A 115,343-nucleotide genomic window follows, 5' to 3' on the forward strand; every position below is an offset into this window, starting at 1 on the left:
AGCTGCGTGGGGTCATGGGTCGTGAAAAAGACCCGCAGCACATCTGCCAGAGAAATTTCCGCTGGATCAAACACGACCTTCACGACCTCTGCATGTCCGGTGTTCCCAGTACAAACAGCTTCGTAGGACGGATTATCGACATGACCGCCTGCGTATCCCGGGTCTGCCGAGATAATGCCGCGCAGACCGGTATAGACGGCTTCCACGCACCAGAAACAGCCTGCACCAAGAAGAATGGAAGAGTGTGCACTCATAAACTGAGTCTCCTGAGACGATAGCCTCCCCATATGGGGAGGCCTCTTCCTTATTTCACCACTGGTAACCAGATTGCGCTGGCAGCATTGCCGCCGCGATGAATGGTCTGGGTTGCAGAGTGATAGTCCGATGCTTTCGCGTCAAAGATATTCTGAACGAAGCTCTGCGGATTGCGGTCATAAAGCGGGAACCAGCTGGACTGGATCTGGATTTGAATCCGATGGCCCTTCTGGAAAACATGGTTCACTGCCGGCAGCGTGAACTTGTATTCCTGAATCTGTCCTGCGGGTATGGCCGATGGGTGCGCGAAATCATTGCGATAGCGCCCACGGAAGATGTCCATCGAAACTGGAAGCTCATACCCGCCCATTTCCGGACGATCCGGCGTAACGCCAGGCTGTACGTCGATGATTTTTACAACCCAGTCGGCATCCGTGCCGGTCGTGGAAGCAAAAATATCGGCGGTCGGGACGCCTGACACGCGGACGGGTGCGTCCAGAACGGGAGTTTCGTAAGTCAGAACGTCCGGGCGGCTCTCCGCAAAGCGCTGGTCCGTAACAAGCCATGCTTTCCAGCGGGAATCCCCTGCGTTGTAGGGGCGCGGCATGAAAGGAACAGGATGCGCGGGATCAGAGATATAAGCATCCGTTCCAGGTAGCGTCCGCTTGAATGACAGGCCGTGGTCAGGCTGAAGATACAGACGCTCTCCACGCATCATGCAGGTCGTGTCACACTCTGCGAGCCAGTTGCGGAAATGATCCCAGTGGTTTTCGCCCGTGTTGTAGATAATCGCTTCATCAAGATGCGGGTCAGCGCCATCCTTCAGATAATGATCGAAGAATGGACGCATGACGTTGGAGCGGTACCAAAGGGCCGTGTCACCTTCAAAGTGAAGTGGACCCAGCGTCGATCCGTCATAATTAACGCCACTATGGCGCCATGGCCCCATGACGAGAACATTCGGGACCTGTGTATGGTGAGCCTTGAGGTTCATCCAGGAATGGATCGCCCCCCACATGTCTTCCTGATCCCACAGGCCCTGTTCCCAGATTGTCGGGACCTTCAGAGGCTTACGGACAAGGATCTGGTCAAGCGCCTGTTCCTGCCAAAACGCATCGTAAGATGGGTGTGCTTTCAGGCGGTTCCACCACGGATACTGGTTCAGCCCAGCTTTGGTTGCAAATGCCCCCGTTGAGCCAGCCTGTAGGAAATTGGTGTAATCGTCGGCATCTGCGCGAGGAATTGTCGGCCCCTCGCCGGCTTCGCTCATCTGCATCGTGAAATAGTCGAGGCCAGGCTGACGGAACGCGCCGTAATGGAACCAGTCGTCACCCATCCAGCCATCCACCATCGGGCTTTCCGGAGCGGCCACTTTGAGGGCTGGATGCGGGTCCAGCAATGCCATCACAACGGTCCAGCCTTCATACGAAGAGCCCGTCATGCCAACGCGACCGTTGCTTTCCGGAAGGTTTTTCACAAGCCAGTCGATCGTGTCCCACGCATCGGTGGTATCGTCTGTCTTGGTGGGATTGAGGGGGCCGATCGGCGGGCGGGTCATGATGTAGTCGCCCTGAGACCCGTACTTTCCACGAATATCCTGGAAAACGCGGATATATCCTTCCTCGACGAAGACCCCATCGCCCTGAGGGCAAATTTCACGCATGGTTGGCGCGTTGGGAATTCGGTTCAGGCGCTCACTGGCATGATATGGTGTGCGCGTGAGCAGGATTGGTGCGTTTTTTGCTCTCTTGGGAATGACAATCACGGTATGGAGCTTCACTCCGTCCCGCATGGGAATCATGATGTCACGCTTGATGTAATCCTGCTGATCAGTTGGCAGGGCGGCATGAGCTGGAATGTCGTTTCCGGTCTGGATCATGTCTGGCGTTACGGCGGGTCCAGCAGATGCCGGGGCAGCCAGTGCGGCAGGGATACAGGCAATGGAAAGAGCCGTTCCAAGGCTGAGAAGATAACGTTTCACAAAAGGCTCCTGATCTTTGGATGGATTTTGGCCTTGTGTGTTCCCATCTAGCAAGAGCGGGAGAGAATGCTTTTCATATCTTTCCTGCGCTGGTCTTTTTTTGTTTGATTCGCTATGGAGCATGGCTCCTGCTGTTATGAAAGTTCTGTTCTGATGCCTGCCTATCGTTCCCGCACTACGACCCATGGCCGCAACATGGCTGGCGCGCGTGCGCTCTGGCGCGCAACGGGGATGAAGGACGGTGACTTCGGAAAGCCTATTATCGCGATTGCCAACTCGTTCACCCAGTTTGTTCCCGGGCATGTGCATCTGAAAGATATGGGCTCTCTCGTGGCTTCCGCCATTGAGGAAGCCGGTGGCGTTGCTAAAGAATTCAACACGATCGCTGTGGATGATGGCATCGCCATGGGACACGGCGGAATGCTGTATTCCCTGCCTTCACGAGAGCTGATTGCTGACTCCGTTGAGTATATGGTGAACGCACACTGTGCGGATGCCATCGTCTGCATCAGCAACTGCGACAAGATCACGCCGGGTATGCTGATGGCCTCCCTGCGACTGAACATTCCTGTTGTGTTCGTGTCTGGTGGCCCCATGGAAGCGGGCAAGCTCAATGGCCCAGGTGTTGAGCGTAAGCTGGACCTTGTAGATTCGATGGTTGCTGCGGCGAACCCGAACGTGACGGACAGTGAATCCGAACAGATCGAGCGCTCAGCTTGCCCGACCTGTGGCTCATGCTCCGGCATGTTTACGGCCAATTCCATGAACTGCCTTGTGGAAGCGCTGGGCCTTGCGCTGCCTGGTAACGGGTCTCTGCTGGCAACCCACGCTGACCGTCGCGATCTGTTCCTGAGGGCGGGTCGTCTCTCAGTTGAGCTGGCACGTCGCTGGTATGAGCAGGACGATGCCTCCGTGCTGCCGCGTAGCATCGCAACCCGGAGTGCGTTTGAAAATGCCATGGCGCTGGATATTGCCATGGGTGGATCAACGAATACCGTATTGCATCTGCTGGCTGCTGCTCGTGAAGGTGAAGTGGATTTCCACATGGCAGACATTGATCGTCTGTCCCGCAAGGTGCCGCATCTTTGCAAAGTCGCGCCTGCCAAAGCAGACGTTCACATGGAAGACGTGCATCGTGCAGGTGGTGTTCCAGCCATTCTGGGCGAACTCGATCGCGCAGGTCTGCTGCAAACATCTCTTCCAACCGTTCATGCTCCCACATTGGCTGATGCCCTTCAGAAGTGGGACATCATGAATGGCGGCGAAGAAGCAGTTAAAATGTTCAAGGCCGCTCCTGGGGGAGTGCGCACCGTTCATGCCTTTTCACAGTCCAGCCAGTACCATGAACTGGATACGGATCGTGAGAATGGCGTCCTGCGAAGCCGTGCTCATGCCTTCTCGCAGGATGGTGGGCTGGCCGTTCTATACGGCAACCTCGCGGAAGACGGCGCGATTGTGAAAACCGCCAGCGTGGCCAAAGACATTCTGACCTTCACGGGTACGGCTCGCGTGTTTGAAAGTCAGGACGATGCTGTTGCGGCTGTTCTTGGGAACAAGATCGTTGCTGGCGATGTTGTTGTTATCCGCTACGAGGGGCCGCGCGGTGGTCCAGGGATGCAGGAAATGCTGTATCCGACCAGTTATCTGAAATCCAAAGGGCTGGCTGAAGTCTGCGCTCTGGTGACGGATGGCCGTTTCTCGGGTGGTAGTTCAGGCCTCTCCATTGGGCATGTCTCGCCGGAGGCTGCTGAAGGCGGTGTGATCGGCTTGGTAGAAGATGGTGATCGCATCGTGATCGACATTCCAAACCGGACGATGCGTCTTGATATTTCAGATGCGGAAATCTCGAGCCGCCGTGAAGCCATGAATGGCCGTGGCGAAAATGCCTGGAAGCCAAACCGTACGCGTGTCGTATCCCGCGCCCTGCAGGCTTATGCGGCGATGACAACAAGCGCTGCCAACGGTGCTGTTCGTGATCTGTCTCAGATTATTGTGAAGACACGCGGCTGATCACGCGCTCTACGGCCTCTCTCAACTCGGGAGAGGCCAGCATTTTTGGCCCGTCATGCCCCGTGTTGGGCACGATATCGATGTCCCAGTTAAAAGGGACATCAAGCCTGTAGGCTTCTTCTCTGGCTTGGGCATAGGCCCACTGCCCTCTCTCCAGGCGATTGCGGCCTTGTCCCATGGCTTGGGCAATGCGGCCTGCCTCGAGAGTAGTCTCTACATCGTCCGAACCAAGCAGGATGGTGAGATGTTCAGCCAAATAACGCTTGATGGATTGCTGCTGGGTATTCTCTGGCCAGCCATTAAATCCATAAGGGACTGGACTGTCAGTTTCCGGCTCCACGTATGTTGCTGGGTTCATGAGGATGATTTCGACCTCATTTGCCGGAGCGTATGCCGCCACGCGGTCCAGAAACTGCGCGCCAGCTGAGTGGCCAATCAGAATAATGGGAAGATCTGGCTGCTGGGTTTCCTCCCATGCCCATTGTTCCATGGGCTTGATCAGTGTCGCAGCCGGGATTTCGTCCTGCCGCACGGGAAAACCGCCGCGCTGATACTGCCAGGTTGGAAACTGCTTCAGAGGAAACGACGGTGAAAAGACCACCCCGCAAACAGCGCGTGCGAGCGGGATACTTTGATCACGGTATGCCTCGTTATCACGGTCTTTTGCCGCCAATACGAACAGGATAGCCCGTAAACGACAGCCAGAAGGTCGGAACGCGTCAATATCCAGCGACCGACCATACAGAATGGCTTTCTGGGAGCTGGGTCCAACAGGAAGTTCTGCGGCCCTGGTAACTGATGTCTGTGAAAGCATCATTGCCAGGGCAATCAGGAAAAGCTTGGGAGGCTTAGCCAAGCCGCGCAAGTGCAGCCTTGAGGCGTTCGAGATCATGCTCGAAAGTTTCAAGGCGCTGACGGTTTTCTTCAACCACTTCCGGCTTTGCACGTGCAACAAAATCAGCGTTGTCCAGTTTGCGACGGACCTTGATGATCTCACTGTCGTTCTTGCTGATCTCTTTTGCAAGACGTCCCCGTTCTGCATCGAGATCAATCAGGCCCTCCAGCGGGATAAAGATCGTCGCTTCATCAAGAACGATCTGAGCGGCGTTTTTGGGAATTTCGCCTTGGAAAACATCAACGTCCGAGACGCGTGCCATGCGGCCAATGGCTTCAGCCCATGTTTTTGCACGAGTGAGGTTTTCAGGCGAAACATCGCGGAAAATCAGCGGTGCTTTCTGTGCTGGGGGGATATTCATCTCAGAGCGAAGCGTACGAAGCTCGCTGATCAGACGTACGACCCAATCCAGTTCTGCACGGGCTTCTTCAGCGTTCTGTACCGGCATTTTTTCCGGCCAGCTAATTGCTGTGAAGTCACCGGAATAGCCCAGTTCTTTCCAAAGTGTAGCTGTTACAAATGGTGTCACAGGCTGCATGAGGCGCAGAATCAGTCCTAAAACATGGGCACTGACGGCGCGGAGTTCGATGGTCTCGTCATTTTCCGCCGCGAAAACAGGTTTGGAAAACTCTACGAACCAGTCACAGAAGCAGCTCCACACGAAACGATAGCAGCAGTTAGCGTACTCATCGAACCGATAGTTCGAGAGTGCCTGCTGTGCATCCGCAATGGCAGTGTTGGCTTCTGAGAGGATCCAGCGACCCAGACTGCTTTGGACGCTCGCCGGATCGAAGCCCTCTACGGGCCGTGCGCCATTCATTTCAAGGAAACGGGACGCGTTCCAGAGTTTCGTGACGAATGCACGATGCTCTTCAACGCGCTTGCGACCGAGCTTGATGTCGCGGCCTGGGCCTGTGCCCGCACAGATTGCCAGACGCGTTGCATCAGCACCAAACTCTGCAATCAGATCCAGAGGGTCCAGCCCATTCCCCTTGGACTTGGACATTTTTTGCCCTTTTTCGTCCCTGACAAGGCCGTGGATCAGAACCGTTCGGAAGGGCACGTCGTCCATGAAATGCAGGCCCATCATCATCATCCGGGCAACCCAGAAGAAGATAATATCAAAGCCCGTGACGAGGACGCTCGTCGGGTAATAGTGAGCAAGTTCGGGCGTTTTGTCCGGCCAGCCGAGAGTTGTGAAGGGCCAGAGGCCGGAACTGAACCACGTGTCGAGAACATCTTCGTCCTGCGTCAGTGGAACGCCATCACCGGCCTGGGCCTGGGCCTCAGCTTCTGTATTAGCGACATAAACACTGCCATCCGGGCCATACCAGGCCGGAATACGATGCCCCCACCAGAGCTGGCGGCTGATGCACCATGGCTGAATGTCTCGCATCCAGGCGAAGAACGTGTTCTGCCACTGTCTGGGCTCGAAAACGATTTTACCACTTTCCACGGCCTCTACTGCTGGGCCTGAAAGCTTTTTTGCATCGCAATACCACTGCAGGGTCAGGCGCGGTTCGACAACCGCGCCACCGCGCTCGGCATAAGGGACCTGAAGCTTATGTGGTTCGATTTTTTCAAGCCACTCAAGACGTTCGAGTTCGGCGACAATGCGCTTGCGTCCTTCTTCCCGGCTTAGGCCTGCAAGCGATTCCACAAACGCTACTGACGACAGGCCGCCAACATCAGCCAGTTCGGCACGGATTTCGTCGAGCCAGATATGGGCTGTCTCATCCAGCATCGTGGGCGCAGACAGATTGTGTCTTTTGCCCACTTCAAAGTCATTGAAGTCGTGAGCAGGCGTGATTTTTACGGCGCCGGTTCCCTTCTCAGGGTCGGAATAGAGGTCTGCCACAACAGGAATACGGCGACCCGTTAGCGGGAGCGTAACGAACTTGCCCACCATGTCGGCGTAGCGTTCATCTTCAGGATGAACGGCAACCGCAACGTCTGCCAGCATCGTTTCAGGGCGCGTGGTTGCAACCGTTATCGTCCGTCCGTCCTCGAGCGGATAACGGATGTACCACATGGATCCCTTGGTTTCACGGTTCTCAACCTCAAGGTCGGAAATCGCGGAACGGAAGTTCGGATCCCAGTTTACCAGGCGGCGATCACGATAAATGATCCCTTCCTGGTGTAACTGTACAAAGACCTTGCGGACGGCGCGTGAAAGCCCCTCGTCCATGGTGAAGCGTTCGCGATCCCAGTCTGCCGAAGCACCAAGTTTGCGAAGCTGCTGGACGATCTCACCGCCGGACTGCTCTTTCCACTCCCACACCCGCTCAAGAAAGCCTTCGCGACCTAAAGCGGTTCTGCTGACGCCTTCTTTATCGAGCGAGCGTTCGACAACCATCTGCGTGGCGATGCCAGCATGGTCAGTTCCTGGCTGCCACAGGACATTGCAGCCCTCCTGACGCTTCCAGCGGATCAGAATGTCCTGCAGCGTAAATGTCAGGGCATGGCCGAGATGCAGTGTCCCCGTGACATTTGGTGGGGGAAACATGATCGAAAATGGCGTTCCCGGTGCACTCGGGTCGGCACGGAAAGCCCCGTTGTTCTCCCAGCTTTCGTAGAGAGACGTTTCATGATCAGCGGGAACAAAACTTTTTTCGAGCATGATAATCCAGAAAGTTCAGCGGCAAATGTTGGTAAAAGAAGGCAATCAGTTATTCGGGCGCAGGCGCGCAATCTCGGCGCGCACCAGAATTTCTACAAGCGAAGGCAGGTGAGCATCGAGCCACGTCCGTACCATGGAGCGCACTTCAGTGCGAACCATGTCTTCAATCGTCATGCCGCTGCTTCCGCTCACGACGGTATCGGACGGGATTGATTTTCCGTTACTGCTGAATGCGGTCTGCAGGTCATTGAGCGAGTGCTCTGCAGCAGCAATGGTTTGTGCGCCCATGAGATCATCCTGCGGCGCGGAGTTGCCGTGCTCTGTCTTTGCAGGCGACACCATCATGGATGGTTCAAGGGTCAGTTCGTCATTTTCGATAGCTGACGTCACGAGTGTGCTCTCCACTGTTTTGTTCAAAGTCTTGTCGTCATGCAGGATCCGGCGGATCGAGCTAAGGACGGTGTCGATTGTATCGTCAGCGGAGCCACGCTGCGGCTCCGGAGATGGAGAGGTCATGACGTATGGGGCATCTTGAGCATTACAGGAAAAGCATTAGCGTCCAGGCTGATTGATCGCGTAGTCGCTAGTGCCCCACAGTCTGTTCTTGACCGCATTGTAGTAGGCTTTTTCATCGTAGAGCGGGACCCCCAGCTTGAGGTCAGATGCCGTCAGTCTTCCGATCGACGCTGCGACCGCATACGAGGAGATGACCAGGTTAGACAGGTGCTGAACCAGTGTCTGCTGGGCTTGCAGGAGCGTCTGCTGCTGCTGGAGAACGGCCAGTGTTGTGCTGGTCCCGACCAGAGCCTGACGTTCCACACCATCTAACGCAATTACGTTGGCGGAAATGGCCACGCGGTCACTGTTGATGGATTGCTTGAAAGCAACCATCTGTTGCCAGCTCGCCGCTCCTTTCTGAAGCGCCGTACGGCGCTGCACATCCACTTCACGATGGGCGGCCTGTGCCTGCTGGCGTGCACCGCGGATGGCAGAATATTCAGAACCGCCCTGATAGATCGGAATCTGGAAGGCCAGCATTCCATATTTATTATCTGTCAGAGAGCGGCTGTAACCCTGATTTATGGAGTGCTGAAAGGCAAGCTCAGCGGAAACCTTGGGCATAATCGCCGAGATCTGCACAGACACATTGTCTTTTTGCTGCGCTTCAGTGAAGAGCGCATTCACAACGTCCGGATTGTTCTGAACCGCAAGGGCCACAACTTCGCGCTCACTTTGAACGGGCAGCTTGAGTGGCTGGGGCGCTTCAATGTTTGGAGGCGCGGCAATCCCCACGACCTGCATATAGGTTGCCTGTGCTCCCTGAAGAGTTCCTTCCGCCTGCTGTCGCTGCGCTGTTGCGCTTGCAAGAGCTGCCTGCGCCTGAGCGACGTCAGTTCTCGTAATTTCGCCGACGTGGAAGCGTTCCTGCGTGGCCTGAACCTGCTGCTGGAGAACGCGCTCGTTATTGATGGCGAGCTGCAAAAGCTGCTCGTCCTGAACGACGCCTACATAGGCATTGACGACATTTGTGAAGACTGTCTGTTCTGTCGAGATCAGTTTGGCGCGTTCAGCCATGACCTGATTTGTCGCTGCGTGAATGCCGGCTACAGTTTTGCCGCCTTCATACAAAGGCTGGGTAATATTCACACCGCCGCTGTATCCAGGCGTCTGATAGCGCTGGTTTGTCCCCAGATTACCGCTGCCAGCTGCATAGTTGGTCTGACCGTCGTAGTAGGTCAGGTTCATTGTTGTCTGGATGGTCGGGTGCCAGCCCGCCATTGCGGTCGGAACCTGCTCATCTGTTGCACGCAGGCGGGCACGCTCCTCTCGGAGTGTGGGGTTTGTCAGATAGGCAGTGGAAAGAGCTTCCTGCAAAGTATGTGGGACGAAGGTTGGGGACCCGCTCCCGTCATACTTCTGAGCCAGGGCTGTTCCGCTCAGGAGAAAGCTCAGAAGACCCAGTCCCAAGGGACCAGATAGAGCCTTTGTGCCGTTGCATCCTGAAGTCATGAGATATCCTGCCATCTGAACACTGTATCGCAGCGTTTCGTGAATCAGCCCTTAATAGCCTGATCCCTCTCAGAAGAAAAATCCTCATCGAGGCTGAAATATCTCTCTTGACCAAAATGTCCTGAAAGACGATATAGCCCCTGTCTCCTCCGAGGTCCGGTGGCAGAATGGTGATGTAGCGGACTGCAAATCCGCGAATGTGGGTTCGATTCCCGCCCGGACCTCCAGAGAGACTACTCTCCCCGCAGAAAATAGCCGTTTTTCCCTGATGTTTTAAAAATCAGGAATTCGATTTTGCAGTTTCAAATAAAGCATTTGCTTTTTTTTGATCGGCTGGCTGTGTGTATCGCGTCACGTTAGCCAGCCGTCTTGCTCAGTCTGTTAGGAGTGAGCCTCTGCATAGGCTGCGGCTGCCCCAAAGAGGCCAGGCTGGGGATGCGTGATGATTTTGACAGGCATTTCGCTCATCATGGTCTCAAAGCGCCCTTTTGCGACGAAGCGTTCGGCAAAGCCGGATTCACCGAGAATATTTGCCAGGCGCAGTCCAAGGCCGCCGGCAATCACAACGGCATGGGCGCCGTGTGCCAGTGCCAGATCACCAGAAACGGCACCAAGGCTCAGACAGAAACGCTCCAGAGCTGCGGCTGCGATCGTGTCGGAGCCTTCCATGGCGTTCTGCCAGAGCGTTCTGTTATCGCGTAGTGTGATGGGTAGGCCCTGCTGTTCGGCAATGACCTCGTAAAGGTTGGTCAGGCCGGGGCCAGACACGATGCGTTCTGCTGAAACGCGCCGGAAACGCTGGCGGAGCGCCTTGAGGATGTTGTCTTCAACTTCGTCGAGTGGTGGGTAGTCGAGGTGGCCGCCCTCGGTCTCCATGACAAAGTATTTTTCTCCACGGCGTAGCAGGCAGGCTGCCCCCAGACCCGTACCAGGCCCGACAATCGTGATGGTTCCCTGCGATGGAAGATCCACGTCCGGGCCGCACAGATGTCTCATATATGATGAATCAACCTGGGCGACCGCATGAGCCACGGCACCGAAATCGTTGACCAGAACGAAGTTGTCGAGATGCAGACGGCTGGCAAGCTGCGTCGGATGGATGACCCAGGGGTTATTGGTCATCTTCAGGATTTCACCTGTAACCGGACAAGCTACGGCAATCCCGGCTTCCCTGGGTAAAGGGCGGTCCAATGTTCTGCCAAAAGCTTCCCAGGCCAGAGCCAGGCTTGCGTGTTCCGCGCATTTCAGGGTGACGGCTTCACCCAGTTCAGCGACGGTTCCGTTTTCGATGCTTGCGATTGCAAAACGGGCATGGGTGCCGCCGATATCGACCGCAACGATTTCCCTCATGACAACTATCCTCTGGCCTGTCTGGCATCTGTTGAATGTGGAAGCAGTCGCCTACCGGCAGCATGCCGTCAAGTTAGTGAGAGGCGGCTTTTCTTAATTTGCAGCACGTTGTCGCACTTCGGCGGAACGCAGCAGGCGATGAACGATTGGCCGCGGCACCAGCATCTCCAGAAGTCGGGCCAGAGCGAAAGGCCATGGAAACAGAAGATGCGCCCGTCCTTGGCCGATGGCGCGTGCGATGAGGCGCGCTGCTTTGGTTGAGGACACTAGGAGCGGCCGAGCCCCTTCCAATCGCTGGCTCATGGGCGTGTCGACATATCCCGGAGAGACAAGCGTCACATGAACATTGTGCGGTGTCATGGCGGCATGAAGCGCTGTGCTGAAACGGGCAAGGCCAGATTTTGAGCCGCTATAGGCCGTCGCGACGGGAAGATCATGGAATGCAGCAACAGAACCGATGAGGGCGATATTCCCGCCACCTCGTGGAGCCATGCGGCGCGCCATTTCTGTGGCCAGGGTCACGGGCGTCGTGAAGTTGACGAGTGAAATGGTTTTCACCTGCTCTGGGAGTTCCGTGAGTTCATTTTCCGGGCGGATGTCTCCCAGCCCTGCACCGAGAACAAGAATATCGATCGGGCTGACGTCGTCGGCTTCTCGTAAGGCAGCAAGGGCCGCGTCTGTGTCACACAGATCAAGAGCGAGAGTTTCTGTCGTGGCGCCGTGGCGTTGGGCCTGCGCTGCGACCTTATCCAGTCGCTCTTGGTTGCGGCCCCATAGAACAAGATGTGTTCCTGCCCGCGCATAGTGAAGTGCGAGTGCCTCACCGATGCCGCTGGAGGCTCCGGTGATCAGAATTCGTGACTGAGGGCCGCGTCTGGAAAGCGGAAAGGTTGCCATGCGAAAGATATCCACGTTGAAAGTCATGGTCGGATTGGTAATGGGAGGGTATAGCCTTCCGGTGCGAAAAAATGCGACCCTGTGCTGTTAAGGCATATTACTCCATTAGCTCTGAAAAATTTTTCAACCAGAGGTGCAAGGCCCGACCCTATGACATCGCCCGCTCCGCAAGATGATCTAGTAGTCCGTCCGGTTACGACGCGGGCACATTTGAAGCTCTTTATTACCCTGCCCCGCCGTATTTACGCTGGAATGCCCGGGTTTGTTCCACCACTGGACATGGAACAGAATGACCTTCTGAACCCCAAGAAAGCTGCCATTTTCCGTCATGCCAGCATTCGCTATTTTCTGGCTTGGCGTGGTGACACCCCTGTCGGGCGTATTGCTGCGATTGTTGATCATCGTGCGATTGAATTCTGGGGTGAGAAAACAGGGTCTTTTGGCGCACTGGACGCTGTGCCGGAGGCGTCTGTTGTTGCAGCCCTCCTGAGTGCTGCCCGTCACTGGCTTCGCCTTCAGGGCATGGATCGCGTGCGTGGTCCGGTTACGCTGAGCGGGAATGGTGAATCCGGGCTCATGATCGAGGGGCAGGATCAGCCACTTATGATTGCGATGCCCTGGCACCCAAAACTTCTGGGGCAGCTGGTCGAAGGCGCTGGCTACGAACGAAGCGAAGATCTTCTGAGCTACCGTTTCGATCTGACTGAAGAAAACAGGGCCAATTTTCGCGTTCCGGGTGATCTGAAAATCGGGGAAGGTCGTCTCGGATCCATTTCCGTGACGCGTCTTTCCAAGAAGCAGATTGCAGCGCAAGGTGAAGTGCTGCGGACGCTCTACAACGATGCCTGGAGTGGAAAGTATAATTTCGTGCCTTTGCAGGACTACGAAATGAAGGCGATGATCAATCAGCTCAAGCCGCTGCTGAGACCCGAGCACTATGTTCAGATTGATCAGGACGGTGAGCCGGTGGCCATGGCTCTGGTTGTTCCCAATCTTTACGATATTGCAGGCGATCTCGGTGGTGATCCCACACCGCTCGGTTGGATCAAGCTCGCTGCCCGTCTGGGACTGCATCGCTTCCACTCTGCGCGTGTCATTCTGTTGGGCGTCACGCGCAAGCTTCAGGGCACGATGCTGGGCTCCCTCCTGCCCTCTTTGGCAATCTCGGAACTGCTGCGTCGCGGGCGCTCTCTACCCTATTCCTGGGTAGAGCTTGGGTGGATTCAGGAATCTGATACGAGAATGAAAAACTTGGCGGAAGCTGTAGTTCCGCACCCTTACAAGCGTTATCGTCTGTACGAACGCTCAGTCCAGGATTGAGATCTGAAAGGGGTGCCAGCTTTAGAAGTGCTGCCACCCTTTTTTTTGTATTTCCATAACCTGTCCCTCAGCATTTAGAACGTGAACTCCCGCTCCTGAGCGGATGGCCCCGATACAAGTGACGGGCACGTTTCTTTGAGAGCACGCCTGAACCAACATGCTCTCGTTTTCAGGGGCACAGGTTAAAAGAAGCTCGTAATCATCGCCGCCTGTGAGACGTTGTTCGAGCCATTGTGACCCGAGTGCGTTGGCAGCCGAGGACGCCGGAACAGTGTCTGCCAGAATATCTATGGCCACCCCCGACTCTGCCGCGATATGACCGCAGTCCTGTATCAGGCCATCGGAAATATCCATCGCCGCATGCACAAGCCCGTTCAGGTTCAAACCCGTTCGTGGACGGGGCAAACGGTATCGTTCTGACAGGAAACCTGTTGGATCGGAAATTTTCCCTTGAAGGGCTAACAGGCCAAGCGCGGCATCACCGATTGTTCCGGTAACCCACAGGCTGTCACCAGCTTTGGCTCCGCTCCGGCGAAGAGCAGTGCCTTTTTTCAGCCGTCCAAAAACTGTTGCTGACAGAACAAGTGGACCCGCCGTCGAGGTTGTGTCTCCCCCGAGCAGCGTTACGCCATAGAGCTTCTGATCCTCCGCCAGGCCCGCAGCAAACGCACGGAACCACACGTCATCGTAGCGAGATGCGTGTGGGATGGTGACGTTCAGGGTGTAGGTATAGGGCTCTGCGCCCATAGCGGCGAGATCTGAGAGATTGCAGCGGAGAAGCTTGCGCCCCACTGTTTCAGAGGGATCATCCGTCAGAAAATGGACGTTTTCGACCATCGTGTCGGTAGAGATCGCCATCTCCTGCCCCGAAGGACAAGAGATCAGCGCGCAGTCGTCTCGAAGGTCGAGACTTTCCGGGCCAGCGAGCTGCCGGAAATGTCGGGCGATGAAACTGAATTCGCCCGACATGCTTCAGGTGTTGCTTTCGTTGCGTCGGCTGACGGCATCAAGAATGCCATTCACCATCTTTGGCTCGTCCCCGAAGAAAAAGCCGTGTGCAACGTCCATATATTCATTGATGACGATGCGGTCGGGCGTATCGGTATCAGCGATTTCGAACGTTGCAGCCCGGAGCAGTCCGCGAAGAACGGGATCGAGGCGCGTCATTGGCCACTGCTCGGGCAGCAGATCGCTTAACGTGTGGTCGATCTTGTCCTGATCGAGCGTTACGCCACGAACAATTTCCTGCATCAGAGTCAGGTCGGCATCAGGAATGTGGCCGTCTTCGAAGGATGCTGTCGGGCTGACGCGGCGGTGACGGAGAAACTGGCCGAGAACGGTCTCCGCATTGTCGCCGGACTGTTCGCACTGGAACAGAGCCTGAACGGCTGCAACACGGGCAATTGTCCGGCTGCGGCGCGTTGGTCGGCTGTTGGGCGCGTCTGATGCGGTCATGGTGTCTCCTGGGAGTCGTTTTTTCCGGAGGACGCGTCTGCGTCCCCGGTTATGGGGTTCATGTCGGCGAGGATCTTCGAGAAAGCCTCGACCTCGCGGAAGTCGCGATAAACGCTGGCGAAGCGGACATAAGCCACACCGTCCACCTCGCGCAATGCGTCCATCGCAAGTTCGCCGATACGATGTGAAGAAATATCCTGCTCTCCGGACGCTTCAAGCTGCCGGACAAGCCCATTGACCAGGCGTTCCTGCCGCTCTTCTTCAACGGGGCGTTTGCGCAAAGCGACGCGGACCGAACGGCTGAGCTTGTCCCGATCGAAGGGGACACGCCGGCCATCTGCCTTGATAACGTTCAACTCACGAAGCTGGACGCGCTCTACGGTTGTGAAGCGCTGTGTACAGACCGAGCAGACGCGCCGACGTCGGATCGCGGTCCCGTCTTCACTGGACCGGCTGTCCTTTACCTGAGTGTCGTCGTGTCCGCAGAAAGGGCAACGCATGAACAGTCCTGATCGTTCGGGCCTTGTCGGGGCCAAGAAAATAGGAGCAGTTTACCGGATCATCCGTTCTGGCCCAAATGGGCCTGTCCGTTACCGGGAGACTATCGTTGAAACGGGTATCTGCGGCTTTTGCTGTCTTGTTATCGCTCTCTGCTGTTCCTGCTTTCGCGCAGGAAACTGGCGCTCTGCCAGTTGCACAGCATAATCGCCAAAAAATTGTCGTTCTGGATGGAACACTCGCCCCTTCAAAGCATGATGACACACGGGCCAATGCGTATTTTACGATTCGCAATGACGATGACAGTGATCATCTGTTGAAAGGCATCACGTCACCGGCTTGCTCCACCATCACGGCGCATCACACGAACCAGGAGCAGACGCAGGCCACGAACGATCTGTTTTCGCATCTGGCCCTGCCCCATAACTCAGACATGATATTTCCGGTTTCCGGTTATCATCTGCTGTGCGGTGGTGTGCAGCAGGGCCTTCAGATCGGACAGAAAGTACCGTTTACCTTCGAGTTTCTCGATGGTGACAGCATAACGATCGGTTTTACGGTCGAAGCGGCCAAATAAACTGATTTGGAGATCTCAGGCCATGATGGTGGCTGAGATCTCTTTGATAACGGCCAAAACCGATTCGCCGTACCGGTCGAGCTTGGATGCACCCACCCCTTTGATACTGCCGAGTTCCTGATGGCTGACGGGGTGTTCTCTTGCGATGTCCCGAAGAACCGAATCGTGGAAAATGACGTAGGGGGGAATTTCCTGCTCCCGTGCTTCTGAAAGGCGCCATTGCCGCAGGGCATCGAAAACAGATTTTTCTTCTGCGGAAAGATTGTCGTTTTCCGGATTGGTGGTCGGAGACCGCGCAATAAGGCTCTGCTTGGCGTCCAGTCGTAAAGAGACCCTTTCTTCCCCACGAAGGATTGGCCGCGCAATCTCGCTCTGAAGCGCAAGGCTCCCATGTTCGCCGTGCGTCCGGATTGCACCGCGCGCGATGAGCTGTCTGACCACGGCACGCCACCAGTTCTCGGTCTGATCCTTTCCGATCCCGAATACTGAAAGGTGCTGATAGGCGTGACGTTCGATGGTTTCGTTGGTTTTGCCGCGTAAGACGTTGGTGAGTTGAACAGCGCCGAGGCGTTGCCCTGTGCGATAAATGGCTGACAAAACTTTCTGCGCGGCCTCGGTGCCATCGAATGTGGACACGGGATTGATGCAGTTATCGCAATGGCCACAGGGAGAGGACAGATTTTCTCCAAAGCACGCCAGAAGCGCTTGTGTGCGGCAGCCTGTGGTTTCCGTGAGAGCAATCATGCTCTCCAGACGGGACTGCATGACGCGCTTTTCGTTGTCAGGCGCGCTTGACTGCTCCAGCCAGTGTCGCGCGCGAGCCATATCCTCACCGCCATAAAGCAGGAGCGTGTCTGACTTCTCACCATCACGCCCTGCCCGTCCAATCTGCTGGTAATAGGCTTCCGGAGAGGATGGCATGTCCAGATGCACAACACAGCGGACGTCTGGGCGATCAATGCCCATTCCGAACGCTACTGTGGCAACAATGACCATGTCCTCGCCGGAGCGGAACCGCATGAGCGTTGCGCGTTTTTCAATGGGAGAGAGACCTGCGTGAAACGGAAGCGCAGTCAGGCCTTTGCCCCGCAGCATTGTCGCTATACGTTCGGTCTTGTTACGGCTTCCACAGTAGACGATGGCAGCACCGCTCCGATGGCTTTCCAGTGCCTCGGTCAGCTGCTTGCTTTCGCCTCCCTTTGGGCGGGCTTCCATGAAAAGATTAGGCCTGTGAAAGCTCGCCATCAGGACGCGCGCATCGGGCATCCCGAGAACATTCAGGATATCGTCGCGTGTGCGTGGGTCAGCCGTTGCCGTCAGGGCAATACGGGGGACGTTCGGGAAGAGTTCAGGAAGCGACGCAAGGGCTCGATATTCCGGTCGGAATTCGTGTCCCCATGCAGAAACGCAGTGAGCCTCGTCAATTGCGATCAGGGAAATACGGCGCTTGGAGAGAAAGTTGCTGGTCGCGGGCTGTAAAAGCCGTTCCGGCGAAATGTACAGGATGTCGATCTGATTATTGCGAAGATCCTGATGCAGGATGTCGCGCTCTTCAGCGTCCAACTCGGAATGAAGGGCTGCGGCACGGATACCGAGCTGCCTCAGGCCGGCTACCTGATCGTCCATCAGGGCAATCAGGGGAGAAATAACGAGACCCATGCCGTCCCGGCATAATGCGGGAACCTGATAGCAGAGGCTTTTTCCTCCACCTGTGGGCATCAGGACGAGAACGTCTTCGCCCCGCATGACAGTTTCAACGGCCTCTCCCTGAAGGCCGCGAAATCCTGGAAAACCGAACACGTCTGCAAGGACCTGTTCGGGAGATTGGCCCGGTCTGGCCGCAGGGTGGTTTTGTCCCTCCGTCACTCCGGGCTCCGGCTCAAAGACCCGGTGTAATCGTGATGGAGACGCGACGCAGCGCAACGTGAGAGGCGTCGATGGTTGTCTCTGGCTCTGGCTTGATCTCGATTTTCGCACCATTCACGCCGTCATTGGCAAGCTGTGTTGCAACGGCCTGCGCGCGGCTGTCTGCAAGTTCCTTAAGAACGGCCGGATCACCGTTCATGCCAGCAGAACCGGAAACGCGGATGCTCTGAGCGTGCTCATTGCGTGCTGCCGTAGCCGCTTTTGTGACAACTGCCTGAGCAACCGGGCTCAGTGAGACGGAATCACGGTCGAAAAAAACAACGTAGCTGTCGCGCGTCGGCTGGTCGGCACAACCGGCCAGAGCGGCGGTCAGGACGAAAGCCGGAGCCGCAATACGGATGGAAGAAAGGATACGAACCATGGCGTTACGTCCTGAGAGAAAGAATTGAGGCTCCTAGGTGCCTTGTCGGCAGAGTCTGGTCAACCTGCGCTTGAAACTACCTGTCCGTTCTCAAGGCGCCAGATGCGATCCAGCCTTTCCACGCCTGTCAGGCGATGAGCGATCAGCAGAACGCTGCGGCCTTCCGCAACGTTGTTCAGGGTCTCCAGGAACGCCTTCTCGGTATCTGCATCGAGGCCTGTTGCTGGTTCATCGAGGATCAGTATCGGGGCGTCTGACAGCAGGACACGGGCGAGTGCTATGCGCCGTCCCTGCCCGCCGGAGAGTTTCGATCCGCTTTCACCAATCCATGTATCCAGACCTTCAGGAAGGCTGTGTACCAGATCCGCGGCTTTCGCCTGATCGAGAGCATTCCAGAGAGCGGCTTCTGGAATGTCGGTGCGACCAAGAAGAAGGTTATTGCGGATCGTATCATCAAAAAGATGGCTGGACTGCGAGAGCCACGCGACCTGAGAGCGCAATGCGTCGTTGTTCAGATTGGCAATATTTTCGCCACCCAGACGAATTTCTCCGTCTTCAGGCGCAACAACTTTCAGAATCAGCGCTGCAAGACTGGATTTTCCAGCACCTGACGGGCCAATCAGCGCTGCGCGCTCGCCCTGCCGAAGAGAGAGGGTGAGATCACGAAAAACTGGTTCCCGATTCGGGGTCCATCGAAAGGTTACCCTATCGACTTTGATGTCTCGTCCAGATGGAAGCGGCGTTGTTCCCTCGGCGACAGTCGGGGTCTTCTCGGCCACTTCCATGATGCGTTCAGCAGCGTACGAAACCTGGCCGTATAGAAGGCCCGCACGAGAGAGGCCCGTCACGCCTTCCAGAGCGGTAATGGCGACAAAAAGTGCTGCGATGCCAGCAACTGGTGCGGCCTGCTGGAAAATCAGACCTGCGACTGCGCAGAGAATGATAGCGATACCTGCCTTAGCGACTAGGCCTGCCACAAGATTTGTCAGCGCCATGCGGATGGCCTGTCTGCGTTGGGCAGAGAACAGGGCTTCCTGACGTTCAGTCACCGCGTTTCCAAGGACGTCTTCGGCGCCAAAAGCGCGAGCCTCACGGAGACCTGACGTCAGATCAAGAGCTGCTACGCGCAAATCGGCCTCAGCGTGAAGAATGTCCGGGCCGAAACGCCGTGACACCCGGGTTGCCACCCAAGGCATGGCGAAAGCAAGGACCGCGAATAGTACTGTTGTGAGCAAGCCGGGGACTGTTCCAGCTTTAAGCCAGACAAACGCGGCAACTGGCAGCGTCAGAACAGCGGACGCCATCGGGACCAGGATGCGCAGGTAGAGATTGTCGAGCGTCTGGACGTCCGAGACCAGACGAGACAGGAGATCTCCAGAGCGTTGGAAGCCAAGACCTGCTGCTGCGCCTTTTGCAAGACGGCGATAGAACCATACGCGCAGGTCTGACAGAGCGCGGAACATCGCATCATGCGTATAGAGGCGTTCCAGATATCGCAGGACGATCTGGGAGGCACCGGCTGCCTGTAACAGCATCGACCCAGCAGCAACCCCTACGGCAGCCGCCGCAACGCGACTACCGGCCTGCCCCATGAGAGCCAGACTGGAACATACAGCCAGTTCTGCAATGACGATGCCTGTGATCAGGCGGCCGTAATGTGGCTTCCAGACGCGGATAATACGCGAGAGAGCCGTGCTGTTCTCAGGGCGCTGCGATTGAAGAGAAGCGCTCATGCTGCTTGCTCCGTATAGGAGATAACGCGACCTTTGCTGAGAACAAGGTGGCGACCATGGAACTTCTGGGCTTGCGCAGAATGAGTGCAGAGGACGACCGTTCGCCCCTCAGCCAGACGATGAAGGCTGGTCAGGATGTCTGCCTCTGTCGCCGGGTCCAGATGTGATGTGGGTTCGTCCAGAAGCAGAAGTGGCGCGTTCTTGAGGAAGGCTCTGGCAATCGCAATACGCTGGGCCTGTCCGCCTGAAAGACCAAACCCGCCTTCTCCGATCCGCGTTTCCAAGCCTTCGGGAAGATGCGGGATATAGCTATCCATTGCCGCGTGAGAAATGGCTGACTGCAACTCCTGTTCGGAAGCCTCGGGTTTAGCGAAAAGAATGTTCTCGCGAATTGTTCCTGCAAAAAGGACCGGTTTCTGCCCGATCCAGCTAATGCGGGATGAAATCTGTCGTGGCGTCAGGGTAGCCATGTTTGTGCCGTCCAGAAGGATGCGGCCCTGTGTCGGGTCTACAAAACCCAGAAGAAGTTCGAGAAGTGTGGACTTGCCCGCACCCGATGGCCCTTCCAAAATCAATGTCTCGCCAGCCGGAAGCGTGAAGCTCACGTTTTCGATCACGGGACCACGCTCTTCGTTCCAGGAAAACGACAGGTTTTCAGCAGTCACGGTGAGGCCACGGCCATTCTGTACAGCAGCAAGTGCGGGCGTCGATGACGGTTCTTCAGGAAGGTCCGCCAACTCGTGCATAGCCTCGGCGGCTGCCGTCGCATGGGCGCGATCCTGATAAGCCGCAGACAAGGCACGGAAAGACGCGAATGCTTCTGGCACGAGAAGAATGGCGTAAAGGGCGCGTGTCAGGGCAATTTCAGGCGTCGCGCTACTAAGATTATGGCTCTGGGTGATGACGATCAACACCAGCGCTACGACCATGGCGATATCTGTCGTAGCGGATGCAATGAAGGCAATACGCAGGACCTTCATGGTCCGTAGGCGCAGATCATCAGCACTCGCTGCCAGCGCCAGGGCTTCACGTTCCGTGCTGCCAGACAGGACAATCGTGGCAATTCCCCTAACGCGGTCCAGAAAGCGCGTCTGCAGACGTGTCATCGCCAAAAACTGACGGCGGGACGCAACAGCAGTGGCGATCCCGAAGAATGCCTGGAAGACCGGAAGGGACGCGCAGCAGATTGCGAGGATGATGCCTGCACGGTGGTTCTGCCAGAAGACTGCCGCGACAACGATCCATTGTGAGACGAGCCACAGCGCAGATGCCGGGAGCCAGCGTGCGAAATACCCATCCAGCGCTTCCACGCGATCCACAAGGGTGGAGGCGATTGCCGAGCTGTGTTGCCGACGCAGAAGCGCAGGACCTTCGCCAATAATACGGGCCATGATTTCAGAACGAAGTCGGCGGCGGGCCGAAAGACTTGCGGACGATGCTCTGATGTCCTGCACTGCCGTCAGGCCTACGCGGATCACGCTCACGGCAATGAACATTCCAATAGCCGGGGGGGCGTTGCCCGGAAGTCCGGTCAGAATGGCGGCAAGTGTCCGGGCCAGAGCCCATGCCTGCAGAAGACCCAGGAGAGTCGAGAGCAGTCCGAGGATCACTATAACGGAGGTCAGGGAACGGCTGGCACGCCCCTGAGCTTTTATCCACGCTTTTGCGATTGTCTTGTCGGCCTTCATGATCCCTGCATATAGGTCGCAAAGTCGCCACAAGACAGTCTTTGACGCATTTCTTGCTGCTTATTTAGATTTTAAGTGGTTATTTCAGGAGTCGGACGGGCTGTCGGAGCCTGCGGACGATGGCGACTCTTCGCTGTGGATTGCTTTATGGGCAATCGCGACAGCTGTTGGCGACGGATCTGCAGGTACGAACTTCATGTTGTACCATGTGCCGTCCTCATTTGAGATGAGAAGATCCGCATTGATCTGGCGGGCAAATCCCCGGATCAACTGAATGCCAATCCCTTCTCGTCTGTTCCGTGATTCGGTCGCGCGGGACGCTTCGAGCCCGATCCCGTCATCTCCGAGTTCAAATTCTACCAACCCGGATTTCTCGGCAGGTGGATTTTTGACGCGATGAAGCGAAATCCGAACGACGCCCGAGCGATTTTCTGGAAAAGCGTAACGGAGAGCATTGCTGACAACTTCAGTCACGATCAGAGCAACAGGGACTGCTTGATCGGGTGAAATCAGGACATGTTCGATGTCCAGCTCCAGCCGAATGCGTGTCTGCGTATTCATGCTGTGGGCGGAAAAGAGAATGGAGCACAGCTCTTCCAGAAAGCTTTGAACATCCAGCGCGGAAAGGCCGTTTTCGGAATACAGATAACGATGCAGCGTGGCGAGCGCGCGGACCCTGTCCCGCACCAATCTGAATTCTTCGCGGGCCTCATGGGACCGGATGCGACTGGCTTGAAGATTCAGGAGAGATGCAATGACCTGAAGATTGTTTTTAACCCGATGATGAATTTCCCGGATGAGCATGTCCTGATGGTGGGCGGACTTCTCAAGGGCGCGTTCATGTCGCGTAAGCCGGCGCGTTGCTCTCAGAAAGGCACGCTCAAGATGACGGATTTCCAGAGGGATAGAACGATTGATACGCGGGTCGAATGGTGCCCCTCGCCGCCAGTCCGCTACGGCCAGGGCAAGTCTTTCCAAGGGTTCTACAAGGAAAGTCCGTGCAGCCCACGCGACGATCAACAGCTCCAAGACTAGAAGCGTCGCAATCAGACCCACGCGGATCAGAAAAATATTAAGCGCCCGGCTTTCTTCGCGTGTTCGCTCGGTAGCAACAAGAAGGCTGACCGGGCCATAGGCGTTTTGTAGAACGTAAGTTGTGCCATGAAACGTGAACGAGTCATGCAAAGCATGATTCGCAATATCTCTTTTCAGGCGATCGTGAACAGCCGTGGGAAGTTCTGGAATATTGGGTCGATCTGGAAAAAGCGAAAAAATCGACCCGTCCCCCATCATGAGGAGGTTTCTCGCATTGTCGTTGACACCGAGGAGCAGTCTTCCATCACCAGCAGGGAGATGGCTGCGCTGCCAGCCTAGTGTCCTTACTGCGATGATATAGCCTGCGATCGTACCCTGATTCATTAAGGGAACGACGAATCTTATGAGAGGGCCACGACCCCCCTTGATGACATCGACACCGATATTAGGGCGCGCGCCATTCTGGTTCAGCGTCGTAAGGAGCTGGCCGGACGGACAGATCGCCGGGTCTTGAGATGACGGTGGAGGAAGCACAACTGACGGATGCCCCTGCGCGTCAGTCAGCATTAGCGAGCAATAATGATGCTGGGAAATCGTCTGGACGAGGCCGAATTCACGGAGAGCCGTTTCCGCGGTGATGTCCCTGTCAGCCAGCATGTCCAGCACGCTGTGGGTCTGGTCCAGATCGCTTGATAATTCGGAAAGCGCTGCCTGAGCGTCGCGCTCGGTTCTGGCCAGAGCGTTGCCAACGTTTTCCTGGTAGCTATGCCACGCCAGAAGACCCGCGATTGTCGCAAGGGGAAGCGTTGTCGCGACGATCAGGGCCATGACGCGAGCCCCAACCGTATCGAACATGCGAACGCTGCGAAAAACCATTCTGCGATAAGGAATGACGAGACCCTTTATGACCTGCTGCCCAGGATCTCAGGCCAGGTTTCCTGTGCAATCACTTTTTCCGGTCTTCTTCGATCAGCTTTAAAAGCTCTTCAGGGATAGGTTCGCTCGCAACATCGTCAAAGAGCTGATGAAGTCCGCGACTCAGCCAGATACCAAAGGGAGAATCCTGATCATCGCCTTTGGATTTTCCGGATGAGGATTGGGACTTGTCTCCTCCGGTCATTGTCTAGTCCTGAGCCTCTCTGTGACAACGCAGAATAATCGCCTCTGCTCCCTGCAGATCGCCGTGTGGTTCTGAGGCTGTTCGAAAGCTACAGGCCTGCACGGCGGTAAAGAACTGTTTACAAAAACGGCTCAGTTACCGCAATCGCTTCAATTCCGAAATGGGCGAAATACGAACGTTTCCGAGAGGCTAAAAGTTCAATCCAGGCTTACGAGAAAAGCAGATCGTCTGCTGACTGTCCGGCACGATGGCGCACATCGATAGCATCACGCAGGGCCTTCACCTTCACGCGCAACTTGTCGTTGCTCGGCATATCGCCTGTCATCCATGCTTCAAGCTGGCGGCGAGCGCGGAAAACGCGGCTTTTAGCTGTACCAACAGCGCAGTCAGTTGCTTCAGCCAGAGCTTCGTAGCTCATGCCCTGAATAACGACCATAACGAGTGCCTCGCGCTGGTCAGCCGGCAAGCGAGAGAGTGCCAGCGACAGGTCCTTCAAAGCGAGGCGATCTTCATGTGTTGCCGGGCTTGCGAATGTTGATGCTGGCACATCGTCAATGTCGGTCGTCTCACGACGCTTGCGCAGATCAGAGATGAAGCGGTTACGCAGGATACGATGCATCCACGCTGAGAAATTCGTGCCGGGAATGAAGCTGTTCTGGGCGGCTAGAGCATTGCACACAGCGTCCTGAACAAGGTCCTCCGCAGCAGCGCGGTTGCGCGTCAGGGACAGGGCCTGCACACGCAGCTTCGGTAGGATGGCGATGACCTGATCATGGAACGTCATGGGAGTACTCCTGGTTTCGTCCTGTTTCATGGGATCAATGAACGGGGTTCCAGGATCGTTGCATCAGAAGGGAATTTTTTTGATATTTTTTAAAAATTATTATTTGTCAGTTGGTTAGAGTGTCATTTCCTGATGATTTTTTCCTTCGGCCAACATGGAAAGCTGGCTTCTTGCTCGTGAGACGCGCGCTTTCATGGTTCCCGATGGAACATTGCAGATGCAGGCGGCTTCTTCATAAGACAGCTCCTGTGCGCCCACGAGGATGATAGCTTCGCGCAGAAGGTCCGGAAGTTTCCAGATAAGCTCTCCGAGATCCGTTACGGCATCTCGGGCACTTTGCATGGAGGGAATTTCGGTCGACAGGGGCATGTCCATTTCTACGTTCTGCATGATCTCCTGTTCACGGGAAGATCGTCTACGCTGCTCGTAGAAGGCATTTCTCTGAATCGTGAACAGCCAGGCTTTGAGCGTAGTTCCTGCCTGGAACTGTGTTTGCGCAGCGAGTGCGCGCACAACTGTGTCCTGCACGAGATCGTCTGCTGCGACGGCATCACGTGTCAGGAACCGTGCGAAACCACGGAGGTCTGGCAACGTCTTCAGGAGTTCCTGATGAAAGGAAACGCCTCTTTTCTCCTGTGGAGCCGTTTCAGGCTCGGAAACAGGTGCCGTCAGAGGGAGGTCCTTTCAGGAAGGTGAAGTCTGCGGATGCAGACAGACACTAGGCGTATCCGGTCGCTCGTGTCATGATTATTCAATCGCCACAAACGGATAGTCCTTCATAAGGTTTCCGCGCGGCTGTCCAATATCAAGAGGCTGAGGATCCATGGCTGACACGTCACGTCACGAACTCATTGCGGCGCTACCCTATGCTCGCCGTTTTGCCCGTGCCCTGGCTGGAGATCAGGCGCAGGGAGACCGGTTGGTAGCCGGTGCCCTGAAGGATTTTCTGGCAGCAGAGAAATCAGATCTCCCTCCCCGGCTGGCACTATACGGCAAGCTCGTGCAGGAGTTCTCGAAGGAGAATGCTGATCGGCCAGACATGACTCTTGTTCAAAGAGCTCTCATGCTCCTGACCTCGCTTGAGGAGCAGTCGCTGGCGTCGGCGGCTCGGGCTCTCTCCATTTCTGAAGAGGATGCTGCTACAAATCTGGCTGTGGCTCGGCAGGCTCTTCAGGGCATTGCGCAAACGACGGTTCTTATCATTGAAGATGAGCCGATCATTGCCATGGATATTCAGGATCTGGTGGAGCGCTGTGGCCATAAAATCGCAGGCGTTGCTTATACGGAGGCTGACGCCGTGAAGCTGGCTGCCGAGACGAAGCCAGGCCTTATTCTGGCTGATATCAATCTTGGTGGCGGCGGCGATGGAATGCATGCTGTCGGGCGTATTCTGAAAACACATGAAACGCCTGTGATTTTCGTCACGGCTTATCCGGAGCGTTTATTGACCGGAGAAGCGCATGAGCCTTCCTTCGTGATTACGAAACCATTCGAGCCGATGGCACTGGCTGTAGCGACCTATCAGGCCGTAACGGGTGGCATAAAATCCGTCTGAGAGAAAATCCGTCTTTGGGTGCCTTGCGGGCAAACGTTCCCTGCGACACATAGGGGATATGTCGGCACCCATTCTTCTTCTTCAGAATATTACTTACACTCTTGGCGGACGCCCGCTCCTTGATGGCGCCGAGCTCGGCGTTCTTCCGGGCGAACGCATCTGCCTTGTGGGGCGGAATGGCTCCGGTAAGTCTACACTCCTCAAAATAGCGGCTGGGGACATTGTTGCTGACGACGGGACCCGGTTTGTTCAGCCGGGCGTCAAGGTGCACTACCTTGCGCAGGAGCCTGATCTGACGGCCTATTCCTCCACCTTCGATTATGTCGCAGATGGGCTGGATGAGACGGAGCACTATCGGGCCCGATCCATGCTCGCTGAACTTGGCATGACGGGTGACGAAGGGTGCGAACGGCTATCTGGCGGCGAGGTCCGCCGCTGCGCCCTCGCCCGCGCCTTGGCTGCGGAGCCAGATCTTCTGCTGCTGGACGAGCCGACAAACCATCTGGATCTTCCGACGATTACCTGGCTGGAAAAAGAGCTGGCTGCATCGCGTTGCGCCATGATTGTCATCAGCCATGATCGACGCCTTCTTGAGACGTTATCCCGAAGTGTGGTTTGGCTTGAGCAGGGCAAGACGCGGCGTCTGGACCAAGGCTTTTCGCGCTATGAGACTTGGCGGGACGAAGTGCTGGAGCAGGAAGAACGTGATGCTCACAAGCTGGATCGTCAGATCGCTCGGGAAGAGGACTGGATGCGTTATGGCGTGACAGCACGCCGGAAGCGTAATGTCCGGCGTGTCGCTGAACTGGCGTCCTTGAGGAATAACCGTCGAGAAATCTCCGCGCGCGGCACCAGCACGCTACGCATGTCTGCGACAGAAGCAGATGGCGGCGGCAAGATTACGATCGGTACGGAAAGCCTGGGGTGGGCGTATGGGGATCGCACGATTGTAAAAAATCTCGATCTCAAGATTCTGCGCGGAGACCGTTTGGGGTTGGTTGGCGCCAATGGTGCGGGAAAGACCACTCTTATTCGTCTTCTGACCGGTCGCATGCCCCCGCAGGAAGGATCTGTTTATATCGGACCGTCTGTTGCGATGGTGACGCTGGACCAGCAGCGTGAAAGTCTGGACCCGACCAAAAGCCTTTCTGACACCCTTACAGGTGGCAGTGGGGATATGGTTCAGGTCGGGAATGAGAAGCGTCACGTTATCGGATATATGAAGGACTTCATGTTCCGTCCGGAACAGGCACGTACGCCCGTTGGAAAATTATCTGGTGGTGAGCGCGGGCGTCTTGCTCTTGCGTGCGCGCTGGCCAAGCCATCCAGCTTGATGGTGCTGGATGAGCCCACCAATGACCTTGATCTGGAAACGTTGGATCTATTGCAGGAGATGCTTGCAGATTACGCGGGTACCGTTCTTCTGGTCAGCCATGATCGTGATTTTCTTGATCGTGTAGCGGGCTCTGTTCTCGTATCCGAGGGGGATGGACAGTGGATCGAGTACGCCGGTGGCTATTCGGACATGCTGGTTCAGAGGCGCGGTGAAGCCCCTGTTGAGCGTCATTCAGAAGATCGGGGTGAGAATGACCTTGCATCAAAAAACACTGTAAAATCAGAAAAGAAGCAGACGAAGCTTAGTTATAATGACAAGCGGACCCTTGACCTTCTTCCTGGCAAAATGACTAAGCTGGAAAAGGCTATTGTCACGTATCGCGAGGCATTGTCTGACCCCGTGCTTTACAGCAAGGACCCAGCAAAATTCACCAAGATCAGTGATGCGCTTCAGGCGGCAGAGCGCGAGTTGAGTGAAGCCGAAGAGCAATGGCTTGAACTGGAAGCCAAAAAAGAAGAGCTGGAAAGCCAGTAAAAAATAAGGTTTTCAGGCCTTATCTGATACCGGGATAAGGCCTGAGAGCTCCATTGCCTTGCGAGACGCATGGATGCTTTCGGTGACGCGGATTGCTGCATCGAGCGCTCGGATTCCAGCTTGGGCATCAACCAGCACTGGTGCACCGTTAAGGCATGATTCAGCAAAAGCTTCGTGCTCTACGGCAAGGTTGTCGTGGTCATGCCAACTGATGGCTTCGCGTTTGAAGCCTCCAGTTACCGGTAGAGGGAGGCCACGTTCTCTGCCAATGAAGCTGAGTTTGCGCTCCATGAAGTCTGCTGACAGGTAGCCTTTCTGTGAGAAAAGTCTCATACGGCGTTCTGTTTTAAGGGAAATTCTGCTCGCCGTGATTGTGGCGACGCATCCGTTCTCAAATCGGACCCGCGCATTCGCGATGTCCTCGTGTTCGCTTGAAACGGCTGCGCCAATGGCATCGATGTCCGTGATCGGGCTGTCTACGATTGCAAGAACCAGATCCAGGTCATGGATCATCAGGTCCAGAATGACAGACACATCTGTCCCTCTCGGCTTGAAAGGCGCGATGCGTGTGGCTTCAATATAGAGCGGCCTGTCGATGCGCTCTGTGATTGCTCTGTGCTCTGCGGAGTAACGCAGCAGATGGCCCACCTGAAGAACTTTGCCCGTCCGGGATGCGAGATCCGCCAGATTGCGAGCTTCATCCAAAGTGGCTGCGATCGGCTTCTCAACGAGAACATGACGGTCCGCGTTAAGGGCTTCGCTGGCAAGTCGGAAATGATGTTCGGCTGGAGCCGCAATAATCACAGCCTCGACCGAATTCAGCAGGGCCTCGTAAGTTTCTGCAACGGCACAACGTGCCTCGCGAGCGACCGTTGCCGCACGTGCCGGATCAGGGTCGAAAAGCGCCACCAGATTTTCAGCCGGATTTGCGGCTGATTTGAGGGCGTGAAATCGCCCGAAGTGACCGGCACCGACGATGCCGACCCGAAGCTGTCGCCGAGTGTTCATGAGTGACAGGATTACCAGTCCATCACGGCTTCGCAAAGCCGTTAGGGGCGGAATGTTGGTGAAAGGTTGCATCGGCATTGCGGAAGCGGCATGGTCCCGCGCAAGAAACTCGAACCGTCCAAACCCGCCGAGGACATCTCGACCCGTTATGATGTATTATAGCCGGCTCAGACTGCTGGGCGTCGCAGGCATCTGCCTGATCGGCCTCCTGTTCTGTCTGCCCAATTTCATGCGTGCCCCCACGCAGTCCCTGCCCTGGCGGCAGATCCACCTTGGCCTTGATCTCCGTGGTGGTTCATATCTGCTGCTGCAGCTTGACCTGAAGTCCCTGGAGCATGACCGCCTGCAATCCTTGCAGGATCAGGCACGTCAGACCCTTTTGGACAAGTCTCTCGGTTACCGTGACTTCCAGAAGGATGATCAGACGGCCAGCCTGAGCTTTGAGCCACGCTCAGATGCGGAGCGCGCTGTTGCCTTGAAGACGATGCAGGATCTTCCTGTCGTTGTGCATGATGAATTTCATGTCACTGAGGCCAACGGTCGTATTGTGCTTACGCTTCAGCATGATGCTATGTTGGCGCGTGCCCGGGACGCTGTTGCCCAGTCCATTGAGATCGTTCGCCGCCGTATTGATGCTACGGGTGCGATTGATCCGAGTATCGCCCGTGAGGGAGATGACCGGATCGTGGTGGAGCTGCCAGGTGTCAGTGATCCAGAGCGGATCAAAACGCTTCTGGGAACAACTGCCCGTCTGACGTTCCGTCTGCTGGCGCCAAACCCAAGTGTTGCCAGCCCCGGTTCGGCGATGCTGGAAGACATCAGCACCCATTCTCAGGTTGCCGTACAGGATCATGTAGATGTTGACGGTACGGATCTGACGAACGCCGGTGCGGTGATCGATCAGCAAAGCGGTGGCTGGGCCGTGACGTTCCAGCTCAATAGCGCTGGTGCAACGGCTTTTGCCAATACGACCCGCGCTAATGTGGGTAAGCGGTTTGCGATCGTGCTTGATAACAAGGTTATCGAAGCGCCGAACATTATTAATCCGATTACGGCAGGGAGTGGTCAGATCACAGGTGGCTTTGATGCCCACAGTGCGTCCGATCTTGCGCTACTGCTGCGTGCTGGTGCTCTGCCCGCTCCGTTGGCTGTTATTGAGCAGCGCACGATTGGTCCGAGCCTTGGCGCTGCGTCCATCCATGCTGGCATTCTTAGCCTTGCGGCCGGATTTGTCCTGGTCGTGGTGTTCATGGTGCTCTTCTACGGTCGCTTCGGCCTGTATGCGGATATTGCGCTGTTCGCCAACCTGATCCTGATGGTAGCGATCCTGTCTCTTTTCCAGGCGACGCTGACGCTACCAGGTATGGCGGGTATGCTGTTGACGCTTGGTATGGCTGTGGATGCCAATATCCTCATCAATGAGCGCATCCGAGAAGAAGTGAAGCGCGGGCGTGCGCCGCTGCAGGCACTGCAAGCTGGCTTCGAGCGCGCAACCAGCACAATCGTTGACAGTAATGCGACGGCGTTTCTCGCGCATGTCATGCTGTTCGTGTTCGGCACGGGTCCCGTGCGGAACTTCGCCCTGACGATTACCATCGGCATCGTGACGACCCTCTTCACGACCCTGCTGCTGTCACGCTTCCTTGTCGTGCGGTGGTATGCCCTTGCCCGTCCTAAAGAACTGCCGGTCTGAACGTCATGCTGTCACGTCCCCTTCTCCGTTTTGTCCGTGACGATCGGCGCATCAACTTCATGCGCGGCCGTCATATGGGGCTTATCGTTTCGGCGGTTCTCTCCATTGCTTCTGTCATCCTGTTTTTCGAGCCGGGCCTGAAACTCGGCCTCGATTTTCGGGGTGGTATCATCGTCGAAGCCCAGACGCCGGGAGCCGCAGATTTTGGCAAGCTGCGCTCTGCTTTGGAAAAGGCCGGCATTCATCCGGATGCTGTTCAGGCCTTCGGTTCTCCGCGGGATGTCCGCATCTCGATCAATGCGCCGGAAGGTGCGGATCGTGAAGCGCAGACACAGAAGCTTGTCGATGGCGTAAAGACCGCCATCTCAGCGGCCGAACCCGGTACGCAGGTTCTGCGGGCTGATGCTGTGGGGGCTTCGGTATCTTCCGAGCTTTTCCGGGATGGCCTGCTGGCGCTCGGTTTCAGTCTGGCCATGATTCTGGCTTACATCTGGATCCGCTTTGAGCGTGAGTTCGCCATCAGTGCTGTGGTGACACTTATTCTGGATCTGACGAAAACCGTGGGCTTCCTCGCCATTACGCGTTTTGAGTTTGATCTGGTGATGGTTGCCGCATTGCTGACGATCCTTGGATATTCCACCAACGACAAGGTGGTTGTTTATGATCGTATCCGTGAGAATCTTCGCAAATACCGTACGATGCCGCTGCGGGAGCTTCTGGATCTCTCCATTAATGAGACCCTGAATCGTACGCTCGGCACCTCCATGACCGTCTTTCTGGCGGCCCTGCCGCTGGCTTTGTTTGGTGGCAGCACGCTGACCGGGTTCGCAACGGTCATGCTGTTCGGTATCGTTGTTGGAACATCGTCTTCCATCTTCATCGCTGCTCCCCTGCTGCTTTTGATGGGTGAAAAGCGACTTCGGAAAACTCCTTCTTCCGATACGGAATGATGCTCTGAAGACTTTATCAGGCACAAAAAAACCGGCTCAGTTAGAGCCGGTTTTTTTGTGCCGTGAGGCGGAATGTCTAGCTATCGAAGCTGGTCAGAAATGCTGCGATTGCGGCGTCTGCCTGACGATTTTTCGATGATGTCTGAAGCCTTGTAGCGTTCAGAACTGCTTTTTGAGCATCATGGTCGAGGCTTATGAGCTTTTGAACATTCTGAGGGGTAACTTTTCCCCTCATTAACGCCCCTCGTGCCATGCCATGGGCAATCAGATACGCATAAAGTCTGGCATTCGGAGATGGTGGCACGCCTTCGAAAGGACGTGCCACGCATCCACAGAGCAGGCTCCCCACCAAAACAAAACCTGTCAGTTTGCGGGTGAAGGTTGCTCCGAAAGGAGCCTGCCGTGACATCAGGAAGCCTTGGTGGCCAGAATGTCGCGGATCTCTGTCAGGAGAACTTCTTCCTTGGTTGGTGCTGGCGGCGCTGCTGGTGCAGCCTCTTCCTTGCGGTGAAGCTTGCCGATGAGGCGCACAACCCAGAAAATGAAGAATGCCACGATCAGGAACTGAATGACAGCATTCAGGAAAACACCAAGATTGACGGTAACCGCACCGGCCTTCTGTGCTTCTGCAAGTGTATCCTTGACCGGGCCCTTCAGGGTGATGAAGAGGTTAGAGAAATCCACACCACCTGTCAGGAGGCCGATGAAAGGCGTCAGGACGTCTTTGACGGCGCTGTTCACAATCGTGGTGAAGGCCGCACCGATGATGACACCGACGGCGAGATCCAGCACGTTTCCGCGCATAATGAATTTCTGGAAGTCGCTCAGCCAGCCCGGAGTATGCAGGGCATGTTTCGTTTCGCTCATATTTCGAACCTCTCTTGGGGGAACCCGCATCACTGCGGTTGCAGGCCGGAAAAGCGCTACCTGCATCGCCCAAGGGATAAACGGACTCATGCGATCCCGTAAAGTGTGCTTTCATCCTTGAGCGGTTTCCGTTATACGCGCCTCATGATTCGCTCCGGTCGGTATCGGAGCTTTTTTCCTGGAGTAGAGAATTCATGAAATCCGGCATTCATCCCGACTACCACGAAATCAACGTCATCATGACCGATGGCACCGAGTACAAGACCCGCTCCTGCTATGGTCAGCCTGGTGCTACGCTGCGTCTCGACGTTGATCCGAAGTCCCATCCGGCCTGGACTGGCGTGCAGCGTATGCTCGACACCGGAGGCCAGGTTGCCAAGTTCAACAAGCGCTTCGCTGGTATCGGTACCCGCAAGTAAGCTTGTCTGCCTCCACGCTCCCCTCTTGAAGGGGCGCAGGACAGGTACCATCTGGAATATCGGTCATGATGCCTTCGGGGTCATGGCCGGTAAACCAAGCGCAGTCTGCCAATTGGGGATTGCATCAGATGAGCCCTGCCTTGAGGAGGTTTTCATGACATACGATTTTACGCCGCTGTTCCGCAGCGCAATTGGCTTTGATCGCCTTGCCCGTATGGCTGGCAACGCTGCCAATGCTCAGGCTATGCCGAGCTACCCCCCCTACAATATCGAAAAAACTGCCGAGACAGACTACGCCCTGACCATGGCCCTTGCAGGTTTTGGCCCGGATGATGTTGAGGTTCTCCAGGAAGACAATACGCTTGTCATTCGAGGCAGCGTTCCCGATAATACCCGGGATCGTGAGTGGCTTCATCGCGGCATTGCGACGAGAGCTTTTGAGCGGCGCTTCGTGCTTGCCGATCACACAGAAATTGATCAGGCCGAGCTTCAGAATGGTTTGTTGACCATCGTAGTGCGGCAGGTTGTTCCTGAAGCTGTCCGGCCGCGCCGTATTCCGATCGTCACAGGAAATAGTGTTCCTGCTCATCAGAACGTAGCGGCCTCCACATACGCTGGCACGCAGCACGCTGCATGACGGAGGATCGGCAGGGCGGTTTTTGGATTTGCCCTGCCGTTTCGACCTTGACCAGATGTGTGATGGTGCCCCATACCGTTTCTCATTATCGCCGTGCATCCAGCAGGTGCCGCGATCATATCCCGAGCGGCCTTTCGTTCCTCTCCGGGTACGCCAATCGGTGCCTGCGCTCTCGCCGGCCCCTTAGCGCCCCAAAAGGAACGCACTGACATGACCCTGCCTTTGATGCCCAAGGCCACGGCCGTCTGGCTAATCGAGAAAACCGGCCTGACCTTTACTCAAATTGCTGAATTCTGTGGCATGCATCCGCTTGAAGTTCAGGCAATTGCTGATGGTGAAGTTGCAGCCGGAATCAACGGCTACGATCCGGTCAAAAATCATCAGCTGTCTGACGCCGAGATCAAGCGCTGTGAAGCGAACCCGGATTCCAAGCTGAAGATCCTGTCATCTGGCAGCCCGGTGAAGCGTCGCGCCAAGGGCGCGCGTTATACGCCTGTTGCAAAGCGCAATGACCGCCCTGACGCCATTGCGTTTGTTCTTCGTCAGTTCCCGCATCTGACGGAAGCTCAGATCGTAAAGCTTCTGGGCACGACGAAGGACACCATCATCAAGGTGCGTGACCGCCAGCATTGGAATAGTGCGAACATCAAGCCGCGCGATCCGGTCATTCTCGGTCTTTGCACTCAGATGGATCTGAACGCAGCGGTCTCGGCCGCCAACGACCGTCTTGCCCGTGAGGGACAGACGCTTCCTGTGGTGAGTGCTTACGACGCTCATGAAGACAGCGCTCACTGAGCTGAGATCAAGGATGTAGCTTTTCACGAAGCTGCATCCTTTTTTATTGGTGCGGGCCTGACTGGTTTAGGCCGCCTCAGCCGTGATATGGATTCATGACGATGGACGGAATGAATTCTGTTCGTCATCATGCCGTGACAGAGTTCCGGGACCGATAGCAATGATGACCGATAACAATGCCATGCTCCGCCGCCTCCACGAACTCCGGAGCGAGCATCGCGATCTTGATACGGTTATTGAGCGCCTGGTGGACCATCCCCTCAATCAGCTCCAGATCCTGCGTCTCAAAAAACGCAAGCTGCAGCTAAAAGACGAGATTTCCTGGATCGAGACCCGTCTGATTCCGGATAACATTGCCTGATGAGCCAGATCCTTTCTCCGAGCGAGACCATTCAAGCAGAAGACGCTGTGCGCGTTGGTGTCATTATGGGGAGCCAGTCTGACTGGGAAACCATGCGGCATGCCTGTGACATTCTGGACGAACTGGGAATTGCCCATGAACGTCGGATTGTCTCTGCGCACCGGACGCCAGATCGTCTTGCGGACTATGCGCGTACGGCCCGCAGCCGTGGATTGCATGTCGTTATCGCGGGCGCGGGTGGTGCTGCCCATCTGCCCGGCATGTGCGCGGCGTGGACGTCCCTTCCCGTTCTTGGTGTTCCGGTGGAAAGTCATGCCCTGAAGGGACAGGATAGCCTGCTGTCCATCGTTCAGATGCCAGGTGGCGTTCCTGTTGGAACGCTGGCGATTGGCAAGGCTGGGGCCAAGAATGCTGGCCTGTTGGCGGCTTCCATCCTCTCTTTGGCCGATGCGGAGCTGGCTGCACGTCTTGATGCGTGGCGCGGTACTCAGACGGCAGCTGTTGCGGACATTCCTGTCGAATGACGGTTCAGAATAATCAGGTTTTCGCACCTGGAAGTACAATCGGGATTATTGGTGGCGGCCAGTTGGGACGCATGTCAGCAATGGCTGCGGCCAAGCTTGGTTATCGTGTTCATATCCTGAATCCGGCCGCCACGAGCCCGGCTATTGAAGTTTCAGCCTCCGCGACGGTCGGGTCTTACGATGATCCCGTAGCGCTGGAAGATTTTGCTTCTCGCTGTGACGTTGTGACGTTCGAGTTCGAGAACATCAGCGTCGAGGGTCTGTCACTGCTCGAAAAACGTCGCCCCGTCCGTCCAGGTGGCGAGATTCTCAGGATCAGTCAGGATCGGGTTCTGGAAAAGACCCGGCTGGCTCAAGCCGGGGTGGAGCTTGCCCCGTGGAAAGAAGTATCCGGACCGGCTGATCTTTCTGGTGTGGGAGAGCTTGGTTTCCCTCTCATCCTGAAGACAACCCGTTTTGGTTATGACGGGAAAGGACAGTTTCGGGTTGAGAATGCGGAAGCTCTCTCGGCTTTGACGGATCTGCCGTATCCGCTTGTTGCGGAAAAGATGATCGACTTTCAGCGTGAGCTGAGTGTGATGGTTGTTCGCGGAAGTGACGGAACGGTACGGTGTTTCGATGCAGTGGAAAATCGCCATCGCGACGGTATTCTGGACATCACCCTTGCTCCCGCGCGCGTCATGCCAGAGGTTGCAGAACGCGCTCAGGCAATTGCAATCCGCATTGCGACGGATCTTGAGCTGGTTGGCATCATGGGAGTGGAGATGTTCCATGCGGCTGATGGTCAGTTACTGGTCAATGAAATTGCTCCCCGGCCCCACAATTCAGGGCACTGGACGATGGACGCCTGTCTGATCGACCAGTTTGAAATGCATATTCGGGCTGTAGCGGGGCTGCTCCTTCCACCCGCGCGCCGTCATTCGGACGCTGTCATGCATAATCTTGTCGGGCCGGAAGATATGGCGCGGGTTCCTGCCATACTGGCCACGGACGGTGCATCACTGCATCTCTATGGCAAGCACGAAGCACGTCCGGGCCGGAAGATGGGGCACGTCAACACGCTCTTTCCGCGGGGTGCATTGCCGGGCGAACTGGCCCTTGAAGGATTATTGCCTCCAAGGGGCTGAGAGTGGCTTGCGCTAGATCAGGCCAAGCCGCTGGAAACTGGTATGTTTGCCATTTCCAATGATGAGGTGATCCGTGAGCTGGACGCCCACAACGTCCAGAGCGGCCTGAACCTGCTGGGTCATCTGAATGTCGGCTTGTGAGGGCGTTGGATCACCGCTTGGGTGGTTGTGCACCAAGATGAGGGATGCAGCTTCAATTTCGATTGCGCGGCGGGCGACCTCCCTGGGGTACACAGGGGTATGGTTGACCGTACCGCGCGCCTGAGCTTCATCAGCGATCAGGCTGTTTTTCTCATTGAGGAAAAGGATACGGAATTGCTCGATATTCTCTCGGGCAAGTCTGGCCGTCAAATAGTCGAGGAGCTTCTGCTCGCTATCGAGAATATCAATTTTGGGTAACCGCTCACGATTATAGCGAAGTGCAGCTTCATGCAGGACCCGGATCATTGGGATCATGTGTGATCCCATCTCTTTTATGCTGGCCAATTCCCGGTTTGTGGCTGCCAGAATGCCCGCCAGTGATCCAAACCGCTCTAGCAGTAACGGGCTCAGGGTCTCCGCTTTTGCTTCGTGGCCGGTGAAAAGAGTGACGACCATTCTGAGAAGAGTATTGTCATCCAGATGACGACCTCGTCCGCTCAGTAAGGCCCGGGGCGGTTCGGGGAGCTCGACCGATTGCTGCATGGTTACGGCTACGGACTTTATGGTCTGAAGCAGTTCACTGTTCAGAACTTCAGAAAATCCGTCTTCGGTAGCCAGGGTATCGTCCATGCGTTTTTGTGGCATTTCCCAAGTGTTATTATCAAGCCAACGGATATGAGCCTACGCCTCGAAAGGCTACCTTGCAAAGTTACAGCAGGCCTTCCTGACGAAAGCTGCGCACTGCTGTGTTGGGCGTATCTAACAGAATGTCATGCAGAACAATCGAGAGCGGCCTGAGCGCCGTTTCCAGCGTTCGGGCTGCGGTTGAAAGCGCGACGGGCTTCAAAGCTGGTTGAACATGAAGTCCAATGACGGCGGTGGCGTGCAGGGCGAGTGCGCGGATTGCGATAGCGCGATTCAGGAAGGTAATATCTTCGAGTTCCGGGGCTGCTTCATCGGATAAAAGACGATTGCGATTGTCCAGGTAAAAAAGGCGGAATTGCCCGCGGATGGCTCCCGCCAGAGCGGTCTCAAGATATTTCATCAGCTGAGGCCAATCTCCCAAAACGGGTCGTTCGCGGTGCTCGGCAGATGCCAGTCGTTCTGCCGCAACGGCTGGCAGTCTCAGTGCACGAATGGTGTCGTCGTTGAGGCCTGCGCTTCTCAAATCCTGTGTGGGCGCGCGGAAGACGTCAATCAGGCTTCCGAAGTGGCTGATGAGGCCTTTTGCGAGCGGCTTGGTATCCTTGCGCGGGATGCCCAAGAACAGCAGCATTTCCAGAATTTCGTAATCTGCAAGGGTTTCTGCGCCGTTGGTTTCAACGCGTGTTCGCATTCTGGCGCGATGTCCCTGCGGGCCTGTGCCGCGTGTTAGGTCGATCCGGGGAGATGATGTGTTGGCCATAGGGCCATCACACTCTATATCGGGAGTGTGCCGCAAGACCCTCTCATCCCCACCCCCGAGTATCTCTCCCGCCTGAACCCGGAGCAGAGACGTGCCATCGAGACAACCGAGGGCCCGTTACTGATTCTCGCCGGTGCAGGAACGGGAAAGACGCGCGTGTTGACGACGCGCTTTGCCCATCTTCTTCTGACCGGACGGGCTTACCCCAGCCAGATTTTGGCCGTGACATTCACCAACAAGGCTGCGCGTGAAATGCGCGAGCGTGTTGGCGCTCTTCTGGGGGAGCCTGCTGAAGGGCTCTGGCTTGGCACATTCCACGCCATCTGCGCGCGGATGCTGCGGCGTCATGCGGAATATGTGGGCCTGACGAGCGGGTTCAATATTTTGGATACGGATGATCAGCTTCGTTTGTTGAAGCAGATTATGGAACCCTTCCGGCTTGATACGAAGCGTTGGCCGCCTAACCAGCTCATGGGCATCATCCAGCGCTGGAAAGATCGTGGCCTGACGCCGGATCGCGTGACGCCTGCCGAAGATACGGATTTTGCCAATGGGCAGGCCTTGGCCATCTATCGCGGCTACCAGCAGCGGCTGCGCGAACTGAATACCTGCGATTTCGGCGATCTGATGCTGCACATGGTGGAAATCCTGCGGTCCCAGCCGAATGTGCTGGCGCAGTATCATCGGATCTTTCACTATATTCTGGTGGACGAGTATCAGGATACCAACACGATCCAGTATCTATGGTTGCGTTTGCTTGCGAAGCGCGAGCAGGGTCCATCCAACATTGCCTGCGTGGGGGACGACGATCAGTCGATCTACTCCTGGCGCGGTGCCGAAGTTGAAAATATTCTCCGGTTTGAGAAGGATTTTCCCGGTGCCGCTGTTGTCCGGCTGGAACAGAATTATCGTTCGACGGCGCAAATCCTGGCGGCGGCGGCGGGATTGATTGCTCACAATGAAGGACGGTTAGGCAAGACGCTCCGTCCCGGCCGTGAGGATGCGCAGGGCGAGAAGGTTCAGATTATCGGGGTTCGGGATTCTGATGAGGAGGCCCGGATTGTTGGTGGCGCGATTGAACGCCTTCATGCCGATGGTCATCCGCTGTCTGAAATGGCCATCCTGATGCGTGCTGGCTTCCAGACGCGGCCGTTTGAAGAGCGCCTGATGACGATAGGCATACCCTATCGGATTGTTGGCGGTCTGCGGTTTTATGAACGCTCGGAAATCCGGGACTGTCTGGCTTATATGCGCGTTCTGTCGCAGCCTTCGGACGATCTGGCGTTCGAACGGATCATCAATGTTCCGAAGCGCGGCGTAGGGGCTGTGGCTGTGCAGAAGCTGCATGGTGTAGCGCGTACCCTGCCCGGCCCGTTAACTGCTGGTGTTCTGACGCAGATTGAACAAGGTGCGCTCAAGAGGAAGTCCAAAGAGGCCCTGACCAGTCTGATGGAAGCGTTTCAGCGCGCGAAAGCGACGCTTGAGACAGAAGGTCAGGTGGTGGCTGTTGAGCAGCTTCTGGAAGACAGCGGCTATCTGCAAATGTGGCGTGATGACCGCTCTGTGGAAGCTCCGGGCCGGCTTGATAACATTCGTGAGCTTTTGCGGGCGATTGGCGAGTTCGCGACGCTCGAAGGTTTTCTGGAGCACGTCGCGCTTGTCATGGATACGGAAAGCGAGACGAGCGACGACAAAGTGAGCCTCATGACGTTGCACGGCTCCAAAGGACTGGAGTTCGATACGGTGTTCCTGCCCGGTTGGGAGGAAGGGGTTTTCCCGTCTCAGCGCTCCTTGGACGAAGGCGGCAACCGGGCACTGGAAGAAGAACGGCGTCTGGCTTATGTCGGGCTGACACGTGCGAGACTTCGGGCCATCGTTGTTCATGCGGCCAGCCGCCGCATTTATGCGAACTGGCAAGCCTCGATGCCGAGCCGGTTCATTGAGGAAATTCCGTCCGAATACGTTCAGACGAGTGGGCAGTCTCTTGAGAGCCGGAGGCAGGCTGCGGCAGCGCCTTCCATGTTTGCGTCCGGCCCGTTTACGAGTACTCGCCGTTCTTCCGGGGGCGCTCAGACCCCTCGCCCGCGCGTTACGGACGTGCAGCCGCAGGCGAATGTCCCTCTTGGAGCAACGGTTTTTCATCAGAAGTTTGGCGAAGGCACCGTGATTGCGGTGGATGGCAGCCGACTGGAAATCAACTTTGAAAATGGCGGCATCAAGCGCGTCATGGCAAATTTCGTGGAGATCAGATCGTGATGGCACCCCGCAGCATTGGCCGACGCCATGCCAGTGCGCTTGAAACCCTGTCCATTACGGTGGAGGAGGAATTTGTTCCTCTTTTCGAGCAGGCCCTGATGTGTGTCTGTGAGACTGTCGGGATTTTTGAGGCTGATGATGCGCAGAAATACTGGCGTATCGAAGGTGTCAAAGACACTGGCTACAAGGAAGACGAACTTGACAGTGCGTTGTCCGTTGCGCGTCTTCTGACGGGTTGTGAGGCAGAACTGCTTCGTGAGGCAACGGAAGCTGAAGGTTGGCTGGCACGAACCTATGAATCCTTCCCGCAGCAGGACGTTGGCAAGCGATTTGCCATCCGAGGAACCCATCTGCATGGAGAGCCTGACCGCTCTCGCCTGACCATTACCCTTGATGCCGGTATTGCCTTTGGGTCGGGTGAACATGGATCAACGCGGGGATGCCTGCGCGCATTGGAAATGGTGGCGTATCGCAAACCTCATCATATTCTGGATATGGGGTGTGGCTCGGGTATTCTGGCAATGGCTGCAGCGAAGCTGCTGCATCGCCCGGTTCTGGCTGTCGATATTGAGCCATGGTCTGTGCGGACAGCCAAAGCCAATGCCCGTCTGAACGGACAGGGCAACCTGCTAGACTGTCGCTTTGGAAATGGCTGGAACACGGCTCAGGTGCGCGTCAAGGCGCCGTATGATCTTGTGTTTGCCAATATCCTGGCGCGTCCCCTCTGCCGGATGGCGCAGTCTCTCGCCATCAATCTGGCACCGAACGGCACGGCCATTCTTGCTGGGCTGTTATACACACAGGCGAATATGGTTCTGGCTGCGCATCGCCGTCAGGGGCTGGTTCTTGAGCGTCTGTTGCGTGAAGGCGACTGGGCGACCCTGATTTTGCGTAAAAGAGGCTAAGATGTCTGTCGTAATCCGCGAGGTTCAGGAGGCCGACCTTCCCATAATTCTGCGGATTACGAACGATGCCATCGAGCGTACCGATGCACTCTGGATCAGCACGCCGTTCACGATGGAGCAGCGTCGAAAATGGGTTGCTGATCGACAGGCCCAGAATTTTCCGGTTTTCGTGGCCGTTGATGGCAATGGCGTGGTCTGTGGGTACGCATCCTATGGGCCGTTCCGGGCTTTCGAAGGTTACGCAGGCACGGTCGAACACTCCGTATATGTTTCATCCGGGTGCCAGGGACGCGGATTAGGCAGGCTTTTGCTAAATCAGTTGATCCAGCACGCAAAACGGGCCGGATTTCACGTAATGGTGGCCGGGATTACGGCTGGCAACGAGGCATCGATCGCGCTGCATCATCGCTTAGGCTTTCAAAATAACGGTATTTTGCCTCAGGTTGGACGAAAGGGTGGCCGTTGGCTGGATCTTTTGTTCATGACGCTCTGCCTTGAGGCTGTTTCCAAACCGGAAAAGGACTTTCCATGACCCTTTCCTCCATTCCGCTCAAAGAGCGCCCTACTCTTGTTCGCAAGGCGTGTGAGGCGCTGGGTGTTGCAGGTTTCATCATCCCGCGGGGGGATGAATATCTTGGGGAATATGTTGCCCCCTGCTCTGACCGCCTGGCCTGGCTGACTGGTTTTACGGGAAGCGCGGGTCTGGCGGTCATTCTTCAGGACGCTGCTGCCGTCTTCTCTGATGGACGGTATACCGTTCAGATGGAGGAACAGGTTCCCCATGATTTCTGGGAGCGGCGACATGTGAGCATGGAGCCTGCGTCAGACTGGCTGGAAGAAAATGCGCAGGGTGCGCGCGTTGGATATGACCCGAAACTGGTCAGCCGTTCCATGCTGGCATCCTGGAGTGCTCCCGGGGTTGAACTGATGCCGCTGGCATTTAACCCGATTGATCAGGCATGGCTCGACCGCCCTGCTGCGCCGGCTAATCCCGTCATTAATCACGGTGTGGAACTGGCTGGGGAAACAAGTTCAAGTAAGCGCCATCGCCTTGCTGCCGGGTTACGGAAAGCTGGACAGGATGCTGTGGTGCTGGCGGACTGCACGTCCGTCGCCTGGCTCCTGAATATTCGCGGTAGTGATGTCCCGCTAACGCCTGTGGCCCATGGCTATGGCCTGCTGCATGCTGACGGTCGGGCAGAGCTGTTTGTGGACCCTGCCCGCCTTGAAGGCGGATTGGCTGCAGCGCTTGGTGAAAAGGTCACTGTTCAGGCACCAAGTGCATTGGAAAAACGCCTGACTGCGCTGGGCGGCAAGATTGTGCGGCTCGATCCTGTGACGACGCCAGTCTGGTTCGAAACGACCCTGAAAGCCGCTGGCGCTTCGGTGGTCGATGGGAATGATCCCTGTACGCTTCCCAAAGCTGTCAAAAACCTGACCGAGCAGGATGGTGCACGTAAGGCGCACCAGCGCGACGGTATTGCGATGGCACGTTTCCTCCATTCCGTTTCGATATCTGCTGCGGGACAACGGGAGACGGATCTTGTTGAGCGTCTTGGGATGTTCCGCGAACGCTCTGCCGACTATCGGGAACAGAGTTTTGATGCGATTTCGGCCTCGGGACCGAATGGGGCCTATCCGCATTATCGTGCAGAAGTCGGCAAGGATCGCGTGCTTCCGGCCAATAGCGTTTATCTGATTGATAGTGGTGGACAGTATCCGTTCGGGACGACTGACATTACACGGACGCTCTGGGTTGGGCCGGAGTCAGCTCCTCAGGACGTCAAAGAGGCGTTCACGCGTGTTCTGAAGGGAAATATTGCGCTGTCGCGCGTGCGTTTCCCCCCGGGGACCACAGGGCATCGTCTGGATGTTCTGGCGCGTGCTGCTCTTTGGCAGGTTGGACTGGATTATGATCATGGGACCGGACATGGCATTGGCAGTTATCTGTCCGTGCATGAAGGCCCGCAGAACATTTCCCCTGCGCCGCGTCCAACTGCCTTGGAAGCGGGTATGATTGTCTCCAATGAGCCAGGGTATTACGAGCCGGGGGCTTATGGCATCCGAATTGAAAATCTGATGCTTGTAAAGCCTTCCTCCTATCAAGGAGCGAAGGGCGTATTTCTCGAATTTGAAATCCTGAGCTACACGCCGATTGATCGAGCACTCATTGATGTGACGCTACTGGATGATGCTGAACTCGCATGGCTTAATGCGTATCACGCAGAGGTTTTGACGCGCGTAGGTCCGGCTGTTGAGCCTGATGTGCAGGAGTGGCTTGAGAAGGTCTGTGCGCCGATGATGCGCGAAACGACCGATATTCAGTAAGCGTTTATTCATTTTTCCCGGTCATAAGGTTGGTATGACCGGGAAACTCCTGTTTTTTCTATTCTGCATAAGTTTCGCTACCTCATCGGCAGGCGCCAATGACTGGGATATGGCGCGGGCATGTAGCGAGGCCGTGTCTATTACAGAGCCACAGGCTGGTATTCCGAACGGTCTTTTGGGGGCTATCAGCCGTGTAGAGAGTGGTCGTCGTGACCCTTTATCGGGCCGGACGGTCGCTTGGCCATGGACTGTGAATGCTGCCGGAAAAGGATATTTTTATCCTTCAAAAGTCGAGGCTGTTGCTGCGGTCGAGGCCTTTCAGAGTGCAGGTATCACATCGATTGATGTTGGTTGCATGCAGGTCAATCTTCATCATCACCCGAATGCATTTCTCTCGTTAGAAGAGGCTTTCGACCCCCTCACCAATGTCAGATATGGGGCTTCTTTTCTAAAGAATCTTTTTACGCAATTGCGTGGCTGGAGTGCGGCAACGGCTGCCTATCATTCTTTAACGCCCGCTTTGGGTGCGGAATATGAAGAGCACGTCATGGCAGTCTGGAATGGGAAGAATGACATTTACAGGCCTCCAGACTTCCTGCCTCAGGTGGTTATGACTGGTTCCGGTCTGCGGGTTATCATGCCGCAGTCTGATGAACGAATAGTAACCAATGTGCCAAGAAGTTCCTTGCAGGCGAGAACGACTACTTCTAGTAGCTTCCCGCCATCGACTGTGAGCCATACTGCTTACGCTCCTCCTCCGCGCATTATTCACCATGTGACAAATAACGGAGGAGGAACTGAAAGCCATGGCCGCGACCTGATGTCTTATCGTGCAAGTCCCGTCAGGATGGCCTGGCGACAGAACTGACGTGGCTTATTACCTGCCAGGTGCGGTCCAGTTATTATGTTTGTATCCGGAATATGGACCTGGCGTGTCGCCCTGACGCCAATGGGTGCGATCAACACGATCGGAGTGATGGTCGTGGGCGCAGGATGTCAGCCCAAGGGCCAATAGAACAGGCCCCAGAAGAAAGCGGAACCTCATGATTTCTCTCCACGATATAGCCAGCCTAGCAGCAGGAGGCTGACGACAACGCGGTAGAGGGGATCAACGTTGCGGGGAGAAACCTGTCAAAAGATGATAGAGATACAGCATAAGCCAGTAGAGTTCTTTCAGGAGCACCCAGAAAGCACGGAAGACCTCAAATGGATCAAAATTTGCGCTAACTGACAGCTGGCTGTTCCTTCGGGTTTCAAAGTTGCTTTTCGACAAACCAAAAATATCTCCTTAAGAAGCCCGCGTATGATTTCAAAGCGTTCTGAAAGATTTCATGAACGTCACAACGGATTGAGATTTTTGAAGAGTTTGAGGTCAGTAGCTATCCGATAGTCTTTTCCCGTTGCCTCGCTTCAGGAGTGTTTGGAGTTCGGCTCAAAATGCTTTTTCGAGCAGTTGCTGCGCGCAGGAGAACTTCGCTACGGCATACAACTCAGGAGTAGATTCCCTGATATATTCAAATGGCATCAGGCCCGAATTATCTTGGCTATCCGTTATCTTCGACCGCCCCAGAGGGCGGTTTTTTTATGTCTGGAGACTTGTATTCTATGCGTATTTTTAATCGCCTTGCAGCTCTCGGTCTTTCATTTTTCTTGATGGCTACCACGGTAGCATGTTCTACCAACGACAATACCACCACTTTCGATACTGCGGCTCTCAATAAAGATGCCACGGCAATTGCCTATGCCGTGCAGGTTATTGAAACGATGCCGGGTGTGGTTGACCACCTTTCGGCTGATGACAAGGCCAAGTTCGATAGTCTTGTTGCTCAGATCAAGAGTGTTACGGCCTCTATTGAAGCCAGTTCGGACGGTGCTGTCACGGTTGATACTGGCAAAGACTGGGCTAAGTCCCTTGGGGCGGATCTGAATACGCTCTTGAGCCTCGCCAGCCCGATTGTGCAAACTTATTATCCATCTGCCAGTTCATATATACAAACCGTTCAGTCTATGATCCCTCTGGTAGAAATGCTGGCTGGTCTGGTTGCAGCTCCATATGAAAATACGTCTCCAGATAATGGGGATTCGATTAGGGCTCGTATCTACCGCGGGGTTTGATCAGACATTTGAGGCCTACCATAAAGGAGAGCAGGTCTATCTGTTCTCTTTTATGGTTTTGTGGAATGCTAGAAATTTATAAAGGCGCTGGTGAACCGGGCTATATGTTCACCACTTGCGATGTTTCGCGTTGGGTGGGGCGGTCGCTTTTATTATGGAGGCCCGCGCAGTTCAGGCAATGTGGCTTAGAGTGTTCTGGTCGATAAATGAGAGGCATGGAGCCTGATGAAAGAAAGCAAAGCCAATATTTCTGGTTTTCATCACGTAGCAATCATTGCTTCGGATTATCAGCGCTCCCGAGCTTTTTATGTCGATGTGTTAGGGTTCACTGTTGTTGCTGAAAATTTTCGGGAAGAGCGGAATTCCTGGAAATGCGATTTGCAGGTTGGTGATGCGCAAATCGAGCTCTTTTCTTTTCCGCACGCACCGCCAAGAGTTTCTCGACCAGAAGCCTGTGGTCTGCGCCATCTTGCATTTCGTGTTCAAGATATTGCTGCGACTGTCGGACATCTGGAGAAGCATGGCGTTGTCTCCGAACCAATCCGAACGGACCCTTATACAGGGCGGCAGTTTACTTTTTTTACCGATCCAGATGATCTTCCGCTGGAGCTATACGAAATATAGTTGAATACGGGTTTTCTTAATTTTTCAGATCCTGAAGAAGCCTTGTGTCATTTATTTAAAGCGAAATGAAACGAGAATGGCGCGAAATCTACTCATTTGGATGGCGTTACTGAGGTGCCTTGTCTCCACTGGGCACAAGGAATACATGCCGTGAATTCAGGTTGAATTAGGCTAGCCCTATATCAGTCAGGATAATGAGCACTAAGTATTTTTTTAGGGGAGATTTCTGACCGGATCGGGTGGTGGGCGCAACAGGGATTGAACCTGTGACCCCTACCATGTCAAGGTAGTGCTCTACCGCTGAGCTATGCGCCCCCGATCCGGTGAGGCGGTGTTTAGCTGTCTCGAATGGGCGTGACAACCCCCCTTTGAACAAAAAAATGCACTGAGGTTATGACCACCCCTACCCCCTATCCTGCTGTAATCATTCAAAAGCCTCAGAAAACGGCCATTCCTCTGGTGGTTTCCTCTCCGCATTCCGGGCAGAAATATTTTCAGGACTTTTTGCAGAACAGTCGTCTCTCGTTATGGGAGCTGCAACAGACGGAGGATCGATTTGTCGACCAGTTGTTTGGGTGTGTTCCGGTCACGGGGGGCGCATTGCTTTCAACAGAATTTCCCCGGATCTGGTGTGACGTAAACCGGGACTGTCGAGAACTGGATTCGGGAATGTTCAAACCTCCCCTTCCTCCTTCTGGTCTTCTGCAGACTTCCAAAGTTCGTGCAGGTTTTGGTGTTATTCCCCGTTGTGCCACCCAGGGTCGGCCAATTTACACGCATTGCCTGCCATTGGATGAGGTCCAAAGGCGGCTGGTTACGTCTTGGGTGCCTTATCATGACGCCCTGCATAATCTTTTGCGCGAAATGAAGGAGCAGTTTGGCTCGGTCATTCTTCTTGAGGCTCACTCCATGCCTCGCCTGCATCACGCGAAAAGCTGCGACATGGTTTTGGGAGACTTGCATGGGAAATCCTGTTCCCCTGCCCTGACGAACTGTGTGGAGCAGTATCTTTCAGGGCAAGGTTATGCTGTTCGCAGAAATGTGCCCTATGCGGGTGGTTACATCACGCGGCATTACGGTCGGCCATCTGATGGAATCCATGTTCTTCAACTGGAAATCTGCCGATCCCGGTATTTGAATCCAGCCACGCTCGAGCCGTCGCGCGGTTTTGAGCAGGTTAAAGCGGATATGGAAGGTCTGGTTCGGGAATTGGCTGACTTCGCATGTCACTCTTTTGAGACGGCCGAAGTAGAAGCAGCCGAATGATCCTAATGGCTTTTTTATGGTTTTCTGCTGAGGAACGCGGTCACTAAATTGTGCCCTGATTATTCTCCAAAACTATGCGCTAAGCTCCCGATTTTAAACTCGGGTTTGGGACATAGGCATGTTTCTGGGAATTGATGTCGGAACTTCCGGAATCAAGGTTCTGTTAGTGGACGAAAACCAGCAGGAAGTTGCGTCCCATACAGAGGGATTGACAGTTAGCCGGCTGCACGATGGCTGGAGTGAACAGAACCCGGAAGACTGGTGGACTGCGACCTGTCGCGGCATCGACGTTTTAAAGTCCAGAGTTCCAGACGCTGTTTCTGCCATCCGGGGAATTGGTCTTTCTGGCCAGCAGCATGGTGCGGTTTTACTGGATTCTGCGGGAGATGTGCTGCGGCCTTGCATTCTATGGAATGACACCCGCGCAGAAGCTGAATGCGTCCTTTTTGAAGAGCGCTTCCCAGGGAGCAGGGAAATTACAGGCAATGTGGCAATGCCTGGCTTTACCGCTCCAAAAATTCTTTGGGTCGCACGCCATGAACCTGAAATCTTCGAACGTCTTCAGCGTGTTCTGCTTCCCAAGGCCTGGTTGCGCTACAAAATGACGGGCCAGATGATTGAAGACATGTCCGATGCGTCAGGTACTCTCTGGCTCGACGTAGGAAAGCGCGAATGGTCAGTCGACGCCTTGAAAGCGACGGGTCTGACGCGCGCGAACATGCCTGAGCTTCGTGAAGGAACCGCGGCCGCGGGGTATCTGAACGACGACCTAACAAAACGGTGGGGAATGGCCGCCTCTCCTGTCTTCGCTGGAAGCGCTGGCGATAATGCTGCGGGTGCTGTCGGGTTGGGTGCAATTCGCAATGGCGATGCGTTCATTTCGTTGGGAACGTCCGGTGTGGTTTGGGTCACGACCGACGTATTTCGGCCCGAGCATCAGTCTGCCATCCATGCGTTCTGTCATGCAGTCCCCGAGACGTGGCATCAGATGGGTGTCACCCTATCTGCTGCGGCTTCGCTAGCCTGGTGGGCGAGAACATGCGGAATGAAGGAGGTTGATTTGCTGGCCGAACTCCCTGAAAAGCCTGCTCACCCTTCGCCTGTCTTGTTTGCGCCTTATCTCTCTGGCGAAAGAACGCCTCACAACGATGGTACTATTCGCGGGGCATTTATTGGGCTTTCACAAGATACAAGCCGTGCTGAACTGACCCAGGCTGTGCTGGAAGGAGTAGCATTCTCCTTTCGGGACGCCCTTGAGGGCCTGAAAGTGTCAGGATCTTCCATTCAGGAAGCTGATGTGATTGGCGGCGGTTCACGAAGCCCATTCTGGATTTCCATTCTGGCGTCCGTGTTGGGTCTCAGGCTCCATTGTCTGGCGCATGGTGAGCATGGTGGAGCATTCGGCGCCGCTAGACTGGCTCGTATCGCGGCGACGGGTGAAAGCGTGGAGAGCGTTTGCACGTCTCCGGAGCGCGTTTCGGCGACAGACCCTGATTCACATCTTCAAAATGAGTATGCGGCGGCATATCGCAGATACCGAAGGATATATCCTGCACTTCGTAATATTCAGGATGCGTGAATTAATTTTGGCGCTGCGAAAAGAAGAGGTTTTTTCTGCTGCAAACGCGTGATAGGGCCCATGTTCATGCAGACAAAACTTCCTTCCGTCTATCTTGCTGGGGATTTGGTCTTCCGACCTGAGGCCCTCTCCATATTTGAGCGTCTTAAAGCCATTTGTGCAGATTATGGGCTTGAAGGAGTTGCTCCGTTCGATGGGCAGGCAGAGGCTCGCCTGATGCCGCCAGGACGGGAGACCATTCTGGCATTTGTTCGCGCTGACCGTGCCCTGATGGATCAGTGCGATGCAGGCTTGTTCTGTGTGGATCCTTTTCGCCGTGCGGCGGATATGGATCCAGGCACGGCCGTAGAGATCGGGTATATGCACGGTCTGGGGAAGCCGATGGAGGGCTATACCGTTGATGGACGGCTGTATCCCGAGAAAGTTGAAGCCTATTGGGGGAAATCCTGGAAACAGACGCTTCGCCCACGGGTAGAGGATGGTGCGCCAGCATCAGGAAGTCAGGAAGATCCGGATGGAATGCTGGTTCATTCTGAAGGCCTTTTTCAGAATGGGATGGTCGATGGATTTATTGGTTTCTCGGGTGGAGAAATTTCTGTGGATCCAGATTTTTATGAAGCATTTCGAAAAGCAGCAAAACGTCTCTCAGAGCGCCTTGGGAGTTAAAGTGTATTGCACTCTTTGGTACAGGATCTGAACAGGCTCGCCAGCAGGCTTTAAGATCAAGAGCGGTGGCGCCTATCACTTTGAGAGGTTACCGCCTTGCGATTTCACAGACTGACCATTGTCTGTTTTAGCATCCTATGCGGGTGTGCTTCTTCACCTCACAGAGAGGCCCGCGGGGATCTTTTGAAGCCAGTTCATTCTGCATCTCCAGAAAGTAATGCGATGAATGAGTTGAAGGATGGCAAAGTTCATGGCTCCATGTCGATGAGCACGGGTTTTGGAGCCGGTCGCACGTCTGATGGAGTGGAGAACGTTGGGCCGTTGGGTGGCTGGTAGAAGACACAATTATTAAAAGTGATTTTGTTGTTTTTCTATTTTGGGAAACATGACAATTTGTGTTTGTAGGTCTTTATCAGGGTATTTACGTACGCCCATAAGCGCTTCTTAATGGTTTGGAAAACATGTTTGATGCAGACTTCAAGAGGTCGGCTTATTGTAAATCTGGGATAATTTGATTTTTCATGCTTTTACGTCTGACAAAAAAATGTCCACCATTTCTTTTTGTCGGCGTCGTTGTATTTGTTGCAGCAACGATTGGCATATCTTCCCGCTACATCGGGCAGCTTGCCCAGATCTGGCCAGCAAACGCTTTGTTGCTCTGGCTGATGATCACTTACCCGCGCTTTAGCCAAAAAAGCTGCTGGATTAGCGCATCTGCCGGTTTTTTGCTTGCCGGGTGGGTAATGTCGGATCCACTTTTCGTCAATATTTGGCTGGCCACGGCTAACCTAGCTGGCGTTAGTGTAGGGTATGCTCTGTTCCGACGACTAGAGCGAGAGGAAAAAGAGCTGGACGGCCCTCAGTCTGTTCTTGCTTTGCTTCTCGTTTGTTCAGGTGCGGCCGGAGCGGCCGCATTGGTCGGAACAGGAATAGCATTTTCTCTTCCGGGCAGTACGCCCTGGGGGCGTTTTATTCTGTGGTTCAGTAGCGAACTGAACCGATATCTCGTTTTGCTCCCTGTCTGTTTTGCAGGGAAAAAATGGTTCTCAGATCTCGTACATGCGGGCTGGCGGAGCGTCCTGTCAGCGCAAAGCTTCAATATTGCTCCGATTGTAAGTTTGGCAGCGTCAGTTGTTCTTGCGACCCTTACCGGAGGCCCGGGTGCTATTGCCTTTCCCGTCCCTGCCCTGCTGTGGTGTGCCCTCACCTATAGCGTGTTGCCAATGTGCCTTGTCGTTCTGATTTTCAACGTCACGGTGATGGGAATTGTGGAAGCTGGCCTGCTGAATTTTCATCAGACGAACGAGACTATTGGCGTCACTGTTTCTTTTCGGCTTGGGCTCTCTTTTTTAGTGCTTGGCCCACTGACGGTGGCCGCCATTATGAATACCCAGCGCGCTCTGGTCGCTCGGCTGAATCAGTCCATTACCTGGGATAGTCTGACGCACGTTCTAAGCCGCCAAGCTTATCTGGAGAGAAGTGCGGATCTGATAAAAAACGTTAGGGAAACGCGGAAGGATGAGGGCGTCGCCATACTGATGCTGGACCTTGATCGCTTCAAGGATATTAACGACACATATGGTCATTTCACCGGAGACGCAGCGCTTGTTGCTGTAAGTGCGGCTATTTCTGATGCTTTGTGTGCCGAGCAGATATTTGGTCGGGTTGGCGGAGAAGAGTTCGCAATTACTATTGCTGCTATTGATGAAAACATGGCGCTCGGTCTGGCTGAAAAAATCCGCCAGACCGTAGAGAATGTTTCGTGCTTTATCTCTGACGTAGGCTTGCAAATGACGGTGAGTGTAGGCGTTGTTTATCGAAAAGAGGCGGACGTTATAGATTTTCAGTCTCTTCTGACGCAGGCTGATGCAGCTCTTTATGCAGCAAAGACTGCTGGTCGTAATTGTGTTGTGAAGTACTCGTCTTTAAATAGAAATTGATTTTTTCACCTGTTTTTAAAAGTATTATTTGTTTAAAATTTAGAAAATTTTTGTAAATTCACACTTGTTAAAAAGAAACCCAGCCGAAGCTGGGGTTCCAAATTACATGCCGCCGTTGGGACCGTTGCCGCCGCCCATTCCGCCGCCACGGCCTCCACCTTGGTTGTATCCGCCACCGCCATTGCCGCCCGGCCCATTACCATAACTGCCTTGTCCGCCCCCGCGATGATGGCCACCACCATGACGGCCGCCCATACCATCAGGTCCGGGACCCCAGCAGGCTGACAGAGCAAGTGCCAAGCTGATGCCTGTACCAATTTTCACAATCTTGTTCATACGTTCCTCCTGACACCATTAACGCACGAACTTTGGAGCAGAGGGATGGCGAACTTGAAACAAAAAGAAACTGAGGCACTGCCTTTATCATGCTGAATCTATTGAAATAGATAGGCTTCTTGTATGTACAAACGTCTAATGCTGTTTTCTTGGATAGTTTACGTAAAATGGTCTTATAAAATGCTTCTAAATTACTTTATTCGGATTGAAAGGGCGTTTTCAAACTTTAAACGCTCGCAAAAATCCCTCTATATCGTCGTTCATCAAGAGTTTCATTCTTGTTCGGATAACGTCTTCAGGCCAATCCCACCACGCAATTTCTAAAAGCTGTTCTATTACTTCTTCAGAAAATCGATATTTTATAACACGTGCCGGGTTCCCGCCGACAATGGCGTAGGGGGGAACATTTTTGGTCACGACTGCAGCAGTGGCAACGATTGCACCAGAACCAATGGTGACACCGGACATTATATTAGCGCGCGCTCCAATCCAAACATCATTACCAATAATGATATCTCCTTTTGTGGAGTGGTCATCAACTGCATCGGCAGCTTCTGGCCATGAAAATGAAATATCTTTGAATGGATATGTAGTAATATTGTCGTGTCTATGATTTCCTAAAATCATTAAAACTTCACTGGCGATGGAGCAATATTTTCCTACGTGAAGTCTGGCATATTTTTCTTCTATAATTATGGGGGACCCTTTGGCTCCATATGAATGCTCGCCAATTTCCCACCCCCATTCTTCAATCTCATATGCGAGAGAATGCCGGAGGAGTAGTGAGAAGATATTGTTACGGCGTAGCATGGATTTTTGTGCCTCCGGGTAAGAGTTTACAAAACCTATAATCGTCTTTCTATCGCCTCACAGATATCTTTTTACTGAGAAATTGGAATGATCTCAATTGTGCGAATGGGGCATCTAATTCTGAATGCTTCACCGCGTGTTGAGTATCGAGATGATTGAGAAGAGCCTTTAATCGGATGACAAGAAGTTCACTATGTCGCGCATTCATCGTGCGACGATGATATCCCCGCGAGAAGCGGGGTATGGGCAGCAAGCCTTCGGAATATAAATTCGGTGAACAATCGCACGCGTTTTGTCTTGCGTGTCTCTCCCTGTGTCAGAAGCCACAGCGTTCCGTGCCCGTACAACTCGGTGTTAGGGACCCTGACGAGCGACGGGTCCCCATCACCTACGAAGCATGGGAGCTTCGTCATCCCAATCCCCTGCTCAACTGCAACAATTTGCGTTTCAGCATCCGGCGTTCTGAACAAAGCCCCAGTGGTACGCACCTCTCCCTCGCGCGCCCACCCAGGTTGCCCTTCGGTGTTTGCGACGATCCAGCGTATAGAGGGCGGCCTATCAGAGCGCCACCCGACGAGGAGATCGTGAGACATATAGATAGCGCTGGATACAACAGGGCCGATCAGACCGTGAAGATTGAGTGGCAACGTGTCACGGTTCAGTACGATACGGATGGCGACATCAGCGTCCCGGTTGGTCAGATTCGCGACCGCACTTGTTGGCACGACATTTATCTCGGTGTCTGGATGCCGCCGTGAAAACTCGGCGAGATCCGGCATCAGGAGATGTGTCGCCAGGAATGGCGGCAACGTCACGCGTAAGAGGCCTCGTACGGCCTGATTACGCCCCAGAACGCGGGTCTCGAGTTGATGAGATGACGCCTCCATCTGGGTTGCAAACTCAATGATTTCCCGACCGGCCAAAGTCAGGCGGTAGCCTGCAGGCAGCTTTTCGAATATTTGCGCCCCAAGGCGTTCTTCAAGCTGGGCGATGCGGCGCAGTACCGTCGAGTGATTAACCTTCAGGCGGTTGGCTGCAGATCGCACGGAACCACCCCGTGCTACCGCAAGAAAGTAACGAACGTCATCCCAGTCAATCATGGTGCGCTCGCGCATCACGAAGCGGCTCTTTCAAAACCATATTCGACATTTTTGCTCCTGACCATCATGTGACCTTAGCGGCCCTAGACAGCCGTCGCTGGGTCTTTCGCGAGTAAAATCCAAACACTCGGTTTACGTCAAACGGAAGTCCGGATCGATTTTGCACCCCCAATATGCACGATTGTGCACTCACCGCTCCATGAACAGCAGCCCAATTTGAGTGGCACGGGGCAGTCCCGGACAACCAAAGACAAAATGGAAAAAACTCATGGGAAAGCTTGAAGGTAAGATCGCCGTCATCACAGGTGGATCAAGCGGCATGGCGCTGGCGAGCGCACAATTGTTTGTTGAAGAAGGCGCCTATGTTTTTATCACGGGCCGAAGGCAGGAGACCCTGGATGAGGCTGTTCGGCAGATTGGCCGAAACGTAACGGGCGTACGTGGAGATGCCGCCAATCTTGATGACCTTGATCGTCTCTTTGAGACGGTCAAACGCGAAAAAGGCACGATCGACATCCTTTACGCCAGTGCAGGTACTGGTGAAGCCCTCTCATTGGGCGAGATTACCGAGCAGCACTTCGATACGACCTTTAACCTGAATGTGCGTGGCACGCTGTTCACGGTGCAGAAGGCGTTGCCGCTCTTCAATGACAGTGGATCGATCTTTATGACCGGGTCCGTTGCGGCGCTCAAAGGTTTCCCTGGCTACAGCGTGTATGCGGCGAGCAAGGCCACGCTGCATGCTTTTGCACGCGGGTGGCTCAATGAATTAAAGGGCCGGAATATCCGTGTGAACGTGTTGCATCCGGGGCCAATCGCCACACCAATGCAGGATCAGGTTCTGACCCCGGAAGCCAAACGGATGTTCGAATCCCTGATCCCGCGCGGAACTATGGGCCGTCCTGAGGAAATTGCTGCTGCTGCACTGTTTCTAGCTTCAGAGGATTCAAGTTTCGTGAACGGAATGGAGCTCTGTGTCGACGGTGGCTTCTCGGCCATTTGAGCTACGAACCGGAGGATGGAACGTGTTCGCTACTGAACATTTTCCTGTCTCCAAGATTATCATCGCGAATAAAAATTGGACACATGATAATGAGCTACGCCATCATCGGGTTTGGCAGGATTGGCCAAGCCCTTGCCCATGCTTTCGCCCGTAAAAACATCACCGTCGCTGTCGCAAGTCGTCAGTCGCCTGAAGTACTGGCCCCCCTCGCCCAGGAAATTGGTCCTACGGTCGTCGCCTCCTCGCTACAGAATGCGCTGCAAGCCGAAACTATTATTCTCGCAGTTCCGTTTGAGCAGCATGGTGAAGTGGCGAAGAGCCTTCCAAATTGGGAGGGTAAAACGGTCATCGACGCGATGAACTCGTTGGCAGCTCTTGGCGAGATGGACGGCCTCCTGTCATCCGTTTACGCCATGAAGGCCTTTGCAGGTGCAAGGTTTGTAAAAGGTTTCAACCATTTGATTGCTGCCACCCTGGCGACTGATCCGTGCGTCGAGGGCAGCCATCGGGTTGTCTTTTTGTCTAGCGACGAGGAGGATGCGATCGCGCCTGTCGCGACTTTGGCCAGGAATCTCGGGTTTGCTCCCATTAATCTGGGGAAGCTTAACGAAGGTGGCGCGTTGGTCCATGCACGTGGGCGCATCTGGGGGCCGCTCATTTTCCAGGATGTGTTCAAGAAAAAGCAGTAACTGAGGCCCGGTGGGTTGATGCCTCTGTAATATACACTCGACCCACCGCCTCTATCTTAATGATAACAAAGGCGGCTTCTAACGTGTGCAAAAGCACACGCATTTATTCCTTTCTGTTCTGAAGGTGCAGAGCGAACCCTGTGATGCCTGGCTCTTCAAGATTAGGCAGAAGTTGCATCGTGGGGATCTGATAGTCGCCGCCGTTCTGCTGCCGATAGGCGATAGGAGGCGTCTCTGTCAGAGCACTCATCCGCATTCGGAGGTCTCTTTCCAGGAGAGCGAATTTCGCATCGTCAGTGCGATCGGCACGATAGGCCACGAACGGCGGTAGCACTGTAAAGCCCGGGTAGAACAGAATGCCGTGGTGGATCGGGAATAATAAATCGTTGATCGGACCGTTGATTCCACGTGCCGAGTAATGCTCCGGCCAGCCGCCAGTTGTGACGATGAGCATGGCGCGCTTTCCGGCCATGACGCCTTCGCCATAACGGTCCCCCCACCGACTGTCGCTGTGTTCCCCGACCCCATATGCGAAGCCGCAGGCATACACCCGATCCACCCATCCCTTAAGAATTGCGGGCATCGTGAACCACCACAGAGGAAACTGGAGAATCACGGTATCAGCCCAGAGCAGCTTTTCCTGCTCTGCTTTGACGTCGTCCGTGAGTGTATGGGCTGTGAACTCCTTTGATGACTCTGCTGCGACTTTCAGGCGGTCCGTGGTTTTGAGCCCCGGAAAATCGTCACGGTCGACGGTTGCTTTCCAGTTCATGGCATAAAGGTCCGAGACTTGAACCTGGTGGCCTTGGGCATGCAGTGCGCTGACAGCGACATCAAGCAGGGCACCGTTCAGCGACTGCCTCTCAGGATGGGCGAACACAATCAAAACATTCATGAGTGTTTTCTCGCTCGATAGGAGAATTGAAACGCCCACTCAGAATAGGAGGCCGGATATTGTTCCTCTATAGATCTGGTATGAATAGGACTATGCCATTTTATGGAACAATCTGACATCACACTCGACCGGATGCGGACCTTCGTACGGATTGCGGAACGGGGAAACCTGACAGCCGTTGCGCGGGAGTTTGGTCATGGCCAGTCAACCATCACACGGCATCTCCATGAACTGGAACAGGCGCTTGGTGTGTCCCTTTTTACCCGGACGACGCGGCGTGTGGCGCTGACCGATGAAGGTCTGCGCTATTATGAGCATTGCCTGAAAATTTTATGTCTCGTGGAGCAGGCCAATCAGGAAATTCGGGAAACGCGCCAGGCAACAACTGGCACAATCCGGATATCATGCACGGCAGCTTTGGGTGTCCTTCATATCAGCCAACTGATCTTCGCTTTTCAGGACAAGCATCCGGGTATCCGTGTTGAATTCAACTTGACCGACGAACAGATCGATCTCGTACAAGAAGGCGTCGATATTGCTCTCCGGCTCGGTCCTCTGACGGATAGCGCGATGAAACTGCGCGCCCTCGGGGAAAGCCATCGTGTATTGGTCGCCTCACCTGCGTGGTTGGCGGATCATGGCAGGCCTCAAGTGCCAGAGGATCTTGTCGGTCTGGAAGGAATTCGGCTTTCACGGGTGCAAGGCTCTGACAGGCTTGTTCTTCATGGCCCTGACGGCAAACGCTCAACCTTGCCATTTAGAGGGCGTTTGACTGTCGATCACGGGCTTGCAGCACGAGAGGCATTTCTGGCCGGCCGCGGATTTGGTCCTGCACATCGTTGGCTGGTGGAAGATTGTCTCGCTGACGGGCGACTTGAGCGCGTCCTGCCAGACTACGAACTGACGTCTTCTCCGCTTAGCATGTTGATCTCTCCAGAACGGGCAAGCCTGAACCGGGTCAGACTCTGCGTGGATTTTCTAGCCGAAAGGATCGCGAAAATTCCAGGGATCGTTCGATGATCTGTACGATGAAAAGTCAGGCTCCCTTGTGGGGTGTCAGAATAATGTGGGATTTTCGAAAAGGGGCGCCTGATTTTCGTGGAACATAATGTCTGCTCAGCGAAGGGCGTAGCTTTTCCATTATTGAAAAGGAGTGGCACGGAAGCAGATCTCAGGCAGCCTTAACATCAATGTTCAAATTATTGGTTAGCGGTTCCGAGGCATATCTTTCCTCATTACGATCTATGTTCTGCCCAATTTCGCAATGTCAGGAGACCTGTGTGCTCATGACGGAGGCTGGCAATATCGGCATGAAATCCGTCGCGTGCGATCCATTCGAACATGAGACGGAAATCCTCCGGTAGCTTTGCGCAAAGTGGCGCTGGCATTTTGAAGGACAGTGTAGGGCGCAGACCTGAGCGACGGAGGACGGACGAGACAGATTGCAAGGTGACGGTGTCACCTGCCAGTTCAATATTCCGTCCGGAAAATTGCTCGGGTTTTGCAAATGCTTCAGCTGCAAACCACCCCACATCCCGGACCGAAACAAGTTGCATGGACTGTTTCGGGGCGAGATAGGTTTTCATCATCGAAAGCATTGTCGTGCGGAACACAAAGGGGGAAAAATTTTCCATAAAGGCTGCTGGCCGAAGAATGGTCGCATTGAGACCAAGCCCTACGATATGCTGCTCGATGGCCCACTTACTTTCGAAATGAGGCACTCTACTCTGGCGCTCTGCCCCACCTGCAGAACACTGCACGAAATGTCGGACACCACTTTCCGCAGCCAGCGTCGCCAGTAATTTGCCCTGACGCTCCTCTCCCGATGGCCCAATTTTCATGGGAGATTGAACGGATAGAACCCCATGGACGTCGCGGAGCGCTGTCCGAAGGGACTGCTCGTTTTCCAGGTCGCCCTGTGTCAGTTCGACTCCAAGTTTTGCCAAAGCAGTAGCTTTTGGAGCCTGAGGGTCACGGACCAGTGCTCGGATCTGCCATGGTCCTGCACGACGCAACATTTCGTGGATGGTAGCGCCACCCTGCTGCCCGGTCGCACCTGTGATCAGGATAATTGGCTTTGACATGGTTGTCCCCTCGTTGGAGGGCGACACTATGCTGTTCCGCTTGTGAAGAGCAGATATCTTATCGTAGACGTTGCGTCCCATTTATGGAACGTTCTCCAATGAACTCTGATGATCTTGGTTGCTTCATACATATTGCAGATGCCTTGAGCCTGAGTGCAGCCGCTCGAGCAACAGGCACCCCAAAATCCTCCCTTAGTCGAGCGCTACTTCGTCTTGAAGAGATCATTGGAGCGAAGTTGTTTGAACGCAGCCCGCAGGCTCTTCGGCTGACGGAGGCAGGACGGATGCTTCTGCCCTATGCGCGTCGGGTTATGGATGATTTAGATGAAGCAAAAGCCGCTCTTGATGGTGTGACAGGACAGCCACGAGGTATCTTGCGGATCAATGCTGCGATGACCTTTGCGCTTGGTCTGGTTGCTCCAATGCTTCCTGATTTTCTTAAACGTTTTCCCGAACTGCATGTGCATTTCGATACGGAAAACCGCGTTGTAGATTTTGCGCGAGAGGATGTGGATATAGCCATTCGTATAGGCGCGCTGCCCAACTCAGACCTGATCGCGCGCAAACTGGGTCACATTGCGTTATGGCCATGTGCCAGCCCCGCATATCTGGCGCAACGAGATCCCTTGGATACGCCAGCAGATCTGATCAATCACGTCCTTCTTGGGTGGACTGATCAACCCACGATATGGCGGTTTCAGGATACGCAGAAACGCGAGTACCGCGTTCCTGTTCCTGTTGGGTCCGTTGTACCTGAGCCTGCCGTGTTGGAGGTCTTGCTTGAACACGGTGCTGGAGTTGGACGTTTGCCTGATTTTCTCGCTCGACCCGCCATTGAGCGTGGAGTTTTGGTCAGGGTTCTTCCAACATTCACAACAGAAACCGTGGAAGCGCATGCTGTTTATGCCGCGCACCGAAGCCTTTCCTCAAAAATCCGCGTTTTTATTGACGCATTACGGATGCACCTGTTGCAGCAAACTGAGGCAGGTAACGATAGGCATGTTTCTAGATAAGCCATCGCGGCGATGGGGCCGGTCAGTGACGATTTAACGCATGATCTGAAACGGTTGTCTGTTTGTGAGGAAAGCGGAATTCGGTTTTCCTCGAATGTCTATGCAGAGGTCACGATAACTGATCCGTTTTTCCGTTTAAAGCGTGCATCCCGCCAGATTGCCAGTGCTGACGCGACCCATAGTCCACCGGCCGACATGAAGCCGGAAATTGCGCTCCCCAGAGGCGCTCCTAGAACAAATCCAATTAGTGCAAAGAAAATCAGCACCCCGCTTAAAGTATAAAATGGTAAAAATCGCGCGGCATATGCAATTGGAATGAAGTGCAACCCGACGACTAATGCCATCACAGGCATCAGAAATTCCGGGTGATGGAAGTTCATGACGATATTGGATGCAAGGAAGAAACCAACTCCCTCACCGATGCTACTCCAGCTTATGACTTTCTTGGTCCGTTCTGATGGTGTAATTCCGTCACCGCGTTGGCGAATGACGCGAACAGCAAAAAAGGCGATGATCCCGAAAACTATGAACGGGAGCACTAACTTCAATCCGCTTTCGTCAAACTGCCAATATAAAGTCATGGACGCAAAGAACGCTCCGAAAAAACCCATAATGAGAGCACCCCACGAACCCATTTCATCACCTTGATTGAATTCTGTTCCGATATCGACATTATTGTCGATCTTCAGAATGTCGAGTGCTGGCAGACGTCCGTAAGGTAAATACTGCCTATCGACGGCCTCCAACAAATAAGCCTGTCAGGTTGTCGTTGAGCCAATAGCCTGCGACTTTGGTCTGTGACGCAACCAGCGGTCGGCAGGATGGGATAAAAAATGTTCTATGCCGTATCCCAGTAGCCATGAAAATCCGAGAGCAGGTACGACCCATAGCCAGCCTGTATGCATATCTCCACCACTTCTGTGGAACAGGGCCATGAGCGAGAAGACCACGAACATATGGCTCAGATAAATCTCGTAACTCATAACCCCGAAGGATCGAAGCCATCCGGTGCCCCGCGTTGTGTAATCAGCCATCCATCCCCACCCAAACGCAATGAGCAGAAACGCTGTTGCAATTGTCAGAGCGAGAGGCGCGGCATTGCCTAATGTGCTCCTGAAAAAGGGCACATAAATCAAGTATGAGCAGAAAATAATAGCACCGATTACTCCGATCGATGCGCGTAATCGCGTTTGCTGACTTATCGAGACATGATGACTGAGCAACGCGCTGCAGACGCCCATCGCGATAGCCGACATGCCCGGCAGATAGGCTTTACTTTGCCAGATTTCAGAAGCGTGTGTCAGGGCGGTTAAGCTAAGCGGCATTGAGAGCGCCAGGCAGAAAAACATGAATGCCCGAAAGTGGGTAAAATGAGCGGTAATCAGGCAGAATAAAGGAAAGCCGATATAGAAGGCTTCTTCGATGGACAGGGACCAGAGGACATCCCATCCACCTGGGAGATAGCCCGTTTGTCCCTCGTACCAGTTCAGGTGCATCCCGAATGCAGCCAGGATCGCTCTGGGAAGAGACTGATTGTCATGATTGATCGTGTAGTCCGGAACCTGAGCCAGATCGAGCACTGAGAGGACACCGACCAGAACCACAAGGCACGGTAAGATTCGGGCTGCCCGCCGCCGGTAAAAACTTTGCCAGTCCAGTTGGCTCAGGGTGCCCCATCGCTTGATGGCATGAGACGTTATGAGAAAGCCGGAAATGACAAAGAAGATTGTTACAGCGCTCTGACCGTTCCGACTAAGTGCTTTGACCAATCGTAGCGGGAAAATAGTGACAAGACCCGTCTGTGCTAACGGAATGCGTAGCGCAATATGATGAATGATGACCAGAACAATGGCGATCCCACGAAGGAGATCTATGCCGCTATTACGTCCCGTCATGTGTCTCATGCTTGTTGGGATCGGTGACGACATTGGCCCTCGGCACACTGAAATGAAGGTCAGATTGATATCGTAATTATGGTAACAGTGCGGCCTCATATGCGAGATAGCTAGAAATACAGCCCAATAAGACGGAAGTGAGGATTTAAGTCGTGCTTTGCCTGGATTTTGATCGCAACCGTCTGCCTCGTTGCAGTCGTATCAGTTCCGTAGCTAGGCAACGCGATTGATTTGATTAGTGCCCCAGACATAAGCGGCATATCCTTGAGGAAATAGTCCTTCGTAAGCCTGATGGGAGACGTCCAGTCCGCCGGTATATGATCCGAGTGCTGGAAGAATAAGGCGTTCTTCCCCCGCCATGAAACACGCACGGCTCATGACATGCCCCCTGAGCCGTATTTTGATCTTGGGGTGAAGGTGACCTGCCAGTTCGGCTTTGCCGGAAGGGATTGTCTCGGAAGGGATATGCCGTAGAATGAGATTGCCCAACTGATAATCTTCAAGCCATTCGCCCCCGATTCCAGAAATCGGGATCTCATCGTGGTTACCTGTAATCCATAAAGTACCTGCTTTTCGGGTTATAATCTCAATGAGTGCTCGTTCCTCATCAAGAAGACGCTCATCAACCTTACAATCATGAAAGCTGTCCCCAAGCGCGACTAGAACCTGAGGGGAATAAGCCTCAACAAGCTGTAAGATCTTTTGAAGCGTTGAAATCGTATCTCCTGGCGGAAGCAGTAATCCGCGCGAACGGGCAGACGTTCCTTTTCCAAGATGGAGGTCCGCCACGACGAGCGTCTGCGTTGCGGGCAGGAAAACAGCCCCTCCAGGGAGAAGGTATATCTGTTCACCTGCCAGAAAAATCTCCCGAAAGTTCAAGGTGTTTCTGCCAGTTCATAGAGCTTGTCGGCCTCAGCCAGAAGATAGTCTTCTCCTTCCCCGCCCCGGATCTTTTCGCGTCCCTGCTCAAGAAGCACGGGGACTGCGAGCGGCGAGACATGGGAGAGACTGACATGCTCGATATGCCCGTGAAGACGATCCAGCATCTGTGACAGGCGCCCTAGGTCCGTAAGACCCTCGTCTGCCTGAATTCGGGTTGCACGCAGGAGAATATGGTCAGGGTCGTATTTTCGAAGCACGTCATAAAGGAGGTCGCTGCTGACTGTCATTTGACGTCGATTTTTCTCGCGCCCCGGATAATTGCGTTCGATCAGCCCGGCGATAATGGCAACGTCCCGGAAGGTGCGACGGAGCATGGCGCTCTCTGCCAGCCATTCCGATAGATTGCCTCCAAGCAGATCTCGGGTGAATAGGTCCGTCATAGAGCCCGTTGGGTGAACGCACCAGCACGCGACCATATAGTCGTTGGCCACAAAGCCTAGAGGACCTTTCCCGGTTTCCTCCAGCTTTTTCGTTAAGAGAAGACCCAGTGTCTGATGCGCATTTCGCCCCTCGAAAGGATACGCCACAACGTAATGCCCCCCTCGGTGAGGAAAGGTCTCGATCAGAAAATTTTCCGGTCCGGGCAAACGTGAGCGTTTGGCTTGAAGGGCGAGCCAATCCTGCACCGAGTTTGGAAGCACGCTCCAGGAAGCTGGGGTATGCAGCATCTCACGAACATGTCTGGCCAGACCGGGGGAAATGGAAAGCTGATTGCCCCCATAAACGGGCACTCGCGGGTCTTTCCCTCGGCCACGGGCTGCCTGAACGGTCGTATCGTGCAGTCCTAGAAACTCCAGCAGCTCCCCGCCTAGCAAAAAGGTATCGCCCGGAACGAGCGTTGAAGCGAAATACTCGTCGATCTCTCCATAGGCTTTTCCCCGTCGGGATTTGACGCGTAACATCGAAGTATCGACGATGGTGCCGATATTCATTCGAAACTGTCGGATGATCTGCTCATTTTTAACCCACAATTGCCCCAGTGAGTCTCGGAAAAGACGTTGGTGGCGTTCATAGGCCTGTAAGGCATAGCCACCGTCTTCTACAAATCGAACGACCTCATCGAAATCTGTACGTGAGATCTGGCTATAGGGCGCAGTCTGACGAATTTCTTCATACAGAACGTCTGGGAAAAACGGTCCTGCACAGGCTGTGACCAGCACGTGCTGGGCGAGAACATCGAGGGCCCCGGCGCGCGGCGGATCACCGTCGAGTTCATGCTGCAGAACCGCCTCTCTGGCTGCTTCACATTCCAGAACTTCAAACCGGTTGGCCGGAGCAAGAAGCGCGCGAGATGGCTCGTCCATCCGATGATTGGCTCGGCCGATCCGCTGTGTCAGGCGGGAGATCTGCTTCGGCGCCCCCACCTGAATGATCTGATCCACTGCCCCCCAGTCCAGCCCGAGATCTAGAGAAGAGGTGGCCACGACAGCCCGCAAAGCGCCTTGAGCCATGGCGTCTTCCACTTTTGCCCGACGCACTGCGTCCAGACTGCCATGATGAAGCCCGATGGGCAGATTGTCCGCATTGTCTTTCCACAAAGCCTGGAACAGCAGTTCTGCCTGCGCCCGGCTGTTGACGAACACGATGGTCAGGCGTGCATGGGCAATTTCCGTCAGGATCGCAGTGGCGCTTCCCAACCCCATGCGGCCTGCCCAGGGAAGATACCCCCGCTCGTCAGGCAAAAGCACATGAACGTCCGGCCGCACCCCGTCTTCCGCTTTGACAAGACGGACGCCAGAAGCTTTGCCCGTCGGGGAAACCCAGGCCGCTATGGCGGAAAGGTGCGCTACGGTTGCGGATAAGCCATTGATCCGGAGCGATGGCGAAAACACCCTCAAACGGCTGGCGCAGAGAGCGAGCTGGTCTCCCCGTTTCGTACCCGCAAGCGCATGGACCTCGTCGATGATCAGAACTCTAAGCGTAGAAAAATATGCTGCAGCGTCGGGGTATGACAGCAGCAGGGTCAGACTTTCCGGCGTTGTCAGGAGGATATGCGGTGGGTTCTTCTGTTGTCGCTTCCGGCGTGCTCCGGACGTATCTCCACTGCGCACCTCGACCCGAACTGGAAGATCCATGTCCACGATGGGGCGAGACAGACTTTCTGCAATATTGGTCGAAAGAGCCTTCAGAGGACTGACATAGAGGGTGTGCAATCCCGCATATGAACCCTCTGCCAATTCGATGAGGCTGGGCAAAAAGCCTGACAATGTCTTCCCGCCGCCCGTCGGCGCGATGAGAAGCGCAGACACCCCATCCTCCGCAGCCTGAATCATCGCGAGCTGATGAGACCGGGGAGACCAACCCTGTTGGGAAAACCAGTCCTGAAAAGGTTCGGGGGGATGTTTGCTCATTAGTGCAAGGAACGCACACGCGTTTCGCGGGTTCTTTCCCTGTTCTTGCACGACTGGCGGAGAAGACTGGGTGGAGTGGCTTGAGTTGAAACCGGAAGGGCTCTTCTGTGTACCTGGCGCATTCTATATCGACCCCCTCCAGCCAGTGGCCCACGCCGTTATTACCCATGGTCATTCCGATCATGCCCGACCTGGCCACGAGCTTGTCACGGGGACGCCCGAAACTCTGGCGATCATGCGCCTGAGAATGGGTGAAGGCCGCGCCGGTCAAGCTCAGCAGGCGCTCGGTTATGGAGAAGTCATTTCCATTGGGGGCGTGCAGGTCTGGCTGGCTCCTGCCGGGCACGTTCTGGGAAGTGCACAGGTTGTCATGGAGTATCGTGGGCAGCGCGCCGTCGTCAGTGGGGATTACAAACGTGCCCCAGATCCTACATGCGTTGCGTTTGAGGTTGTGCCCTGTGATCTTTTCGTAACTGAAGCCACATTTGGGCTGCCAGTCTTTCGCTTACCCGATCCCGCCCATGAGATTGCCAAACTGCTGCATGACGTGCGCCTGTTTCCAGAGCGCACGCATGTTGTTGGCTGCTATGCCCTTGGAAAATGCCAGCGTCTGATCGCTCTGCTTCGGGAGGGTGGCTACCATGACCCCCTTTGGCTTCATGGTGCTCTTCTGCCAATGTGCAATCTCTACGAAGGGTTTGGTATCCCATTGGGGGAACTGCGTTCTGCAACGGCTGCAAAGAAAAGTGAGATGCGCGGGGGCATTGTCCTCGCGCCTCCATCGGCCATTGCAGACCGTTGGGCACGTCGGCTTCCAGACCCTGTTGTCTGTCTGGCATCAGGCTGGATGCATGTTCGCCAGAGAGCGAAAGCGCGTGGGGTCGAACTCCCTGTCGTGATCAGCGACCATGCCGACTGGGATGCTCTGCTGGAGACGTGTCAGGCAACCGGGGCAAAGGAAATCTGGGTCACGCATGGGCGCGAGGATGCCCTGATTTATGCGTTGGGCAAGATGCAGATCCGCGGCCGCGCGCTTCGGCTTCTGGGCTACGAGGAAGAGGACGAACAGGCGGAACAGGAAGTGGCGGCATGATCGAATTTGCGACGCTGCTGGAGCGCCTGGCCTTTACCCCTTCACGAAATATGAAGCTTGCACTTCTCAAAGAGTATTTTTCGATGGCGCCCGATCCTGACCGGGGATACGCGCTGGCTGCGATGGCAGGAAGCCTCTCCTTCGCGGCGGCTAAACCTGCCATGCTCCGGGCTCTGGCCATGGAGCGCATCGATCCAGAACTCTTTACCTGGTCCTATGATTATGTCGGAGATCTTGCGGAAACAGTCGCACTGATCTGGCGGCCGGAAACCGGTGATCACGACACGCCAGAGGCACCCAGTCTGGCAGAAGTTGTTCACACGCTCGAGCGTCTTCCAAAAACAGATGTCCCGGATGTTGTAAGGGGATGGCTGGACGTATGCGATGCCTCCTCCCGGTACGCCCTCCTCAAGCTCATTACTGGATCGCTGCGCGTTGGTGCGTCAACCCGGCTGGCGAAAACGGCTCTTGCAGAGTTAGCGTCTGTGGCTCCGGATGACATTGAGGAAGTCTGGCACGGACTTGAAGCGCCCTATGGGCCCCTCTTCGCATGGGTAGAAGGAAAAGGGCCGAAACCCGATGCAAAGGACGCTCCGGTTTTCCGGCCGCCTATGCTGGCCCAGCCCTTGGAAAACGTTGACCTGACAGCATTCGATCCGGCCGACTGGCGCGCAGAATGGAAATGGGACGGTATCCGGGTTCAGCTTGTTTCCACGCCTCAAGGAGAGCGTGTCTACACCCGTACGGCAGAAGATATTGGAAAGGCCTTCCCGGACGTGCTGGCCGCGATGCAGGATCTGGGCAGCAGGGTCGTTCTGGATGGTGAACTTCTGGTCGTCCAAGAGGGTATTGTCGCCCCCTTTGCCGATCTTCAGCAGCGGCTGAACCGTAAATCCCCAACAGCCTCCATGCTCCGGGACATGCCAGCAGGTATCCGGCTGTATGATATCCTGTTTGAAGATGGAAAAGACCTGCGCTCCCTGCCCTTCGACATCAGAAGGCAGCGGCTGGAAAGCTGGTTCGCGCGGCTGAAGCCACAAAAAATGGCCCTGTCAGAGCTCATTGCGTTCCAGAACTTCGACGACCTGGCCAAGCTTCGCGAGAATGCACGCAGCGAGGGCATTGAAGGATTGATGCTGAAAAAGGCAGACAGTCCGTATGTTCCGGGTCGCCCACGGGGTCCATGGTGGAAATGGAAACATGAGCCCCTCACGGTCGATGCCGTTGTCATGTATGCACAACGCGGGCATGGCAAACGCAGCAGCTTCTATTCCGACTACACGTTTGGCTTATGGCGCACCGTGGACGGAGAGCGTGAACTTGTTCCGATTGGTAAAGCTTACTCAGGTTTCACGGATGAAGAACTGAAATTTCTGGACAAGTGGATCCGAGATCACACGACCAAACGGTTTGGCCCGGTTCGGGAGGTGGCTCATGGTCTCGTTCTCGAGATTGCCTTCGATGCCGCTCAGTATTCCAAACGTCATAAGAGCGGCGTAGCGCTTCGTTTCCCGCGTGTTGCGCGTATTCGCCGAGACAAGCCCGCTGAGGAAGCCGATAACCTAGAAAACTTCATCCGGGCTTTCCTGTAGAAAACAGCCTCAGGTTTTTTAAATTTTCGAATTATTTGATAAACCGATTTCTATACCGATGAGAGATCGGTTTTTTGCTACTCTTTTTCTCTCCTGCACCCGTGATATTCCACTATTTCAGCAGGATGCCGAAAACTATCCTTCGCAGCAGCGGAACCTATAGCGGAACTCGGATGTTTAACGCTCAGGTTATTAAACCCGGTGCGCATTTGGGTGCATTGTTTTTAGGGAAAGCAGTCGAAAGATTGCCGCAAGAGGGATGAAGAAACGCAGTGAGGCAGACAGGCTGATCACGAAGATCGTGGTAGTTGTCACGATGGGAGCATTGGCCTTTGGGTATGACACGGGTGTCATTGCCGGAGCGCTGCCATTCATGCAGCTTCCAATCGCGAAGGGTGGTCTGGGTCTTACGCCCCTGACGGAAGGATTAGTAACGTCCGCGCTAGTCTTGGGCGCGGCTTTTGGCTCGCTGATCTGTGGAATGCTGGCGGATCGGTTCGGACGACGAGACAGCCTGATGGCTCTGTCTGCGGTATTCGTCGTTGGGGCGATCGGTACGGCGCAGGCGCCCTCTGTTGCGGTGATGATTGCCATGCGGGCTGTCCTCGGTTTCGCAGTCGGCGGGGCCTCTGCGCTCGTCCCGATGTTCATTTCGGAAATGGCACCTTCGGGGCGTCGGGGGCGACTTGTCAGTCAGAATGAGATGATGATTGTGACGGGACAGCTTGTCGCCTACACGCTGAATGCAGGGCTGGCGCATTTTTCTAACTCTCCGTCGATCTGGCGCACCATGCTGATGATTGCCGCAGTGCCTGCCGTGCTTCTCGGCGTAGGACTATTTTTTGTTCCACGTTCTCCTCGCTGGCTGGCCAGCCAGGGGCGCACGGACGAAGCACGACGTGTGCTGGAACTCATCCGCTCCACCAATCGTCAGGTTCAGCACGAGATGCGGGCGATCTATACAGCCGTTGACGATGACGCCGAACAGATCGGCTGGCGTCAGGCATTCCGGGAAGTCTGGATCCGGCGTCTGCTGATGCTAGGCGTCGGCCTCGGGTTTGCGGCTCAGTTTACGGGGGTGAACGCGTTCATGTACTTCACACCGATCATCCTGCGTCAGACGGGGCTGGGAACTGAAGCGGCTCTAATTGCAACAATCGGGGATGGTCTTGTCGCAGTCGGAGCGACATTTGCCGGAATCTGGATGATCGGACGGTTTCCCAGACGGGTCACGCTGCTAGGCGGTCTGTGTGGCGTGGTGCTGGCTCATCTGGGGCTTGGAGCGACCTTACTGTTCCTTAAAGGATCGGCGATTGAAAGCTATGCGGCGCTCGGCTTTATCCTTCTGGCCCTGCTGTTCATTCAGATGATGGTCTCTCCCTTATATTGGCTGCTGATGTCCGAACTGTTCCCTATGCGGGCTCGGGGTGTCCTGACGGGCCTTTCGGTCTCATGTCAGTGGATCTTTAACGCTACAGTTGCCTTTCTCTTCCCTATTATCCTGCACGCGATCGGACCCGGCACGTTTTTCGTCTTCGCCACGATCAACGTATTGTCCTTCTGCTTCGTGGCGCGTTTCCTTCCCGAAACAAAAGGTCTGTCACTAGAGAAGCTTGAAGCACATCTTCAGGATCATTTTTCTGCGGAGGATCAGGAAAAATCGGGCGATTCCGCAGCTTTTGCAGAGTAGTGCCGGAGGATAGAGCGACATCTAATTGCGCGAATATTTGCCAAACGATTAGCACGGGCTAGGTGGGCTTATTCACCTCGTCCCGCACAACCCTCCTTAGTGTGTGGCGTTAGCGAGATACTGGGAGGTTTTGCATTGCCCCAGGCGTTACTGGGAGACGGCTAAACGATGAGCAAACGTATCTGGAATATAGCTCTCGGAGGCGCAGTCGCGTCTTCTGGCGCTGTACTGGTCCTGAGCCGGATTAGAACAGGTTCTTATGGACCGGGGGTCAACTGCACGGCGCACTGGTTGCATGGCGAGCAGGCGGCGAAGGTTGAACACTTGGATGTTCGCCATTCTTTGGTGGGAGTAGCGACCAACGCAGCAGCAGTTTTTTTCTGGAGCTGGCTTTACGATAAAGCGTTAGGCCAAAAACCAACCGCCATGCGTGCGGTGATCATCACCGCCCTCCTCGGCCCGGTATCCTGTCTGATAGATTACAAGGCCACACCAAAGCGCTTCACCCCAGGATGGGAACTTGTTTTTTCACGAGCTGATATGGCGACAATCTACTTCTCAATGGTCGTCGGCATGACTTGGGGTGCAATCTGGCAATCGCCCTCGTCCAAAAATCTGAAAAGCCGCCACGCATGACGCCAAGGATTTACACGGGCAAAGAGGCTGAAGCTGCCCACACGCCGCTGGAAGGCGCTCTCTTGGGGTGGTCAGCCATCCTGATGCTTGGGATTTTTCTGATAGCGATACGTATCGCCCCAAAATCCGTTCAGGCACCCATTCTAAGAATAGCGCAGATCTGGGTGGCGGGTCTGTTCTGCTTTTTCGCTGGCGTCCATCGCGGTGCAAGCTTCTATGCGCCAGAAGGCCCTCGTCTTTCTGACCCGATGATTTTCCTCGGTATGCATTTTGGAGGGCTCAGCCTTGCGCTTCTTCCTGCCCGTAAAGCGTGGCGGATTGCTCCTGCGGGAATGCTGTTGACCCTTGCCGGAGATACATTTCTAGCTCAGGAAGATCGGCTCCCGCAGTTTTTCCTGCGCCTTAGACCCCTTCAGCTTTTGGTTGCCACGGCCCTGATCACACTTCTCGGCTCCAAGGCACAAACCGTATTCAGGACCGAAGCATGATGATGCTGATCCCCGTTCTGGGAGACCAACTCTCGCCGTCTCTTGCCAGCCTACAAAATGTAGATCGTAGCAAAGCGGTTGTCCTACTCATGGAGGTCTGGGACGAAGCGACTTACGTCCGGCACCATAAGAAAAAGATTGCTTTCATCTTCTCCGCCATGCGTCACTTCGCAGAGGAGTTACGTGCGGACGGCTGGTTCGTTGACTACGTCACGCTCGACGATCCGGAGAATACACAGAGCTTTACTGACGAGGTCGGGCGTGCTGCGCGTAAATATAGAGCCACATCGATCCGTGCAGTTTCAGGTGCCGAATACCGTGTTTTTCAGGCGCAAAAGACTTGGTCTGACAAAATCGGCATTCCTTGTGATGTTCTCGAAGACGATCGGTTTATCTGCTCACTTGAAGACTTTAAGCGATGGGAAAAAGGCCGCAAAACCCTGCGAATGGAATACTTCTATCGTGATATGCGGCAGAAAACCGGTCTGCTGATGAACCCTGATGACACACCGGTGGGCGGTCAATGGAACTTCGACCATGATAATCGCGAAAAACCTCCCGCAGGTCTAAACTATCCCTCACCGGAACGATTTGAACCGGACGCCATTACAAAAAAGGTTCTGAATCTTGTGAAGGCGCGCTTTGGAGATCATTTCGGAGATCTTGAGCCTTTCACCCTTCCTGTAACGCGACAGCAGGCCTTAAAGGCGCTTGAGGCGTTCATTGATATTTCCCTCCCCGATTTCGGCCGCTTCCAGGACGCGATGATGACCGGGCAGGACTATCTCTATCACAGCAGCCTCTCGCTCTGTATCAACACAGGTCTGTTAACCCCGCTTGAAGTCTGCGAGGCGGCAGCCACGGCCTATGAGAATGGCGACGCGCCGATTAATTCCGTCGAAGGTTTTATCCGCCAGATTATTGGTTGGCGAGAATACATGCGTGGCATGTACTGGCGGGACATGCCGCAGTTTGCGTCCCGCAATGCCCTTGCTGCGGAGAGGCCTTTGCCTGATTTTTTCTGGACAGGCAAAACAGAGATGAATTGCCTCGCCCAGAGTATCGACCAGACCAATAGAGAAGCATATGCACATCATATCCAGCGTCTGATGGTGCTGGGTAATTTTGCGTTGCTGGCTGGTATCAATCCGCAAGAAATCTCAGACTGGTTTCTGGTGGTCTATTTTGATGCGTTTGAATGGGTTGAACTACCCAATGTCATCGGTATGAGCCAGTTTGCCGATGGAGGGAAAATTGCGTCCAAGCCCTATGTCGGGTCAGGAGCATATATTAACCGCATGTCCGATTACTGCGGTAAATGCCATTTTGATGTGAAACAGAAAACAGGCGTGAAAGCGTGCCCGTTCAATGCGCTATACTGGGACTTTCTGGCACGTCATGAAACGCGGTTCTCCAAGAACATGCGGATGAAGAATATGTACGCCACCTGGCACCGTTTTACCGAAGACAAGCGCCAAGGGTACAGAGCCAGTGCTTCCGCCTTCCTTGAGACCCTGACACCGGCTTCGTCGGGGTGGGCGCGCGAATAATCCCTGGCGGTGTTTGGCATCAAGAGGGTCATGATGCACGTTTGAGACAATGCGTTGGCTTTGAAAGATATGCCGTGTCAGCGTAGATATTTGAGGGTGTGTTATGGACTTCTTCTCGGTCTCACGTCATCGCTAGCGGCGGCATCTTTTTGCCTTACATTATGGATCAGCCTGAGTTTCTAACCAGTTGAGATATGCGACTTCTTACACTGGCAAGGTCCGTTAGGGTTATCGTTCCGTTATCGTGTCTAGTTGGTTTAGTGACGCCACTGGCGATCAGGACTTTGCGTAAGATGGGAAGATAACCTGCTCTCGCAAGATGGTATGACGTCTGCGAAACAGCGAGATAGTAGTTACCTCAAGCAGATGGCCTGCCTGCCCCACACTGGAAAGCGTATGAAGGCAAGTCGGAACTGCGTGGGGGCTCGATGGAACGCCTCAAAATCTACGATCCGGCAATGAGCGTCGAGTTGATCGCCAGGCGATTTACGCGAGCCAAAGATTCCTTTCACACAACAGATTTTTCAATCATCCACACACCATATAAACTACAAAAAATAGTTAAAATATTTAATAACTATGAATTTGACATAACAAAAGAATCACTACACAATTTATTTGATATTCAATAATAACGAAATGGTATGGTTTTATGTCTGTAGTGTTTGCCAGTTCCTGTCCTCCGATGATGCCGGGCTCCCCCCTGCTCTCACTTCCTTTGTTCGGACCGCACGCCACAGGTAGACACCATGACCTACATATCCGCTCCTCTTCCTAATCTCTCCCTTCTCTGGGGACGGGATGCGCGTGAAAATACCCCGCTTCACGAGCGGTTTTCTGCCGTTTTCGAAAAAATTCGGAAGCAGGCTCTTCAGGCCGAACTGAACCGCGAACTTCCTTTCGAGCAGATACGCCTTCTCAAGGAGAGTGGTTTCACGGCGCTTCGCGTTCCCGTAGCGCATGGTGGCCTCGGTGCCAGTCTTGAGGATCTGTTTTCTCTTATTACAGCGTTGGCCAAAGCGGATTCAAACGTTGCACAGGCGCTCCGAGCCCATTTCGGCTTCGTTGAGCATCTCCTGTTCGAACCCGATGGCCCCTATCGTACGAAATGGCTCGACCGGCTTGGAGCCGGGCAGACCGCAGGGGCCGCAGCCGCTGAAGGCCCGGCGTCCAAGCGTGATCTTTTCAGCACGACCCTATCCCAGAGAGATGGCCATTGGGTCATTAACGGCTCGAAGTTCTTCACGACCGGTTCTCTCTATGCCGACTGGCTGACTGTTACCGGCACCACGGAAGATGGCCAGACCGTCAAAACACTGGCTGCCCGCAATGATCCCGGCCTGGAAATTGTGGATGACTGGGACGGTGTTGGGCAACGCCTGACCGCCAGCGGCACGGCACATTTCCGCAACGTCCACACAGAAGACGCCGATCTGCGTTACGGCAACACGGCCTTCCCGTATTCCCAGGCATTCTTCCAGCTCTATCATCTGGCTACTGTTGCCGGGATTGCCCGCTCCGCTGCAACGGACGTCGCGGATGCCGTACGGCGCCGTAAACGCACCTTCAGCCATGGGAATGCAGACCTTCCCGCAGAAGATCCGCAGATCCTCGAAGTTGTCGGTCATGTCTTCAGTGGCGCCTATATCGCCGGTGCAGCTGTCGAACGCGCTGCCCGCGCCATTCAGGCCGTTGCGGATAGTCCTGCCTCGGAAATCGAACTTACGGTTGCGCGTGCTGAACTCGAAGTCTGGCAGGTACAGGATCGGATTTTGCCGCTGGTGCTGGAAGCCACGACGGCTTTGTTCGACGCGCTAAGCGGTGGTGCAACCTTGCGCGTCGTCGGATTGGATCGACATTGGCGCAACGTTCGCACGCTGGGTAATCACAACCCCCGTGTCTATCGCACGCGCGTCGTTGGGGACTACGCTGTCAATGGAACCCTGCCCCCCGCTCAGTGGCGCGTGGGGGTGGCGTAATGGGACAGCACATCATCCTCAACGGCTTTACGATGGCCACGGTCTCGCACCTGAATTACGGCCTGTGGCGCCATCCCGCTGATCAGACACATCGTTACAAGGACATCGGCTACTGGACTGAGCTTGCACGCACACTCGATGACGCTGGGTTCGATGTCCTGTTTATCGCGGATGCCCTCGGCCAGATTGATGTTTACGGCGGTAGTCCAGACGCTGCCCTGAAGCACGGTATCCAGTCCCCGCTGATCGATCCGCTTCTGCTGGTGTCCGCCATGGCCGCCGCGACGACGACGCTTGGTTTTGGCATCACGCTGTCCACGACGTATGAGCACCCCTATCTACTCGCCCGCAAGCTGACGACGCTCGACCATCTGACAAAGGGCCGTCTGGGCTGGAACATTGTGACGTCGCAGCAGGAAAGTGCGGCTCGCAATCTTGGATTAGACCAGCAGATACCCCATGACGAACGCTACGACCGGGCGGACGAGTTCATGAGCGTCGTTTACAAGTTGTGGCTGAAATCTTGGGAAGACGATGCTGTCATCCGAGGCCAAACGGCTTCAGGTGAGTGGATCTACACCGATCCGGCAAAAGTTCACCCTATACGGCATGAAGGCCAGTATTACCGCGTTCCGGACGGCCATACTGCCGAGCCCAGCGCGCAACGGGTTCCCGTTCTGCTTCAGGCAGGCGCTTCAGCCCGGGGTGGCGCATTCGCGGCGCGACATGCGGAAGTCATTTTCGTCGTTGGTGCCGGCGCAGAAGGGACACGAAAGAATGTCCGGCGTATTCGTGAGGACGCTGCTCGCGAAGGTCGCGATCCAGACAGCCTACGCTTCATTTGCGCCGCAGCAGTCGTAGTCGGGGAGACTGAAGAAGACGCTATTCGCAAATTTGCGGAATACAAAGCCTTCTACGATGCCACCGGATCGCTCATCCACTACTCCTCAATGACGGGTGTGGACTTCTCGAAGAACCAGACAGACGAGGTCCTGACCTATCGTCCGACGGAAGCCAGCCAGTCTGTCCTTGAACAGTTTGACCCTGCCATCAGTGGTCGTTCATGGACTATTGCAGAAGCCACAAGCCCGGCAGAAGGCTTTGGCCGTGCCAAAACTTTTGTCGGTACAGGTGAAACCGTCGCGGATCAGATTGAGCAGTGGCTCGAGGAATCCGAGACCGATGGCCTCAATCTAATCCAGCTCGTTAATCCGGACAGCTACAACGACTTCATCCGCCTCGTCCTGCCGGAACTGAAGCGTCGTGGCCGTATCAAGCCCAAGGACGGCAAAACCCTGCGTGAAAGGCTTTTCCCGCAGAATACGTCCGCACATCCAGCTCCCGACCACCCGGCCTGGCGCTGTTGACCCTCCCAAGACCTGAAAATTCCCGTTTCCTGTATCTTGTGAGTGTATCTCCATGCCCGCATTTTCATTTTCCAGCCGTAGCGCCAGTGGCTCCGTTTCTCTGATTGCCCTGCTGACCCTCTCGGTTAATACCTACGCTTTCGCTGATACTGCTTCTCCGGCCACCAAGGTGGGCACAAATCCGCGGCACGGCACGCCTGCACTGCCTGCTCACAAATCGGCTGCATCCCGCGCCATCAGCGCCAAAGCGACCGAGAGCATTGGGGTGGAAGGCCACCGGCAGGCTAACTGGGTGTCCAATCCCGTTTCTGCTGTTACCATTCGCGAATATGCTGCTGGGACCAATCCGCTCAAGGCCCTCACCCGACTACCTGGCGTTCTATTCAATTCCGGTGATCCGCAGGGCGTGAACACCTGGCAGAACTCCTTCCTGATGCACGGCTTTGATCAGAGCCAGATCGGCATGACGCTGGATGGGATTCCGCTTGGAGACCAGCAATTCAGCAACGTTAACGGCCTGAGCCCGACCTCCGCTATTTCGTCTGAAAACATTGAGCGTATGGATGTTTCGGCGTCTACCGGTTCGGAGAGCGTGGCCAGTACGTCCAATCTGGGCGGTACGGTGCAGTTTATTTCACGCGATCCGTCTCACAAACGTGGGGGCAGTGTGAACCAGACCTTCGGGAGTAATGCGACCTACCGGACGTTTGTGCGTCTCGAAAGCGGCGATCTGAACCGTCAGGGAACGCGCTTCTATGTCTCTTATGCCCGCAACGACACCACCAAATGGCGTGGTGGGCAGGACCAGTTCATGCAGCAGGTCAACGCCAAGGTTTTGCACCCTATCGGCCAGGACAGCCGCATTACAGCCTACTTCGACTACACCGATATGCAGATGCAGAACTATCAGGACTACAGCCTGGATATGTTCAATAATGGTGGCTACGCGATCGATAACTTCATCGGGCAGCCCGGCGGCTATGAAAAGGCATATCGTCTCGCTCTGGCCCAACGTGGGCTTCCGGGAGGGCAGGTTCCTGCAGCCTATGCCAACCTCAAGAGCCCTTACACCGCGTCTTATTACGAGGGCGCCCAGATGCAGCATTCCTATGTTGGGGGTGTATCGGCCGACCTTGCCCTGACTGATCGCTTGCGCTGGCAGAGTACGGTCTATGGGCATCGCTCCTATCAGCGCGGTTCAGTCGCAAGCCCTTTGATCTCGTCTCCTAACGGAGCGCCTCTGATCGATCAGGTTACCCAGCCCGATACGAACCGTTTCGGCTTTACGACGTCCCTGTCCTATCGCATCGCGCATAACGTGCTGAATGCAGGTCTTTGGTATGAAAATACCCATTTCGACATTAGTAAGCCACTTTACCAGCAGCCGCTGCTGCAGGACGTCCTCGACGGGACCGCAACACCCGTCAACGGGCTCGACAACCTCAAGAACCCTTTCCAGAATGGCTACCGACAGGTCTTTAATACCAACACGTTTGTCGCTTATTTCCAGGATACCTATCACGTTACCAGCACCATCGCGCTCCATGCTGGTTTCCGATCCGTCCTGAACACGACCCGCGTCGGCGCGCTCGCCAACTGGGAAACTTACACCCGCACGACCGCTATCGCTGGTGGAGACTCCCTCACGTCCAGCAAGCCTTTCCTGCCGCATTTCAGTGGGGAATGGCGCTTCGCTCCCGGCCATCAGCTCTATTTCGATATCGCGGAGAACGTGAAGGTTTATCCCGTCTCGGGCTACAACAGCGGTTCGTCGCCGTTCTCGACCTCACAGGCCGCCTATCAGGCCTCCAAAAGTACGCTGCGCCCCGAAACGGACTGGAATTTTGCAGGAGGCTATCGTTATACCGGCCGCCTCGTCAGCGGTTCGCTCTACGGCTATCACACGATCTTTTCCAACCGGCTGCAGCGCATCTCCACCGGTCCAACAACCCAGCCGTACACCACCATCCAGAACGTCGGTGGTGTGACGATGACCGGTGTGGATGGTGCCGTCACGCTCACACCCGTTAAGGGGCTGAGCCTGACCAACAGCATCAGCTACAACCACGCCGTCTATGACAACAACATTACTCAGACCGTCAACGGATCGCGGGTGACTTACAATATCCGCGGCCAGCAGGTCGTGGCCTATCCGCGTCTCATGTATCACGCTGACCTGTCTTACACCTGGCATGATCTTCAGGCGCATATCGAGGCCCAGTATGTCGGCAAGCGGAATCTTAGCTACACTGGCGACACGAAGGTCCCGTCCTACTGGCTGACTAATTTCGGTGCACGTTACGACCTGAGCAAACAGTTGCACCGCTTGTCTCACACGGGCTTTCTCCAGCACCTCTCGGTAGACCTGAACGTCTATAACCTGACGAACGTAAAATACATCTCCACCATGGGGCAGAACGGTTACCCTATGGCGGGTGATTACCAGTCTGTTGTCCTCGGTGCGCCACGCCAGTATTTCGGCGCTGTTCATGCGGATTTCTGACATGCAGACGACGTTTCCTGCCGCTCCGCTTCTGCCAGCCAGCCGCCTGCCCCGGAGCTTTACCCTCCAGTATGCTGGCCTTCTGGTCTTCATGATCGGAGATGGCGTCGAGGTCGGCTATCTGTCGCCGTTTCTGGTACAGACGGGCCAGACGGAGCACTTCGTAGCCCTTCTCTTCACAGCCTACGGACTCTTTGCTGCTCTGGCGGCCTGGTTCTCAGGCTTGCTGTGCGACATCTTTGGTAGTCGTGCCGTCATGACGGCTGGTCTGTTATTCTGGATCGTGCCGCAACTTCTGTTTCTTGGCGTTGCTATTCCGGCTCATTCTTCAGCCTTGCTACTCCTGACCTATGGGTTGCGAGGAGCAGGATATCCGCTGTTTTCTTATGGGCTGCTGACCCTGCTCGTCACCACGATCCGTCAGGACCGGTTGGGTCGTGCTGTCGGTCTGTTCTGGTTCTGCTTTACCTGCGGCTTGCCCACGGTCGGTTCTATCGTGGCGCAACTCCTGCTCCCCGTTTACGGCCAGTACATTACACTCTGGATCGCCCTTCTCGGCGTGGGAGCGGGTGGCCTCCTTGCCGTCCTGCCGCTGCCCACTACGCCACGTGCAGAGAAAGGCAGCCTGAAAGACATCGGTCCTACCCTGCGTGAAACGGTTCGTCAGATCCGGCACAATCCAGGCGTCGGTCTGGCGTGCATCGTGCGGGCGGTCAATTCCAGCGCTACGCATGGCCTGATCGTCTTCATGCCGTTCTTTTTCACGGGTCGTCTGGGCTTGTCCCAGGATGTATGGATCCGCTTTCTCGAAATCATCTTCGCCAGCAACATCGTCTTTAACCTGCTGATCGGTTTCGCCAGCGACTATATTTCATGGCGGCAGACCATCATCTGGTTTGGCGGTATTGGGAGCGCCGTGAGTTGCGTTGGTCTGTATTGGGTCCCGCTGCTGTACGCCCACAGTAGCCTGCTCGCGGTTTATGGCTCTGCCGCAGTTTTTGGCATGACGCTTGCCGGATATGTCCCGCTTTCGGCTCTGACACCGTCTCTTCTGCCGGATCACAAAGGTATCGCCATGTCCCTGCTGAACCTTGGTGCAGGGAGTAGCGTCTGGATCGGGCCTTTCATTGTTTACCTTTTTGAAGGCGCTGTCGGCACGCAGGGAATTATTCTCATCTACGCCGCACTGTTCCTGGCAAGCGCAATCCTGACCTTTTTCATTACGCTTCCGTCTCTCACGCGACCTGACCGCACCAGTAGTCAGGCACTCCCCCAATCCGAAGGAGTTCCCTCATGACACAGCTTACGATCGAAAAGGTCACATCCCGTATCGGCGCCATCGTCCATGGGATTAACGCCCGCGAACTTCTGCCTGAAGAACACAAAGCATTCATCCATGATGCTCTGCTGCGCCATAAAGTGATCTTCCTGCGCGACCAGTTCCTTGATGATGCCCAGCATGAAACGTTCAGTCGTGTCTTCGGAGATCCAATCCTTCACCCGACAATCCCCGCAGCCGCAGGAACGCCCTATACGTTCGAACTGAACTCCCGCAACGGGCGTTCCACGGATTCCTGGCACACAGACGTCACTTTCGTGCCGGCTTATCCCAAGGCCTCGATCCTGCGCGCTATCACGATCCCGCCCTACGGTGGCAGCACACTCTGGGCCAACACAGCAACGGCCTATGACGACCTCCCTGCGCCTCTGCAGCAGCTTGCCGACACACTTTGGGCCGTTCATGGCAACGACTACGACACCAATTTCTACAAATACGACACGCGCCACGAGGAAATTGCGGACTTCCGCGCTCGTTTCATTTCACGCCTTTACGAGACAGAGCACCCAGTCGTACGCGTTCATCCTGAGACCGGTGAGCGCACCCTTATCCTGGGCCATTTCTTCAAGGAAATTCGCGGCATCCCCACGCAGCATGCCAACCGGCTGCTGGAGATCTTCCAGTCTTACATCACGCAGATTGACAACACCGTTCGCTGGAACTGGAAACCGGGTGACGTTGCCATCTGGGACAACCGCGCCACCCAGCACTATGCTACAGCCGATTTCGATACTCATCCCCGGCTCCTGCGTCGTATCACCGTGCGTGGCGATATCCCACTCAGCATCACTGGGAAAAAGAGCCGGCTGCTCAAAGGTCCCGATAATGGTCAGGATCTGGATCACTGATACTCTATAATTTCGTAAGCCGAAACCGCTAGCGCGATGTATCCCGGGAATATGGGTAGAAGATATTATAACTGTACATCAAACGTTGTTTTCCAATGTGATTTCTCGTCCGTGATCCCTAATGCCAGTCTACCACCGTGACCTCTGATAATTTGGCGCGCGAGAGGCAATCCGATTCCGTTTCCCCCAGATTTGAAGGATACAAACGGCTCGAAGATTTGGTCCCGTAGATCCATATCTATACCCGGTCCATTATCGCGAACACGGATAGCAATCGTGTCATTCACAGCTTCGACAGCCAGTTGCACATGAGGATCAGGCTGTGTGAGAGCAGCCTCCGCGCCATTGTTCAGAAGGTTTAACAGCGCCTGCTCCATCTGCACGGCATCAAGCCAAACCATGATACGACCGGACGGTACGACGACATCCAGCGCCACGCATTCCTTCCATCGCGCAGTAAAAATTCGGGCAATCTCCTGAACCAATGCACCAAGGTCCGTTAATTTCAGATCTGGCTCTGGCAGGCGGGCAAGATCACGGTAACCACGAACAAAACGATCTAACCCTTCAGTACGGCGACGGATTGTCCCAAGTGCCTCGATGATCAGATCGTCTGTCTCATCACGCTCTCTCTTCAAACTGCATTGTTCGGCAAACAGATCCTCTGCCGTCGCCGACAGAGAAACGATGGGTGTGAGGGAATTCATGATTTCATGACTCAAAATCTGCAACAGATCACGAAGTGCCTGTGCTTCAGCAGCGTTCAGTCCGGCTTCAACGTCTGTCAGTGCCAGATACGCCACGATGCCTCCGGCGCCCCCACCCTTCCCCACTGATAACGCGTAGACCCGGGATGAGCCTCCGCTGGACGCCAGTCGGATCAAACGTTTCTCTGGCCCCGTCGCGTCATTTTCTAATGCCATGACAAGTGGTGGTGGTGGATCGCGGAGGACACCTTCCGTCATGAACAGACGCCGTGCCGCGCGATTGGCAGCATGCAGGGTGCCATCAATATACTGGATCAGCAGCGGAACCGGAGCATGGTCCAGCAGCGCCCGATTGCGCAGTTTTTCCCGGTCCACAGATCGCACGACGGAAGGTTCATGTCGTTTCAGGCGTCGTGCCATACGGATCTGTGCATCTACGACAGAGCCAGCACAAAACAATCCCAGGCACGATAGCAGAACAGCCGTTGCGTAAAATCCGTGCTGCCACGCCGGAGCCGTGATCAGACAGGCCGCTACGATGCCGGAAAGCAGCAGAAGCGTTTCAATCGCAACCCGCATTTAAAGCCCATACCTTGCCATCCGGCGGTAGAGCGCCGGTCGTGTCAGGCCCAGCTCCCGCGCCGCTTGTGTGACATTGAATCCGTGTTTGCGAAGAGTTGCCTCGATCAAGGACCGCTCTGTATCGCGTAGTGTAGGAGTGCTTTTTGAAGCCGCGTCCTGCCCGTTAGATGATGTCCAGCTCCATGTGCCCGTGAGGACCGCCCGCTCAACGGTTGCACGAAGGCTCCGCACGTTTTGCGGCCATGCTTCTCCACAGAGCAACTGACGCCGCTCTTCATCTATCGCTGGCTCCATCAGTCCGTGTCGAACTGAGAAATAGCGTAAAAAATGTCCGCTCAGGGCAAGGATATCCTCCGGTCGCTCGTGAAGAGGCGACAGCGGCAGTATTATCATCCCAAGATGCAGCATCAGTCGCTGGTCAAGAGCAGCCTCCAAACCAGTATGATCCACAGATGAAAGGGCAACGACCCGTGGGGGCGTGGGCTCATCCAGCCTGTCTGCCAGATGTCGTTGCATGGGTGCAGACAGCGCTTCAAAGTTGCGAAAGATCCACGTTCCGCCTTCTTCTGGCAGTCCCTCGCAATCTTCCGCGCGGATCGTCACTGCAGGATTGCTCTCCTGAGAAAGCGCATGAATGCGCCGTGCAAGAAGCATCTTACCAACCCCGGAGGGCCCCGTAATGACCAGTGGAGCACGAGTAATGGCCAAGCGGTCGGCTTCAGTGACAATACGGCGCAGTTTTTCCGATGCCACGATCATAACAGGATCGGTTTCAGCCGCCTGATCGGCCCGACGCCTCTTCAGAGTTGTGCCAACCAGCGCAAGAAGGCGCTCATTATTCCAGGGCTTCATAACGAAATCAGCAGCGCCTGCTCGCATCGCTGCAACCGCAATCGTTACGCCGCTATGGCCGGTTACGACGATCACAGGCAGATCCTGACGGAGAACCAAGATATCTTTGAGTAAGGCCAGCCCCTCTGCGCCGCTACTTTCGCCCTTCCTGTAATTGAGATCCAGCAGCACAAGGTCCACAGGGAAAGATGCAAGCTGTGTCAGAGCCTCTTCCGCTCCATACGCGGAAAGCATCTCGATCCCATTTCGGCGAAACAATAGCCTCGCAGCAATCTGCACATCGCGATCATCATCGACGAAGAGAAGACGGGGCACTAAGGACTTTCCTTCTCCCGATTCGTTGCAGAAATCATTCATTTCGATCTTGACAGGCCTTTCAAAGGTGTCCGGTTCCGGACACCACGTTCGAAAGCGGACATAACCTAGATAGACACCTTAATTTCTCCCTTATTTATCAATAAGATAAATTCGATAATCTCCATGATACACTGTTTGCCAACAGGAGAAACAGTGCATGGATCAACCCGTTTCCAAAGCGTCGTCGAACACTACGATGCGCCCGGCATCAGGCGCAGTTATGGATCGGGTGGTCCCTCCTTCGCGGCGTAAGGTCGTGCTCCGGAAGGCCCTGCGTTATGGCGCTCCCGTTGTAGTCATCGGTCTTCTCTGGACTGGATGGCGTCTCGTACCCGCGTCTGGAACGCTTTCGGTATCTCAGGACCAACTGACAGTCGCGACCATACAGTCCGCACCATTTCTCGATTATCTTCCAGTTCGCGCCACCGTTGCTCCGCTCAACGTCACTTTTATCGACGCCATACAAGGCGGAGAGGTTTCTGAAGTCGTGGCAAAGGATGGTGCCCTCGTGAAAAAGGGGGACGTTCTGGCACATCTGACCAATCCTCAGCTCCAGTTGGACGTCACATCCAGAGAAGCGCAGATCGCAAGCCAGCTCGGTGCAGTCAGCGCCCAGCGCCTGACCCTGCAACAGACCCGCACAAGCGAAGAAACGCAGCTTGCCGAGGCCAGATATAATCTCCTCAAGGCCCAGCGCGAGCTTTCCATCCGCCAGCAACTTCACGGACAAGGCTTTGAATCTGACGCGAACGTTCAGTCCTATCGTGACGAGGCTGACTATTACGCCCAGCGCCTAAAACGCCTTGAAAATGCACTGACACTGGATCTGAAGGTCGCGGATCGGCAGGGAAACGAGATCGACGAAGAAGCCCAGCGGCTGCGGTCCAATCTGGACGTCGTGGAGACCAGCCTCAATGCACTCGTCCTTCGTGCGCCGTTAGACGGCCGACTGACCAATTTTGACCTTCAGCCGGGGCAGTCATTGAAAGCTGGAGATAAGATCGGCCAGATCGATAGCGAGGGACAGTATCGTCTCGATGCGGACATTGATGAATTCTATCTAGGTCGCGTCGCAATCGGCGAACGGGCCGAGGCTGATCTTGGCGACACAAAACTGCCCATGACCGTATCCCGCGTGCATCCACAGGTTACGAACGGCCAGTTTCGCGCGGAACTCACGTTCGACCTTCCTCCGCCAGCAGGGTTAAGGCGCGGAGAAAGCGTCGATCTGCGCATCACGCTTGGTGAAACTCATCGTGCTCTCGTCCTGCCAAATGGCGCATGGCTGGAGGCGAGTGGCGGCTCTTCGGCCTTTGTCATGGCATCCGGAGATCACAGCGCTGACCGGGTTTCAATTACTTCCGGGCGTCGCAATCCCGAGCAGGTCGAAATTACCGGCGGGTTGCATGATGGAGATCGGGTGATCGTCTCCTCCTACAATGCCTACAAGAATTTCAACCATCTTTCGATCCACTGACAGGGCCGAACACCATGCTGATCGAACTCTCTCATATCCAGCGCCTCTACCGTTCCGATGAGGTGGAAACCACGGCCCTGCAGGACATCGACCTTCAGATCGAGACCGGCGAATTCGTCGCAATCATGGGGCCTTCAGGCTGCGGCAAATCCACCCTGCTTAACATCCTCGGCACGATCGACCGGCCGACCGGTGGCTCCTATCGCTTCGGCACACAGGAACTGACCGCAATGAACGAAGCGGAGCTTGCCAAATTCCGCCGGGAACATCTGGGATATGTCTTCCAGAGTTTTAACCTGATCGATGAGTTGACGATCGAAGAAAACATCGAACTGGCCCTCATCTACCGTGAGATGCCCAAAAGCGAGCGCAGGGAGCGCGTTGCGCATGCGATGGACCATGTCGGCATCGCGCACCGTGCACGGCATTATCCTTCTCAACTCTCAGGCGGCCAGCAGCAGCGCGCGGCCATTGCGCGCGCCATCGTAGGCCAGCCCAGTCTGATCCTCGCCGACGAGCCAACCGGTAACCTGGACACCGATAACGGCGCACAGGTGATGGATATCCTCCAGCGCCTCAATGACGAAGGCGCAACCATTATCATGGTCACACACTCCCCCAGCCACGCCGACCTCGCGCGCCGCCGCATCGACATGCTCGATGGTCAGGTCGTGGTCTCCGTCCGCAACGCTATCTGAGGTGGAGTAAGCGTCATGCTCATTACCATCTTGCGCAATATCGTCCGTCAGGCCCGCCGTCAGCCTCTTTATCTGGCTCTCAACGTGATCGGGCTGGGGCTCGGTATGGCGGTCTGTCTCGTTCTGACGTTGCAGGTTCGGTATGAATACAGCTTCAACGCATCCATTCCTGACGCTGCGAATGTTCTGCGCCTTGACGCTCATCACATGAATCCCGGAAACGCCCCTCAGGAGAACGCCGATGTGCCGTTCATCGCGTTTCCGTTCCTGCATACGGACTTCCCTCAGATCCTTGCCACGACACGCTATGAAACAGCGGATTATCAGCTTCGTGCAGGCGATCGCAGGGTCACGGCCGACACTGCTATGGTCGATCCATCTTTTTTCAATGTCATCACTCTGAAGCTCGAACGCGGCAATGCACGTACGGCGTTAACCCGGCCGGACGCGATCGTCCTTTCAGCCAATACGGCACAGGCCCTGTTTGGCACGACGGATGTGCTCGGACGCATCATCACGACAGACCATGAAGGCCACCGCGTCAGCCAGACGGTAACGGGCGTACTCGCACATCCAAGCGGGCCCGTGACGATTAGACCTGACGCTGTAACTCCCATTCCCGCCTACGAGATGGAAAAACCGCAATTCACACGCTGGGGCTCCAGTGCAGGCGATATTTTCATACGGGTACATCATACCGTCGATCGCAGTGTAATCTCACAAAACATGACCCGGTTTGTGATCGATCACGCATCCGGAGATGCGAATGACGATAAGAGCGAAGGTGTCCATCCCGAACGTCACTTCGGCCTTTCACTGGTCAGCCTGCGCGAAACGCATTTTCACGATCTACAGGTCATTGGTGGAGATGAGGCAACCGACCGATCGGTCGTCAATATTCTCGAACTGATCGGTGCTCTGGCGCTCCTGCTCGCCGTTTTCAACGCCGTTAATCTCGCAACGGCGCGGGCTGGTCTGCGTGCGCGAGAGGTGGCTATCCGTAAGACACTGGGCGCCACGCGAATGGTACTGTTCGTCCAGTTCGTAGGGGAAGCCATAGTCAATACCGCCGTGGGGGGCGCACTCGCGCTCGCCCTGTGTGAAGTTGCCCTCCCTTTCACGGCTGCCCTCACCGGTACGACCCTGCATATGGACTATGGCTTTACGCTTCCCTTCCTTTTCGGCGTCGTATTGCTGACTGGCCTTGCCTGTGGCCTCTACCCGGCGATCATTCTTTCGTCCTACCAACCGGCACACGTCCTTGCCGCAACCCGGATGCCGTCCGGCGGGCGCAGCGCGGCGCGTCTGCGGAATGGGCTCGTCATCATACAGTTCACATTCGCCGTGGCCTTCGCGATCTGTACGCTCGTGGTGAACCGGCAGGCCAATTTCATGCAGGCGCTGGATCTGGGCTTCGCACGTGAAGGCGTGCTTATCAGTTCCGGCGACATGGCGAATGATTCCGGAAAGCAGCGCGCCCTCATCGAAGCCCTGCGTCACACCCCTGGCGTGGTGTCCACATGTCTCTCCGAACTCACCCCGAATATCGACAATCGTCACCGATTTGATGTCACACCCGTTGGCTCGCATAGCGGAGACATTCACGTTCTCGGAGATACGATCGTTGGCGACTATGCCATGACGTATCGTCCTCGCCTGCTTGCCGGGCGCTGGTTTGACAGCAGCCACGGTCAAGACGACAGCCCCGGGGACGATGCATTCTATAAGGCGCCAGGTAAAACCTGGAACGTGGTCCTCAACCGTACCGCCCTGTCCCGACTGGGGTTTGTCACGCCTGAAAGCGCTGTTGGTGCTTTGGTCAAGGGCGGAGGTGTCACGTTACGGGTCATCGGCGTGACCGAAGACATGCGTTTCATTTCCGCACGCGAAGACGTCTCCCCCCAGATCACGTTCTATTCCACCGCGCCTCAGAGCTATCCGCACGCATCGGTCCGCTTTTCTGGTGCCTCTGAGAACATCATGAGAACACGTCTCAAGTCGGCATGGGATCAGGTTTTCCCGGATGCCCCTTCCAGCTTCGAGACAGTTCAGGAACGTATGTCCACGTTCTACATCACGGAACAGAGACGCGGCTGGCTGTTCTCCATTGCCTCAGGAATTGCCGTCACTATTGCATGCCTTGGACTGTATGGGCTTGCGTCCTTTATTGCACTTCGCAGAACGCATGAAGTCGGCATCCGCAAGGCTTTGGGGGCGACGAGCCAGAAGGTCCTCACGCTCATGTTGCGTGATTTCCTGCGCCCCGTGCTTGTCGCCTGCGCCCTCGCCGCTGTCCCGGCTTGGCTCGTGGTGCAGTCCTGGCTTTCAGGCTTCCATCAGCGGATCGCCGTCTCATGGCTCGATTTCGCGATTGTCGTCAGCGGAACCACCGCCATCGCTGCCCTCACCGTCCTTGGACAAACACTACGTCTCGCTCGCGCCGAACCGGCCCGTGCGCTCAGAGCGGAGTAAGCGTCATGCTGTCCCACATCGCCCTGGTTTTCTGGCGCGGCATCGTCCAGCGCCGTCTGTTCACAACACTGAACGTGCTTGGCATGGCACTCGGTATGGCAACGTTTCTCACGTTGGCCCTGATCGTGCGTTACGAATTCAGCTTTGACCGCTGGATTCCACACGCTGCGGACATTTACCGGCTGGACGCGTTCGATGACAGTGAGGCTTCCGTCTCCAGCATCCGCCTGATCGACGCACTACGCGCCGAACATCCGGACTGGAACGCGACCGCCGTCCTGCGAGGCTTTTCCGGAGCGACCATTCGCGTCAATGAAAACGCCTGGGACGTCTTCATTGCGCGCACCGACCCGCATCTGTTCGATGTCTTTGCCCTGCCGCTTCTGGAAGGAGACCCCGCAACGGCTCTGGTCCCAGACGGCGTGGTCATCTCACAGGCAGAAGCCCTCCGTTTCTTCGGGACCGACCATAGCATTCTTGGAAAAACACTCGACCTGACCCAGAAAGGGCAGGCTCACAGACTGCATGTCACGGGCGTTCTGAAGGAACCTCCCCCGAATACTACACCACGATTTGACATCATTGTTCCCTCTTCGGAGGCAGCCCTGCACATCAATGATCTCTGGCCAATGGCCACATCTGAAATCTGGCTGCGGGTCTCGCCATCGGTCGCATCTCAATTCCCCACCCTTCTCCAAGGTCTCGTACAGCGACATGCCGCAGGGCTGTCGGAACAAGACGCTAAAAAATATGTTGTCCGCGAGCGTGCTCTCACCAGTCTGCACTTCTTCGACGCCACCATTGGAATGCGAGGGACTGACAAACGCCTGCCAGTGATCCTCGGCATCGTTGGTCTGCTGGCACTCGGCGCAGGGCTGGTTAACTTCGTCACACTGTCCACGGCTCTTGCGGCAACCCGGGCCCGTGAAGTCGCGATGCGCAAGGTGCTGGGAGCGACGGTCTTGACGCTGGGACTGTCGTTTACGGCAGAAGCCATCGGGCTGGCATTGATCGCGGCCTTTGTCGCCCTCGCCCTGACTGAACTGACCCTGCCCTGGATCACTACGCTGAGTGGCTGGCCCATCCGGCTCGATTTTGGCTTTGCAGTGCCCCTCCTCATCATTACGGCCGTCATCGGAGGGGCCTGCGCAGGAGCCTATCCGTCATGGGTTCTCTCACGCTTCCGGCCGGCTACGGTTCTCTCGTCTGCCCGCCTGCCAGGAAGCGGTCGCCTAGGGAGCCGCCTGCGCGAAGGTCTGACCATCGTTCAGTTCTCCTTCGCTGTGACACTGACAATCTGCACGCTGGTCATCTTGCGCCAGACGCACCTGCTCGAGACCATGGACCGTGGGTTCCATCAATCCGGGCTTCTCGTAAGCCATTTGCCGAATGATCCGACCGAGCGTCTGCGCCAGCAGCGATTGAGCGATCTTGTACGTGACCTTCCAGGCGTCACTGGCGCTACGGTTTCGGACGATGCACCCGGTGGAGGTAGCGCAAGTATAACCTTCGACATAACGCGACCAGGAAATGCAACGCCTGCCATACTGGCTGTGATCGGAACAGAATCTTCGACGCTTCCAATCTGGGGGGCACATCTTCTCGCCGGGCGCCTGTTTGACAGCTCTCATGATTACGACAGCCGCCCCATGCCCGCGGCCCCATTCGACAGCTTTCTCATAAGGCAGACATGGAGCTTTGGCGCACATAATGTCGTCATCAATGAATCGGCAGTGCGAGCGCTTGGGTTCGCTAATGATGCAAGTGCCATCGGAACGCCGATTACATTGCATGGAAAGGATATCCAGACGATCATCGGCGTCATTGCCGATATGCGTTTCAAGGACAGTCGGGCCAGCGTCACACCTGCGCTTTACTATGCCATATCAGGACCGATTGGGTACGGCGTACTCTCTGTCCGCTACAGAAACGCTCCTGAAAACACAACGCGAGCAGCAATCGCTACGATCTGGAAGCAGGTCTATCCGGAAAGCGCGCTTAATCTGCGCAGTGTCGGTGACATCATTGATGAGGATGTCAGGCCAGAACACCAGCGCGGAATGCTGATGATTGTCGCCTCCTTTGTAACCCTCTCCATTTCCTGCGTCGGGCTCTACGGCATCGCCGTGTTCAATGTCCGCCGCAGATTATTCGAAATCGGGGTCCGTAAAGTGCTTGGCGCAACAGCCCAACAGGTGACACGCCTTTTGATCCTTCAGTTCCTGCGGCCCGTCATGATTGCGAACATCGTCGCCTGGCCGGTTGCCTGGTGGGTGATGCGTAACTGGCTGTCCGGGTTTGACCGCCGGATCAGCCTTTCTCCGCTCTATTTCACCCTGACTGCCCTGATCGTACTCGCGCTCGCGGTTCTCACCACTTTGTTCCAGATCCGCCGCGGTGCCCGCAGTGCACCGGCCATCGCTCTGGGCTCTTCATGAACCGCTGCTCTCCTCACCACTCAGGACCCTGCCCGATCATGAGACACAGCACGCCCCTCGTTCTTGCCCTGCTGGTCGCGTCCATGGCCGCTTTCCCAGTCCTTGCAGATGCTCAAACGTTGCAGGAGGCTTTGGCTCTCGCCTGCCGAAGCAATCCGACACTGCGGGGTGAGCAGGCCAATCAGCGCGCCATTACCGAAAACTCAGCGCAAGCCAGATCAGGCTGGAGGCCCACCGTTCAGCTCAACATGGACGCTTCCTATCAACAGGGTCCATACACCAGCGCCTTTGCGCTTGGCTCCTATACGTCCAACTCTGCTGAAGGTTATGTATCGGCCAAGCAGACGCTCTATTCATTCGGCCATGTCGCCAATCAGGTCCGTGCAGCGGACGCCCGTTCTCAAGCGGAACAGCATCAGTTGAGGCTCATTGAGGCGCAGGTCTTTACCAATGTCGTCACGGCCTACATGAATGTATTGCGAGACCGAAACATCCTCGACGTCCGTCGGGCAGATCTGGAGATGCTGACAAGGCAGGTCCAGTTGACAACCTCGCGTTACAATCTCGGCGGACAGCCCTCCGAGCAGGTCACGCGCACCGATGTCGAGCAGGCGGAGACGCGCCGACGGTCAGCAGAGGTTGCCGTTACACAGGCTCAGGCCACGCTTGCCGCATCCGTGGCCCAGTTTCGCGCAGTTATTGGCGCAGATCCCAGTGAACTCACAATGCCAGACAGCCTGCCGGGCCTGCCTGCAACGCTCGATCAGGCGCTGAAAACTGCGCTTATACTTAATCCACACCTCGCCCAGATGCAGGAAACAAAGAAAGCCACGTCTGCCGACATCGACACCGCCCGGTCACAGTGGGGGCCACAAATTCAGGTTCAGGGCACTTTCGGAACGATCGGTCCCGCCTCACCGTTCCGGGGTGGACAGTATGGCGAACAGGTGACTGGCGTCGTGCAACTCGTCCAGCCCCTCTACAACGGAGATCTGTACAATTCCCAGATCCGGCAGGCTCGCAACATAGATGAACAGGCCCGCGAGAACATTGAACTCGCGCGGCGGACCGCGCTTCAGGACGTGGCAACCAACTGGCATGCCGTTGAAAACGGATTACAGGCTATCAGTGCCGGGATTGCCGAAGTCAAATCCGGTGAGACGTCTCTCAAGGGATACCAGATCGAATATGGCTACGGTCTGCGGAGCACGACCGACGTCCTCTATGCCGATCAGAACCTGCGGTCAGCCCAGGTGGAACTCGCCAGCAGTCGTCATGATACCATCGTCGCAGAAGCAACGCTCCTCGCCGCGATGGGACGGCTTCAGAGTGGGGATCTTCTACCCGGAATGCCTCATTATGACGCTGCGGCAAAACTTCAGCATGCGCGGACACGCGGCTGGGAGCCTCTTCAGGCGCCAATCTCCGCTATCGACAAGGCTGGCTGGTAAGAAAGGAGAACCTGATTATGTTCGCCGATACTCTCAGAGCCACCTGGCGCACTCTTACCGGTCAGAAACGCTATACATTTCTCAATCTGGCGGGCCTCGCACTCGGCATTGCAGTGTTCCTTACGATGGCACTGATCGTACGTTACGAAAACAGCTACGACGCCAGCGTTCCTAATGTTTCCCACATTTATGTTCTGAACGAGGTATTTCGATCTGCCGGTCATGCGCCGTCCGAAAGCGATGACGTCAGTTTTGTGCCTTTTCCCTTCCTTAAGCAGGATTTTCCCGAGATTGGAGCAGCCATACGGATGCTGCAAGAACCGCTGGTTGTTCGGGCGGGGCTGACTCTGTCACAGGAAAAAGTAACGCTGACGGACCCCGCTTTCTTTTCCGTCTTCAAATTGCCGCTCCTCGCCGGAGATAGCTCTACCGCGCTGGACGGTCCGGGGAAGGTCGTGATTTCGACGGATATGGCGCGTAAATATTTCGGGACCGAACAGGCTTTGGGAAAGCGCCTGCGGATCGATAATGGTCAGACGGAAGCGATCGTAAGCGGCATTCTGGCGCCGCAGCCTCCGAACCAGACGATGGGGTTCGATCTCATCGAGGTCATTCCGACAAGCTGGCTCTCAAAATATGCCTTCACAAACTGGGGGTCTATGTGGGGAACACTCTGGGTTCGGGTCGACGATCCACGTGCTATTCCGCGCATCCAAGCTGGATTGGCGCATTATCCCTACCAGCATCCTGGCAACTGGACGAAGGATCTGCTTCAGGAAATATTCGGTGGCGGAGGACTGGAGCTGGTGCCACTGCAAGACCTCCATTTCCACGCGGCTGCCATTGGAGAAGGTGGAAACAGCCGTGCTCTTGTGCGTATCCTTGGTCTGATCGGACTGGCTGCTCTGGCAACAGCCCTCATTAATTATGTTAATCTGGCTACGGCACGCTCTGCCCTGCGGGCCCGTGAAGTCGCTGTCCGAAAAGTGCTGGGAGCAACGCGGCTGCGCCTGATTGCGCAGTTCATGACCGAAGCCTACGTGATGGTCATGATGGCCGCTGTTCTCGGATCAGTGTTTACGGAGCTGGCGCTGCACTGGGTCAATCTGTGGGGTGGTTGGGCCCTCTCGATGGACTGGGTATTTGTACTGTCCGTTAACGCGCTCGTCGTTCTGGGGGCCGGCACACTTGCAGGTTTTTATCCTGCGCTGATTATCTCCGGTTTTCGTCCGGCTGCCGTACTGGCAGCAAGCAAGACACCGGCTGGCGGTCGGATTGAAAGCAGACTGCGCGTTCTTCTGGTCGTACTCCAGTTCAGCTTTGCCATGACGCTTGCGATTTGCAGCCTCGTCATGGGACTCCAGGCACGTCACATCAGAATGCTGGATCGCGGCATGAAGCAGGACGGCCTCATCGTCATTCCATCGCTGAATGATGCCTCACTCGTCAGTCGACAAAGCGACATCATAACGCGGCTGGCACAGGTTCCGGGTGTGCGTATTGCGACACGCTCGGATATTTACCCTCACAACACCCTTAATAACGACGATTGGCTGCTTGCAGGGCATCCTGAAAAGCACGCGATGAACTGGGGCCGTGCGACCGACGGGTACTTCGACGCGATCGGTGCGCACCTGCTTGCAGGGCGTTTTTTCGATAGCCATCATGGGCAGGACTACCCGGTCGATCCACGTGCAGCGGGAAATGGCACCAGCGTCATTCTGACGCGCCTTGCGGCTGAGCGCTTTGGATTTTCCTCGCCCCAGGATGCTGTTGGAAAAGATGTTCAGGAAAGCGGTGCCCCTCAGACTTACCATGTCGTCGGAGTCATTGATGATATCCGGGTCCGCTCGGCGAATGCTCCCCTGAGGCCATTACTTTTTATGGGCGCATCCGGCTCGTTTTCCTATATTGGCGGCTTGGTCCGCTACAGTGGAACATCCACTCAGATTGAAATGGACCGCCTCGCCAGGGCATGGGCTGAAGTTGCGCCTGATGTGGCTTTCTCAGCGCAAACCGCATCTGACATCTTTGCGGACGATTATCGGCGGGATGAAAGTCACGGTGCCCTGTTTGGTATCGGTTCTGCGGTAGCCATTGGCATCGCGTGTCTCGGGCTCTACGGACTTTCCGCCTTTAACGTCTCGCGCCGCAGACAGGAGATTGGGATACGCAAGGTTCTTGGGGCCCGAACCCAGGATGTCCTTTGGCTTCTGCTCATCCAGTTTCTCCGGCCGGTTGTTTTTTCAAGTTTTGTCGCTTGGCCTACAGCCTGGGTGCTGATGCGGATCTGGCTATCGTCATTCAACGACCGGATCAGTCTCACGCCGATGCCGTTCTTCGCAGTCACGACAGTCGCGCTTTCTATCGCCGTTCTGACAATCATCGCCCAGGCCCGACGTATCGCGACACTGTCTCCTGCACGCTCTCTGCATCAGGCCAGATGAGAACCTTAAACAAATCGCCTCACTGTTGATCGCAACATGGAAGAACAAGCCCTATTTTCAGGGCATCCGGGAATTGTCACATGTCTGTATCAGTCAGTGGAAATTTCGTGATGTCACGATGATCTTTTCGGACTGTGTTTCCTGCCGCTCTCTGCCAACGCTGCGCAGAGAACGGTTTCCGACATCGGCCAGAAGCGAAGAAAAATCGATGATTTCGCGGGCGACGAGATGCACGACCTCGCCTTCTTTCTGAAGACGACCCTTTACGCCCAGCATCTGGCTGGATAGCACCACGCGGCGGTGTTTCTCGAACATGTCTGGCCAGACAATGACATTCAGCGCAGCGGTTTCATCTTCCAGAGTAAGGAAGACCACACCGTCAGCGGAGCCCGGACGCTGCCGCACCAGCACAAGCCCTGCTGCCGTCAGTCGGCGTCCGTCCTTTGCGTCCAGCGCCTGTCGGCAGGATACAATGCCCTGTTCGGACAAATCGCTGCGCAGGAAGGCGAGTGGATGGTCCCGTAGGCTAAGACCGGTCCGGTTGTAATCGCGTGTCACTTCGGCTCCTTCCCGCATGGGCCGGAGCAACACATCGGGTTCCTCTGCCTCGCGTTCCACCATGGCCGCAGCAAACAGCGGCAAGGGCTCGTCACGCAGGGCTCTGATAGCCCAAAGCGCCTCACGTCGTGCGAGACCGAAAGCCGGCCTGAAAGCATCCGCTTCCGCAAGATGCGTCAACGAGGCTGCCTTTACCCCGGCCCGACGCCACAGATCGTCTACCGATATGAACGGTTTTGCACCCCGCGCGATAACGATCCGCGCGGCTTCATCATTGGCAAGCCCTTTCACCAGGCTCATGCCCAGTCGGACAGCAAATCTGCCCTCTCCTGTCTCCGGCCCTTCAAGCGTACTGTCCCATCGTGACGCATTGATACAGATTGGCCTGATCTCAACGCCATGCTCGCGCGCGTCCCGCACAAGCTGGGCCGGTGCATAAAACCCCATCGGCTGGGAATTGAGCAGGGACGCCAGAAACACATCGGGATGTCTGCATTTCATCCATGAGGAAGAATAAGCCAGGATTGCGAAACTTGCCGCGTGGCTCTCCGGGAAGCCGTAAGACCCAAAGCCCTCAAGCTGCTGGTAAATCCGTTCGGCAAACTCTTCCTGGTAACCTTTCTCCTTCATGCCCTCGACCAACCGGGCCTGAAACTGGGAGACAGTTCCAGTATTCTTGAACGTCGCCATGGCGCGGCGCAGCTGATCCGCCTCGCTGGCTGAAAATCCCGCACAGACCATCGCGACCTGCATCGCCTGCTCCTGAAACAGCGGGATGCCAAGGGTCTTTTTCAGAACCTTCTCCAGTTCAGGTGTCGGATAGTCTTCTGATTCAAGCCCCTCGCGTCGTCTCAGATAAGGATGGACCATATCCCCCTGAATGGGACCAGGCCGCACGATCGCAACTTCAATGACCAGATCATAGAAAACGCGAGGCTTGAGACGCGGTAGCATCGACATCTGCGCCCGGCTCTCGATCTGAAACACCCCGATCGTATCCGCCTTGCGGATCATTGCATACGTGCGCGGATCCTCGGCAGGAATGGTCGCAAGCGTGAAATGCTGACCTTTGTGTTCGGCCAGAAGGTCGAGCCCTTTCTTCATACAGGTCAGCATCCCCAGCGCCAGACAGTCGACCTTCATGAATTTCAGGACATCAATATCATCCTTGTCCCACTCGATGATCTGCCGGTTCTCCATGGCCGCGGGCTCCACCGGGACCAGTTCATCCAGCCGGTCATGGGTCAGCACGAAGCCACCGGGATGCTGGGAAAGATGGCGTGGCACGCCCATCAGGCAGCGGGCCAGATCCAGGGTCAGACGGACGCGGCGGTCGGAGAGATCGATGCCGGTGTCCGTCAGCGTGTCTGTTTCCAGCTTTCGTCCCCAACCCCAGATCTGCCCGGAGAGCGTACGGATCAGATCTTCAGGCAATCCCATGACCTTGCCGACATCCCGCAACGCACCCTTGGCGCGATAACGCGTCACGACGGCCGTCAGGGCTGCGCGGTCCCGGCCATAGTGACTGTAAACCCACTGGAGGACCTCCTCCCGGCGCGCATGTTCGAAGTCCACGTCGATATCCGGTGGCTCGCGTCTCTCCTCGCTGATGAAGCGCTCGAACAATAGGTTGTTCCGGGCCGGATCGATGGCCGTGACACCCAGCACATAGCAAACGGCACTATTGGCGGCCGAACCCCGCCCCTGACACAGAATGCCCCGGGAACGGGCGTAACGGACGATACTGTGCACCGTCAGAAAGTAAGGTGCGTAATCCATGCGCGCGATCAGAGCGAGTTCATGATGAAGGCTCCTGCGAACCGCTTCAGGTATCCCCTCGGGATAGAAATTGTCCGCCCCTTCCCAGGTCAGGGCTTCAAGGGCCTGCTGCGGCGTCTGGCCCGGAACAGAGACTTCATCCGGATACTGATAGGCCAGATCATCAAGGCTGAATCTGCAGCGTTCCAGGATAGTCACGGACCGCGCCACAGCTTCCGGATACCGGCTGAACAGTCGGGCCATTTCTTCAGGCGGTTTCAGGTAGCGGTCCGCATGGCGCTCACGGGCAAACCCGGCGTCGTCGATGGTGGTGTTGTGCCGGATGCAGGTGACGACATCCTGCAGGATGCGCCGGTCATAGGCATGAAACAGCACGTCATTGGTTACGACTGTCGGCACTCTTGCCTGATGCGCCAGGTTCGCCAGTTCATAAATCCGCATCTGGTCATTGGGACGCCGGAGCAGCGTCAGCGCCATGAAAGCGCGATCGGCAAAGGTGTCTTTCAGCTTGCGCAGATGCAGGGCGCATGCGTCATCAGCCGTGTCTGGAATCAGGATGACAAGCAGCCCCTCACCCCAGTGAACCAGATCCTCCCAGACCAGATGGCACTTACCCTTCCCGGCGCGGGCCTTGCCTATGGTAAGCAGCCGACACAACCGTCCATAAGCGGCGCGGTGGGTCGGATAGGCCAGCACCGACGGAAAATCAGCAAAGTCGAGGCGACAGCCGACGACCAGTCGGATTCCGGCCGCTTTTGCCGCGACATGGGCCTGCACCATGCCTGCCAGAGAATTGCGGTCGCAGATCCCGAGCGCCTCAATCCCAAGCGCTTTTGCCTCCTCGAACAACTCGATGGGCGATGAGGCCCCGCGCAGGAACGAGAAATACGTTGTGACCTGTAACTCGGCATAAGGAGGTGCCGGGGACGTCACCCGAAAATGCCATGCAGAAACCATGCCTGCGATCCGGTCTCGCCATGCTCACCATCACCCGCGCGATAGAGCCAGAACCGTTCGCCGCTCGTGTCCTCCACCCGGAAATAATCCCGGGCGATGGTCAGTTCGGTGTCATCCTTCCACCACTCCCCGAAAACACGTTCCGGGCCATCCGCGCATTTTATCTTGCGCCGAACGCCACGCCAGATGAAGAACAACGGCGGCTGGTCGGGGAGTTCTGCCATGGCCTGCACCGGTTCGGGACGCGGCAGCAGACGTGTCGGACGTGGCCAGTGATCGGGCCAATCCTTTGCCTCTTCCGGGGCAAGAGCCGGCACGCGGCAGAAAGACCTTTCGGGGAGATCGCTCTCCACTGCGGCAAACCGATAAAGCGCATGGGTGCCGACCCGATTGGCCAGCGTGTCGATCAGGTCGGAAACATCGCTTTCTTCCTCTTCGATCAGGGAGGAGACGGTCTGGCGCCGGTCCATCGGCTCGGCCAGCGAGGCAATCAGCACCATACGCTCAATGCCGAAACCGGGATCGATGGTCTCGATCTTCTCGCACAGCAGCCGGGTCAGGCGCTTGACGTCCCGCACCGGCGTCGCCGTGGCAACGCGGACAGCTTCGGTGCGGCGGTCGACACGGTGCAATAGCAGATCAAGATGCCGCACACCCTGCCCGCGCTCGTCCAGCTTTTCACACAGCACAGGAACCAGCTTGCTGATATAGCGGGCGATGGTCTCCGCTGCCGCGATCGGCTCGGCAAAGTTTCGCACCACCTGCACCGGGTCAACGGGCCGGATCGGGATGATGGCCTCACTCACGCGACCGAAGGCCTGATCCAGTCTGCGGGCTATGTCGGGGCCAAAACGCAGTGTCAGCGGGGCACGCGGCATCGCAGCGAGCGGGCCAATACGCGACACGCCTAGCGCCATTAGTCCCTCGACACTCGTGGGAGGTAGACGCAGGGCTTCAATGGGCAAGTCAGAAAGGGCAGAAGCCACGTCGCCCTGGGGCACAACAGTCAGCGACGCCTGTCCATAACGGGCGAGCGCATGACCGGCGCCCCACGTCTCGGCTATGGCCGCTTTTGCTCTGAAGCCGGAACTGGACAGACGATGGATCATGTCCGTGAGCATGGCACGCTCGCCACCATGAAGATGGTCGGCTCCCGTGGTGTTTAGAATTAGGCCATCTGGTGGATCGGTTGCGACGAGAGGAGAAATCCGGTGCTGGAACCACAAGGCCAGCTTTTCCAGCCCCTGCCGGTCGCCGTCGGGATCGGCATCCATGAAGACCAGATCAGGATAGAGCGCCTGCGCCTTGGCGACCGGCGTGCCAGGACGCAGACCCAGCCTGCGGGCCGCCAGGTCAGCCGACAGCACAACGCGACGACGCCCATCCCGCCCTACCAGCGCCAGAGGGAGATCAGGCGCGGGCGCGTCGTGCCCCAGCCGCTTCCTGATCCGGTCTGTTGGCCAGAGCGGCAGGTAGAGCGAGACCACCCGCGAGACAACGACTGTAGGCGAGCCTCCCTTTGGCATCGCAGGCCTCCACTTCAAAATCAGCACATTCGCCCGCACGGGCACGGATCAGTTCCAGCAACCAGCGGGGCCGACCCACTCCCGGCACCGGCAACCCAACCGAGGGCAATACGGACACCCGCCAGCGCGTGGCACTGGCCGTCGGCTGACCAAAATCGGCGGCCTCGGTCTGACGGCGCCAGCGCCGGATCGCGAGGCCAAGCGCGCCAGATGTTTCAGCCGCCAGTTGCAGGCGACGGGACGCCGTCATCGACAGACGCGCTACATCTGCGACCACGGCCCCAAGACCACCATGCCGCAGCCCCTCCTCGAAACACGCCAGAACGTCAGCCTCCGAAGCGGCCTCGACATAGATGACCCTTCGACCGGACAATCCGGCCTGTTTAAGCGCGGGACCAAACACATCCTGGCGGGTGACGATCCACAACACTTTGCCGCGTGTCCGGGCCGCGATCCCGGCGACGAACTGTCCAGCTGCCGCACCATGCAGCGCATCATTGCCGCCACCAGCCACTTCATGGAGAGCCCCCAGCGCGAGCCCTCCCCCTGGCAGACGACTGTCGATCTCCTTCACGCCAAAGGGCAGCACAGACCGACGCCGGTTCGTATGACCTTCCAGACGACTGATGGCCGCACGCAACGTCTCCAGCGCTGGTTTCATGTCGGGAGAAGCACTCATTGCACAGGTCCGTCGCTCCTTGTCTAACAGAATTTTAAGGTTGTATGTTCCTGTTTTGTTCTTATGTGGTTGCGCAAGTCAATGCCAATTTGCACCTGACAGGTAGGATGGTTCCCCACTCGTTGCTCAGGCAAATTCCGGGAGGTGACGTAAAGACTTGAAGGTAGAGGATTCTTCCTCCTCATTTCCCCCCCCCAGTGTGAAACCTAGGGGAGAATTCACATGCGCACAGCCGACGCTGCCATGACAACATTGGCAGCCTGAGGCAAAGGCTTCAGGGGCTTTATCTGGATGGATCTTTGAGCTTCCCGACCTCACCAGAAGCAACATGTAATATCCGCTATGAGGGGAAAGCGGAAGGTCCGGTTTGCATACCCGGCTCATTGGAAGCGGACATTGGCTACTTTTAGCTTGAAACAGAAGTGGCCGAAGGTGTATCTACAATGTAGATACACAAAGGAGAGATCCAATGCATGGGACCGTTCGCAAATGGGGGAACAGCGCTGCCATCCGTCTACCAGCCAATATCCTTGAAGCGGTTCACCTACAGATCAATCAGACTGTTGATGTCCGGGAAGAAGATGGGCGTATCATCATTCAACCGGTTCACTCTGCTGTCCTTTCGCTGGACACCCTGACTGCCGCCATCACGGATGATAACCGTCACGGTGAAGTGAGTTTTGGGCCTGAAATTGGCGGAGAGATCTGGTAAATGTCAGCATGGGTGCCAGATTGCGGAGACATCGTCTGGCTAGAGTTTGATCCTCAGGCAGGGCGTGAACAATCTGGGCATCGCCCGGCTGTGGTGCTTTCCCCAGTTAGTTACAACAAAAAATCTGGTATGATTGTTTGTTGCCCGACAACGACAAAAATCAAAGGGTATCCCTTTGAAGTGCCTTTGACAGGAGAGCCGACAAGCGTGGTTCTCTCTGATCAGGTTCGCAGTCTTGATTGGCGCGCCAGACGAGCAAAGCATAAAGGTCGGGTCTCCGAAAGAGAACTGGAAGCGGTGCGCGAACGAACAAGACTACTCGTCGGGTGACTGGGGGAAGCTGACGGTTCGGCTATGGTTCATCTGAACGCGGAACTGGACACGTCAGACTGACAAAATCATGCCAAGACAGCCATCATGCCATAGCAGAACCACCATCGCGTGGATCAGTCCGATAGGGTAATGACGATTTTCCCGATATGTTTGCCAGACCTTATCCCTCTTTCCTCCAGAGCATCTCTGAAACAGTCAGCGTCATTATCCATGATCGGCCAGCATCCATTGTACGATGGGAAGGCTGTCGAGAAGAGTTGCGGCTCCGAAAGGTGATTTTCCAGAGGTCCAGTTCCCTCAGCTAACCGGATACCTCTGCCTTATGCGGAGCACTTACCTTGCGCGGTCGCATCAGCGCATACACCAGGATAGACGAGAACAATGCGAAGGCTGCTGCGACCAGAAGGGTAATTGAAAAACCATCAGCGAAGGCATGATGGGCCTTTTTGATAGCCAGATTGCGAGAGCCGTTTCCCAGTCCGGCGAGTGCATCGGACAGATCTCCTGCGACGATAGCATCAGCAAATTCCAGAGGATGCCCACATCCCTCTCCGCAGCCCAAAGCCACAATCCTGCTTCTGACCGTTGTCGCCAGGATCCCGCTGAGCATGGCAAAGCCCAAGAGAATACCGGAAAAGCGCGAGGTGGTACTGATCCCCGAAGCCATCCCCGACCGTTCCCGAGGAACAGTGCTCATGATCGCCTTCTGCGTCTCGCCGTTGAGAAGACCACCCCCACTTCCGAGAACGACCATTCCGCTCATAACAACCGGCCAGGAAGACAGGGCTGCACCCCACGCCGTAAGAGCATTTCCGGCCGCCACAAACCCCAGACCGGTCACCAGGACGCCATGTGACGAGATGCAACGTTCGACCATCCTTCCAACGTGTGGAAAGATCAGCATCGCAAGAGCGAAAGGCAGCATGGACAGGCCGGCCTGCAACGCTGAGCGGCCCAGTCCATTCTGAAGAAACAGGGGAAGCATTGAAGCCATCACCTGCGCTGACGCGGCATAGGCGAACATTGCCCACACTCCTCCAAGGAAGCGAGGATTGGAAAACAGTTTCAGATCCAGCATGGGACGGGTCTGTGCCCGTTCAACAGCCACAAAAATGCCCAGAGCGATCCCGCCTCCGAGAAAGCCGCTGATGGCATGCCACGATCCCCAGCCATGTGCCTGTCCATTGATCATGCCCCATGTCATTCCGAACATGAAAGATGCAAAAAGCACAATTCCGGCCGGATCAAGGCTACGTGCATCCGTGTCCTTCGTTTCCCTGACAAAGACAGTGACCGACCAGGCAAGAAGAAGGCAGATCGGGACATTGATGTAAAAAGCCCATCTCCAGCCAAGCGCAGACGCGATAACCCCGCCTGATACCGGGGCAAGCACCATCGTAAGCCCCATGATACTTCCCCAGACGGCCCAGGCCCGGTTCCGTTCAGCCGGATCGTGAAATGTGTGACCAATGATTGCCAGTGCCGGCGCCAGCAGAAAGGCCGCACTGACTCCCTGCAAGGCGCGGGCGATGTAAAGGGCCTTTGCAGACGGAGCAAGGCCGCAGAGCAGCGAGGTCGCCGCAAATGCAAAGATGCCACTCAGGTAAATGCGGCGGCGTCCGTACCGATCGGCAATAGCTCCTGCAGGCAGAAGCAGGGATGCAAAACAGAGTACATAGGTGCTGATCACCCATTCGACGTCTGCAAAACTGGCCTGGAATTCGCGTGCAATTGTCGGCAGGACGATTGCGACCATGTTGGTATCGAGAACCGTCAGAGCGCAGCCGGTCGATGCGGTCAGAAGGACGAAAAGCGGATTGAGGGGCCGTATCGGGCCCCCTCGCCCCCTCATAGGTCCCCTCCAGCACGACGGGTGGCCATTACAATCCGGGTGGATACTCTATCTGGTTTCATCATGAAAAATCTTCCTGGAGATCAGCATGTCCCCAGGCTACCGGCTGCGTTTATTGTCGTCATTTTGCATGATTTTTGATATTATTAGGTATTACCTAATAATATCCGGAATCCGAAATGGAACTCAGACATCTCCGGTATTTCGTCACCCTGGCTGAAGAGCTTCACTTCGCGCGAGCGGCAGAACGATTGAACATTGCCCCGCCAACCCTGACGGTACAGATCCAGGAGATTGAGCGGACATTGTCGGCGCAACTGCTGGTTCGAACAAAACGTTCCGTTGCGCTGACTTCTGCAGGCGAAGTATTCTTGGCCGAGGCCCATCGGGTTCTCAAGCAGTTTGATCATGCTGAACAGGCTGGCCGTCGTGCCGGTCGGGGTGAACTGGGACGCATAGAAATCGGGTATGTCGGATCTGCCGCCTATACCGGGACGTTGCAAACGCAGATGGGTCAGTTCGCCCGGAACTATCCTGGTGTCTGTCTGAATGCGCGCGAATTTGCGATGGACGGGCTTCCGTCTCTTGTTGCCGGAGGGGAGGTCGATATCGGTTTCATCCGTCTGCCCATAACGCTGCCACCTTCTGTCGGCCATCACGTGCTGATCCGGGATCATTTCTGCCTGGCCGTCTCTGCGTCTGAAGATCTGGGCGACACCCAAAAACCCATTGCGCCTGACGCTTTATCGACAGCCTCGTTCGTAATGCCTGAGCAGAAGTTCGGAACACTTCAGGTTGCCAGCCGGGGACAATTCACGCCGAGAATTGTCTCGACATCGGGAAGTCTTCTGGCCGTCCTGACGCAGGTCTCAATCGGAAAGGGTGTTTCCGTCATTCCAAGCGCGATGCGGACCGTTGTCACGCTGCCGGGGATTATTTTCCGCGATATCTCTGGCGAACCCATTGTCTCGGAGGTTGCGGCGATCTTCCGGATTGATGAAGTAGCCCCGGCTGTCCGGAATTTCATCACCCAGATTCAGATATCTGTTGTGTGAAGAGACGGTGAGGAATCCCTGATGCAGACAATCACGAGCAGGTCAGAACAAACCGCAGCCTTATGGCAAGCCTACCTTCTTGACCCTTAGAAGCGGGATATCAGTCTTCATGCTACGGACACCTTTGATCCGGGCGAGACACTCGCTCTGAAACCGTCTCAGGCCTGAAAGATCTTCAGCCACGACCCGCAACAGGAAATCGCAGTCTCCTGCCAGGACATGAGCTTCGATCACATGTGACAGTTTCCCAATTTCGTTAACGAAATGCTCGGACTGTCTTTCATCTTCTCCTGTCAGCCATATCCTGACGAAAGCCGTCACTCCATATCCGAGTTTTCCGGGATCCACGACCGCACCATATCCGTCAATGACGCCATTTTCTTCCAGAATACGGACGCGTCGCAGGCATGGTGAGGGAGAAAGTCCCACCCGTCTGGCAAGCTCATTGTTGGGACAGCGGCCGTCTTGCTGAAGAACACGAAGAATCCGCCTATCAATCGCATCAAGGGTCATTGGCATATCATATCAATCCTGAACAGTATCTCACAATTATATGCCAATTTGACAGGGATCCAGAAGCACATACGCAACCCTGCACCGTCGTGATTTCGCTATTCTGCCTGTCCCATGACCGCCTGAACGCGGCACGGAGCGTGCCTAAAAGATGAAAGAACGGAAGATGAGGGTGCTGCATGAATTCGCCAGAAGCGTGAGATCGCGCCTGTGAGCCTTCATATACTTCTTGCCTTTTGGGCGGTCTCCATCGCTCTTGCCGCCACCCCTGGCGCCGACTGGGCTTATGTCATTTCAGCTGGCATACGTAGCCAGGCAGCAGTCATTCCTGCGGTTTTCGGATTGTTTCTGGGTTACCTTGCCATCACCTGCCTGGTTGCGGGAGGTATCGGTGCCCTTGTGGTGAGCGTTCAACTTGCCATCACGATCCTGACGTTTGCAGGTGCGGCTTACCTGATAAAGCTTGGAATATCTCTTTTGCGTAATCCCCCGTTGCCCAAGGAGGGGGACGATCAGGAAACAGGCACAAGGCGATGGATTACCAAGGGGTTTGCCATTAGCGGCCTTAACCCAAAGGCTCTTTTGTTTTTTCTCGCGCTTCTCCCGCAATTTACAACTCTGGCAGGCGCATGGCCCGTTTTCCTTCAAATCGCGGTTCTGGGCACCATTCATATCGTCAACTGTGTCATGATCTATCTTGCAGTTGGTTTTGGAGCACGCAGCGTCTTACGGGAGAGACCCATGGCTTCCAGAATTACAGGCTATGCTTCTGGAACAATCATGATTGCGCTTGGATGTCTTCTTCTCGCAGAACGCCTTATGAAGATTTCTTCTTCATGGACGTGATGTCATTCATCTTTGCAGCCGCAGTCCTGGTCCAATGATTTCCAGTAACCAGTCAACAAAGACCCGGACACGTGGAGAAAGCTGTCGGTTGCTCGGATAAAGGACTGAAAGCGGTGTTGGGGTGGGAGGAAAATCTGCCAGAATCTCGACAAGCGTACCCTTTGCAAGGTCTTCATCCAGACCGTAGCGCGGTGCCTGTGTCAGGCCAAAACCAAGCCGGGCAGCCGCTGCATTGGTATCAGCGCCTCTGACCAGAAGCCGCGCAGGAAGCTCCCTCTCGATCACCCTGCCCTCATGTGTAAACTCAAGCGGTAACGGATGGCCGGTCCGCGACGACACGAAGCCGATCATCTGATGCCCTTCAAGAGTATCAGGTGTGGCGGGAGTTCCATGTCGCGCCAGATACTCCGGACTGGCAACGGTGATTTCTTCCAGAAGGCCCAGAGAGCGAACCACCATGTCGCTGTCGGTGAGCCTCCCGGCCCGTACAACGCAGTCTACCCCTTCGCGCACCAGATCGACGAACCGCTCTCCTTCTCCCAGATCCATGATCAACGCCGGATGCTGCTCAAGGAAGCCTGGAAGTGCGGGCAATATTACTTTGCGCGCAAGATGACCGACCACATCCAGGCGCAGCTTACCGGCAATAACGCCACTCGCACTGCGGTCTGCATCCTCAAGATCTGCGAGAATGGCAACGCAACGGCGATAGTAAGCTGCCCCCTCCATCGTTGGCTCGACATGTCGGGTGGAGCGCTGGAGAAGCCGGGTGCCCAGCCTTTGCTCCAGAGCCTTGATTGCGGCGCTCGCGACAGGGCGGGAAATGCCACACGCGGCGGCTGCCGCACTGAAACTGCCGCGATCAATAATGCGTACAAAAAGGTCGAGAGTGGCGAGCCTGTCCATAAAATTGTTCCATTACCTAAAACAATACTGCCTGAAAGAGCGATCTTATCGGAACTGCGGTCTTTCTTCACATTGGCCCGGCTATCAACAGGAGGCTATTATGCGTGCAGTGAATACCGTCGCCATCGTCACCGGAGGAAGCCGGGGGCTTGGTCGTTCCACCGTCGAGGCACTTGCCCGACGAGGCGTCGCATCGATTTTCACCTATCATTCCAATAAAAGCGCCGCCGATGATGTGGTTGGCAGCGTTGCGCGCAGCGGAGCCCGCGCTGTGGCTTTACAGCTGGATACAAGCGATACCCGCGCATTTCCCGCTTTTGCTCAGGAGATCCAGCGTGTCCTGACCGAATGGGGTGTCGAGGGCTTTAACTATCTGGTCAACATGGCGGGCACATCCCACAGCGGCCTTCTCGGCGAGATAACGGAGGATGCACTTGATGATGCCTACCGAATTCACGTCAAAGGCCCACTCTTCCTGACTCAGACCCTGCTTTCCCAGATCACAGACGGTGGCCGGATCATAAACATCTCATCCGGACTGACGCGGTTCGCCTATCCTGGCTGGCTCCCTTATGCATCCATGAAGGGAGCAGTGGAAGTCATGACCCACTACATGGCCAAGGAACTGGGATCGCGCCGTATTGCGGTCAATACGGTAGCACCCGGGGCCATACAAACAGACTTTTCGGACGGAATGGTTCGAGACAATCCGGAGGTTGCCCATCACATCGCGGGCATTACCGCTCTTGGTCGTGTCGGACTTCCAGACGACATCGGACCAATGATCGCCTCGCTACTGTCTGAGGAGAATCGATGGGTCAACGCGCAGCGAATTGAAGTTTCGGGCGGACAGGCTATCTGAACATCCGTCACTCTCTGCTGCGCCTGACATCAAACAGCGGCTCTTCGAACCCGTAGTTGTTCGGAGGATGGGCTGTCTTCTTTTTATCTTCTTGAGATATCTAGATAAAAGAAGCGCCCACTTTCCCAATGCAACAGTTTCCCTGCTCATCCCCGCTTTCGCGGCACAAACGGGGCCGCAGGAAAAGACCTTCGAAAAGACCGTTACGGACAAAGCTGCTTCAGGTAGGCTTCGAACATATCAGCCATGGCATCCGAATACTCAATAATGTCCTGAGCGTTGCGCGACGTCTCGGAAAATGACTCTCCGACTCTCTTGAGAGTAACCTCAATCAGTTCCGCGGCAAGAGCCCGACCAGCCGCAGGGATCTCAGGAAACGCATCGTTTAGAAACCGGCCGATGTCGCTGTCTTTTTTCTGTGCAATTGCAGTCTGACAAAAGAAGGGGGCAGCAGCATACAAAGCCGTTCGCATCTCGGCTTCATTACATTCTGAATGCAAAAAGGCATGCACCAGCTTTCGCAGCCGAGTAAAGGGAGGATGGGCGCGATCCTGAAGGATTGAGCGCGTCAGTTCCGCCGTGTCGCGCCATTCATCGGTTTGCAGGCGATACAGAATTGCAGCCTTGCTGGGAAAATACTGGTAGAGCGACCCTATGCTGATCCCGGCACATTCTGCCACCCGCGCGGTCGTGAAACGCTCTACGCCCTCCTCTTCCAAAACGCGACTGGCTGCTGTCAAAATCGTTTCAACCAGCCTTGTGGATCGTGCCTGTTTTGGCTGTTTTCTCTGTAAATATGAAACAGGAAACGGTTCTGGCATAAGGGGTCCGGAAACGCGAATTGTCGGAGAAGGCGAAGTATTGATATTTTGAAGGCAGGGCACAAGACCGCTCTATCAGAATTAAGTTACTGGAATATTTTATGCCCGTCCCCCCTGTTTCCGACACGCAGCGTCGTCTGGTCATGCTCTGCGCCGTGCTCGGCATTGTTCTGGGGGGACTGGACGGAGCGATTGCCAATATCGCCCTCCCGACAATCTCACGCGACCTTAACTGTAGCGAGACCCTGACGGTCTGGATCGTCAATGTCTATCATCTGACGGTTGCCGTCAGTCTCTTGCCCGCCGCGGCCTTGGCGGAGTCACTAGGCCTTAAACGGGTTTACGGGTTCGGGATGATGCTATTTACCGCAGCGTCGCTCGCCTGTGCCCTTTCTGGCTCTCTTGGTGTTCTCCTCGGGGCCCGTGTTGTTCAGGGGCTCGGGGCAGCGTGTATGGCTGCGTTGAGTGGTGCTCTTGTGCGCAGTGTGTACCCCAGAACCATGCTGCATCAGGCTTTTGCCATCATCGCCCTCGCGGTTGCGATTTCAGCCGCAGTTGGACCTACTCTGGCGGCGGCGGTTCTGGCTGTTGCGACGTGGCCCTGGCTGTTTCTGATCAACGTTCCGATTGGTGTAATGGCTGTTGCGCTTTTTCTGCGCGCAGCCCCTGCGAGCCCCCGCACCCCGCTCTCGTTCGACTGGGTCGGAGCGTTGCTGAACGTAGGGGCGCTGGGGCTGGGCATTTTGGGCGTTGATGCGCTTGGGCAGAAGGAACGCGAGCTGGCGGTGATCGAGATCGGAACGGGTTTGCTCTGCACCGTTCTTCTTTATAGACAGCAGAAACGGCAGAAGGCGCCTATGCTGCCTCTTGATCTGCTGGCTATTCCGCTGTTTTCGCTGTCAATTCTGACTTCCATCTGTGCTTATGCGGCACAAATTCTGGCCTATGTCGCGCTGCCGTTTCTTTTCCAGACGGTCATGCATCAGTCAGCTGTTGCGACAGGTCTGTTTGTGACGCCCTGGCCACTACTCGTGGCAGCGGCTGCCCCTTTTGCTGGCCGTCTGGCTACCCGGCACCCTGCGTCTCTTTTGAGCAGCATCGGTCTGTCGATTTTGGCCATCGGGTTAGCCACGCTGAGCGTCATGCCGGCGCACCCGGATTTCTGGAATGTTGCGTGGCGAATGGCGCTTTGCGGTATTGGTTTCGGGTTTTATCAGACGCCGAATAATCTGACGGTCATGACCTCAGGCCCGGCAACCCGGAGTGGCGCCGCAAGTGGCATGCTGGCTGTTGCACGCACAATGGGCTGGGCACTTGGCTCGGCATTGGTGGCCCTGGTCTTTGGCGTTTCTCAAGGTAGCGGTGGGGCCGTGCATTGCCTTGAGCTGGCCACCGGATTTGCGCTTCTCGGAGCGGTGCTGAGTGTTTCGCGTCGGGCTGTTCGGTATGAGGCAGGTCGATAGACACAGGCTTTCTGCCAAGGTCAGGTTTTACATGCGCGTTATAGAGGGTTGGTGGACGGGTGGCTTTCGGGCGAACCGATGCCGAAAGGTGCCACAGCCAAATGCTCCGCTTTCCGGAAAAACGATCGAGTTTCGAGAATCGACGCCGATGCCTGGCCCACCCTTTATGCGGCCCGGTTTGCTCGAAGCGTCTCCTTGAACAGTTCGAAGGCCGTCGTCCCCTGCCGATCGGGGTAATAGAGGTGGTAGCCTGCGAAAGGCTCGCACCACGGCTCCAGCAGGCGGGTGAGACGGCCATCGGCAATCGGCGCCGCCACCAGATCCTCCAGAATGTAGAGGATGCCGAAACCCTCAAGGGTGGCAGCCACCAGCAGGTCGGCGTCGTTGAACACCGGCCCGCGTCCCGGCGCCACCGTCACCGCATGGCCGCCGCGCTCGAACGACCAGGGAGACAGGTCGCCATGCGCGTTGCGGTAGGCGACACAACGATGCGCCGTGAGGTCGGCGGGCTCCATCGGCATCGGATGGTCGCGCAGATAGCTCGGAGCGGCGACGACCGCGACGCGAAGCGGAGGCCCGACCGCCAGCGCGATCATGTCCTTTTCCAGTCGCTCGCCGAGCCGGATGCCTGCGTCGTAACGGCCCGCCACGACATCGGTCATCCCGCCCTCCACGCATACCACCACCTCAATGCCGGGGTGGAGGCGCATGAAGGTCGGGAGCATCGGCCATAGCACGGTGTCCGCGGCGTGTTTGCCCGTCGTGATCCGGACGGTGCCGATCGCTGCCCCGCGTGTCTGCGACAGCGTTTCGATCTCGTCGTCCAACTCGGCCAGTGCTGGCGAGAGGGTGGCGAGCAGGCGCTCGCCGGCCGCGGTCGGGGCGACGCTGCGTGTCGTGCGCGAGAGCAGGCGAAAACCGAGTTGGCCCTCCAGCCGCTTCATGGTTTGGCTCAACGACGACTGTGTAACGCCGAGCCGCCTCGCGGCACGCGTGAAGCTGCGGTCGGAGGCGATCGCAGCGAAGACGGCGAGGTCGCCAAGCTGATCCGGACGCATTGATAATCTCTGCTACTAGGGCCCATTATTGATTAGGCGCTTATCTCGATCCATTAACATGACTACTTAGACAGTAACAGTGGAAGAAACGAGGAGCAGGCGATGGGCAAGATCTGGCTGGTGACGGGCGCAAGCCGGGGACTTGGACTCGCGATCACGCGCGCGGCGCTCGATGCGGGCGAAACGGTAGTGGCAACTGCGCGGTCCGCCGACGCCGTGCGCGATGCCTTCGAGGGCGAACACGATCGCCTGCACGTCCTTGCGCTCGATATCACCGACGCTGAAGCCGCGAATTCCGTCGCTGCCGAGACCATCGAACGCTTGGGTGCGATCGACGTGCTGGTCAACAACGCCGGCTATGCCGAACTGGGTTTCTTCGAGACCTTCACCGATGCCGCGGTGCGGCGTCAGTTCGAGGTCAACCTGTTCGGCACGATGAACGTGGCGCGCGCGGTCGCTCCCCACATGCGTGAGCGTCGCTCAGGCCTCATCGTCACCATCTCCTCGGTTAGCGGGCTGGTCTCCAACGGCGGGGGATCGGCCTATTCCGCGTCGAAGTTCGCGGTCGAAGGATGGATGGAGGGCTTTGCGCAGGAGCTGGCACCGTTGGGCGTCCGCTCGCTCCTGATCGAGCCGGGGATGCTGCGCACAGATTTCATGGATGGCAAGTCGGCGAGCTTCGGCAGCATCGACATTCCAGATTATGCCGAGGCTATCGCGCAGTATCGCGCGTTCGTGGACGGGGCCAGCGGCAACCAGCCAGGCGATCCGAAGCTGCTCGCCGCGCGGATCGTGGAGCTTGCTTCCCAGAACGAGGTGCCATCGCGGTTCGTGTTCGGCGCCGACGCCCGGAAGTGGGCGGCCGCGAAGGTCGACCAATTGCGACACGAGATCGCCCGGTCCGCCGATTACGGCTGACACGAGAAAACAAAGGCACGGGCCAAGGGAGGTTATTACTCGGCGCCAGCAGTGACCCTCGGGCGCATCCAAGAACGAATGCAAAGCCCGAAACGCGCGGGCAAGGCCTGCCAGGTACAGGCCGGGCTAAGCTTTCCAGGCAGATGGGGGAAATGAGAAAAGTGCTTTGTGTCCAGACGGCCGGTTTCGGAGACGGCGGAACGGCCGAGATGAGGGCGACTACGGCCCGTCTACTTTTCAGACCGGGTCGTCTTTCTGCTTAAGCAGAAACGTGTCCAAGCCCAGCACTGCTTTTTTACAGGGGAGCAGGAACGGGTGCACCTTGGGCAATCAGCTTTTTCTGCTTGAGTTCTTCCCAGAAGGCTGCCGGAATCGAGACTTCCATGGATTTTGCATTCGCCTGCATCTGGGCAGCATTACGCGCGCCCGGAATAACAGCCGCAACCGTCGGATGAGCGGTCGCAAACTGAAGTGCTGCCGTACGCAGATCAATTCCGTGCTGTCTGGCGATGGCCTCCATCGCCGCCCGCTTGCGCGCCATTCCGGACGGAATAGTCCCTCCATAATCATAGCGATTGCGTCCGGCAGCATAACCTGCGTTCAAAGGTGCGCCGATAACGGCTGAGATGCCCCGCGGCGCAAGCGCAGGGAGGGTGTGGGTCAGAGCCTCATCGTGTCGCAGAATGGAATACTGTGTCGCCAGAAGGACAATATCCGGATCCCCGATCTCAAGGGTTCGCAGGACAGCCTGAGGCGTATTGACCCCGAGCCCCCACCCTTTGATCAGACCTTCCTCCCGCATCCTGGTCAACGCTGGAATGGCGCCTTTGGCGGCCTGGTCGAAGTAGGTTGTCCAGCGCGGACCCATATCCTTGTTTTCTGGCGACAGGTCATGGATGTAAACGATATCGAGCCGGGAAATTCCCAGTCTTTGCAGGCTGTCCTCGATCGAGCGCCGAACGCCGTCCGCCGTGTAGTCATAGCGGTATGCAAAAGGAGATGGATCGTGCCACATCGTACCACCTGGCGGCTGGGGAGCGGCGGTCAGCAATCGGCCAACCTTGGTGGACAGGACGAATTCATCTCGTGGCCGCGTATGCAGAAAATGACCAAACCGCCGCTCACTCAGACCCAGACCATACCAAGGCGATGTGTCAAAATAACGCACCCCTGAAGCCCATGCGGCTTCCAGCGCAGCTTCGGCATCTTCATCCGTACCAGCCGCGAAACCGTTTCCAATTGGAACCCCACCAAGTCCTATGCGCGTCGGAGGACGAAACCGCTGGCCCGCCTGCGCCACGTTTAAAGGTAGCGTATTACGAACCACGTTTCCCATGGTAGGGGTCACGTCGCCAACATGCTGTGCGTCCTGCGCCTGTCCGCTTCGTGGCATCAGAACCGCAGCGCTTCCCAGAGCAGAAAGGGCGAGAAGATGGCGTCGGGTGGCTGTCATCGCGCTCTCCTATGGTATGGATGTGACCTCTAATGCTCTTAGCCGATCAGGGTTTCAAACTGTCTGATTCTGATCTGCAAAAATCACGTCATCGTGTCACTTCTTTTCATTGCTTTGTTCGGGGAAGAGCATCGGATTCCAACGGAAAGCGTTTCCCTCATTCCGCAATGGTTATTCCTGCTGAACCCCTTATGTGGGGAAGCTCTACAGTCGGGTCTCGCTCTGCTTCTGAAGTTACCGTCAAGCTGATCCCGGCATTTGGCAAAATCCTGAAACGTATTTTGGTCAGTGTCTGCTTTCAGGAAGCTTCCGCTCTTCCGCTTCCGTCTTACATGTAGGCCAAAGCTGCGACAACATCTCACTCTCCGCGACGGCGCCAAGGCTCTCACGTCGTCTGTCCAATACCTCATCAATCCGGAAAATTATGTCTTCGTGTCTGTTGCACGGGCTCAAATATTTCGGAAGGGTGCCAGCCGGTCCGAAAGATAAAGACGGTTCATTCGCCGTAGCTCGTCAGGAGCACCGGGTGTGGTGGGGGCGTCCTTCGTGAGCATACCGCGTAAGACTTTCATGGTGTTCAGAACAACCACTGCGATGTCTTTCGCCAGCATTTCATTCAATCCCGGCGCGCAAACACTCAACGCTGCTGCAATTCCGGCTATGGCATGCCCGCGTGCACGCTCGCGGATTTCCATCCCGTCTGTCCGTGCCTCCATCAACGCGGACAGAGATTTTACGCGAGGATGCAGCGCGACGAACAACTCGATCAATACATCCCCCAATGCTTCTGGAGAAAGCGTGGCCGCCCGTTGGGCGAGAACTGCGTATTCGTCCTCCAGAATGGTGACGTACCGCTGCACCAGCGCATCCGCCACTGCTTCCTTGTTCGGAAAGAAGCGATACAGCGAGCCGATCTTCGCTCCGGCTCTTGCTGCGATCTCCGCCATAGTCGTCGCCTCGTAACCGCGCTCTGCCATCAGGTCCGATGCGGCTACCAGCAGTTCTTCGACACGTTGACGTCCGGCTGCTCGCAGCGGTTGAAGAGTCGCTCGTTTTGCTCTTGACGTATTTGAGTCCATCCTCAAATAATGCTCCTGCTTGAGTATATGCTCAACTTATTAACGTTTCCGTGTGTTCCGGACAACGGTTCGGGATGGCGGTTCTAATGCCGATAGGGAAGGTCTTGCCATGATTTCGCTTTCAGCCACCAGGACGGCTCTCGTCCTGATCGATCTCCAGAAGGGCATCACGGGGCTTCCTTTAGCTCCGACACCGGGTGCTTTAATTGTTGAGCGATCGAAAGAACTCGCAATGCGTTTCCGGGCTGCCGGGGCTCCGGTCATTCTGGTTAATGTAGCGTTCGCACCAGATTTCGCCGATGCCGTGCATGCGGTCGTCGATCGCAACTTTTCGCCGCCCGGAGGTTTCGCGCCGGACTGGGCAGAACTGGTTGACGGACTTGCCGAGCCAACCGATCTGCGTGTCACGAAACGGCAGTGGGGTGCCTTCTACGGCACGGATCTTGACCTCCAGCTGCGGCGACGCGGTATCACGACCATCGTGCTAGGCGGAATCGCCACCAATCTGGGTGTGGAGTCTACGGCCAGAGCGGCGCATGAGCATGGATATAATGTCGTGCTCGCCACGGATGTCATGTCCACATTCACGGAAGAGATGCAGCGCTTTGCCTGCGAGGAGATTTTCCCCCGCCTCGGCCGCGTGACGACCAGCGAGGCGATCGCGCTGGATGCGTGAGCGCATGGCGGACGTCTGCGCGTCTCGCGATTCCCGGCGAGATCGTTCATGAACGCCGGAACGTCGTTGCCAGCCCAGGGCTCGGATCGACTGCCACCGGGCACATGGAAAATCGTGAGCGTCGCGGCGATCGGGTCTTTCATGGCGCAATTGGACGCCACGATCGTCAATGTGTCGCTTCCCGATCTTGTCGCGACCCTGCACGCGCCGTTTTCGCACATTCAATGGGTGGTTAGCGGCTATCTGCTGGCTCTCGCCCTGACGTTGCCGCTGAACGGATGGCTCGTAAGCCGCCTCGGGGGGCGAGCGGTCTATTTATGGTGCTTCGGTGCCTTCACACTGACATCAGGCCTGTGCGCACTGGCGTGGTCTGCACCGTCTCTGATCATATTCCGTCTACTGCAAGGCATGGCGGGCGGCCTGCTCGCCCCTATGGCGCAGATGACGGTTGCCCGTGTAGCGGGCCGACAGATGCCGAGGGTCGCGAGCGCAATGACGGCGCCCGTTCTGCTCGCGCCGCTTCTTGGACCCGTCGTCGCGGGCGCCATTCTCTCCCTCGCGTCCTGGCGATGGATCTTTCTTCTCAATGTCCCGGTCGGGCTCGCGGCCTTCATCCTCGCCGTTCTGTTTCTCCCGGACGACAGACATGAGGAGCGCCCCCGACCGCTTGATCTGACAGGGCTCGGATTGCTCGCACCCGCCCTCGTCTCGTTTCTCTACGGCATGGATCATGTCACCCGACCCTACGGATCAGCGACCCTGGGTGCGTCTCTCGTGCTGTTCGTCCTGTATGTCCGATCCGCTCGACACAAGGGTGATGACGCGCTGATCGATCTGCGCCTGCTGCGTGCACCCGCCTTTTCTGTGTCGGCGGTCATCATGTTTCTGACGAACGGGGTGTCGTTCGCCGGTCAGATGCTTCTTCCGGTGTGGCTGATCCACGCCTGCGGTGTCTCGCCCGAGCGGACAGGCCTGTTCATGGCGCCACTGGGTCTGGGGATGATGTGCGTCTATCCGCTCATTGGCCGTCTGAGTGACCGGTTTGACGCGCGCAATCTGACCGGTTGCGGGGCTCTTTTGTCGTTGGTCGGAACAGTGATTTTGGTGGTGCTTGCTTATAGCGGTCTGAACGTCGTCCTGCTGACCATAGCATTGTTGTTGCGTGGCGGCGGTGCGGGCGCCGTCGGCATTCCGGCGATGAGCGCGGGATACGCTTCGATCGCACGCGCGGATATCCCGATGGCAACGACTGCGCTGAACATCATGCAAAGGATCGGAGGGCCGATGTTGATTACAGCGTGCGCCGCATTCCTCGGGTGGCGGCTTGCGATAGTCGGTCCGTCTCATGTCGCATCAGACGCTTATGCCGAAACATTTGGGTTGCTCGCGTTATGTCATGGCGCTTTGTTGCTCACCACGCGCTTCATCAAGCCTTCGGAAAAGAAACACCAGTTCGGACTGTCCTGAACCCGTCGGGCATGGATGCTCACCTGAGAAAATAAAAGTCACCCAGGCAAGCTTGGCCAACGTCGTCCGCTTTGGGAGCATTTGTTTGTGCTTCGGATTGTCCGACATGAGGCGGCTACAGCCTGTCTGCTCTGTTTCTGCTGAGCCGACAGGCTATTTACGGGGATTAGAGGACTAGCGGCTATCTGTTGGAAAATGCACCGAAGCAGCCGTTGCTAATCTGCTTCGGAGATGCTTTTCAAAAGAGAACCTTATTAATGCGGCTCAAGCTTAGAAGAAGGATAAAGTCTGCGGGCAACGCGCTCCATGGTTAGCCCCTGTACGATGATTGTGAACACGACCACACCGTAACAGACCGGCAACAGCAACTCGCGTAAGTCTCCTGGTGGCAGCCCAAGTGCCAGAGAGACCGAAATGCCGCCACGCAGGCCACCCCATGTCAGGATACCCAGAATGCGGCCCCGTTCCCATTGCCTGAGCTGGGCCGGAAGCGTTGAAAAGAACACACTCAATGCCCGCACAGCAATGGACAAAGGGATCACGGCAAGTGTGGCCAACATCGTAAACAGATGCGGCGTAATCTCCAGGATTTCAAAGCCG

At 55.9% G+C, this 115,343-nt stretch carries 101 protein-coding genes and 2 tRNA genes (2 of these 103 only partly in view); 55 read left to right on the forward strand and 48 right to left on the reverse strand.

What is annotated here, in order from left to right; genetic code table 11:
* A protein-coding gene (gene msrA, locus M2305_RS12365) for a peptide-methionine (S)-S-oxide reductase MsrA (protein ID WP_264649497.1) crosses the window boundary here: on the reverse strand, positions 1 to 254 show its start. Its footprint begins 289 nt before the window's first position; the window shows 254 of its 543 coding nt (coding positions 1-254); its start codon is at positions 252 to 254; the stop codon falls past the left edge of the window.
* Between the two features lie 50 nt (positions 255 to 304).
* Positions 305 to 2,236 (reverse strand): CocE/NonD family hydrolase, encoded by a 1,932-nt coding sequence (locus M2305_RS12370; RefSeq protein ID WP_264649498.1) that lies wholly within the window; start codon positions 2,234 to 2,236, stop codon positions 305 to 307.
* A 153-nt stretch (positions 2,237 to 2,389) separates the two neighbouring features.
* Between M2305_RS12370 and ilvD the strand changes: the two genes are divergently transcribed.
* Positions 2,390 to 4,246, forward strand: coding sequence for a dihydroxy-acid dehydratase (ilvD, locus tag M2305_RS12375; RefSeq protein ID WP_211496881.1), 1,857 nt, complete (start codon positions 2,390 to 2,392; stop codon positions 4,244 to 4,246).
* Here the strand turns inward: ilvD and M2305_RS12380 are convergent.
* Genes M2305_RS12380 through M2305_RS12395 form a run of 4 tightly spaced genes read right to left on the reverse strand, consistent with a single transcriptional unit; the run spans position 4,224 to position 9,771 of the window.
* A complete protein-coding gene (locus tag M2305_RS12380) occupies positions 4,224 to 5,138 on the reverse strand; it encodes a hypothetical protein (RefSeq protein WP_264649499.1) in 915 nt (304 codons plus the stop codon). The genes ilvD and M2305_RS12380 overlap by 23 nt on opposite strands.
* Positions 5,095 to 7,761 (reverse strand): valine--tRNA ligase, encoded by a 2,667-nt coding sequence (locus tag M2305_RS12385; protein WP_264649500.1) that lies wholly within the window; start codon positions 7,759 to 7,761, stop codon positions 5,095 to 5,097. Before M2305_RS12385 ends, M2305_RS12380 begins: the two co-directional genes overlap by 44 nt.
* Positions 7,762 to 7,806: 45 nt before the next feature.
* Complete coding sequence (locus M2305_RS12390) at positions 7,807 to 8,277, reverse strand: DUF2497 domain-containing protein (RefSeq protein WP_211508426.1); 471 nt, start codon at positions 8,275 to 8,277, stop codon at positions 7,807 to 7,809.
* 36 nt (positions 8,278 to 8,313) lie between these two features.
* On the reverse strand, positions 8,314 to 9,771 hold the full coding sequence (locus M2305_RS12395) for a TolC family outer membrane protein (protein WP_099212441.1): 1,458 nt from the start codon (positions 9,769 to 9,771) through the stop codon (positions 8,314 to 8,316).
* Between the two features lie 153 nt (positions 9,772 to 9,924).
* On the opposite strand from M2305_RS12395, the gene M2305_RS12400 reads away from it, so the two are divergent.
* Positions 9,925 to 9,998: transfer RNA gene (locus M2305_RS12400), tRNA-Cys, on the forward strand.
* A gap of 154 nt (positions 9,999 to 10,152) precedes the next feature.
* Here the strand turns inward: M2305_RS12400 and glk are convergent.
* Positions 10,153 to 11,121 carry a glucokinase gene (gene glk / locus M2305_RS12405; RefSeq protein ID WP_046901518.1) on the reverse strand — a complete coding sequence of 323 codons (969 nt, stop codon included), beginning with the start codon at positions 11,119 to 11,121 and terminating at the stop codon, positions 10,153 to 10,155.
* A 93-nt stretch (positions 11,122 to 11,214) separates the two neighbouring features.
* Positions 11,215 to 12,018, reverse strand: coding sequence for an SDR family NAD(P)-dependent oxidoreductase (locus tag M2305_RS12410; protein WP_264649501.1), 804 nt, complete (start codon positions 12,016 to 12,018; stop codon positions 11,215 to 11,217).
* Positions 12,019 to 12,168: 150 nt separating this feature from the next.
* Here M2305_RS12410 and M2305_RS12415 point away from each other — a divergent pair, with 150 nt between their 5' ends.
* Positions 12,169 to 13,338: a hypothetical protein gene (locus M2305_RS12415; RefSeq protein ID WP_099212443.1), complete on the forward strand. Its 1,170-nt coding sequence runs from the start codon at positions 12,169 to 12,171 to the stop codon at positions 13,336 to 13,338.
* A 21-nt stretch (positions 13,339 to 13,359) separates the two neighbouring features.
* Here M2305_RS12415 and thiL read toward each other — a convergent pair whose 3' ends face one another.
* From thiL to nrdR, 3 genes are read right to left on the reverse strand one after another with little or no spacing between them, the layout of a single operon-like run.
* The gene (gene thiL / locus M2305_RS12420) at positions 13,360 to 14,307 is read right to left on the reverse strand and encodes a thiamine-phosphate kinase (RefSeq protein WP_264649502.1); all 948 of its coding nucleotides are present in this window, start codon (positions 14,305 to 14,307) and stop codon (positions 13,360 to 13,362) included.
* Positions 14,308 to 14,310: 3 nt separating this feature from the next.
* Entirely contained in the window at positions 14,311 to 14,793 is a 483-nt protein-coding gene (gene nusB / locus M2305_RS12425; RefSeq protein WP_046901521.1) for a transcription antitermination factor NusB, read from the reverse strand.
* On the reverse strand, positions 14,790 to 15,293 hold the full coding sequence (gene nrdR / locus M2305_RS12430) for a transcriptional regulator NrdR (RefSeq protein ID WP_264649503.1): 504 nt from the start codon (positions 15,291 to 15,293) through the stop codon (positions 14,790 to 14,792). Before nrdR ends, nusB begins: the two co-directional genes overlap by 4 nt.
* 107 nt (positions 15,294 to 15,400) lie before the next feature.
* Between nrdR and M2305_RS12435 the strand changes: the two genes are divergently transcribed.
* Positions 15,401 to 15,868: a copper chaperone PCu(A)C gene (locus M2305_RS12435; protein WP_202207421.1), complete on the forward strand. Its 468-nt coding sequence runs from the start codon at positions 15,401 to 15,403 to the stop codon at positions 15,866 to 15,868.
* A 15-nt stretch (positions 15,869 to 15,883) separates the two neighbouring features.
* Here M2305_RS12435 and recQ read toward each other — a convergent pair whose 3' ends face one another.
* The 8 genes from recQ to M2305_RS12475 form a co-directional block, all read right to left on the reverse strand.
* Positions 15,884 to 17,734, reverse strand: a complete 1,851-nt coding sequence (gene recQ / locus M2305_RS12440) for a DNA helicase RecQ (protein WP_264649504.1) — start codon at positions 17,732 to 17,734, stop codon at positions 15,884 to 15,886.
* Between the two features lie 13 nt (positions 17,735 to 17,747).
* A complete protein-coding gene (locus M2305_RS12445; RefSeq protein ID WP_046901524.1) occupies positions 17,748 to 18,155 on the reverse strand; it encodes an OmpA family protein in 408 nt (135 codons plus the stop codon).
* Positions 18,156 to 18,214: 59 nt separating this feature from the next.
* Complete coding sequence (gene cydC, locus M2305_RS12450; protein ID WP_264649505.1) at positions 18,215 to 19,888, reverse strand: thiol reductant ABC exporter subunit CydC; 1,674 nt, start codon at positions 19,886 to 19,888, stop codon at positions 18,215 to 18,217.
* Complete coding sequence (gene cydD, locus M2305_RS12455; protein ID WP_264649506.1) at positions 19,885 to 21,576, reverse strand: thiol reductant ABC exporter subunit CydD; 1,692 nt, start codon at positions 21,574 to 21,576, stop codon at positions 19,885 to 19,887. The genes cydC and cydD overlap by 4 nt, the downstream gene beginning before the upstream one ends.
* Positions 21,577 to 21,660: 84 nt before the next feature.
* Entirely contained in the window at positions 21,661 to 23,466 is a 1,806-nt protein-coding gene (locus M2305_RS12460) for a sensor histidine kinase (protein ID WP_264649507.1), read from the reverse strand.
* Positions 23,467 to 23,557: 91 nt separating this feature from the next.
* Positions 23,558 to 23,731 carry a NepR family anti-sigma factor gene (locus M2305_RS12465; protein WP_160298815.1) on the reverse strand — a complete coding sequence of 58 codons (174 nt, stop codon included), beginning with the start codon at positions 23,729 to 23,731 and terminating at the stop codon, positions 23,558 to 23,560.
* A gap of 208 nt (positions 23,732 to 23,939) precedes the next feature.
* Positions 23,940 to 24,515, reverse strand: a complete 576-nt coding sequence (locus M2305_RS12470; RefSeq protein WP_046901528.1) for a sigma-70 family RNA polymerase sigma factor — start codon at positions 24,513 to 24,515, stop codon at positions 23,940 to 23,942.
* Between the two features lie 114 nt (positions 24,516 to 24,629).
* The gene (locus M2305_RS12475; protein WP_249202854.1) at positions 24,630 to 25,106 is read right to left on the reverse strand and encodes a sigma-70 family RNA polymerase sigma factor; all 477 of its coding nucleotides are present in this window, start codon (positions 25,104 to 25,106) and stop codon (positions 24,630 to 24,632) included.
* 232 nt (positions 25,107 to 25,338) lie between these two features.
* Between M2305_RS12475 and M2305_RS12480 the strand changes: the two genes are divergently transcribed.
* Together M2305_RS12480 and M2305_RS12485 are read left to right on the forward strand one after the other, a co-directional pair.
* On the forward strand, positions 25,339 to 26,070 hold the full coding sequence (locus M2305_RS12480) for a response regulator (RefSeq protein ID WP_264649508.1): 732 nt from the start codon (positions 25,339 to 25,341) through the stop codon (positions 26,068 to 26,070).
* Between the two features lie 58 nt (positions 26,071 to 26,128).
* Positions 26,129 to 27,940 carry an ABC-F family ATP-binding cassette domain-containing protein gene (locus M2305_RS12485; protein WP_264649509.1) on the forward strand — a complete coding sequence of 604 codons (1,812 nt, stop codon included), beginning with the start codon at positions 26,129 to 26,131 and terminating at the stop codon, positions 27,938 to 27,940.
* A gap of 12 nt (positions 27,941 to 27,952) precedes the next feature.
* On the opposite strand, the gene M2305_RS12490 is transcribed toward M2305_RS12485, so the two are convergent.
* Positions 27,953 to 28,948, reverse strand: coding sequence for a Gfo/Idh/MocA family protein (locus tag M2305_RS12490; protein ID WP_264649969.1), 996 nt, complete (start codon positions 28,946 to 28,948; stop codon positions 27,953 to 27,955).
* A 151-nt stretch (positions 28,949 to 29,099) separates the two neighbouring features.
* Between M2305_RS12490 and secD the strand changes: the two genes are divergently transcribed.
* Positions 29,100 to 30,641, forward strand: a complete 1,542-nt coding sequence (gene secD / locus M2305_RS12495; protein WP_264649970.1) for a protein translocase subunit SecD — start codon at positions 29,100 to 29,102, stop codon at positions 30,639 to 30,641.
* A 5-nt stretch (positions 30,642 to 30,646) separates the two neighbouring features.
* The gene (gene secF / locus M2305_RS12500; RefSeq protein WP_064273272.1) at positions 30,647 to 31,591 is read left to right on the forward strand and encodes a protein translocase subunit SecF; all 945 of its coding nucleotides are present in this window, start codon (positions 30,647 to 30,649) and stop codon (positions 31,589 to 31,591) included.
* A 76-nt stretch (positions 31,592 to 31,667) separates the two neighbouring features.
* Here the strand turns inward: secF and M2305_RS12505 are convergent, their stop codons facing one another.
* Positions 31,668 to 32,000, reverse strand: coding sequence for a hypothetical protein (locus tag M2305_RS12505; protein WP_264649510.1), 333 nt, complete (start codon positions 31,998 to 32,000; stop codon positions 31,668 to 31,670).
* A complete protein-coding gene (mscL, locus tag M2305_RS12510; protein ID WP_099212467.1) occupies positions 32,000 to 32,458 on the reverse strand; it encodes a large-conductance mechanosensitive channel protein MscL in 459 nt (152 codons plus the stop codon). Before mscL ends, M2305_RS12505 begins: the two co-directional genes overlap by 1 nt.
* A 194-nt stretch (positions 32,459 to 32,652) precedes the next feature.
* Here mscL and rpmE point away from each other — a divergent pair, with 194 nt between their 5' ends.
* From rpmE to M2305_RS12540, 6 genes are all read left to right on the forward strand, one after another.
* The gene (gene rpmE, locus M2305_RS12515; RefSeq protein WP_046901535.1) at positions 32,653 to 32,877 is read left to right on the forward strand and encodes a 50S ribosomal protein L31; all 225 of its coding nucleotides are present in this window, start codon (positions 32,653 to 32,655) and stop codon (positions 32,875 to 32,877) included.
* A 154-nt stretch (positions 32,878 to 33,031) separates the two neighbouring features.
* Positions 33,032 to 33,514 carry an Hsp20 family protein gene (locus tag M2305_RS12520; RefSeq protein ID WP_264649511.1) on the forward strand — a complete coding sequence of 161 codons (483 nt, stop codon included), beginning with the start codon at positions 33,032 to 33,034 and terminating at the stop codon, positions 33,512 to 33,514.
* Positions 33,515 to 33,724: 210 nt separating this feature from the next.
* Entirely contained in the window at positions 33,725 to 34,309 is a 585-nt protein-coding gene (locus M2305_RS12525; protein WP_046901536.1) for a DUF1013 domain-containing protein, read from the forward strand.
* A gap of 160 nt (positions 34,310 to 34,469) precedes the next feature.
* Entirely contained in the window at positions 34,470 to 34,670 is a 201-nt protein-coding gene (locus M2305_RS12530) for a YdcH family protein (RefSeq protein ID WP_046901537.1), read from the forward strand.
* Entirely contained in the window at positions 34,670 to 35,194 is a 525-nt protein-coding gene (purE, locus tag M2305_RS12535) for a 5-(carboxyamino)imidazole ribonucleotide mutase (RefSeq protein ID WP_202207432.1), read from the forward strand. Before M2305_RS12530 ends, purE begins: the two co-directional genes overlap by 1 nt.
* Positions 35,191 to 36,321, forward strand: a complete 1,131-nt coding sequence (locus tag M2305_RS12540; RefSeq protein WP_264649512.1) for a 5-(carboxyamino)imidazole ribonucleotide synthase — start codon at positions 35,191 to 35,193, stop codon at positions 36,319 to 36,321. The genes purE and M2305_RS12540 overlap by 4 nt, the downstream gene beginning before the upstream one ends.
* Positions 36,322 to 36,333: 12 nt before the next feature.
* On the opposite strand, the gene radC is transcribed toward M2305_RS12540, so the two are convergent.
* Positions 36,334 to 37,092 carry a RadC family protein gene (gene radC, locus M2305_RS12545; RefSeq protein ID WP_211515066.1) on the reverse strand — a complete coding sequence of 253 codons (759 nt, stop codon included), beginning with the start codon at positions 37,090 to 37,092 and terminating at the stop codon, positions 36,334 to 36,336.
* A 79-nt stretch (positions 37,093 to 37,171) separates the two neighbouring features.
* The gene (locus tag M2305_RS12550) at positions 37,172 to 37,867 is read right to left on the reverse strand and encodes a JAB domain-containing protein (RefSeq protein WP_211500753.1); all 696 of its coding nucleotides are present in this window, start codon (positions 37,865 to 37,867) and stop codon (positions 37,172 to 37,174) included.
* A gap of 27 nt (positions 37,868 to 37,894) precedes the next feature.
* Here M2305_RS12550 and M2305_RS12555 point away from each other — a divergent pair, with 27 nt between their 5' ends.
* Genes M2305_RS12555 through M2305_RS12575 form a run of 5 tightly spaced genes read left to right on the forward strand, consistent with a single transcriptional unit; the run spans position 37,895 to position 44,224 of the window.
* Positions 37,895 to 40,123 (forward strand): ATP-dependent helicase, encoded by a 2,229-nt coding sequence (locus M2305_RS12555; protein WP_264649513.1) that lies wholly within the window; start codon positions 37,895 to 37,897, stop codon positions 40,121 to 40,123.
* A complete protein-coding gene (locus M2305_RS12560) occupies positions 40,123 to 41,028 on the forward strand; it encodes a 50S ribosomal protein L11 methyltransferase (RefSeq protein WP_202207609.1) in 906 nt (301 codons plus the stop codon). The genes M2305_RS12555 and M2305_RS12560 overlap by 1 nt, the downstream gene beginning before the upstream one ends.
* A 1-nt stretch (position 41,029) precedes the next feature.
* Positions 41,030 to 41,560: a GNAT family N-acetyltransferase gene (locus tag M2305_RS12565; RefSeq protein ID WP_264649514.1), complete on the forward strand. Its 531-nt coding sequence runs from the start codon at positions 41,030 to 41,032 to the stop codon at positions 41,558 to 41,560.
* Positions 41,557 to 43,356: an aminopeptidase P family protein gene (locus tag M2305_RS12570; RefSeq protein ID WP_264649515.1), complete on the forward strand. Its 1,800-nt coding sequence runs from the start codon at positions 41,557 to 41,559 to the stop codon at positions 43,354 to 43,356. Before M2305_RS12565 ends, M2305_RS12570 begins: the two co-directional genes overlap by 4 nt.
* A 34-nt stretch (positions 43,357 to 43,390) precedes the next feature.
* Positions 43,391 to 44,224: a transglycosylase SLT domain-containing protein gene (locus tag M2305_RS12575; RefSeq protein WP_264649516.1), complete on the forward strand. Its 834-nt coding sequence runs from the start codon at positions 43,391 to 43,393 to the stop codon at positions 44,222 to 44,224.
* A gap of 9 nt (positions 44,225 to 44,233) precedes the next feature.
* Here M2305_RS12575 and M2305_RS12580 read toward each other — a convergent pair whose 3' ends face one another.
* Positions 44,234 to 44,401, reverse strand: coding sequence for a hypothetical protein (locus M2305_RS12580; RefSeq protein ID WP_198150435.1), 168 nt, complete (start codon positions 44,399 to 44,401; stop codon positions 44,234 to 44,236).
* 560 nt (positions 44,402 to 44,961) lie between these two features.
* Between M2305_RS12580 and M2305_RS12585 the strand changes: the two genes are divergently transcribed.
* Entirely contained in the window at positions 44,962 to 45,471 is a 510-nt protein-coding gene (locus M2305_RS12585; RefSeq protein ID WP_264649517.1) for a hypothetical protein, read from the forward strand.
* 225 nt (positions 45,472 to 45,696) lie between these two features.
* The gene (gene gloA2 / locus M2305_RS12590; protein WP_264649518.1) at positions 45,697 to 46,095 is read left to right on the forward strand and encodes an SMU1112c/YaeR family gloxylase I-like metalloprotein; all 399 of its coding nucleotides are present in this window, start codon (positions 45,697 to 45,699) and stop codon (positions 46,093 to 46,095) included.
* Positions 46,096 to 46,335: 240 nt separating this feature from the next.
* Here the strand turns inward: gloA2 and M2305_RS12595 are convergent.
* Positions 46,336 to 46,410, reverse strand: a tRNA-Val gene (locus tag M2305_RS12595).
* Positions 46,411 to 46,488: 78 nt separating this feature from the next.
* Between M2305_RS12595 and M2305_RS12600 the strand changes: the two genes are divergently transcribed.
* The 4 genes from M2305_RS12600 (at position 46,489) to M2305_RS12615 (ending at position 51,546) form a co-directional block, all read left to right on the forward strand.
* Entirely contained in the window at positions 46,489 to 47,361 is an 873-nt protein-coding gene (locus tag M2305_RS12600; protein WP_264649519.1) for an N-formylglutamate amidohydrolase, read from the forward strand.
* A gap of 118 nt (positions 47,362 to 47,479) precedes the next feature.
* Entirely contained in the window at positions 47,480 to 48,940 is a 1,461-nt protein-coding gene (xylB, locus tag M2305_RS12605) for a xylulokinase (RefSeq protein WP_264649520.1), read from the forward strand.
* Between the two features lie 66 nt (positions 48,941 to 49,006).
* Entirely contained in the window at positions 49,007 to 49,606 is a 600-nt protein-coding gene (locus M2305_RS12610) for a nucleoside 2-deoxyribosyltransferase (RefSeq protein ID WP_064275402.1), read from the forward strand.
* A 743-nt stretch (positions 49,607 to 50,349) separates the two neighbouring features.
* Positions 50,350 to 51,546, forward strand: a complete 1,197-nt coding sequence (locus M2305_RS12615) for a sensor domain-containing diguanylate cyclase (RefSeq protein WP_264649521.1) — start codon at positions 50,350 to 50,352, stop codon at positions 51,544 to 51,546.
* A 102-nt stretch (positions 51,547 to 51,648) separates the two neighbouring features.
* On the opposite strand, the gene M2305_RS12620 is transcribed toward M2305_RS12615, so the two are convergent.
* The 3 genes from M2305_RS12620 to M2305_RS12630 all read right to left on the reverse strand — a co-directional run bounded on the left by M2305_RS12620 (position 51,649) and on the right by M2305_RS12630 (position 53,807).
* Positions 51,649 to 51,882, reverse strand: coding sequence for a hypothetical protein (locus M2305_RS12620; protein WP_264649522.1), 234 nt, complete (start codon positions 51,880 to 51,882; stop codon positions 51,649 to 51,651).
* A gap of 219 nt (positions 51,883 to 52,101) precedes the next feature.
* Entirely contained in the window at positions 52,102 to 52,692 is a 591-nt protein-coding gene (locus M2305_RS12625) for a CatB-related O-acetyltransferase (RefSeq protein ID WP_264649523.1), read from the reverse strand.
* Between the two features lie 191 nt (positions 52,693 to 52,883).
* Positions 52,884 to 53,807: a LysR family transcriptional regulator gene (locus M2305_RS12630; protein WP_264649971.1), complete on the reverse strand. Its 924-nt coding sequence runs from the start codon at positions 53,805 to 53,807 to the stop codon at positions 52,884 to 52,886.
* 253 nt (positions 53,808 to 54,060) lie between these two features.
* Here M2305_RS12630 and M2305_RS12635 point away from each other — a divergent pair, with 253 nt between their 5' ends.
* Both M2305_RS12635 and M2305_RS12640 read left to right on the forward strand, forming a co-directional pair.
* Positions 54,061 to 54,795 (forward strand): SDR family NAD(P)-dependent oxidoreductase, encoded by a 735-nt coding sequence (locus tag M2305_RS12635; RefSeq protein WP_264649524.1) that lies wholly within the window; start codon positions 54,061 to 54,063, stop codon positions 54,793 to 54,795.
* Between the two features lie 89 nt (positions 54,796 to 54,884).
* Complete coding sequence (locus tag M2305_RS12640) at positions 54,885 to 55,484, forward strand: NADPH-dependent F420 reductase (protein ID WP_264649525.1); 600 nt, start codon at positions 54,885 to 54,887, stop codon at positions 55,482 to 55,484.
* Positions 55,485 to 55,587: 103 nt separating this feature from the next.
* Here M2305_RS12640 and M2305_RS12645 read toward each other — a convergent pair whose 3' ends face one another.
* A complete protein-coding gene (locus M2305_RS12645; RefSeq protein ID WP_264649526.1) occupies positions 55,588 to 56,379 on the reverse strand; it encodes an NAD(P)H-dependent oxidoreductase in 792 nt (263 codons plus the stop codon).
* A gap of 102 nt (positions 56,380 to 56,481) precedes the next feature.
* Between M2305_RS12645 and M2305_RS12650 the strand changes: the two genes are divergently transcribed.
* Entirely contained in the window at positions 56,482 to 57,399 is a 918-nt protein-coding gene (locus M2305_RS12650; RefSeq protein WP_264649527.1) for a LysR family transcriptional regulator, read from the forward strand.
* 215 nt (positions 57,400 to 57,614) lie between these two features.
* On the opposite strand, the gene M2305_RS12655 is transcribed toward M2305_RS12650, so the two are convergent.
* A complete protein-coding gene (locus M2305_RS12655; RefSeq protein ID WP_264649528.1) occupies positions 57,615 to 58,463 on the reverse strand; it encodes an NmrA/HSCARG family protein in 849 nt (282 codons plus the stop codon).
* Positions 58,464 to 58,561: 98 nt separating this feature from the next.
* Here M2305_RS12655 and M2305_RS12660 point away from each other — a divergent pair, with 98 nt between their 5' ends.
* Positions 58,562 to 59,476 (forward strand): LysR family transcriptional regulator, encoded by a 915-nt coding sequence (locus tag M2305_RS12660; RefSeq protein WP_264649529.1) that lies wholly within the window; start codon positions 58,562 to 58,564, stop codon positions 59,474 to 59,476.
* A 98-nt stretch (positions 59,477 to 59,574) separates the two neighbouring features.
* Here M2305_RS12660 and M2305_RS12665 read toward each other — a convergent pair whose 3' ends face one another.
* From M2305_RS12665 to M2305_RS12680, 4 genes are all read right to left on the reverse strand, one after another.
* Complete coding sequence (locus M2305_RS12665) at positions 59,575 to 60,222, reverse strand: hypothetical protein (protein ID WP_264649530.1); 648 nt, start codon at positions 60,220 to 60,222, stop codon at positions 59,575 to 59,577.
* Positions 60,223 to 60,234: 12 nt separating this feature from the next.
* Entirely contained in the window at positions 60,235 to 61,371 is a 1,137-nt protein-coding gene (locus M2305_RS12670) for an acyltransferase family protein (protein ID WP_264649531.1), read from the reverse strand.
* A gap of 213 nt (positions 61,372 to 61,584) precedes the next feature.
* A complete protein-coding gene (gene pdeM / locus M2305_RS12675) occupies positions 61,585 to 62,250 on the reverse strand; it encodes a ligase-associated DNA damage response endonuclease PdeM (RefSeq protein WP_264649532.1) in 666 nt (221 codons plus the stop codon).
* Complete coding sequence (locus M2305_RS12680) at positions 62,247 to 64,664, reverse strand: ligase-associated DNA damage response DEXH box helicase (RefSeq protein ID WP_264649533.1); 2,418 nt, start codon at positions 64,662 to 64,664, stop codon at positions 62,247 to 62,249. The genes pdeM and M2305_RS12680 overlap by 4 nt, the downstream gene beginning before the upstream one ends.
* Positions 64,665 to 64,734: 70 nt before the next feature.
* Here M2305_RS12680 and M2305_RS12685 point away from each other — a divergent pair, with 70 nt between their 5' ends.
* From M2305_RS12685 to M2305_RS12735, 11 genes are all read left to right on the forward strand, one after another.
* Complete coding sequence (locus M2305_RS12685) at positions 64,735 to 65,757, forward strand: ligase-associated DNA damage response exonuclease (RefSeq protein ID WP_264649534.1); 1,023 nt, start codon at positions 64,735 to 64,737, stop codon at positions 65,755 to 65,757.
* The gene (locus tag M2305_RS12690) at positions 65,754 to 67,349 is read left to right on the forward strand and encodes a cisplatin damage response ATP-dependent DNA ligase (protein ID WP_264649535.1); all 1,596 of its coding nucleotides are present in this window, start codon (positions 65,754 to 65,756) and stop codon (positions 67,347 to 67,349) included. Before M2305_RS12685 ends, M2305_RS12690 begins: the two co-directional genes overlap by 4 nt.
* Positions 67,350 to 67,608: 259 nt before the next feature.
* On the forward strand, positions 67,609 to 69,039 hold the full coding sequence (locus M2305_RS12695; RefSeq protein ID WP_264649536.1) for a sugar porter family MFS transporter: 1,431 nt from the start codon (positions 67,609 to 67,611) through the stop codon (positions 69,037 to 69,039).
* A gap of 168 nt (positions 69,040 to 69,207) precedes the next feature.
* Positions 69,208 to 69,675: a hypothetical protein gene (locus tag M2305_RS12700; RefSeq protein WP_264649537.1), complete on the forward strand. Its 468-nt coding sequence runs from the start codon at positions 69,208 to 69,210 to the stop codon at positions 69,673 to 69,675.
* Entirely contained in the window at positions 69,672 to 70,163 is a 492-nt protein-coding gene (locus M2305_RS12705) for a hypothetical protein (RefSeq protein ID WP_264649538.1), read from the forward strand. Before M2305_RS12700 ends, M2305_RS12705 begins: the two co-directional genes overlap by 4 nt.
* A complete protein-coding gene (locus M2305_RS12710; RefSeq protein WP_264649539.1) occupies positions 70,160 to 71,713 on the forward strand; it encodes a cryptochrome/photolyase family protein in 1,554 nt (517 codons plus the stop codon). The genes M2305_RS12705 and M2305_RS12710 overlap by 4 nt, the downstream gene beginning before the upstream one ends.
* A 749-nt stretch (positions 71,714 to 72,462) precedes the next feature.
* Positions 72,463 to 73,692: an acyl-CoA dehydrogenase family protein gene (locus M2305_RS12715; protein WP_264649540.1), complete on the forward strand. Its 1,230-nt coding sequence runs from the start codon at positions 72,463 to 72,465 to the stop codon at positions 73,690 to 73,692.
* Positions 73,692 to 75,059 (forward strand): LLM class flavin-dependent oxidoreductase, encoded by a 1,368-nt coding sequence (locus M2305_RS12720; RefSeq protein ID WP_264649541.1) that lies wholly within the window; start codon positions 73,692 to 73,694, stop codon positions 75,057 to 75,059. The genes M2305_RS12715 and M2305_RS12720 overlap by 1 nt, the downstream gene beginning before the upstream one ends.
* Before the next feature lie 52 nt (positions 75,060 to 75,111).
* The gene (locus M2305_RS12725) at positions 75,112 to 77,562 is read left to right on the forward strand and encodes a TonB-dependent receptor (protein WP_264649542.1); all 2,451 of its coding nucleotides are present in this window, start codon (positions 75,112 to 75,114) and stop codon (positions 77,560 to 77,562) included.
* Position 77,563: 1 nt separating this feature from the next.
* The gene (locus tag M2305_RS12730) at positions 77,564 to 78,859 is read left to right on the forward strand and encodes an MFS transporter (RefSeq protein ID WP_264649543.1); all 1,296 of its coding nucleotides are present in this window, start codon (positions 77,564 to 77,566) and stop codon (positions 78,857 to 78,859) included.
* Positions 78,856 to 79,749, forward strand: coding sequence for a TauD/TfdA dioxygenase family protein (locus M2305_RS12735; RefSeq protein ID WP_264649544.1), 894 nt, complete (start codon positions 78,856 to 78,858; stop codon positions 79,747 to 79,749). The genes M2305_RS12730 and M2305_RS12735 overlap by 4 nt, the downstream gene beginning before the upstream one ends.
* A gap of 65 nt (positions 79,750 to 79,814) precedes the next feature.
* Here M2305_RS12735 and M2305_RS12740 read toward each other — a convergent pair whose 3' ends face one another.
* Positions 79,815 to 81,035: a sensor histidine kinase gene (locus M2305_RS12740; protein ID WP_264649545.1), complete on the reverse strand. Its 1,221-nt coding sequence runs from the start codon at positions 81,033 to 81,035 to the stop codon at positions 79,815 to 79,817.
* Positions 81,036 to 82,205 carry a sigma-54-dependent transcriptional regulator gene (locus M2305_RS12745; protein ID WP_264649546.1) on the reverse strand — a complete coding sequence of 390 codons (1,170 nt, stop codon included), beginning with the start codon at positions 82,203 to 82,205 and terminating at the stop codon, positions 81,036 to 81,038.
* A 199-nt stretch (positions 82,206 to 82,404) separates the two neighbouring features.
* On the opposite strand from M2305_RS12745, the gene M2305_RS12750 reads away from it, so the two are divergent.
* Genes M2305_RS12750 through M2305_RS12775 form a run of 6 tightly spaced genes read left to right on the forward strand, consistent with a single transcriptional unit; the run spans position 82,405 to position 93,230 of the window.
* Entirely contained in the window at positions 82,405 to 83,724 is a 1,320-nt protein-coding gene (locus M2305_RS12750; RefSeq protein WP_264649547.1) for an efflux RND transporter periplasmic adaptor subunit, read from the forward strand.
* Between the two features lie 14 nt (positions 83,725 to 83,738).
* Positions 83,739 to 84,422: an ABC transporter ATP-binding protein gene (locus M2305_RS12755; protein WP_215766974.1), complete on the forward strand. Its 684-nt coding sequence runs from the start codon at positions 83,739 to 83,741 to the stop codon at positions 84,420 to 84,422.
* 15 nt (positions 84,423 to 84,437) lie between these two features.
* The gene (locus M2305_RS12760; RefSeq protein ID WP_264649548.1) at positions 84,438 to 86,894 is read left to right on the forward strand and encodes an ABC transporter permease; all 2,457 of its coding nucleotides are present in this window, start codon (positions 84,438 to 84,440) and stop codon (positions 86,892 to 86,894) included.
* 5 nt (positions 86,895 to 86,899) lie between these two features.
* The gene (locus M2305_RS12765) at positions 86,900 to 89,332 is read left to right on the forward strand and encodes an ABC transporter permease (protein WP_264649549.1); all 2,433 of its coding nucleotides are present in this window, start codon (positions 86,900 to 86,902) and stop codon (positions 89,330 to 89,332) included.
* 38 nt (positions 89,333 to 89,370) lie between these two features.
* Positions 89,371 to 90,783 (forward strand): TolC family outer membrane protein, encoded by a 1,413-nt coding sequence (locus tag M2305_RS12770; RefSeq protein WP_264649550.1) that lies wholly within the window; start codon positions 89,371 to 89,373, stop codon positions 90,781 to 90,783.
* Between the two features lie 17 nt (positions 90,784 to 90,800).
* The gene (locus M2305_RS12775; protein WP_264649551.1) at positions 90,801 to 93,230 is read left to right on the forward strand and encodes an ABC transporter permease; all 2,430 of its coding nucleotides are present in this window, start codon (positions 90,801 to 90,803) and stop codon (positions 93,228 to 93,230) included.
* Positions 93,231 to 93,323: 93 nt separating this feature from the next.
* Here M2305_RS12775 and M2305_RS12780 read toward each other — a convergent pair whose 3' ends face one another.
* The 3 genes from M2305_RS12780 to M2305_RS12790 are packed head-to-tail and all read right to left on the reverse strand — an operon-like array spanning position 93,324 to position 98,729.
* The gene (locus tag M2305_RS12780; protein ID WP_264649552.1) at positions 93,324 to 96,524 is read right to left on the reverse strand and encodes an error-prone DNA polymerase; all 3,201 of its coding nucleotides are present in this window, start codon (positions 96,522 to 96,524) and stop codon (positions 93,324 to 93,326) included.
* Complete coding sequence (locus tag M2305_RS12785) at positions 96,497 to 98,050, reverse strand: Y-family DNA polymerase (RefSeq protein ID WP_264649553.1); 1,554 nt, start codon at positions 98,048 to 98,050, stop codon at positions 96,497 to 96,499. The genes M2305_RS12780 and M2305_RS12785 overlap by 28 nt, the downstream gene beginning before the upstream one ends.
* A complete protein-coding gene (locus M2305_RS12790; protein WP_264649554.1) occupies positions 97,935 to 98,729 on the reverse strand; it encodes an ImuA family protein in 795 nt (264 codons plus the stop codon). Before M2305_RS12790 ends, M2305_RS12785 begins: the two co-directional genes overlap by 116 nt.
* A 469-nt stretch (positions 98,730 to 99,198) precedes the next feature.
* Here M2305_RS12790 and M2305_RS12795 point away from each other — a divergent pair, with 469 nt between their 5' ends.
* Positions 99,199 to 99,441 carry an AbrB/MazE/SpoVT family DNA-binding domain-containing protein gene (locus tag M2305_RS12795; RefSeq protein ID WP_264649555.1) on the forward strand — a complete coding sequence of 81 codons (243 nt, stop codon included), beginning with the start codon at positions 99,199 to 99,201 and terminating at the stop codon, positions 99,439 to 99,441.
* The gene (gene mazF, locus M2305_RS12800) at positions 99,442 to 99,771 is read left to right on the forward strand and encodes an endoribonuclease MazF (RefSeq protein WP_003618720.1); all 330 of its coding nucleotides are present in this window, start codon (positions 99,442 to 99,444) and stop codon (positions 99,769 to 99,771) included. It abuts the gene before it with no gap.
* 304 nt (positions 99,772 to 100,075) lie between these two features.
* Here mazF and M2305_RS12805 read toward each other — a convergent pair whose 3' ends face one another.
* Entirely contained in the window at positions 100,076 to 101,626 is a 1,551-nt protein-coding gene (locus tag M2305_RS12805) for an MFS transporter (RefSeq protein WP_264649556.1), read from the reverse strand.
* 179 nt (positions 101,627 to 101,805) lie between these two features.
* Between M2305_RS12805 and M2305_RS12810 the strand changes: the two genes are divergently transcribed.
* Entirely contained in the window at positions 101,806 to 102,681 is an 876-nt protein-coding gene (locus tag M2305_RS12810; protein ID WP_264649557.1) for a LysR substrate-binding domain-containing protein, read from the forward strand.
* A 60-nt stretch (positions 102,682 to 102,741) separates the two neighbouring features.
* Here the strand turns inward: M2305_RS12810 and M2305_RS12815 are convergent, their stop codons facing one another.
* Entirely contained in the window at positions 102,742 to 103,200 is a 459-nt protein-coding gene (locus M2305_RS12815) for an Lrp/AsnC family transcriptional regulator (RefSeq protein WP_264649558.1), read from the reverse strand.
* 204 nt (positions 103,201 to 103,404) lie between these two features.
* On the opposite strand from M2305_RS12815, the gene M2305_RS12820 reads away from it, so the two are divergent.
* The gene (locus tag M2305_RS12820) at positions 103,405 to 104,040 is read left to right on the forward strand and encodes a LysE family translocator (protein WP_264649559.1); all 636 of its coding nucleotides are present in this window, start codon (positions 103,405 to 103,407) and stop codon (positions 104,038 to 104,040) included.
* A 6-nt stretch (positions 104,041 to 104,046) separates the two neighbouring features.
* On the opposite strand, the gene M2305_RS12825 is transcribed toward M2305_RS12820, so the two are convergent.
* Complete coding sequence (locus tag M2305_RS12825; protein WP_264649560.1) at positions 104,047 to 104,946, reverse strand: LysR family transcriptional regulator; 900 nt, start codon at positions 104,944 to 104,946, stop codon at positions 104,047 to 104,049.
* Between the two features lie 100 nt (positions 104,947 to 105,046).
* Here M2305_RS12825 and M2305_RS12830 point away from each other — a divergent pair, with 100 nt between their 5' ends.
* A complete protein-coding gene (locus tag M2305_RS12830) occupies positions 105,047 to 105,808 on the forward strand; it encodes an SDR family NAD(P)-dependent oxidoreductase (protein ID WP_264649561.1) in 762 nt (253 codons plus the stop codon).
* A 203-nt stretch (positions 105,809 to 106,011) separates the two neighbouring features.
* Here the strand turns inward: M2305_RS12830 and M2305_RS12835 are convergent, their stop codons facing one another.
* Positions 106,012 to 106,548: a TetR family transcriptional regulator gene (locus M2305_RS12835; RefSeq protein ID WP_456306139.1), complete on the reverse strand. Its 537-nt coding sequence runs from the start codon at positions 106,546 to 106,548 to the stop codon at positions 106,012 to 106,014.
* Between the two features lie 182 nt (positions 106,549 to 106,730).
* Between M2305_RS12835 and M2305_RS12840 the strand changes: the two genes are divergently transcribed.
* On the forward strand, positions 106,731 to 108,092 hold the full coding sequence (locus M2305_RS12840) for an MFS transporter (RefSeq protein WP_264649563.1): 1,362 nt from the start codon (positions 106,731 to 106,733) through the stop codon (positions 108,090 to 108,092).
* Between the two features lie 164 nt (positions 108,093 to 108,256).
* On the opposite strand, the gene M2305_RS12845 is transcribed toward M2305_RS12840, so the two are convergent.
* Positions 108,257 to 109,150 carry a LysR family transcriptional regulator gene (locus M2305_RS12845; RefSeq protein ID WP_264649564.1) on the reverse strand — a complete coding sequence of 298 codons (894 nt, stop codon included), beginning with the start codon at positions 109,148 to 109,150 and terminating at the stop codon, positions 108,257 to 108,259.
* 102 nt (positions 109,151 to 109,252) lie between these two features.
* Here M2305_RS12845 and M2305_RS12850 point away from each other — a divergent pair, with 102 nt between their 5' ends.
* Entirely contained in the window at positions 109,253 to 110,068 is an 816-nt protein-coding gene (locus M2305_RS12850; protein ID WP_264649565.1) for an SDR family NAD(P)-dependent oxidoreductase, read from the forward strand.
* Positions 110,069 to 110,363: 295 nt separating this feature from the next.
* On the opposite strand, the gene M2305_RS12855 is transcribed toward M2305_RS12850, so the two are convergent.
* Together M2305_RS12855 and M2305_RS12860 are read right to left on the reverse strand one after the other, a co-directional pair.
* On the reverse strand, positions 110,364 to 111,521 hold the full coding sequence (locus M2305_RS12855) for an aldo/keto reductase (protein WP_264649566.1): 1,158 nt from the start codon (positions 111,519 to 111,521) through the stop codon (positions 110,364 to 110,366).
* A 449-nt stretch (positions 111,522 to 111,970) separates the two neighbouring features.
* Positions 111,971 to 112,600, reverse strand: a complete 630-nt coding sequence (locus M2305_RS12860; RefSeq protein WP_064275334.1) for a TetR/AcrR family transcriptional regulator — start codon at positions 112,598 to 112,600, stop codon at positions 111,971 to 111,973.
* 109 nt (positions 112,601 to 112,709) lie between these two features.
* Here M2305_RS12860 and M2305_RS12865 point away from each other — a divergent pair, with 109 nt between their 5' ends.
* Together M2305_RS12865 and M2305_RS12870 are read left to right on the forward strand one after the other, a co-directional pair.
* Positions 112,710 to 113,276, forward strand: a complete 567-nt coding sequence (locus M2305_RS12865; protein ID WP_064275333.1) for a hydrolase — start codon at positions 112,710 to 112,712, stop codon at positions 113,274 to 113,276.
* 48 nt (positions 113,277 to 113,324) lie between these two features.
* Positions 113,325 to 114,743, forward strand: coding sequence for a DHA2 family efflux MFS transporter permease subunit (locus M2305_RS12870; protein ID WP_264649567.1), 1,419 nt, complete (start codon positions 113,325 to 113,327; stop codon positions 114,741 to 114,743).
* A gap of 254 nt (positions 114,744 to 114,997) precedes the next feature.
* Here M2305_RS12870 and M2305_RS12875 read toward each other — a convergent pair whose 3' ends face one another.
* Positions 114,998 to 115,343, reverse strand: the 3' end of a protein-coding gene (locus M2305_RS12875) for a cation:proton antiporter (RefSeq protein WP_264649568.1). 917 nt of this gene lie beyond the right edge of the window; the window shows 346 of its 1,263 coding nt (coding positions 918-1,263); its start codon lies beyond the right edge, outside the window — the gene reads right to left on this strand; the stop codon is at positions 114,998 to 115,000.

Origin of the sequence: Gluconobacter cerinus, assembly GCF_025961355.1 — a bacterium.
GTDB classification, from domain to species: domain Bacteria; phylum Pseudomonadota; class Alphaproteobacteria; order Acetobacterales; family Acetobacteraceae; genus Gluconobacter; species Gluconobacter cerinus.

Excerpts from the sequence above, each read along its gene's own strand:
- ilvD (WP_211496881.1), top strand. The coding sequence starts at position 2,390 with ATGCCTGCCTATCGTTCCCGCACTACGACCCATGGCCGCAACATGGCT.
- M2305_RS12380 (WP_264649499.1), bottom strand. The coding sequence starts at position 5,138 with ATGATCTCGAACGCCTCAAGGCTGCACTTGCGCGGCTTGGCTAAGCCT.
- M2305_RS12385 (WP_264649500.1), bottom strand. The coding sequence starts at position 7,761 with ATGCTCGAAAAAAGTTTTGTTCCCGCTGATCATGAAACGTCTCTCTAC.
- M2305_RS12390 (WP_211508426.1), bottom strand. The coding sequence starts at position 8,277 with ATGACCTCTCCATCTCCGGAGCCGCAGCGTGGCTCCGCTGACGATACA.
- M2305_RS12395 (WP_099212441.1), bottom strand. The coding sequence starts at position 9,771 with ATGACTTCAGGATGCAACGGCACAAAGGCTCTATCTGGTCCCTTGGGA.
- glk (WP_046901518.1), bottom strand. The coding sequence starts at position 11,121 with ATGAGGGAAATCGTTGCGGTCGATATCGGCGGCACCCATGCCCGTTTT.
- M2305_RS12410 (WP_264649501.1), bottom strand. The coding sequence starts at position 12,018 with ATGGCAACCTTTCCGCTTTCCAGACGCGGCCCTCAGTCACGAATTCTG.
- M2305_RS12415 (WP_099212443.1), top strand. The coding sequence starts at position 12,169 with ATGACATCGCCCGCTCCGCAAGATGATCTAGTAGTCCGTCCGGTTACG.
- thiL (WP_264649502.1), bottom strand. The coding sequence starts at position 14,307 with ATGTCGGGCGAATTCAGTTTCATCGCCCGACATTTCCGGCAGCTCGCT.
- nusB (WP_046901521.1), bottom strand. The coding sequence starts at position 14,793 with ATGACCGCATCAGACGCGCCCAACAGCCGACCAACGCGCCGCAGCCGG.
- nrdR (WP_264649503.1), bottom strand. The coding sequence starts at position 15,293 with ATGCGTTGCCCTTTCTGCGGACACGACGACACTCAGGTAAAGGACAGC.
- M2305_RS12445 (WP_046901524.1), bottom strand. The coding sequence starts at position 18,155 with ATGGTTCGTATCCTTTCTTCCATCCGTATTGCGGCTCCGGCTTTCGTC.
- cydC (WP_264649505.1), bottom strand. The coding sequence starts at position 19,888 with ATGAGCGCTTCTCTTCAATCGCAGCGCCCTGAGAACAGCACGGCTCTC.
- cydD (WP_264649506.1), bottom strand. The coding sequence starts at position 21,576 with ATGAAGGCCGACAAGACAATCGCAAAAGCGTGGATAAAAGCTCAGGGG.
- M2305_RS12460 (WP_264649507.1), bottom strand. The coding sequence starts at position 23,466 with ATGTTCGATACGGTTGGGGCTCGCGTCATGGCCCTGATCGTCGCGACA.
- M2305_RS12465 (WP_160298815.1), bottom strand. The coding sequence starts at position 23,731 with ATGACCGGAGGAGACAAGTCCCAATCCTCATCCGGAAAATCCAAAGGC.
- M2305_RS12470 (WP_046901528.1), bottom strand. The coding sequence starts at position 24,515 with ATGACGTTCCATGATCAGGTCATCGCCATCCTACCGAAGCTGCGTGTG.
- M2305_RS12480 (WP_264649508.1), top strand. The coding sequence starts at position 25,339 with ATGGCTGACACGTCACGTCACGAACTCATTGCGGCGCTACCCTATGCT.
- M2305_RS12485 (WP_264649509.1), top strand. The coding sequence starts at position 26,129 with ATGTCGGCACCCATTCTTCTTCTTCAGAATATTACTTACACTCTTGGC.
- M2305_RS12490 (WP_264649969.1), bottom strand. The coding sequence starts at position 28,948 with ATGAACACTCGGCGACAGCTTCGGGTCGGCATCGTCGGTGCCGGTCAC.
- secD (WP_264649970.1), top strand. The coding sequence starts at position 29,100 with ATGTATTATAGCCGGCTCAGACTGCTGGGCGTCGCAGGCATCTGCCTG.
- secF (WP_064273272.1), top strand. The coding sequence starts at position 30,647 with ATGCTGTCACGTCCCCTTCTCCGTTTTGTCCGTGACGATCGGCGCATC.
- M2305_RS12505 (WP_264649510.1), bottom strand. The coding sequence starts at position 32,000 with ATGTCACGGCAGGCTCCTTTCGGAGCAACCTTCACCCGCAAACTGACA.
- mscL (WP_099212467.1), bottom strand. The coding sequence starts at position 32,458 with ATGAGCGAAACGAAACATGCCCTGCATACTCCGGGCTGGCTGAGCGAC.
- rpmE (WP_046901535.1), top strand. The coding sequence starts at position 32,653 with ATGAAATCCGGCATTCATCCCGACTACCACGAAATCAACGTCATCATG.
- M2305_RS12520 (WP_264649511.1), top strand. The coding sequence starts at position 33,032 with ATGACATACGATTTTACGCCGCTGTTCCGCAGCGCAATTGGCTTTGAT.
- M2305_RS12525 (WP_046901536.1), top strand. The coding sequence starts at position 33,725 with ATGACCCTGCCTTTGATGCCCAAGGCCACGGCCGTCTGGCTAATCGAG.
- M2305_RS12530 (WP_046901537.1), top strand. The coding sequence starts at position 34,470 with ATGATGACCGATAACAATGCCATGCTCCGCCGCCTCCACGAACTCCGG.
- purE (WP_202207432.1), top strand. The coding sequence starts at position 34,670 with ATGAGCCAGATCCTTTCTCCGAGCGAGACCATTCAAGCAGAAGACGCT.
- M2305_RS12540 (WP_264649512.1), top strand. The coding sequence starts at position 35,191 with ATGACGGTTCAGAATAATCAGGTTTTCGCACCTGGAAGTACAATCGGG.
- radC (WP_211515066.1), bottom strand. The coding sequence starts at position 37,092 with ATGGACGATACCCTGGCTACCGAAGACGGATTTTCTGAAGTTCTGAAC.
- M2305_RS12550 (WP_211500753.1), bottom strand. The coding sequence starts at position 37,867 with ATGGCCAACACATCATCTCCCCGGATCGACCTAACACGCGGCACAGGC.
- M2305_RS12560 (WP_202207609.1), top strand. The coding sequence starts at position 40,123 with ATGGCACCCCGCAGCATTGGCCGACGCCATGCCAGTGCGCTTGAAACC.
- M2305_RS12565 (WP_264649514.1), top strand. The coding sequence starts at position 41,030 with ATGTCTGTCGTAATCCGCGAGGTTCAGGAGGCCGACCTTCCCATAATT.
- M2305_RS12570 (WP_264649515.1), top strand. The coding sequence starts at position 41,557 with ATGACCCTTTCCTCCATTCCGCTCAAAGAGCGCCCTACTCTTGTTCGC.
- M2305_RS12575 (WP_264649516.1), top strand. The coding sequence starts at position 43,391 with ATGACCGGGAAACTCCTGTTTTTTCTATTCTGCATAAGTTTCGCTACC.
- M2305_RS12580 (WP_198150435.1), bottom strand. The coding sequence starts at position 44,401 with ATGAGGTTCCGCTTTCTTCTGGGGCCTGTTCTATTGGCCCTTGGGCTG.
- M2305_RS12585 (WP_264649517.1), top strand. The coding sequence starts at position 44,962 with ATGCGTATTTTTAATCGCCTTGCAGCTCTCGGTCTTTCATTTTTCTTG.
- gloA2 (WP_264649518.1), top strand. The coding sequence starts at position 45,697 with ATGAAAGAAAGCAAAGCCAATATTTCTGGTTTTCATCACGTAGCAATC.
- M2305_RS12600 (WP_264649519.1), top strand. The coding sequence starts at position 46,489 with ATGACCACCCCTACCCCCTATCCTGCTGTAATCATTCAAAAGCCTCAG.
- xylB (WP_264649520.1), top strand. The coding sequence starts at position 47,480 with ATGTTTCTGGGAATTGATGTCGGAACTTCCGGAATCAAGGTTCTGTTA.
- M2305_RS12610 (WP_064275402.1), top strand. The coding sequence starts at position 49,007 with ATGCAGACAAAACTTCCTTCCGTCTATCTTGCTGGGGATTTGGTCTTC.
- M2305_RS12615 (WP_264649521.1), top strand. The coding sequence starts at position 50,350 with ATGTCGGATCCACTTTTCGTCAATATTTGGCTGGCCACGGCTAACCTA.
- M2305_RS12620 (WP_264649522.1), bottom strand. The coding sequence starts at position 51,882 with ATGAACAAGATTGTGAAAATTGGTACAGGCATCAGCTTGGCACTTGCT.
- M2305_RS12625 (WP_264649523.1), bottom strand. The coding sequence starts at position 52,692 with ATGCTACGCCGTAACAATATCTTCTCACTACTCCTCCGGCATTCTCTC.
- M2305_RS12630 (WP_264649971.1), bottom strand. The coding sequence starts at position 53,807 with ATGCGCGAGCGCACCATGATTGACTGGGATGACGTTCGTTACTTTCTT.
- M2305_RS12635 (WP_264649524.1), top strand. The coding sequence starts at position 54,061 with ATGGGAAAGCTTGAAGGTAAGATCGCCGTCATCACAGGTGGATCAAGC.
- M2305_RS12640 (WP_264649525.1), top strand. The coding sequence starts at position 54,885 with ATGAGCTACGCCATCATCGGGTTTGGCAGGATTGGCCAAGCCCTTGCC.
- M2305_RS12645 (WP_264649526.1), bottom strand. The coding sequence starts at position 56,379 with ATGAATGTTTTGATTGTGTTCGCCCATCCTGAGAGGCAGTCGCTGAAC.
- M2305_RS12650 (WP_264649527.1), top strand. The coding sequence starts at position 56,482 with ATGGAACAATCTGACATCACACTCGACCGGATGCGGACCTTCGTACGG.
- M2305_RS12655 (WP_264649528.1), bottom strand. The coding sequence starts at position 58,463 with ATGTCAAAGCCAATTATCCTGATCACAGGTGCGACCGGGCAGCAGGGT.
- M2305_RS12660 (WP_264649529.1), top strand. The coding sequence starts at position 58,562 with ATGAACTCTGATGATCTTGGTTGCTTCATACATATTGCAGATGCCTTG.
- M2305_RS12670 (WP_264649531.1), bottom strand. The coding sequence starts at position 61,371 with ATGACGGGACGTAATAGCGGCATAGATCTCCTTCGTGGGATCGCCATT.
- M2305_RS12680 (WP_264649533.1), bottom strand. The coding sequence starts at position 64,664 with ATGAGCAAACATCCCCCCGAACCTTTTCAGGACTGGTTTTCCCAACAG.
- M2305_RS12690 (WP_264649535.1), top strand. The coding sequence starts at position 65,754 with ATGATCGAATTTGCGACGCTGCTGGAGCGCCTGGCCTTTACCCCTTCA.
- M2305_RS12695 (WP_264649536.1), top strand. The coding sequence starts at position 67,609 with ATGAAGAAACGCAGTGAGGCAGACAGGCTGATCACGAAGATCGTGGTA.
- M2305_RS12700 (WP_264649537.1), top strand. The coding sequence starts at position 69,208 with ATGAGCAAACGTATCTGGAATATAGCTCTCGGAGGCGCAGTCGCGTCT.
- M2305_RS12705 (WP_264649538.1), top strand. The coding sequence starts at position 69,672 with ATGACGCCAAGGATTTACACGGGCAAAGAGGCTGAAGCTGCCCACACG.
- M2305_RS12710 (WP_264649539.1), top strand. The coding sequence starts at position 70,160 with ATGATGATGCTGATCCCCGTTCTGGGAGACCAACTCTCGCCGTCTCTT.
- M2305_RS12715 (WP_264649540.1), top strand. The coding sequence starts at position 72,463 with ATGACCTACATATCCGCTCCTCTTCCTAATCTCTCCCTTCTCTGGGGA.
- M2305_RS12720 (WP_264649541.1), top strand. The coding sequence starts at position 73,692 with ATGGGACAGCACATCATCCTCAACGGCTTTACGATGGCCACGGTCTCG.
- M2305_RS12725 (WP_264649542.1), top strand. The coding sequence starts at position 75,112 with ATGCCCGCATTTTCATTTTCCAGCCGTAGCGCCAGTGGCTCCGTTTCT.
- M2305_RS12730 (WP_264649543.1), top strand. The coding sequence starts at position 77,564 with ATGCAGACGACGTTTCCTGCCGCTCCGCTTCTGCCAGCCAGCCGCCTG.
- M2305_RS12735 (WP_264649544.1), top strand. The coding sequence starts at position 78,856 with ATGACACAGCTTACGATCGAAAAGGTCACATCCCGTATCGGCGCCATC.
- M2305_RS12740 (WP_264649545.1), bottom strand. The coding sequence starts at position 81,035 with ATGCGGGTTGCGATTGAAACGCTTCTGCTGCTTTCCGGCATCGTAGCG.
- M2305_RS12750 (WP_264649547.1), top strand. The coding sequence starts at position 82,405 with ATGGATCAACCCGTTTCCAAAGCGTCGTCGAACACTACGATGCGCCCG.
- M2305_RS12755 (WP_215766974.1), top strand. The coding sequence starts at position 83,739 with ATGCTGATCGAACTCTCTCATATCCAGCGCCTCTACCGTTCCGATGAG.
- M2305_RS12760 (WP_264649548.1), top strand. The coding sequence starts at position 84,438 with ATGCTCATTACCATCTTGCGCAATATCGTCCGTCAGGCCCGCCGTCAG.
- M2305_RS12765 (WP_264649549.1), top strand. The coding sequence starts at position 86,900 with ATGCTGTCCCACATCGCCCTGGTTTTCTGGCGCGGCATCGTCCAGCGC.
- M2305_RS12770 (WP_264649550.1), top strand. The coding sequence starts at position 89,371 with ATGAGACACAGCACGCCCCTCGTTCTTGCCCTGCTGGTCGCGTCCATG.
- M2305_RS12775 (WP_264649551.1), top strand. The coding sequence starts at position 90,801 with ATGTTCGCCGATACTCTCAGAGCCACCTGGCGCACTCTTACCGGTCAG.
- M2305_RS12780 (WP_264649552.1), bottom strand. The coding sequence starts at position 96,524 with ATGGTTTCTGCATGGCATTTTCGGGTGACGTCCCCGGCACCTCCTTAT.
- M2305_RS12785 (WP_264649553.1), bottom strand. The coding sequence starts at position 98,050 with ATGCCAAAGGGAGGCTCGCCTACAGTCGTTGTCTCGCGGGTGGTCTCG.
- M2305_RS12790 (WP_264649554.1), bottom strand. The coding sequence starts at position 98,729 with ATGAGTGCTTCTCCCGACATGAAACCAGCGCTGGAGACGTTGCGTGCG.
- M2305_RS12795 (WP_264649555.1), top strand. The coding sequence starts at position 99,199 with ATGCATGGGACCGTTCGCAAATGGGGGAACAGCGCTGCCATCCGTCTA.
- mazF (WP_003618720.1), top strand. The coding sequence starts at position 99,442 with ATGTCAGCATGGGTGCCAGATTGCGGAGACATCGTCTGGCTAGAGTTT.
- M2305_RS12805 (WP_264649556.1), bottom strand. The coding sequence starts at position 101,626 with ATGAGGGGGCGAGGGGGCCCGATACGGCCCCTCAATCCGCTTTTCGTC.
- M2305_RS12810 (WP_264649557.1), top strand. The coding sequence starts at position 101,806 with ATGGAACTCAGACATCTCCGGTATTTCGTCACCCTGGCTGAAGAGCTT.
- M2305_RS12815 (WP_264649558.1), bottom strand. The coding sequence starts at position 103,200 with ATGCCAATGACCCTTGATGCGATTGATAGGCGGATTCTTCGTGTTCTT.
- M2305_RS12825 (WP_264649560.1), bottom strand. The coding sequence starts at position 104,946 with ATGGACAGGCTCGCCACTCTCGACCTTTTTGTACGCATTATTGATCGC.
- M2305_RS12830 (WP_264649561.1), top strand. The coding sequence starts at position 105,047 with ATGCGTGCAGTGAATACCGTCGCCATCGTCACCGGAGGAAGCCGGGGG.
- M2305_RS12840 (WP_264649563.1), top strand. The coding sequence starts at position 106,731 with ATGCCCGTCCCCCCTGTTTCCGACACGCAGCGTCGTCTGGTCATGCTC.
- M2305_RS12845 (WP_264649564.1), bottom strand. The coding sequence starts at position 109,150 with ATGCGTCCGGATCAGCTTGGCGACCTCGCCGTCTTCGCTGCGATCGCC.
- M2305_RS12850 (WP_264649565.1), top strand. The coding sequence starts at position 109,253 with ATGGGCAAGATCTGGCTGGTGACGGGCGCAAGCCGGGGACTTGGACTC.
- M2305_RS12855 (WP_264649566.1), bottom strand. The coding sequence starts at position 111,521 with ATGACAGCCACCCGACGCCATCTTCTCGCCCTTTCTGCTCTGGGAAGC.
- M2305_RS12860 (WP_064275334.1), bottom strand. The coding sequence starts at position 112,600 with ATGGACTCAAATACGTCAAGAGCAAAACGAGCGACTCTTCAACCGCTG.
- M2305_RS12865 (WP_064275333.1), top strand. The coding sequence starts at position 112,710 with ATGATTTCGCTTTCAGCCACCAGGACGGCTCTCGTCCTGATCGATCTC.
- M2305_RS12870 (WP_264649567.1), top strand. The coding sequence starts at position 113,325 with ATGAACGCCGGAACGTCGTTGCCAGCCCAGGGCTCGGATCGACTGCCA.